Here is a 112,271-nt window from a genome sequence, read left to right on the forward strand (position 1 = left end):
ACGATGGTTTCGGTCTTTAGCGGACCATACTCGGTGTCAGTCGCCGTATTGAGGTTGAGCTCGGCGCGGGTATGCCACTTGGTGCCGAAGTTGCTGTTGCGATTGTAGGGATCTTTCCACTGACCTTCGGTGCGAACCTTGCCGCCGACGCGCAAGCAGGTCTCCGTGCCGGGAATGAAGAAGTAGCCGGCGCCGAACGCATCGCAGATGCGCACATATTCCAGCGGCTCCGGTTCCGCGGCAACGATAGCATCGGCAGCATGCGCGCCGGATACGATGCAGAGGGCAGCAGCAGAACCGATAAGCAAGCTCTTGATGTTCATGGTAACTCCATCCGTCGAATGAACTTGCGCGATGGACGAACCTGGGGGTCGCTCAACATCAAGTTCCAGTGCCTAATTCGAAGCATAGCTTCGCTTCGATTAGTAAGCTGCATTTACTATTTTGTTCTGACAAGGGTTTAGAAAGGCCCCGAACATATATGACAGCAGCTTCATATGGCGTGTTGCGCAAACGACGCATATGTGTATGAAAGATGACAACCGGGTGACAACTACACGACAAAACAAGCAGCTAAGCCCGGTTCGCCATGCTCTGCCGAGATACATCGCTGGACCGATAGCGATGAGTCTTGCTAAACTTCCAACGACAAGCAGCTCATCCTTCCCTAGCAAATCGCAGGCAGGATCGTCATGCCGAAAATCGATATTGCAGCCATACCCGAAATCAAGGGTACACGTTATCCCGCTCCCTTCAACGACCCTTGCGCCGAGCGCATACGCCAGCGGCTGGGTGATGCGGGAGGCCTCAAGGATTTCGGTATCAACCTCATGCGGCTGCCGCCGGGCAACTGGTCGAGCCAACGGCACTGGCATTCGGAGGAAGATGAGTTCGTCTATGTGCTGGAGGGCGAACTGACGCTGATAGAAGACGACGGCGAAACCGTGCTGCGTGCAGGCGATTGCGCCGCCTTCCCGAAAGGCTCGGGTAACGGGCATCATATGATCAACAAATCCACCAGGACGGCTGTTTATCTCGAGGTCGGAACGCGCGCTCCGACCGACCTCATCACCTGTTCCGATGTCGATATGATGAGCTCGAGCACGGATGGGCGTTTCGTGCACAAGGATGGCATGCCTATCCGGACGGCTAAGCCGGTCGGTCGATGTCAACCGCTGCCATCCGATAAGAAAGCAGATGAGTCGGCGCTCCGTGGAGCATGACTTCGCGCTCGAAACGAAATCCGCATTTTTCCAGCACGCGCCGGGAGGCTGTATTGACGGGACGCACAAGCCCGATAACGCGCTTCGCCTGCAGATCGCCGCGGGCGAAAGCCAGCGCCTCGGTCACCAGTTCTGTCGCATAGCCATTTCCCCAATAATCAGGATGCAAATGATAGGAGAGATTGAGTCCTTCAAATTCCATCGAAACGGTAACGCCTCCGAAACCGATCAGCTGCCCCTCCGCTTCGATCGCCCAGCGCCCGAATCCATGCAGGCGCCAATGCGTCCGGTCACGAGCCAGACGCCGAGCGCTCTCTTCGGGAGAATCCGGTCTGGGATCAGGCCTATGGGCGACCAGTTCCGGCCGTAAGAACAAGGCTGTGAGGAAGCCGATGTCCCCCTCTTCCGGCATCCGCAAGGAAAGGCGTGAGGTGCGACGGATCATGGCGCCTCCGCTCGAAGGGTCACACAGCTTCTGCGAGTTCAGGCGGATCATAGCAGCAGGCATCAGTGGAAACGCCCATGCGGCACCCGCTGGCCTCGAGCGCTTCCTTGACAACCTCAACGAAAAGGCGGCGGAACCATACCGAGCGGCTGTCGGCCTGATCGACGCGGCGGTAGAGCATCGTCACCGGGTCGGCCGGCAGTTCGAACGGCGGCTCCGAAATCGTCAAGTCGTGCAGTTGCGCCATGCAGCGGGCGATGGCCTCCGGAACCGTCGCAATGGCCGGGATCGCTCGCAACGTCGACGGCAGTGCGGAAAAACGAGGAACAGTCGCCACGACTTGCCGGCGATGGCCGAGGCGCGCGAGAGCGACATCGACGCCGGTGGATATGGCACCCTCAAGCGAAACGGTGACATGCGGCGCGTTGGCGAAATGCTTCAGGCTCAGCGGCGCAGCGCATTTCAGATGCCGGCCGTCGTAGATGCAGAGCGACGCCTGTTGGAACAGCGGCGCGCGAACATGCCAGGAGGCCGGTTCGTCATGCACCGAGATGCTGAAGTCGAAGACGCCCTCGTCCAACAGACGCACGGCGTCGCGCCGGTCGAACGCCACGCTGGTCAGCCGCGCATTCGGCGCAAGCTGACGCAACCGCGCCACCAGCGGCCCGAAGAAGGACGATTCGAGATTATCGCAGAGCCCGATGCGGAACTCGCCGTGCCAGTTTTCAGGCTCGAAGGCTGCCGGCGGGCGAATGGCGCGCTCGATGCCGGAGAGCGCATCCTCGATCGCCGGCGCGATGGATAGCGCCCGCGGCGTGGGCTGCAAGCCGCGTCCGACGCGCACGAACAATTCATCATCCAGTGTCTCGCGCAGGCGCTTAAGTGCGGCGGAAAGACCAGGCTGACCGAGCAGCAGCCGCTCTGCCGCACGGCTCACATTCCGCTCCTGCATCAGCACGGAGAAGGCGAGCAGCAGATTGAGATCGATTTTTCGAAGCGTGGCATCATTCATCATTACGAGTAATACCTGACATGGTTACTATCAATTTGCAATAGGGTTTGAAGATGTACATTTTCTCGTTCCCTGCCGCTTTCACCCTCCCAAGAGGTGGCAGCCTAGAAAGGAACGATCCCGATGACTTCTTCACAAACCCGAAGCGGGGCGGGATTGGCGTTGCTGCTGCTATGCGCCGCCAATTTCCTCGACGCCATGGACGTCTCCACCATTGGCGTGGCCCTGCCCGCAATCCAGAAAGAGCTAGGCATGCAGGCGACCTCGCTGCAATGGGCCGTCAGCGCCTATGTGCTCGGCTATGGCGGCTTCCTGCTGCTCGGCGGCCGTGTTGCCGATCTCTTCGGCCACCGCCGCGTCTTCCTCTGGTCGCTCGGCGTCTTCGCCGCCGCCAGTATTGCCGGCGGTTTCGTCGATAGCGCCCCGACCCTGATCGCTGCCCGGCTGATCAAGGGCATTGCCGCGGCCTTCACCGCGCCGGCGGCGCTGGCCCTCCTTCTCTCCGTCTTTGGAGAAGGCAATGCTCGCGCGAAGGCCCTAGGCGTCTTCTCCTCCACCGGTGCTGCCGGCTTCGTGCTCGGCATGGTGCTGGGCGGAGCGGCAACGCTCATCAGCTGGCGCGCGACGCTCGTCATGGGGGCTCCCGTCGCCATCCTGGCGCTGATCATCGCCCCGCTCGTCCTCCCTGCCGATCATAAGCGAAATGGGCCCCGCGCCCGCTTCGATTGGGCCGGCGCCCTGACGATCACGCCCGGCCTGCTGCTCTTCGTCTTCGGCGTCACCAATGCCGCCGCCGATGGCTGGCAGGCCTTCGCGACCTGGGGTTCGCTCCTCGCCGCGTTGATCCTGATCGTGCTGTTCCTGATCGTGGAATCGCGCCATCATGATCCGATGGTGCCGCTTGCCATGTTCCGCCGCACCAAGCTCAGCCATGCTAATGCCATCGCTGCGCTGTATCAGGGAGCCTATGTCGGCTTCCAGTTCATCGCGACGCTCTATTATCAGACCGTCGTCGGCTGGTCGGCTTTCGCTACGGGCTTTGCCTTCGCCATCGGCGGCACCTGCGTCATGTTCCTGGCACCACGCTTTGCGACGATAGGCCAGAACCGCGGCACGACACTTCTCATGACCTTCGGCGTTGGACTGCAGGCCATCAGCTATCTCTTCTGGGTGCTGTCGGCCGGGCATATTGATACGATAGTGCTCGTCGCCATCTCGCAGCTCCTGCTCGGCGTCGGTTATGCCATGACCTATCCGTCGATCCAGGTCGCGGCCCTTTCTGACGTCGGCGACGACGAATCCGGCCTGGCTTCGGGCATGCTGTTTGCCTCCTTCCAGATCGGCGGCGGCATCATCCTGGCGGCGGCCTCAGCCGTCTTCAGTGCAGCTCCGAACTTCGGTTGGAATCCCTATGTCGCTGGCATCGGTTTCGTGACGATCCTTGCTGCCGCCATCACGCTGCTCGCAGCGGTCGGCCCGCGTTCGTCCGCCGCCAAGGCCGCAAATTATCAGGCTGCGGAATAGCTCGAAGCAGGATGACCCGCCTCGCCGGCGGGTCAATTCTTCTCGGCGCCAGCGGCTTCGGCGACGCGGCGCAGGAGGAGATCACGCTCCCTCTGATTTTCAGCAAGCGCGGCTGCCGTCTCGAAGGCTTGCCGCGCTTCATCATATCGGCCGAGCTTGTAAAGAAGATCGCCGCGAACGCTCGGCAGAAGATGATAATCCTTTAATGCAGGCTCATCGCGGAGACCATCGATGATCTCCAATGCCATCTCGGGACCTACGGCCATGCCGACCGCGACAGCGCGATTGAGTTCGACGATCGGGGAAGGAACAAGCAAGGCAAGCTCCGCATAGAGATCGGCGATCCGCCTCCAGTCGGTTTCATCGGCCGTTCCCGCTTTTGCGTGACATGCGATGATCGCGGCTTGCAACGCGTAAACTCCACCGGCACCGCCGAGTTCATGCACCCGCATCAGCGCTTTCAGGCCGCGCTGGATCTGCAGCCGATCCCAGCGGTCACGATTTTGATCGAGCAGCAAAATCGGATTACCGTCGGCGTCCGTCCTAGCCGCCGCTCGGGACGCATTCATCTCCATCAGCGCCAGCAAAGCATGTGCCTCCGGCTCCTGCGGTGCCACAGACGTCAATATTCGCCCGAGCCGCAGCGCCTCGCCGCACAATTGCAGCCGCATCCAATTCTCGCCGCGCGCAGCCGTATATCCCTCGTTGAAGATCAGATAGACGACCTCCAGCACCGAGGCGAGGCGCCGCGACAGCTCCTCTCCGTGCGGAGTCTCGTAGGAAAGCCCGGATTCCGACAAGGTCTTCTTGGCGCGGACAATGCGCTGGGCGATCGTTGCCTCAGACACCAGAAACGCCCGGGCGATTTCCTCGGTCGTCAAGCCGCAGATCATTCGCAGGGCAAGCGCCACCCGTGCCTCGCGCGAGATCAGCGGATGGCATGCCGTGAAGATCAAGCGCAGCATTTCATCGCCGATATCGTCGTCGAGAGGAGTATCTAGATCGGGCATGATCTGCTCGTCCTCCTCCATCTCCCGAACGATCATTTCGTGTTTCTGGTCCAGCATCCGACGCCGCCGCAAATGGTCGAGCGCCCGGCGCTTAGCTGTGGTCATAAGCCACGCGCCAGGTCGCTCGGGGATGCCCGTCTTCGGCCATCGTTCCAAGGCGACAATCAACGCTTCCTGCGTCAGATCTTCAGCCAGCGGCACGTCGCGCAGCAACCGTGCGAGACTGGTGATCAGCCGCGGCTGTTCGATCCGCCAGACGGCCAGGATCGCCTGATGGGCGCCGGCGGCTTTCAAGGCCGCCCGCCCCGATGACAGATTGAAAGCATTATGCCCTTGCTTGGGCGAGCGGGTCGCATACACCCTCGGCATTTGGCTCGAAGTAGGCACGTACTTCACATGTGCCTTCCCAGCCTGGCATGAAATCCTTGTGCAATTGCATGAACTCGACCGCGAGCGCTACGGCCTCTTCCTTGCTTTGCAGCTCGAAGATGGCATAGCCGCCGACAACCTCCTTGGCCTCGACGAAGGGGCCGTCGACCACGCTCAACTTGCCATCCTTGATCGTGACGCGGGCGCCCGTCGCAAGCGGCATCAGCCCCGCCGTATCGATCATACGGCCGGCCTTGATTTCCCGATCGGCGATCTTGTGAATGGCCTCGGCAAGCTCCGGCGTCGGATGCATGAAATCCTTGGCAGTGACGATAGACATGAAACGCATCGAAAGTGTCCTCCGGAAGCGAGGTGCCGGCACCATTGCCGCTCAACAAACCCGCTCATATTGACGACGAAGCAGCGCTCTGGAAATCGACAGTCGTTGCAAAAAAATCAGATCGCAGCCGCACAGCCGTAAATTCGACACCCATCCGTTCATCTCGGCGGCGCGGCGGCACCGGACCGCTTTATAGAAGAAGCAGCCGGATCAAGCGACCAGACAAACCCTCCCTTCGTTTTGTTGACTTCCCATGATCGTTGCAAGATGGTGAGACGAAATCGATCCGCGGAGTTTCGAAAGCCGACGCTTCCCCAGGAGCGGGCCTTCCGTAAAGCTTCGCAGACAACACGGCAGGAGCTTGTTTCATGTTCGACCATATTTCGATCGGCGTCAAAGATCTGGCGCGGGCGCAGAAATTTTATGACGCGGCCCTTTCTCCTCTCGGCTATGAGCGCGTCACCAACTTCGACGGTACGGTCGGATATGGCGCGGAACGCGCGCAATTCTGGGTGAGCGAGGTGGAACGTCCCGTGCCGGCCGATCGCGGCTCCGGGCTGCATTTCTGTTTCGTGGCCCCGAGCCAGGCAGCCGTCGACGCCTTCTATGCCGCAGGCATCGCCAATGGCGGTGAAGACAACGGCAAGCCGGGCATCAGGCCGGACTATAGCCAATTCTACTATGCCGCCTTCGTCATCGATCCCGACGGCTATCGGCTGGAAGCCTATTTCAAGACCGGCGAATAGATCACCGCGCGTGACAAAGGGAAACACAAACACTTCATCGGAATCGATCCGGGCCGTCGTCGTTCCGGCATGGTCGGGGGGCCGGAACGGACTTTCCCGATCATTCACCTTCAGCCTGGCTTAAGGCTTCTGTCATAATAGTCGCTCGATTGTGGTTTCCTGACGCCTTCACAACGCGGGCGGGCATCCACTTTGAACGTGTTCAGACAGCGGCCGACTTTTAGATGTACGACAACTCCATTGCCTGCACAAAACGGAACGCTCCGGTAAGCAGATACTTTTTTGTGTTTGTCGCGCTGTTCGTGCTTTGGTGGACACTGCTGTTTGTCTTCTATCGATTTCCAAGCATCGATCTCGCCGTTGCAAAAAGCGTCTTCACGGCGGAGCCTTGTGCATCGGCCTCCCCCGTCGGCAACGTCTGCGGTAGCTTTGCCCTCGCCAAAAATCGTCTCCTTCGCATGGTGCGAAACGTGACGCTCGCCCTGCCATACATCGCCATTCTTGTCCTGTTCGCCGCGCTGATTTCATCTCGGTATAAATACGGCGCAGGCTGGCGGACATTGAAAGCGGATCGGTATATCGCCGCACTGATATCGCTCGGCGTCGGCTGCGGCCTCATCGTGAACGCGCTGCTCAAAACCTATGGCGGCAGGCCAAGACCGCGCACCACGGATCTCTTCGGCGGTTCGCTGGATTTCGTTCAGGCAGGTTCGTTCGCCGGTCGATGCCTTGCAAACTGTTCCTTCGTCTCGGGCGAAGCGTCGTCTGGCGGCTGGCTGCTTTGCCTTGTGCTGCTTCTGCCGCCGCGGCTGCGCTTCTCCGTGGGTATTCCGCTCGCCATCATCTCGATCATGATGCCGGTCATGCGCGTAATGACAGGAGCCCATTATCTGTCCGACGCGGTGCTCGGCTGGCTCTTGTCTCTGGTGGTCTTTGCCGCGGCGATGGCTAGCATCGATTTCCTGCGGTCGGGAACGCAGGCTAAATCCTGAAGCCGGGTCGGTTCAGCTGGCAGTGCGCATCCGCATCAAGCGGCCGCGCCTCGCCGCCTTGCGAACACGAACCGCCATTTCGCTCAGTGCAAAAGGCTTCACCAGATAATCGACGGCACCGATATTCATGGCCGTCATCTGATCCGACAGCTGATCATAGGCCGACATGACAATGATGGGGGTTCTATCCCCGCGCGCTTCCATGAGCTTGAGCAGATCGAGGCCGCTGCCATCGGGCAATCGAAGATCGAGAAGCATGACGTCGTGGGCTTCGGCTGCAGCGGCAAGCTTGGCGGATTCCAGATCCACGGACCAGTCCACCGACCAGCCGTCCGCATTCAGATGATCCTGCACGGCATTGCCTATCAGTGTGTTGTCTTCGACCAATAGAAGCCGCACGATTGCATCCCCAGTTGCAATCGGGAACCTATGGGACGTATTTCTGACGACAACCTGAACTTTCGACACAACATCGACAAAAAGGAAAGACAGCTTGAATTCGAGCCAAACCGGCTCCGCTCGGCAAATCGCCGTTCAGGTAAATGTCAGGATTGATCACCATGGTGGCGTGCTTTGACCGCCAAAGCACACCTGTAGTGATGGGCTTTTCTGCGTCAGCCGCCAGCCCATGCCTCGGAGACAATCATTGACCAACGAAAAAATAGCCCCTGGCCGACAAAAGTTCGCGCCAGCAATCGGCAGCATCACGCTATGCCTTGTAGCGACGCTTTATGTACTCCTTGTGACAAACCGGATGTTCTGGACCAAGGCTTACGGCTATTTCATCGCCGAGCCGGCCGCCTTTGCCGCTTTCGTCATCGGTATCTCCGCGGCGATCATGGCGCTCTTCACGTTCTTCTCCGCCAAATACGTCACGAAGCCGGTTCTTATCTTCTTCGTGCTGGTGGCTTCGGTATCTTCCTGGTTCAACGACCAGTTCGGCGTCATTATCGACAAGGAGATGATCCGCAACGCGGCTGTTTCGACGGGCGCGGAAAGCAGCCATCTGATCACGACGCGCTTCATCACCTATGTTTTGCTGACGGGTGTCTTGCCATCTCTGGTCATCGTGTGGATTCGGATCGTCCATCGCCCGATCCTCAAGAAGCTCGCCTACAATACCGCCGTCATCCTTGCCTGTTCGGCGATCTTCGTCGCCGCCGGAACGACGTTCTACAAGACCTATGCCGGCATCGGCCGCGCTCACCGAGACATGATGGATACGCTCAATCCTGTGATGCCGATCACAAGCGCGGTGCGATACGTCATCGATGCGCAAAGGAATGCAAATGTCGTGGCTGAACCACTGGGCACGGATGCCCGCAGGGTCGGCGCCGTCGACAACGGCAAGCCGCGTGTGACGATCATCGTTGCCGGAGAGACGGCCCGCGCGCAGAACTTCTCGCTTGGCGGCTATGCCAAGATGACCAATCCGGAGCTGGCAAAGCGCAACGTCGTCTATTTCCCGAATACGAGCAGCTGCGGTACCGCGACGGCCACCTCGATACCTTGCCTGTTCTCGGTCTACACGCGCCAACAATATAGCCATCGCAAGGGGCTGGAGACGGAAAACCTGCTCGATGTGCTGACCCACGCCAAGGTCGATGTGACCTGGCTCGACAACGACACAGGCAGCTACGACGTCACCAATCGCGTTTCATACACCTTCCTGCCACACTCTGCCGATCCGCGCTTCTGCCAGGACGGCGAATGCAAGGACGAGATCCTCGTCGATAAAGTTGACGGCTGGTTGGACAAGGTGAAGGGCGACAGCGTGCTGGTGCTGCACCAGCTCGGCAGCCATGGCCCGGCCTACTATCAGCGCTACCCGGAAGAATTCCGCCGGTTCCAGCCGGATTGCCGCTCCAACGACTTCAGCTCCTGTTCGCAGGAGGAAATCGCCAACGCCTATGACAATACGATCCTCTATACGGATCACATCGTCGCCATGGTTATCGACAAGCTGAAGCAGCGCTCGAACTCGATATCCGGCTCCGTGCTCTATTTCTCCGATCACGGCGAGTCGCTCGGCGAAAACGGCATCTATCTACACGGCACGCCCTATATCATCGCCCCTTCACAGCAGACGCGTGTGCCGATGCTGGTATGGATGGCTGACGATCTCGCCAAGGTCGCCGGCTTCGATATGGCCTGCCTCGCCAAGCAGGCCGCCGAGGGTACCTACTCTCACGACAACATCTTTCACAGCGTTCTCGGCATGATGGACGTCTCGACGAAGGTCTATGATCCGAAGCTGGATGTTTTCGCCACCTGCCGCACGCCGTCGAATAAGCTGGCGCTGAAATGATGGGCTAGATGATGTCCGGCGGCCTTTTTTAAGGGTCGCCGGAGCATCGGGATCGCTCAAAGACGCTTGGGCTCGCGGATCGTCCGCTCGTTTTCGACATTGCCGGTATTGAGCGTCGTATTGCGCTCGAACAACACGACTTCGCAGGTCGGCTCGGCGACCGGACAATGTTCTACCCCATGCGGAACGATGATGTATTCGCCCGGCCCGAGCACGACGTCACCGCCATTTTCCTCGCGCAGCTTCATGCGCAGCGTGCCTTTGACGACCAGGAAGAGCTCGTCCTCCTCTTCATGATGGTGCCAATGGAAGGCACCCTCCAGCTTCGTGAGCTTCACCTGGAAATCGTTGATATCGCCGCCGACGCGCGGACTCCATGTCTCATCGAAGGCGGCAAAAGCTTTGGTAAGATTGACCTTTTTCAGTGCGACCATGTGTTTCCTCTCCTGATCCGACTGTGCTGACGTCGAAGTAATATCGGATTGAGTGCCACTGATCGCAACGGCGGCGTTGCCGAATATCGTCGGTTGCCATCGGCATATCGAATTCTTCGAAGATTTCAGCCGAAACTTTCCGGGTAGTGGATGGTCGGGAGCGGCACTACATGCTGTCTCAACATTATCATTTCGACACATGACAGGAAAAATCATGACGACAAACAATGTCGAATTCGGCCTGGATACTTTCGGCGACGTGACCTTTGACGACAAGGGCACGCCGCTGCCGCATGCGCAGGTGCTGCGCAATGTCGTCGAGGAAGGCGTCCTTGCCGATCAGCTCGGCATCGACTTCTTCGGCATAGGCGAGCATCACCGCGAGGATTTCGCCGTCTCCTCGCCCGAGACGATCCTGGCCGCCATCGCCAGCCGCACATCAAAAATCCATCTGGGATCCGCCGTTACCGTGCTGAGCTCGGACGATCCGATCCGTGTGTTTCAGCGCTTCTCCAGCCTGAACGCGGTTTCGAACGGCCGCGCCGAGGTCATTCTCGGCCGTGGCTCGTTTACGGAGTCCTTTCCACTGTTCGGTTTCGAGCTGTCGCAATACGAGCCGCTCTTCGAGGAAAAGCTCGATCTGTTCGCGGCTCTCCTTAAAAACGAGCCTGTGAACTGGGAGGGCAGCATCCGCCCGCCGCTGCGCAACCAGAAGGTCTTCCCGACCATCGAAAGCGGCCAGCTGAAGACCTGGATCGGCGTCGGCGGCAGCCCGGAATCGGTGGTGCGTGCCGCTCACTACGATCTGCCGCTGATGCTGGCGATCATTGGCGGAAGCCCCTATCGCTTCCAGCCCTATGTCGACCTCTACCACCGCGCCTTCGAACAGCTCGGCAAGCCCGTGCGGCCCATCGGCATCCACTCACCGGGCTATATCGCCGAAACGGACGAACAGGCCCGCGAGGAGCTGTGGCCCTGCTTCAGGGCAATGCGCGACCGCATCGGCCGCGAGCGCGGCTGGCCGCCCATGACGCGCGCGGAATTCGACAACGAGATCGAAAAGGGTTCGCTCTATGTCGGCTCGCCGGAAACGGTCGCGACCAAGCTTGCTCCAGTGGTCAAGACACTCGGCATCAGCCGCTTCCAGCTGAAATACAGCGCTGGCGCGCTCGGCCACGAGAAGATGCTGCGTTGTATCGAACTCTACGGCCAGAAGGTGATCCCGGCGGTGCGCGCAGCATTGGCGGCATAGTCGCAGCAAGCTCTCTGCGCTTGCCTTTCAGCGCGATCAAAACGGGCGCTTTGCAATACAGCGAAGCGCCCTTTGTTTTGCGCTGTCATTCTCCTGCAGCAAATGCTACAGATAATGCAATTGGTAGCATTCACTACAAAAGATATCCCATGGCAGAAACGACGCAGAAATCTCGCGCTTTCAAAGATCGCGTTCTCGATTTAATCGAAACGCTGGCACCGGCCGAGCAACGCATCGCGCGTTTCTTCGTCGATCAGAAGCAGGCCGCACTGTTGAATTCGGCCGCTCAGATCGCGCAGCTCGCGGGAACCAGCGACGCAACGGTCGTCCGCACGGCGCGCAACCTCGGCTTCGAAAGCCTGTCGACGTTGCGGGCCGCCCTGCTTGAGGAGCTGACCGGAGCACCATCACCCGGAATGCGGATGCAACGCACGCTGGCTGAAACGGGCAGCCAGGCCGGCGATGTGCTTCACCATGTCATCGGTATGCACGAGCAGGCTTTGGATGTTCTGCGGCGCGAGGAATTTGCCGTAAGTTTCGAGCGCTGTGTCGATATTCTTGCCAAGGCAGCGCGACGTCATGTCTTCGGCATCGGCCCCTCGGGCTCCATTGCGGACTATGCCAGCCTGCAGTTCAACCGCATCGGCCTGCCGACTAGCGCGCTCTCGGCCTCCGGCATCGCGCTCGCCGATCGCCTGCTCTGGATCGGCGAGGGCGACGCGGTGCTGATGATCGCTTATGCGCCGCTCTACCGGGAGGTCGAAGTGCTGCTCGACCAGGCCGGCAAGCTCGATGTACCGGTCATTCTGATCAGCGACGATCTCGGCCTGCTTGTTACCGACAGGGTGGCTGAAATCCTGCCCGTTCCGCGCGGCAATGCCGGCCACCTCGCCATGCATGCTGGCACGATGGTGCTGATTGAATCCCTGATCGTCGCATTGGCCGCCAAGGGCAAGGATATCGCCATCGACAGCCTTGACCGACTCAGCCAGCTGCGCGGCGCCATCGACAAGACATGGAGCAAGCGCGGCACGAGGAAACGCAAGTGACGACGCCGAAGTGCAGCGCGCACGCAATACGGCATATGGCCAAGCCCCGGCTCATCCAAGACATGAAGAATAATCGTCCGGAAAATACCATTCGCATTCAACGCCATAACCGTCATTCGGGAATCAATTCATGAATAGCCTCACGCCCATTCTCTCCACCGTGACGGCATCTTTCCTCGGCTCGTTTGTCGAGGTCGTGGAAGCCTTCACCATCGTCCTTGCCGTCGGCGTCACGCGAAGCTGGCGCCCGGCACTGACCGGCGCCGCGCTTGCGCTTGCTGTGCTGGCGGCCCTCGTTATCATCTTCGGACCGCTGCTGGCGCTGATACCGATCGAAATCCTGCAGTTCGTCGTCGGCGTTCTCCTCATCCTGTTCGGCATGCGCTGGCTGCGCAAAGCCATCCTCCGGTCGCTCGGCGTCATCGCCCTGCACGACGAGGAAGCGGCCTTCTCGAAGGAGACGGCCGCCTTGCAGGCGCAGTCCACGGACCGCCGGGCCGATTATCTCGCCGGCCTTGCCGCCTTCAAGGCGGTGCTGCTCGAAGGTGTCGAAGTGGTCTTCATCGTGATTGCCGTCGGCGGTGCCCATGGCCTGACGCTCTATGCCGGCCTCGGCGCCCTTGCCGCCTTCGTGCTGGTCATGCTGATCGGGCTGCTGGTCCATCGTCCGCTCGCCACCGTGCCGGAAAATACCCTGAAATTCGTGGTTGGCCTGATGCTGACAAGCTTCGGCATATTCTGGACCGGTGAAGGTATCGGCGCGCATTGGCCGGGCGAGGATCTCGCCCTGATCGCCATCTTCGCGATCGTCTCGCTCGCCTCCTACGCCATCATCCGCGCCATGCGCGGCAACCCAACAGCAAAGGCAGCCCAATGACCGTCCTGCGCATCGCCCTCTCCGAGCTTATCGGCATGTTCATCGATGATGGCAGTCTCGCCACGCTCTGCCTCATCCTCATTCTCGTCATTGCCGGAGCGGTGGAGTTTCTCGCCTTGCCACCGCTCGCAGGTGGCCTTCTCCTGCTGATAGGCTGCCTCGCCATTCTGCTCCACAGCGTCCGCCGCGCCGTGAAACGATAAGATTCACAACCCTCTGCAAGAGCCTGGATTTGCAGAGGGTTGTCGCGACACTTACCGAACAGCCTTAACTCTCGACAGAACCCTTCGCAGATGCGAAGAATTTCGCACGCGAGAACGCCGTGCGTCCGTACGGACGCACAATGGACGCTCTCAATGTTTGAATCTACGCATCAGGCTTTCCGAAAAGCGATCCCGATTTTCAGGCCGATGCTGTAGCGAAAAGGAGAAACGGCATGAGCAGCGCCTATCCCGAAGTCTATCTGGTACGCCACGGACAGACGGAGTGGAGCCTCTCCGGCAGGCATACCGGCCGGACCGATATTCCCCTGACCGCTGCAGGCGAGGAAGCCGCCCGCAAACTCGCGGGCCGCCTACCCCTCATCGATTTCGCCGCCGTCTGGTCAAGCCCCTCGCAGCGCGCGCAAAACACCTGCGCGCTGGCCGGCTTCGGCGACCGCCGCGTCGTCAAGGACGATTTGGCGGAGTGGGATTATGGCGCCTATGAGGGCATCACCACGAAGGCGATCCTTGCCGAACGCCCCGGCTGGCAGGTCTTTCGCGACGGCTGCCCGAATGGCGAATCTGCCGCCGATGTCGGTGCCCGCGCCGACCGGATCATCGGCGAACTTCGCAACATCGACGGCTCCGTTCTGATCTTTTCCAGCGCCCATTTCCTGCGCGTCTTCGCCGCCCGCTGGGTCGGCCTGCCGCCGGAAGGTGGCGCGCATCTGGTTCTCGATACCACGAGCATCAGCGTGCTTGGTTATGAGCACGACCTGACCGAGCCGGTCATCCGCCGCTGGAACGAAATCTGACGGCCGCGCACTGATCCCCGCATCGGCATAACTGAATCGAGCGGCCACAAGCCGCTCGATATTTTTTTAAGAGGTTAGTTGTGGTCGCTCACCAGCGCTTGAGACCCAGCAGCTTTTCACCGAGCGGCGTGAGTTCGGCCGTCGTGGCGTTGTGCTTTTCCCATTCACGGGGATCGCCAGGAAAGGCGTCGCGCTTCGGAGAGTCCAGCTCCCGCCATAGGCGGATACGTTCCTCGCGCTCGCCGACATTGTCGTATTCCGCCGGATGCATGGAGATATATTGCGCCATGCGAACGCGGTTATCCGAATGGTTGGGGCGGACGCCGTGCGCGAGCAGCGAATTGAAGATCATCAGATCGCCGGGCTCCATGTCGATGTTGACGACCGACAGGCCCGTCATTTCGGGATGCATCGGATCGCGATCGGCCGGCTGAGTCTTTTCCCATTCCTCGAAATGCTCGAAGAGTTCCGGCACGCACTGAAACCCACCGACATCGCCATCTTGCTTCTTCAGGCTTAAGACACCCTGGACGCCGATCGGCAGCGGCCGGATCGAAGTGTCGACATCCCAATGAATGAAGCCATTTGGGTTGCCCTTCACCTTCTTCGGCGGATTGAGATTGGCACGATCGATGGTGACCCAGAGATCCTCCCGATCCCAGATGTCGACGAAGACATCGTAGATGCGCCTTTCCATGCGGTTGTCCCAGAGATACTGATGATTGTAGATCTCCAGCATGCCGGTATTGTTGAGCTCCTTCATCTTGTGCTCGCGCCGCTGCGGCGCATACCAGGTGGAGGGATCGTTCGGGTCCTTCTCGTCAAAACGCCACAAAAGGTCGACAAGCCGCTCGACATTCGCTGCCGGCACAGCCTGCCGCACGATCACATAGCCTTTCGTGATCCAATGCTGCCAATCGTCCTTCGACAGCACCCTGAGCGGCAATGTCTTCTGGATATCTTTCAATTGCGTTGTGACTGCTGACGCGGTCGGGTGCGCGTCTCGTTTCAAGGCAGGCTGCATAAGTTTCCTCCATCTTGGCTACCCCTTTTGGTTTCGGGTGACGGCGGAAGTTGTAACTCTAACCAGAGTTTCCATGTTGCCTAGCTTTGGCCAATTCTGATACTATTCTGGCTCCAATGACACTGCGGACGCCCCATGAGGCCCTATCTCGAAGTTCTGCCCCGTTCGCCGGAAGCCTCCTGGAGCATGCTGAACCGCAGGCTTGACGACTGCATTCCGTTCCAGTGGCACCACCATCCGGAATTCGAGCTGACGCTGACGCTGAATTCCATCGGCCAGCGCTTCATCGGCGATCACAGTGGCGACTATGGTGACGGCGATCTCGTTCTCGTCGGCCCCAACCTGCCGCATAGCTGGGTTTCGCGCGCCAAGATCGAGGAAGAAAAGCCGCATATTGCCTTGGTTCTCTGGTTCAATCGCGACTGGCTGTTGCAGATAACAGGCGGCGCCGTCGAATTCCGATCCATCGAAGCGATGCTGCAGCGTGGAGACAACGGCCTTCGCTTTTCGCAGACGACCTCGGCCGCCGTCCGCTCCTCGTTCGAAACCATTTTCGAAAAGCCACCCGTCGAGCGCCTTCTGGCTTTGCTCGGCATTCTGGTGAGGGTCGCGGAAGACCGGCACGCGACACCGCTCGCAAGCGCGCCGGCGCAGGCGCCGGATCTCAAGGAAAGCCGCGAGCGCATCGACCGCGTTCTCACGCATATGCATCTGCACTATGCCCGCGCGATCAGCCTCGATGAGCTGGCCGATATTGCGGCGCTCAGCGTCTCCGGCCTGCACCGCATGTTTCGCCGCCATACCGGCGGAACGATATCGGACTATCTCATGCGCATGCGTATCGGCGACGCCTGCGCCCGCCTCTCTTCCACGGATCAGGCCGTGCAGCACATCAGCGATGCCGTCGGCTATGCCTCGCTTGCCAATTTCAACAGGCAGTTCAAGGCGCTGAAAGGCATGACACCGCGCGAATACCGGGCGATGTTTCTCAGGCGCTGACAGGCACCGTTGCAAGCAGTCTGGCAATTTTGGCAGCCGCCCCATCCGCAGCCTGGGCCTCCATACGGGCAATGCCGAGCAGCAGTCCGGGTCGCGCAGGGCCAAGATACAGCGCCGATATCGGCCGAACTGCAAAACCACTGGCGTTGATGATCCGCGCGAGGGCAACATCATCGGTCTTTCCGTCGCGGAACCAGCTTGCCAGTTGCAGCCCGCCGCCACCCTCGCCCACATCAAGCCAATCGCCGCAATGGCGACGAAGCGCTTCGACGGTTGCCGCCATGCGCTCGGCATAAATGCCGTTCATCTGCCGCAAATGGGCGCGAAACCGCCCTTCTCGCATGAAATCGGCAAGAGCCGCCTGAATGTGAACGGGCACAACGGCGCCCCTCAGCCGTTGTGCCGCTTCGGTGGCCGCCAGAAGCCGCGAGGGAATGACGGCATAAGCGACGCGCAGACCGGGCGCGAGAGTCTTCGAAAAGGTGCCGATATAGGCGACCACTTCACCGTGATCGATGCCCTGCAGGGCGGCAATCGGCCGCGATGCATATTGAAACTCGCTATCGTAATCGTCTTCCAGCACGATCGCACCATTGGCGCGGGCAAATTCCAGCAAGGCGAGACGACGCGGCAGGCTCATCGTGGCTCCGGTCGGATATTGATGTGACGGCGTGACATAGATCAGGCGCGGCGATGGCCCGGCCCCTTGCGCGATATCGATACCCTCGGCATCGCAAGGCACCGGCACGAGGCTGGCGCCAGCCATCCGCAGGATCGACTGCGCGCTGGCATAGCCGGGATCCTCCATCCAAACGATGTCGCCTGGATGATCGGGCTGAAGCAACACGCTCGCTAGCAGCCCGATTGCAGCACCGGTCGACGGCACGATCACGATCTGCTCGGGGCGGGCGACCACGCCACGTGTCGCCGAGATGTGCTCGAGTATAGCTTCACGCAACTCGCGAACGCCGCCATAATCGCTGTAACCAAGATCATGCACCCGTAACGATCGACCCCGAGCACCGAGACAGCGCGCCCAGGCGGCATGGGGAAAGGTGGAGACATCGGGCACGCCGGGTTCATACAATCCCCCGGTCTTGAATTCCGTAACACGCGGCAAATTTGGGGGCGGTGGTGCAGCCTGACCCGACAACGGCGTCGTCGGGAATGCCGCGACGCGTGTCGCCGCGCCAGATGTCGCGTGAAGATAGCCTTCCGCCTTGAGCCGATCATAGGCGTTGACCACGGTCGAGCGCGCAACGCCGAACGAGAGGGCCATCGTCCGCGTCGACGGCACCCGTTGCCCTGCCGGCATCTGCCCGCGCAGGATACGATCGCGCATCAAGCGGTAGACTTGCCCCTCTAGGTCGCCCGAAGACCGGTCCAGTGCCGGCCACTGCGCCACCGATGTCATGAAACCTCAACTGGTCTGTTAAAAATCAAAAAACTGGCCGTTTATAGCCTACCTCTTTGCTGGCAGAGATCAACGCCCGATCTGTGAGGAAGACATGGCCGATCACTATCCGCCCGACGCTAAGACCTACCCGACCACCGAGCGCACCCGCGTGCGACGCAGCCCGAAGCGCGGCAGCCACGCCCATGCCGATGTCCACGCCATTCTGGATGCCGCCCCGCTCTGTCACGTCGGCTATGTCATCGACGGTGCGCCCTATGTGACGCCGACCCTGCACTGGCGCGAAGGCGATTACGTCTATTGGCACGGCTCGTCTGCCAGCCGCTTCCTGCGCGCCGCCGAAGACATGCCAGTCTGCCTGACCTGCAGCATCATCGACGGCTATGTGCTGGCCCGCTCGGCCTTCAACCATTCGGTCAACTATCGCTCGGCCATGGTTTTCGGCACGGCCCGTCTCGTCGATGACATCGAGGAAAAGACCGATGCACTGCGCCGCCTGATCGAAGACCTGTTTCCCGGCCGCTGGGATAGCCTGAGACCGATGACCAAGCAGGAGGTCAAGGCGACTTCGGTCATGCGGATGAAAATCGACGAGGCCTCCGCCAAGATCCGCAATGGGCCGCCGGGCGATATGGACGAAGCGGATCATCCCGTCTGGGCCGGCATCCTGCCCATCGAAAGCCACCTTGTGCCACCGCAACCGGCACCGGGCATGCCCGACGGAATGGAACTGCCACAATCCCTAGCAGACCTGATACAATCCGGCCGGCTTCGCTGAACTACATTTGATGACCAAAGGACTTTGATATGGATCTGACGAACTGGAAGGGCGTCGCCCGCCCTGAGCGCATCACCCTTGAAGGCCGCTACACCCGGATCGAGCCGCTCGACACGGCCCGTCATGGCGACGATCTCCTTGCCTCGGCCCGCGCACCCGGCGCGGAAGATCGCTTTCGCTATCTTTTCGAGGATGCCCCGGCCGACCGCGCCGCCTTTTCGCCCTGGCTCGAGAAAGCCGCATCCAGCGCCGATCCGCTCTTCTTCGCGACAATCGACAAGCGGACCGGACGCGCCGAGGGCCGACAGGCATTGATGCGCATCGACAACGCGCATGGCGTCATCGAAATCGGCAGCATCCTGTGGGGACCTGCCATTGCCCGCAGCCGCGTGACGACCGAAACGCTCTATCTGTTCGCATCCTACGTCTTCGACACGCTCGGCTATCGCCGCTTTGAATGGAAATGCAACAATCTCAATGAACCTTCGAAGCGGGCAGCCGAGCGTTTCGGCTTCGTTTACGAAGGTATTTTCCGACAGCACATGGTCGCCAAGGGCCAGAACCGTGACACCGCCTGGTTCGCCATGATCGACGCCGACTGGCCGCGCCTTAAGGCCGGCTACGAGCGCTGGCTGAGCCCGGAGAATTTCGACGAGGCTGGCCAGCAGAAGACGAAATTGACATTCGGCTAGGCACAGTCCTGTGGCTTCGGCCTAAAGCAGCTTTCGGAAGTAGACCACGCGCCTGGTTTCGACGAAACCGAGCGCGGCATGAAAGGCGTGGCTCGCAAGATTGTCGATCAGTGCATCCGAGGCAAACTCAGTGCAGCCAGCCTCCCGCCCCCATGCGGCGACAGCCTGGCAAAGCGCCCGCGCCGCCCCTCCGCGCCGATCTTCGGGACGCACATAGATGCCCTCCAGGAACAAGACCGGCGAAGTCTCGCAGCCATTGACGTAATCATGCCGCAATGTCGCTTCGGCAAAACCGACGACATGACCGGCAGAATCGATCGCGACAAACGCAGAAGCATTTTCATGAGCGCGAAATTGCGCCAGTTCCGCCCGATGATGTTCGAGCGAACTATGGGGCCAAAGTTCGAAGCGCAACCGAGCCCACGCCTCCAGATGTTCGCCTGCCGCCTGCTCTATGCGCATGTCTCGATCTCCTACCCAACTGCCTGTTGCCGACCACAGGAAAAATTTCGCTTTCGACTCCACAATCATCGCGCTACATATCGCGCATATTCACGCGCTATTTCGCCGATCAGAATCTGAGGATGATGGAATGACATTTCAAAGCAGTTCGCGTCTTTACGCTGCTGTTTCCTCCCTGTTATGGCCAGCCATCCTATGCGGTGGACTAACGGGAGCCTATTTCGCCTTCCGGTCGGATATGCATCTTCTCTGGTTCAATGTCGTCTATCTTTCGACGGTAGCCATCATCGCCCTCTTCGAGCGGTTGATGCCTTACGAGAAGACTTGGCAGAAGCGCGATGGCGAGACCTTCAACGATATCGCCCATACGCTGCTAAGCAAGGGCGGCGTGCAGATCGCCGCTGCGATCGGGACCTCCTTCCCGATGGCCGTCGCGACGGTCGCGCAGCCGGCGCTCAGTTACCATTCGCATTTCTGGCCGGATCAATGGCCTATGGCCTTCCAGGTGGTGCTCGGCCTCGTTATCGCCGAGTTCGGCCTCTATATGGCGCATCGCCTGGCGCATGAGCATCTGTCGCTGTGGCGCTTCCATGCCCTTCATCACAGCGTCGAGCGCCTTTGGGTCATCAACACCGGCCGTTTCCACTTCATCGATACGCTCTTCAAGATCGCGCTCGGCCAGATCCCGCTTTATTTGCTCGGTGCGCCGTTGCCGGTCTTCCTCTGGATCGGCGCGGTCACGGCCTTCATCGGCCTCTTGACGCATTGCAATGTCGATATGCGCACCGGCCCGCTCGATCTCATATTCTCGACTCCCCGCCTGCATCGCTGGCATCATTCCAAGGTGCTTGCCGAAGGCAATACGAATTATGGGGAAAACCTCGTGATCTGGGATCAGCTTCTCGGCACCTTCTATAACCCGCCGCGCCCCTCCTCCACGGATATCGGCATCACCGGCAAGGTCGCCAAGGGCTTCCTCGCTCAACTCGCGCAGCCCTTCTCCCGGAAAGGCCGCAAGGAGATCATCGGCAAGAAGCCGAAGGAACTGATCCTTCAGGAAGAACAGGCCGCAAAGGCCGCTGCGGCAAGGCGGAACGCCAACGCTAAAATCCGCAAATCAGGCTAGGATCGCTTTCGATAAAAGGTGCCAATCGCGCCGCGCGCGGACGGGTGCGTGGCCACGGATAGAAACATCGCGAAAATTTGCAGCCTGATAATTCACTTATTTCCGTTTCAAACCGAGAAAATATTGTCATTTAACGTGTATTGAAAAAGGCAGCCTAGGGGTCTACCTAGGTCCCTCCAGCGGTTTTAGACGAAAGATTAGGAAAATCATTGAGATGGAAGGGAGGTTTACAACAGAATACCTCAAGCAACTTCACAGAATATTTTTCGTTTCCAGAGAAATAGACCGTCTTGAGCGAGAATTCATCAAGCAGGGCATAGCACATTTCCATGTTTCCGGCGCCGGACACGAGTCCACGGCGCTTCTCAACGAATTCCTTCAGGACGACGACTGGCTGCATCTGCATTATCGCGACAAAGCCCTCATGCTGGCACGCGGCATGCCCATTCGTGAGTTCTTCTCCAGCCTGCTTGCGACAGCCAATTCCCATTCCGCCGGCCGGCAGATGAGCGCGCATCTTTCCTCCCGCGCCCTCAATATCACATCGATCGTCGGACCGGTCGGCAACAATGCTCTGCATGCCGTTGGCGTCGCAGCATCCCTGAAGCACAAGCCGGGAATGCCGATCGCCATCTGTTGCGTTGGCGACGGCACCACGCAGCAGGGCGAATTCCTCGAAGCCGTCGCCGAAGCCGTGCGCAGCCAATATCCTGTCGTCTTCATCATCGAGGACAACAGCTTCTCCATCTCGACACGCACCGGCAAGCAGACCTTCTTCGATTTGCCCGCCGGCCCCGCCTCCTCTTTCTACGGCATCGATATCATCCGCACGGATGGCGACGATCTCACCGCATCGCGCGACGCCTTCCACAAGGCCGTGCGCCATAGCCGCAACAACCGCACGCCCAGCATCGTGCTTTTGAACGTCGAGCGCCTTTCCGATCATACCAACGCCGACGATCAGAAGACCTATCGCACCCTGCTCGAAATCGAGGCAGGCTCTTCGCGCGATCCGCTGCCGAACCTGCGGGCAATGCTGCACAAAGCCGGTGTCGACGCCGATGCGCTGCAGAAGATCGAACAGGAACTGATTGCGGAAGTGCAGGCTGAAGCGGCCCTTGCCCGCAAAGAAGACGCTCCGAAGGTGGAGCCGGAAGCTAAGGCTCCCTACCCTGCATCGTTCAATGGCAAGGCGGAATATCGCGGCAACGAGACCGCATCGACACTGACGATGCGCGAGGCGCTGAATGTCGTTCTCGACAAGCAGCTGGCCGCAAATCCGGACGTCGTCCTGTTCGGCCAGGATATCGAGGATCCGAAGGGCGACGTTTTCGGTGTGACACGCGGCCTCAGCACGAAATATCCCGACCGCGTGCACAACGCCGCCCTCACCGAATCGACAATCGTCGGCACCGCCGTCGGCCGCGCATTGGCCGGCCAGCGCCCTGTCGCCTTCCTGCAGTTCGCAGATTTCCTGCCGCTTGCCTATAACCAGATCGTCTCGGAAATGGGCAGTATGTTCTGGCGCAGCAATGGCGCCTGGGAAGCACCCGTCATCCTGATGGTGAGCTGCGGCGGCTACAAGCCCGGTCTCGGCCCCTTCCATGCCCAGAGCTTCGAGGGAATGCTGGCGCATACGCCCGGCATTGATGTCGTCATGCCCTCCAGCGCCGGCGATGCTGCCGGTCTGCTGAATGCCGCCTTCGAGTCGCGACGTCCGACGGTCTTCCTCTATCCGAAGGCCGTACTCAACAATTCCGACGGCCGCACCTCCGAGGATCTGCACAAGCATTTCGTCCATCCCGGCCTGTCGCGCCATGTTACCCGCGGTCGCGACATTACCCTCGTCAGCTACGGCAACACCGTTTCGCTCTGCGCCAATGCCGCAAGCGCTTTCGAGGCTCAGGGCTTCTCCGTCGAGGTGATCGATCTACGCTCGATCTCGCCCTGGGACGAGAAGGAAGTGCTGGCGAGTGCACGGCGCACCCGCCGCCTGATCGTCGTGCATGAAGACAACCGCACAGTCGGCATGGGCGCGGAAATCATCGCGACCGTCACCGAAAAGACCGATGTCCCGGTCGTCGTGCGCCGGCTTGCCCGCTCGGACGCTCACATTCCCTTCAATTTCCGCAATCAGCTCGAGACCCTGCCCTCCTATCGCAAGCTGGTGGACCTGATGGCAGAGGTTCTCGAATGCGAGGTCACCTGGCACGAAGAGGATGACAGCGGCCCGACGGCAGCGATCAAGGCCATCGGCTCCGGCCCCGCCGACGAAAACGTCCTGGTGACCGATATGCTCGTCAAGCCCGGCGACAAGATCGAAGTCGGCCAGCTCGTTGCCGTCGTCGAGGCGACGAAAGCTTCGGTCGAGATCTGCGCCAATATTGGCGGCGTCGTGCAGGAAGTCTTCGCCAAGGTCGGCGACCAGATCGCCACGGACAGCCCGCTTCTGACCGTCGATGCCAATCGCGATCTGAGCGAGCAGAATTTCGCGCTCGCCTCTGAAATCCAAAACAAATTCGTGCTGCGGCGGCTGAAATCGCATGTCATCCCGGCGCTACGCCGCCATACCGGCAGCTTCTCGGAAGTCGTCATCAACGGCATTGGCATCGCGACCGGTGCCCGCCGCGTCACCAACGAAGAAATCATCCACAATTGGCCGAACCGCCGGGCCGACGAAATCCTCGCGCTGACGGGCATCAAGAGCCGCTTCTGGATCGGACCCGACGAAGGCACGTTGAGCCTTGCCACCAAGGCGGCGCGCGATCTCCTCAGGCAGAACCAGATGTCGATCCACGATGTCGATCTGGTGATCGCCGCCACCGGCACGCCTGACATCGCCACGCCATCGCTCGCAAGCCGCGTCGCGGTTGCCGTCGCCGAAGACGGCGTGCGGCCTTCGCTTGCGGCCTATGACATGGGTGCGGCCTGCTCCGGCTATCTCTACGCCCTGCAGCAAGCCTATGATTTCATTGCCCAGCAGAACGACGCCAAGGTGCTCATCATCACCTCGGAAGTCCTGTCGCCGCTGCTCGACATGAATGATTTCTCCACCGCGATCCTCTTCGGCGACGCCGCGACCGCCAGCCTCGTGACCAGCCGCGACATGGCGCGCAACCCACTCTTCACCGCAAGCCGCCCGATCGTCAGCGGCCGACCGGAACCGGGGGACCTGCTCTATGTTCCGCTGCCGGACGATGGCGTCATTGCCATGAACGGCCGCTCGGTCTTCACCGAAGCCGTACATTCGATGACCCGCTCGATCGAAAACGCCTGCGTCGATGCGGGCATCGAGCTTGCCAACCTCGATCTTCTGGTGCCGCACCAGGCCAACCAGCGCATCATCGATACAATCGCCAAGCGCAGCGGCCGCCCGGCCCTCAGCGTCATTGAAACCTATGGCAACACCAGCTCGTCAAGCATTCCGCTTGCCATGCTGCATGTCGCCAATGAGCGCTCCGAGCCATTGAACCTTGGGCTCGTGGCCTTCGGTGGCGGCATGACGGCAGGCGCTGCAATCGTGCGAACGGCGAAATAGGCAGGGTTCCACTCTCTGGACGCCTCCCTGCGGCTGCGCGTGACTGAATAAAACAAAACCCCGGCCTCCCTCAGAGAGACCGGGGTTTATGAAGCTAAACGGCCGACGCGATCAGGGCTTCGGACGGTTTCTGAACGCCTCGGCTTCGGCGTAGAACTTCTTTTCCCATTCCTTGTGATTATCGAGACCTTCCTTGATGAAGGGCGTGAAGATCGCCAGGTTCATCAGGGCCCAGTTGACGAAACGGGCCGGGAATTTCAGCGGCTTGACGAAATCCACGAAAAGCACCACGCGGGTCTTGTCGGTGTGGTTCCAGGCTTCGTGCTCATAGGCGTCGTCGAAAATCAGCGCCTTGCCTTCCTGCCAGTGGCAAACCTGCTTGTCGACGCGGATGGCGAGCTTGTCATTCGGCTCCGGCACGATGAGGCCGAGATGCAGGCGCAGCACGCCATTATAGGGGCCGCGATGCGCGGGAAGATGCTTGCCCGGCTCGAAGATCGAGAACATCGCCGTCGTCAGCCCGGGAATCTTCTGCACGGCCGCCCAGGTATTCGGGCACGCCTTGATGTTCTGCTCGGATTTCACGCCGAAACCGAGAAGGAAGAACGTCTTCCAGCGCGTATCGGTGGAAATAGTCTTCACGTCGGTGGAGATGTCCTGGAAGGTCGGCAGCTCGCTCTGGCGCAGCAGAACCTTTTCGAGCTCGGCGCGGATGGCCGGATAATCCTTCTCGATCTCGGCCGCCCAGGGGAAAGTCGCGGTGTCATAGACCGGCGGATTGCCGAGCTTGGCATATTTCAGGTTGAGGCTTTCGGCCCAGGCAACGATGCCCATGAAAAAGCGGGTCATGGCGCTCGGGCGGTCCATCGGCGCGATGCCGGCGGTGCCGAAGGTCTGTTCCGGAGCAGGAGATTGGTTGGAAGTGGGAGCAGGTGCGCTCAAGGGACTCTCCGTCATGTCTGTCTTTTGGGGCGGTGCGGTCCGGGAGGAAGTTGCCCGGGGAATCCGCATGCGAATCCCGGAGCGAGAACAGGCTTGTCATTGGGAATGCTTTGCCGGTGCTTATCCTGATCGACGCCCGACTCCTTGTGTTATGCGGTGATCTTAATAGGCGATTATATGAGTTGATTAGTCGAATTTCGCAAGAGAGTCCGTTCGCAACGAGCGGTGGTTTGTCGTGGAATAAATCTCCGCGATTCTCGAGAGGGATTCACCTCAGAATCGGCAAAAATGCGGCGAAATCTGCCGATCTCCAATCACTGTGCCGTTTGAGCCTGAATTATTAGCCGGACAATTGCAAGCCCTGCCATCAGAGCCCCGATCGATAGGAAAACGGACAGGCCGATATAGGCGATGGCTGACATCCATTGACCGCGCTCCCAGAGCACGACGCTCTCCAGCGCAAAAGTCGAAAACGTCGTGAATCCACCTAGAAGGCCTGTTGTCAGAAACAACCGCATCTCCTGCGACATACCGCCGCGAAAAGCGAAATACTCCGTCAGCAGCCCCATGATGAAGGCACCAAGCACATTGATGATCAACGTGCCGACTGGAAACTCGATCCCGAGCAGGCGGGCAGCAAGCTCGTTGATACCGAGACGGAATGCACCGCCCAATCCGGCACCGAGAAACACGATAAGATAGAGCACGACAACCTCCAACCGTCCTCGCGTCAAACCTCTTCGGTCTTATCGGCATTTCCCCGCCGCGTCTTCACACGGTGTTCGCGAATATGGCGAATCGGCATGTCGGCTGGGATATTATCGGAAGCACTTTTGGCTATGCCGAGACGCTGGGACAGATAGATGCTGGTATGGCCGCTGCAGATATAGGCAAGGAAGCACGCGACAGCGAGGTAGACCGTGTGCGTCGCGCCGAAGAGCTCGATGCCCATGATCATGCAGGCAAGCGGCGTATTGGTCGCGCCAGCGAAAACGGCGACAAAGCCCAACGCGGCAAAAAGATCGGCCGGCGCACCGAGAATGGCGGCAAGCGCATTGCCGAGCGCGGCACCGATGAAGAACAACGGCGTCACCTCGCCGCCCTTGAAGCCGGCGCTCAGCGTTACGATGGTGAAGACTACCTTCCAGAACCAGCTCCAGTAATCGACGCGGGCCGGATCGAAGAAGCCGAGGATCGTCGCATCGTCTGGGTTGGGCGACCAGACGCCAAGCCCGAAATATTGCCGCGTGCCGAGCAGGTAAACGAGACCGATCAAGATTGCACTGGCGATGATAGGCCGTAACGGCGCGTAGGCGCAGAACCGTTTGAACGCCGCAGACGCAGCATGAGAGAGCTCGCTGAAGCAACGTGCGGCCAAGCCGAAGATGACGCCGGCAAGTCCGACCTTGGCGAGCAGCAGCGCATCGAGGTGGAAGGTGCTGGCCGGAGTGCCGGTGAGATAGCTGATGTGGTACTGGATATGCTCGATGCCCCAGGCATGGCAGGTCCAGTCGGCCGCGATTGCCGCAGCGAGGCTCGGGATCAGCGCCTCATATTGCATCCGCCCGATCGTCAGGACTTCGAGAGCGAAGACGGCGCCGGCGATCGGTGTGCCGAAGACCGCACCGAAGCCGGCGGCAATGCCCGCCATGAGGAGAATGCGGATCTCGCCATGGCTGAGTCGAAAAACTCTCGCAAAGGCGCTGGCAATGCTGCCGCCAAGCTGCACCGCCGTCCCTTCGCGTCCCGCAGAACCACCGACCAGATGCGTCAGAACCGTCGAAACCAGGATGAAGGGCGCCATGCGCAGCGGCACGCCGCCGCCGGGCTCATGGATCTGGTCAACGATCAGATTGTTGCCGCCCTCCGAGCCTCGGCCGAAGCGCTGGTAAACCAGCACCATCAGGAAACCGGCAACCGGCATAAGAAAGATCAGCCAGGGATGATCGAAGCGCGCGGCTGTCGCCTTGTCCAAGCTCCAGAGGAACAGCGCGCAGAGCGAGCCGACGACCACAGCCATCGGCACCACGAGAACGATCCATTTGAACAGGCTGCGGAATTGCTGAAAACGATGATGAAAATAGGCGGATACGGACATCAGTTTGCCCCTCCCGCGAAGCCAGCATGCGGTCTTCCGGGGACGGTGAACAAGAAACAGTGGGATAACGGTAAGATAACAGGCATGGCTCTACTCCTTCGCCTTTCAGGCGCGCTGAGTAGGAGTCATCAGCTTCTCTGGAAAAATCAGAGCAGCGGTTCGGCCACCATGGCCCGGCAGAAATCCATTACCGTTGTATTTTCCATACAGAAACAGGCCCGCCGCTGTCAACGGACAGCAGCCGTCACACCGCCCGGGCGATCATCTCGATCGGCGCAAGCAGGCCGCCCTCGACCGACACGTTGACGTTGCTCATGCGCTCGCCAGCCCGCGGACCCATCAGCGTACGGACACCCTGGTCTCGCACCTCGCCAGCCGCAGCGGCCCTGGCTCGCGCTTCATGCGCCAGCCGGATTACGAGAGCACTGCGGTCCTGCTCAAACTCAACCGTGAAGCCGGCTTCGGCGAGCAGATGACGATAGACATCGGGGCTACGGACGAAGCTCGTCTCCTGCTCCATAGCCCAGGGCATGGGAAAGGGGAGTGTGCCGTCACGCATCTGCATGATTTCATAGAGACCGAAACGGCCGCCCGGCTTGAGAATGCGCCTGATCTCCCAGAACAGTCTCGCCTTGTCCTCGATATTCATGCCGACATGAATGAGCGTCGCCCGATCGAAACTGCCGCTATCGAAGGGCAATGCCAAGGCGCTGCCTTGCCGGAAGGAGACTTGGTCCGCGAGACCGCAGCGAACCGTCAGCGAATTGGCGACCTGAACGAATTCTTCGGTGAGATCGATGCCCGATACGATGCATCCGTACGAGTCGGCAAAATGGCGGGCAGGCCCGCCGAGCCCGGAGCCGATATCGGCGAGGCGCAGGCCGGCGGAAAGATCCAGATCTCTCGCGAAATCCACCGTCGCCGCATGTCGCCCCAGATGGAATTCATCGATATCAGCCAGATCGCGGATGCGAAGATTGTCGACATCCTTGCCGTCGGCCGCAAGGCTTTGCAGGATCGCCGCTTCCAGCGATCCGTGCGTATAGTGGCTGGCCACTTTTTCCTCGGTAGACATGCGTGCACTCCCAAGGCCCTGCCTGAAGGCTGACTGTGATATCAGACCTTCAGTTCGCGCCGTTCAACTTCCGTCACCATGGCAAGATCCAGCACGCGCTGCAAGTTGGCTGCGTGACGGAAGCTCGGGTCCTGGCTGCTGCCGGTCATCACAGCCTCGGCGAAGCGCTGGTAGTTGGTCGGCACCGGAGGTACTTCAAGAACACGCCAGGTCGCCGTTTCCGTATCATCGCCCAGGCAACCCCGCAGTTCGGAACCGTTGGGGCTATGGTTCACTTCCAGTCCGCCGCGCTCGCCATAGATGCGAAGCTTCAGCTCGTTCAAATGTCCCGTCGCCCAGCGGCTTGCATGCACGACGCCAAGCGCGCCGTTGGCGAAATCGACCGACATCGAGAAGCTGTCATTTGCATCGAGCGTATATTCGCCGATGCGCTCGCCCGGCGCCTTGGCGAAGGTCTTGAGACGGGCAAAGACGTGATCGATATCGGTCGCGGCGCCATAGGCGGCGAAGTCGAGGATATGGATGCCGATATCGCCGAGAACGCCGTTCGAGCCATGACCGGTCGACAGACGCCACAGCCACTTGGATTCGCTGCGCCAGTCGCCCCAGGCCTTGGAGACGAGCCAACTCTGCAGGTAAGACGCCTCCACATGCTTGACGGTACCGATTTCGCCCGAAATCACCATCTCGCGCGCCTTCTGCAGCTGCGCGACATTGCGATAGGTCAGGTTGACCATGTTGACGACCCCCGCCCTTTCGGCAGCTTCCGTCATCTCGAGCGCCTTTTCATAATTCTCCGCAAGCGGCTTTTCGCAGAGAACATGCTTGCCGGCGGCAAGCAGCGGCAGGGTCGTCGGGTGGTGCGCCTTATCCGGCGTGACATTCGTCGCCGCATCGAACTCGCCCCAGGTGAGCGCCTCGTCGAGCGACGAGAAGCGCTTCTTGATATCGAACGTGTCGCAGAAGGCGGTGAGCCTCGTCGCATCCGTATCGACGGCGCCGACGATTTCGACGCCAGGAATGCGGGCGAAATGCTCCACATGGTTCTTCGCCATGCCGCCCGTGCCAACTACTATGAGACGCATCTGATACCTCAGCGATAACCGGCTTCGCCGGCCTGGTGCAGTTTCGGGCCACGTTCGACGATCGGCTCCAGTGCCTTTTCGACCGGCACATTCGGCGCATCATGGATGCTGACCTGAGTGCCGAGCGGGTTATGGGCCCACTTCACGGAATTGATCAGAACCTTCTGAACGGTGCCGTTGTGATAGGTCGGATAGGTCTCGTGGCCTGGACGGAAATAGAAGATGTTGCCGGCGCCACGGCGCCAGGTCATGCCCGAACGGAAGACTTCGCCGCCCTGGAACCAGGAGATGAACACGGTTTCCAACGGCTCCGGAACGGAGAACTGCTCACCGTACATTTCCTCATTCTCAAGCTCGAAATGCTCGCCGAGGCCGGCTGCGATCGGATGGCGGGGATTGATGACCCACAGGCGCTCGCGCTCGCCGGCTTCGCGCCACTTCAGCGCGCAGGGCGTGCCCATCAGGCGCTTGAAGACCTTCGAGAAATGGCCGGAATGCAGGACGATGAGGCCCATACCCTCCCACACCCGCTTTGCCACGCGCTCGACGACCTCGTCCTTGACGGCGCCATGGTCCTTGTGCCCCCACCACAACAGGACGTCGGTATCCTTCAGACGGGCTTCGCTGAGACCGTGCTCCGGCTCCTGCAGCGTCGCCGTGGTCGCCTCGATACCCGCATCGGCATTCAGTGCCTTGGCGATGGTGTTGTGCATGCCCTCCGGATAGATCTCGGCGACGACCTTGTTTGTCTGCTCATGAATGTTCTCGCCCCAAACGACGGCACGAATAGTCATTACGGCACTCCTCTTATACCATTGAAATTGAATGGGTTATGCGATCCAAAGCGCTTTGGGAAAGCGCCGTACTTCAAGCTTCCATCAGCCCGTTCGGGGCAAGAGATAAAGCCTCCCCGCGAATTTGACAAAGACAAAAACGACCATAGACAACACCTGTGTTTTCAGTGCGACACGGATTTTGAAAAGAGATTGACGACGAGCACGCCGGCAATGATCAGCCCCAGGCCGATGACGGCAGCAAGGTCGAGTTTCTGGCGGAAAAGCACGACCCCCACCATCGAAATCAGCACGATGCCAAGCGCGCTCCAGATAGCATAGGCGATGCCCACCGGGATGACCCGCAACGTCACCGAAAGACAATAGAAGGCGGCCGCATAGCAGATCACCAAAACCACTGTCGGGCCGAGGCGGGTGAACTGCTGAGACATCTGCAACGCCGTCGTGCCGATCACTTCCAGCACGATCGCGACCAGCAGCATTGCATAAACCGATGCGTTCGCCATTCCATTGTCTCCGATAAGGTTAGAGCTGCGTCAGCTCGATCAACCGGTCGATCAGCCTTTGGCGGGCGCTCTCGTCCAACTCGTGGCTGCCGAGCAGGTCGGCGAGCCATATCCCGTCGGCCGCCAATCTGACGATTGCCGCATCCACCGAGGAGTCCGTACCGACATATTCCTCGCTGCGCTCGCGCACCCACTCATGCCACCGCTGCCGCAATTGCGGTTCGGTGAGCAGCACCATCGTCACCTGCGCCCAATCCTTGGCGCCCTGCGGCTGGTCCCGCAGCGCCAGACAGGCATGCAGATAAGCGCGGGTAAAGCGGCCATGCGGCAGCGGATCGGCGCGCATCGCTTCCTCGATCGCAGCATCCAGCCGCTCCAGCAGGCTGTCGAACAGCGCTTCCAGCAACATGTGCTTGCTGGGGAAGTGATGCAGCAATCCACCCTTGCTGACACCGGAGGCGCCGGAAACGGCATCCAGCGTCACCGCCGTCATCCCCTTTTCGGAAGCAAGCCGCGCCGCGACCTCCAGCAACTGCTGGCGGACGAACAAGGGCTGCTTCTTTCTATGGTGCGCAGTGGACATGGCGGCATAACATACCAGTTGGACGGTTTCGTCAACGACCTACTTGATCGCCTCTGAAGCTTATCGAAAATGGCTGAGCTTTGTGTCCTCCCTCCTTAGTTTACGGAATGATGGGCGGCATCGTTCTCATCGAAGATGCTCACCTTTGCTGCGTCAACGGTAAAGGCAATCGGCGAGCCGGTCGTGATCGTCGTCATGCCGGGATCCGTGCCGATGATCTTCGAGCCATCCTTGAGCCGGACGTGAACAAGCGAACGGTCGCCCAAGCGTTCGATGGTCTCGACCTGACCACCGATATCACCCTTCTCCGCCGCCGTAACCACCAGATGCTCCGGACGGATGCCGAGCGTCAGTCCGGAATTCGCGAGACCATTGAGCGCGACCGCTGTCTTGATGACAGAGCCATCCGGCAGCGTTGCCGTCGCCAGCCCGCCCGCTTCATTCAGGCCGGCTATATTGATAAAGTTCATGCCGGGTGAGCCGACGAATTGGGCGACATAGCGCGTCGCCGGGCGCGTGTAGATCTCGACGGGGGTCGCCACCTGCTCGATCTTCTTGTTGTTGAGCAACACGATACGGTCGGCGAGTGTCATCGCCTCCACCTGGTCGTGCGTCACGAACACCATCGTCGCGCCGAGCCGCTCATGCAGCTGCGCCAATTCCACGCGCGTACGTGTGCGCAGACCGGCATCGAGGTTGGAAAGCGGCTCGTCGAAAAGGAACACATCCGGCTCGCGCACTATGGCGCGGCCAATCGCGACACGCTGGCGCTGGCCGCCGGAGAGTGCCGAGGGTTTGCGATCGAGAAGGTGCGGCATTTCGAGGATCTTCGCGGCTTCTTCGATACGCCTGGCAATCTCGTGCTTGGGCGTTTTGATATTTTTCAGGCCGAAGGACATGTTGTCGCGAACCGTCATGTGCGGATAGAGCGCGTAGGATTGAAAGACCATCGACACGCCGCGCTCGCCGGGCGGCAGTTGGTCGACCCGCTTTCCACCGATCCAGATCTCGCCGCTGGTGATCGTCTCGAGACCAGCGATCATGCGCAGCAAGGTCGACTTGCCGCAGCCCGAGCCGCCGAGGAAGACGACGAACTCGCCGCGCTCGATCGTCAGATCGATGTCGTTCAGAACCTGCACGGCACCGAAATGCTTGGTGAGGGATTTGATATTGATACCTGCCACTTTACGCCTCCTGCGGAACATCGAATTTATCGAACTTGCCATTCGTCGCGCCCCGCCCGGCGGCTTTCGCCGAACGGGGCTTCCGCATTGGTTATTTGACGGCACCGACCGCGACACCGCGCGTCAGGGTCCGTTGGAAAATAAGGAAGAAGATGATCGTCGGCGTTATGCCGAGCAGCGAAGCCGCCGCAATCGCGGTCGGATCCTGGGTATTGGCACCCGATAGCACGCCCATGGCGACCGAGACCGTCTGATTGTTGTTGGAAACGAGAAATACCAGCGGGATCAGAAACTCGTTCCAGGTCCAGATGAAGAAGAAGGTCGCAAGCACTGCAAGCGTCGGTCTGAGCACCGGCACGATCACCATCCAGAGGATTTGCCAGCGGCTGGCATTGTCGATCTGCGCTGCCTCGATGATCTCGCGCGGAAAGGTCGCCAGCACGGAAGACAGAAGATAGGTCCCGAACGCGGTATGCAGCACGCCGATGATCAGGATAACCGAGAGCATCGAGTCGAACAGCCCGACCTGCTTCGACATATAGTAAAGCGGATAGACCAAAGCCTCCTGCGGCGCCATGATGGATATCAACAGCAGGACGAGAAGCCCTTGCCCGCCACGCACGCGGCCTATGCCGATGGCATAGGCATTCAGCAAGCTGAGAACGACGGCCAGAATGGCGGTGCATCCGCTGATAAGGATACTGTTGAAAAGCTTGCGGGGGAAATCGACGGTGGCCCAGAAGTTCTTAAGAGCCGTCAGATCGAAGCTGTGCGGAAGAGCAAGCGGACCATTGGCGGCATAGTCGGAGGGCGTCTTGATAGCGTTGACTGCCGCGAGAAAGAACGGAAAGAGCGTGCCTGCAAGGAAAACCAGCAGGATGCCCAGAACGACCCAGCGGCCGAAACCCCTTCTTGCGCGATGTTCAGTCGAAACGACGTGTGTGGAAATCGAGGATGCCGTTGCCATCTCAATGCCCTCCTTCGGCCTGTTTCGACTGCATACGCAGGAAGAGGATGCCGAGTATGATGGTCATGACCGTCTGCAGCGTCGCGATGGCTGCCGCATATCCGACGCGGTTCGTCGTGAAGAAATGATAGTATGACAGATAGGATGGGACCGTCGTTGCATTGTCCGGTCCGCCCGACGTCAGAACATAGATCGGCGCGAAGACCTTGAGCGCCGCAATCAGCGTCGTCAGCGCGACGACGAAAATTTCAGGCATCAGCATCGGAATGGTGATGGCGCGGAAACGCGCGAACCAGCTCGCATTGTCGAGCTCGGCGGCCTCGTACAGCGAAGGATCGACTCGTGCCAATCCGGACATGAACACGACCAGGCAATAGCCCACCTGCACCCAGACGATGACGGCCGAAACCGCCCACAGCGCATAGGTGGCGTCGCCCAGCCAGTTCTTCGCCATGAAATCCAGGCCGATCGCCTTCAGCACTGCATTGATGATGCCGATGGGGTTGAGAATCCAGGCCCACAGCACGCCGGCGGCTGTCAGCGGCAGGATTTGCGGCAGGTAGAAGCCTGCGCGAAAAAAGCTCGACCACGTCTGGCTGAATTGCGCACTGATATAGTCGAATAGCACCGCCGCCAGCACCAGCCCCAATATGATGGGCACGATCGTCATCGAGATGATGAACAGCAGCGTGTGCTGGATGGAACCCCAGAAAGCCGCATCGTGAAGCAGCCGCTGATAATTCTCAAAGCCAACATATCGCGGCGGAATAACGCCGCCCTTCCATGTCGTGAAGCTGATGACGAAATTGGCAATCAGCGGAACGAGCACGACGAGAACAAACCCGAGCACGCCGGGGATCATGTAGAAATAGTACCCCGCCCTGCCGGCGCTCTTCGACTTATCCATCGAAATCCTCCAGTCCGATACGGCAAGGCGGCATCAAAGCCGTCTTGCCGTTGTGATTGTCGCCGATGGTGTTACTGCGCTGCCTGCACGTCGTCGTAGGCCTTCTTCAGGCGCGCCGCGAACTGATCAGGTGTGGTCGAACCGTTGACAAGACCCGTGGTCGCCTGGATCAGCAGTTCGTAGTAGCCAGGCACCGGCCAGTCCGGGTAGAAGCCGAGGCCGCCCTTGCTGGAGATTTGGTTGAAGAGCTCGACGTTGCGCTTGCCGACTTCGTCAGTGACCGAGGCCGGATCGGCGGCAATGGCAACGCCACCGAGATTGGCCTGCATGTTCTGGTTTTCCTTGCTCAGAACAAGATCGATGAACTCGTAGGAGAGATCCTTGTTCTTCGCGCTCTTCGGCACCATGAACAGGTTGCCGGTCGAACCCACGCTGTATTTCGGGGTCGGGAAGATGAACTGGCTCCACTTGAAGGTCTTGATCGAGCTCGCGAAGTTGCCGTTGTTCCAGGTGCCGCTGACAAACATCGGCGCTGTGCCCGACGAGAAGAGATTGTCGGCGCCGCCGGTGCCCTTCAGGCCGGTCGAATCCTTCGAAATATAACCCTTGCTCACCCAGTCGGCGATCTTCTGGGCGGCAAACAGGAAGGGCTTGGTATCAAGCGGTGCCTTCAGCCCCTGATAGTTCTTGACCCAGGTATCGTCAGCCTGCGTCAGTGCAAGCGTATAGACCAGGTGCTGCGCGTTGGAATCCACCGTACCATAGGCAAGCGGCGTAATGCCCTTCTTCTTGAAAGTGTCCAGCGCAGCTTCGAATTCGTCGAGCGTAGTCGGCACTTTCACGCCATTGGCCTGGAACATGTCGATATTATAGAAAACCGAAACGAATTCGCCATAGACGGGAATGCCGATAATCGGACCAGAGCCATAGATGCCGTTGCCATCGTATTTGCTGAGCTGGCTGTTGGTTTCGTTTAGGATTTTATCCCAGCCGCGCGATTTGAATTGATCGTCGAGCGGTGTCAGCAGGCCCTGCGAGGCAACGAGGCCAGCCGTGGCATTGCCCTTGTTGTACTCCAGAACATCCGGGGCCTGATCCGAATTGAGGATGAGGCTGCCTGCCTTCTGCAATTGCTCGAAGGTCTTCTGCTCGAAATTGATGGTAACGTCGGGATGCTTGGCTTTCAGCTCTTCGAGCGCCTTGGTCCATGCCTTGGCCTGCGAAGTATCCGGCAGTTCGAACCACCAGACGTTAAATGTCTTGCCCTGCGCTTGTGCCACACCGGCGGCAAGCAGAAGCGACATGCCGGCGGAGATCGCCAGCTTCGAAAAAATATTCATACATTCTCCTCCACCATGCGAACCGTGACGGTATCTGTCCGATGACATGGCCCGCGCTGCCATCGGCGTTTTCCTCTTACCTGCGCCAAGCGCCCGCCTGTCCCATGGGGCAAGGTGCGGACGCTCGGGTTCCTCCGTTCGGGTTTCCGTCATGCCCTAAGCGTCGATCACTCAGGGCATTTCATTAACGCACAACTTGCCTTCTAAATCGATGCAGTTCTGCAAATGCATGCATTACTCGACGAAGTCCCCGCCCCTGCTTGCCTTGAGATAGTTCAGGCCGTGAACCTGGCCAGTCATTTCGAGTGCATCGCGATAGACCGGGTCATGCCAGCCTTCGATGTCGATGGAGCCGGACCAGCCGGCCAAGCGCAGTTCGGAGATGATGTCGGTCCAGTTGCTGTCGCCGAAGCCCGGCGTGCGCATGAAGACGAACTTCTCCTTGCCAAAGATGCCGTGCTCCTTGATGACATCCCAGCGGATCGTCGCATCCTTGCCGTGGACGTGGAAAATCTTTTTCGCCCATTTGCGGATCTGCGGCAGCGGCTCGATCAGATAGACCATCTGATGGCACGGTTCCCATTCGAGGCCGAGATTATCATCCGGGGTCTCGTTGAACATCAGCTCCCACGCATCCGGATTATGCGCGATGTTCCAATCGCCGGTCGCCCAGTTGCCGTCCATGGCACAATTTTCGAAGGCGATCTTGATGCCCTTGTCGGCCGCACGCTTGGCAAGCTCGCTCCAGATCTGCTTGTAACGCGGCAGGCTGTCTGTGAGCGGCTGGTTGCGGATACGGCCGGTGAAGCCGGCAACGCAGGTCGCGCCGAAATGATGGGCGTTGTCGATGCAATCCTTCCAGCCCTGCAACGTCTGCAGATCCATCTCACGCTCTTCGAGCGGGTTGCCGAACATGCCGAGAGTCGAGATCGTGATGTCGCGGTCGCCGATGGCCTCGCGGCAGCGCTTGCCGAGTTCCGCAAGGTTCTGACCGTTGGTGCTCTGCCAGAAGAAGGGCTCGAAGCTCTCGAAGCCAAGATCGGCGATCTTGGCGATGTTCTGGGCAGCATCCTCGTTCGTCGCCCTGATCATCGTGCCGATGCGGATGGCCTTTGCCGGATTTGTCATGATGTCATTGTCCTTGTGCTGAAATGTCGACACGCCGGCCGGTCTTGGCGCTCTCAATGGCGCCTAGAACCATGGCAAGGCTGCGAATGTTGTCAGAGCTCGCCGTCTCGGGCGGCTTGCCGGTTTTGATCGCTTCGATGAAGGATGCGATGACGCTGGCGTGGCCGTGCGTCTCCTCTTCATGTTTCGGTCCGGGGACCTCGATTGAGGTGAAGCCGTGCAGCAGGCCCGGCTCGTTACCAGCAACGGCCGCTTCGAAATTCTCTTCGCCGTCCCAGGTCAGCATGCCCTTGCTGCCGGTGAGCCGCCACTCACTTTCCCAGCTCGTGCGACAACCCTCGACGCACCAGGAACCGCGATAGCTGAAGACGACATCATCGGAAAAGTCGAAGAGCGCATGCGCCGATGCGCCATGCTTGTACCAGGAGCCTACCGGGTTCTTTTCAAGGCAATAGACCGAGAGCGGCACCTTGCCGGACACGAAGCGAGCGGCATCGAAGGTGTGGATCGCCATGTCGAGCAACAGCACATTGTCCATCTCCTCGCGGAAGCCGCCGAAATGCGGACCGAGGAAGAAATCACAATGGACGCCCGTCAGCTCGCCAATCGCCCCCTCCTCGACGAAACGTCGCAGACGACGGATGCCGGAGATGAAGCGGCGATTCTGGATGATGGCATGAACTTTACCCGTCTCTGCCGCAAGCTTGATCAGAGCGGTACCTTCGGCCAGCGACGTCGCCATCGGCTTTTCGCTCAGCACATGGCAGCCGGCCTTCAGTGCCGTCGACACCACGCTGAAGCGCGCAGCCGGAATGACGATATCGAAGACCAGTTCCGCCTTGGTCGCAGCAATGACCTCGGCGAGATCGGAGCCGATGACGGCACCGTCGAGAGAGAATTCTTTCGCAAGGCTTTCGGCGGTCGCCCGATTGAGATCGACCAGACCGACAATCTGAATGGATTCGGCAAGCGCCGGCGTCGAGGCGATGGCCCTGAGCCAGCCTTTGGACATAGCTCCGCACCCGCACAAAATGGCATTAAATTTCACGATATCCTCCTGCGGGCCGTGCATTACCCCTCATGACACGCGCTCCGTAAACGTTTACGATACTATGCGAAAAGATTTTCCTGTGTCAATAGAGGAGGACTACGGAAAATGGCGCATGGAGGAAAACCGCGGCCGATGAAGGGAATTCGTCAGCTTGCCGAGCATCTCGATATCTCGATCGGCACAGTATCACGCGCATTGAACGGCAAGCCTGATGTCAACGAGGAGACCCGCAAGCGCGTGCTCGCCGCTGCCGAGCAGCTCGGCTATGTCGCCAACCAATCCGGCCGCAGCCTGCGGCAGGGCACGACGAACGTCATCGGGCTGATGATCCAATCCAGCCGGGAAACGGTTGAAAACAGCGACAATTTCTTTCTGACGGTGACGGGTGGGCTGCAGAGCGTGTTCTCCCGCCACAAGCTCGATCTCATCATGCTCCCCTGCCCACATGACGAGGATCCTTATGAATATCTGAAGCGCATGGTGGCGAGACGGATCGTGGATGCGCTGATCATCTCGGAGACGCAGCGCGTCGACAAGCGCTTCGACCTGCTTGCCAAGGCGAAAATCCCCTTCGCAGCGCTTGGCCGCAGCCTGTCAGGCACGCAGCACCCCTGGGCCGACCTCGATTTTGACGGCGTCGCCAATGCCGCCGTAGACCGGCTCGTCGCGCATGGACATCGCCGCATCGCGGTCAGCGCACCCTCAAGCGACATCAATCTCGGCTTCATCTTCGTCGATGGCTATCGCCGGGCGCTGGAGCGGCATGGCATCGACTATGATCCCGCGCTCGTCATTCGTGCCAAATCGAGCGAACAAGGCGGCTATCAGGTTGCCGACGAGTTGCTGCGCCTCGAAAACGGGCCGACGGCTGTGATCTTGATCTATGAATTGATGGCGATCGGCTTCTATCGGCGCGTGATGGAAGCCGGCATCATCCCTGGGCGCGATATAGCGGTCGTCAGCTTCCGCGAGGCGCCGCGCGCCAAATTCCTGCAGCCGGCGCTGACCTGCTTTCGCACGTCCGTGCACGATCTTGGCGTCGAGTTGGCGGAAATCCTGCTTTCCAGCATGCCCGCCTATAGTCAGGAATACCCCAGGAAGATACACCAAACGGTGTGGCCGCTCGAGCTCATCCCTGGCGAAAGCGATGCTTTCCAGCTGACTGTCAAAAAATAGTAGCGCCGAAACGCCGCACCGGCCGCTTGGACAGTTGCGACAGCGCTCCTGAGTTGCCATCTAGGACATCGCAAACAGGGGCCTGGGCTTGAGCGAAGAAACCATCACACTCTACGAAGCGATCGGCGGCGACCGAACGGTGCGGGCGCTGACATCACGCTTTTACGAATTGATGAATACGCTGCCGGAGGCGGCAAATTGCCGCGCCGTGCACCCGCCGAGCCTCGAAGGCTCGCAGGAGAAATTCTACGAATATCTGACCGGCTATCTCGGCGGGCCGCAACTCTACATCGAAAAGCGCGGCCACCCGCGCCTGCGCAGCCGGCATTTCGTCACCGCCATTGGTCCAAAGGAGCGCGACGAATGGCTACTGTGCTTCCGCCGCGCCATGGACGAGACCATCGAAAACGAAAAGCTGCGGGCCGTCATCTGGGAGCCGGTCGAACGTCTGGCTTTCCACATGCAGAACACGGAATGAGGAAAACATGAGCATCGGCGCCATAATCCGTCCGGTCACCCTGTTTATCGCCGGCATTCTCGGCGGCGGCGGTGTGGCGCTTGCCGCAGCCGCAACTCATGGCGGCGACACGCATTTCCTCGGCGCAGCCTCCACCATGAGCCTCGCACACGCCCCTGCCCTCCTGGCGCTTTATGCCGGTTATGACCGTATCCGCACCGCACCGATCGCGGCTGCCTTACTGGGATCGGGAACGCTGATCTTCGCCGGAGATCTCATCAACAGGCATTTCGGCGGCGGCTCGCTCTTTCCGATGGCCGCTCCGACGGGCGGAGTGGGCATGATTGCCGGCTGGGCGACGATAGCGCTCGGCGCCTTTTTCAGAACCGGTGTGGCCAAGGCCTGAGACAAAGCTATCTTGCCGAGGTAGGCGACGCTGCTTCAAATCCCCGGAACGACAGCGAAGCCTTCGAATTGCGGCGGTCCCCAATAGAGCCGTTTGTTATCGGCCGCATTGCGGTGCGCCGTGCGAAAATGCTCGGATTTCGTCCAGTTGATGAAATCATCTTCGCTGTGCCAGGTCGTGTGCGAGGAAAACAGCGTATAGCCCTCCTCCACGCTCGATTTTCCGCGCAGGAGGCGAAATTCGAGAAAACCCGGCACGTCCGATAGGCGGGAATCGCGCCCTCTCCAAACCTCTTCGAATTCGCCCTCCAAACCGATGACGACCTTGAAGCGGTTCATGGCGATGTACATGGCAACCTCGTTCGACGATCAGACCTTCTTGCGACGGGCGACAGTCTTATCCGCGCCGGGCGCAAAGGCAACGACATTTGCGCCATTGCGGCTCGCCGCATCCAGCGGTTGCTCCGGCGCCTCTCCCGGCTGCCGCGTCTTCCAGGCGGGAAATGTCGCGACATTTGCTGCCCGCCGTTGGTCATTGTCGCGGCGCATCAGCAATTCATAGAGTTCGGGCACAAGCCCATCACCATTCTGTGCGGCTAGCCTGTGCAGGCCGATCAGCGCAAACCCGTCGGGGCGATTATCGATCATCTTCAAGTGTCTCGTTCGTTCATGGTCTGTAGCGCCCGCTCGAGGCTGGACTTGCTGCCATTGCGCAAGGGGATAAAGGCCTTGCCAAACTTCTTACAGCCCGTCTTAACCCGCAGGCAGGCATCATGGCTGATGCAATCGATCGGGCAAAAGACGCAGTCGACCGACGGCAGCACGGTGTCGATGCGTGAAACCGCCTCGCGCAGGCCGCCATCGTGATGGATCAGTTCGGCACCAAAATTGCTGGCGATCTGGCGCAGATGCGCCACCTGGCAATCGCGGCCGCCGACATAGAGGAAGCTGCGTCCATCGAGAGTGGATTTCCCGGAAGCCTGCGCCGGTGTCTGCACTTCGCGGCTCTCGCGGCCAGAACCCCTCTTCCCCTTACGCGCCATACATCACCCGTTTGCTGGTTGCTCTTCCACGCTCGATTCCACCGAGCGTGAGGCGACCTTAATAAACATGAGTTTTGTAGTAAAGTATAAAGTTGAGAGTTTTCATCATATTTCAGACGAGAGGAACGGCTATTATCGCCCTCCGACCTGAACCGCCTGCGTGAACGGCCAAGTCGGCTTACCCAATTCGGAAGGCAGCGAGGGGAATGGGGCGGCCTTCCGCACTTGCTCGATCACAGCCTGATCCAAGCCGGAATCTCCGGAACTGCGCGCCACGGAAAGAGACCGAAGTTCGCCGTTCGAACCAATCGTCAAACGCACGACGAGTGTCAGGCCCTTTTCATACTTCGACGGTACGCGTTGCACGTAGCGTTTAATGCGGGCCTGTACTTTGCCGGTATAATTCGCAATTGCCGCATCGCCAGAGCCTGTCTTACGCGCATTCAACTGAGAATTTTGATCGGATTGCGTTGCCTCGGCGCCATCGGCGGACCCCCGCTTGGAATCCTGCTCGCTCTCACCGCGCGATCCAGACTTCACCTTCGCGACCTTTGCAACAGGCTTCTTAACTTCCTTCGGCCGTTCAACCGGCTTCGGCTTCTCCACCGGCGTCACAACCTCAGGCGGAGGCTCTGTCGGCTGAGCTTCGGCAACCTGACTATCGATAGGCTGCACCGGTTCGGCGGGCTGGATGACCGTCGTCTCGGCCGGCACCTGCGTCGCCAAAATCTGCGGCTGCTCAGGCGCGACTGCGGTGGGCTGGGTCTGCTCCACGGGCTCTACGGGCTCGGCCGTTTGCACCTGTTGCGTCTCTACTGTCTGCGGCTGAACGACAACAGGCGGCGGCGGCGACTGTTCGGGCGTGACTTCGGTCGGCTGCGGCTGCACGGCCTCAGCGGTCACTTGCTCCGGCTCCGTCTGCTCGTTCTCCTCGCCCGTAGCCATCTGATCAGCATCGGAATTGCCGATCACGATGACACTGACGGTATCGCCCGCCTCCTCCTGCGCTTCTTCCGGCGTGGCAACGAAGGTAAACAACAGCGCAATAACGATAGCGGCATGAAACAGGCAGGATCCCACGCCGGAGAAAAGCAGCGACGTCCTGCGCCCGGCAACCGATTCTCGCGCCCTTTCAGGCAGCGCGTCCATCGGTAGATGCTCCGCTACCTCAATCGGTGCAGCCTCGCTCGGATGGTCCGGATAGGAGCTGATCTGCGTAAAGCGGCTGTAATGTACCAGAGCCTCGCCGGCCGGCGGTCGCGGCACGCCCTCGAGGCCGGCCAGTTCGTGGCCGGGCAGCACGCTCGGATAGTTGTCATTCATGCCGCCATCCGCGCGGCGTGCGATGGAAACTTTCGCCGAGCGCATTGCCATGGCTTCAGCCCTCGAAAAGAACTGAGGTCTGCGAGCGGGTCGTTAATGCGGCCTTGCACTCACCTGCGGCCGGACCATCGCAGACCGGCGTATCATTGATGATGATGCGGGAGACCGTTTCGCACTTGACACCTGGCATGTCGAATTGCCGCACCCGCTTCTTGCCGAGCGGCAGGTCGCGGAAATCAAGCACGGTAACCCGGTCGACGGCATTCTTGTCGTTGAAGAAGGCAAGCTCGAAAGAGATCTTGTTGATCGGTGTCGCCATATCGTTTTCGGCAACGAAGGTCATCATGCATCCCTTCTGCGAGGGAGCCAATGCATTGAGCTCGACGGTGAGCTTGTGCGCAGCCGATGCGGGTGCCGCGGAATTCGCATCCTGAGCGAAAGCAGAAACAGAAGATGCCGCTGCAAACAGCCCCGAGGCGGCGAGCGCCAAGATCGTTTTCGTCAGCATCGGCATGTCTCCCGTATGTGTTTGACGCCGCTCGCCCGACCAGCGCGGCCTTGGCGTGTATCGGCGAAATTTTAAACTTGACTCTATAGGTATCCTATTGTGTGTTTATGAAACCATGAGTAAGAGAGTCAAGATAAATTTGGCCGCACAACGGTTCGGCCCCAGATGAATTTCAGGCAAAACTAAACAGGATGATTGCTGAGAAGACCCCTACGCCGCCGGTGCAATGCACGGCCGCACCGCAGGTAAGAATTGTCGAGAGCGCGGATATTTTCCGAGGCCAGACCGAAATCATGATCAAGCACGAGGGCGTCATCTACCGCATGAAGATTACGCGCCAAGGCAAACTCATACTCAACAAATAGGCATGACAGATGACTGAGACAACCCGCCCGACCCCCGCCGAAATTCGCGCTTTCCGCGCCGAGAACCCGAAGATGCGCGAGCGCGACATCGCTGCCCGCCTCGAGATTTCCGAAGCGGCGCTGGTCGCGGCCGAAGTCGGCATTTCGGCCACCCGCATCGATGCCAGCGTCGATCGCTTCCTGGAGCGGATCGCCTCGCTCGGCGAGATCATGGCGCTATCGCGCAACGAAAGCGCCGTGCATGAGAAAATCGGCGTCTATGAGAACATGAAATTCGGCGCGCAGGCGGCGATCGTGCTTGGCGAGAATATCGACCTGCGCATCTTTCCGAAGCGCTGGGTTCATGGCTTTGCCGTCACCAAGACCGACGGCGATCAGATGAGGCTCAGCCTGCAGTTCTTCGACAAGGCCGGCGATGCCGTCCACAAGGTGCATCTGCGCCCCGATTCGAATGTCGAAGCCTATCACACCATGGTCGCCGAACTGCGCGTCGAAGACCAGTCGCAGGAATTCGCCGAGGATCGTTCAGGTTACGACAATGGCGCGACGGACGGCGATGTCAGCCGCGACGAGCTGCGCGACCATTGGAGCCGCATGACCGATACGCACGAATTCTTCGGCATGCTGAAAAAGCTGAAGATCGGCCGCCAGAACGCGATCCGCACCGTTGGCGATGATTACGCATGGAAACTGGATGCCGGTGCCGTCGCTGAAATGATGCATGCCTGCGTGCGCGAGGGCCTGCCGATCATGTGCTTCGTCGCCAACGAAGGCACCGTGCAGATTCATTCCGGCCCGATCCACAACGTGCAGACCATGGGTCCCTGGATCAACGTCATGGACCCGACCTTCCATCTGCATTTGCGTCAGGACCACATCGCCGAGGCATGGGTCGTGCGCAAGCCGACCAAGGACGGCCACGTCACCTCGCTCGAGGCCTATAATGCCAAGGGCGAGATGATTATCCAGTTCTTCGGCAAGCGGAAGGAAGGCTTCGATGAGCGCCGTGATTGGCGCGCTATCCTGGAAAACCTGACGAGATCAGGCGCCAGTGTCGCCGCATAAGAGATGGTGCATGATGATGTTTAAGAACCTCAAGCACATTCGGCCATGGGAAATCGCGCTCACCATGGTGGTGATGGTCCTGCCGCTCGTGCCGGCCAATCCGATCGCCGGGCTCGGGAGCTTCGTGCGTCACGCGCACGCCGCCGAAACGGCCAAGACGCCGGATACGTCTCGCCTCGTCTCCATCGGCGGCGATGTCACCGAAATCGTCTATGCGCTCGGCGAAGAGAAGCGGCTCATCGCCCGCGATTCCACCAGCCTTTATCCGAAGGAAGCGACCAAGCTTCCCGATATCGGCTATATGCGCGCGCTATCGCCGGAAGGTATCCTGGCCGTCAATCCCACAGCCATCATCGCGGTGGAAGGTTCCGGCCCGCCGGAAGCCTTGGCCGTGCTGCGCAATGCCAGCCTCCCTTTCGAGACCGTGCCCCAGACCTACGATCGCGACGGCATTCTGAAAAAGATCGAAGTCGTCGGCACGCTGCTTGGCGTGCCGGACAAGGCCAAGACCCTGGAAGACAAGGTCGCCGCCGATCTCGATGCCGCGATCAATGATTCCGACAAGCGCCCGGAGGCCGAGCGCAAGCGCGTCCTCTTCGTGCTCAGCAACCAGAACGGCAAGATCATGGCTTCGGGCACCAATACGGCCGCCGACGGCATCATCAAGCTGACCGGCGCCACCAATGCGATCAGCGGCTTCTCCGGCTACAAGTCGGTGACGGACGAAGCGATCATCGAAGCCAAGCCCGACGTCATCCTGATCATGGATCGCGAGGGACCGCTATCGATGTCGAACGAAGACCTCCTGAAGCAACCCGCCATTTCGCTGACGCCGGCCGCGAGCCACAAGGCAGTCGTGCGCATGGACGGCCTGCATTTGCTCGGTTTCGGACCACGCACGGCCAGCGCCATCCGCGAGCTGAACGCGGCGATCTACGGAGGCTGACGTGGCATTCAACGATGCCGTGGCAGGGCTGAAACAGATGTCGCAAACCACGGCACGCCGACGTGAGGGGGATCGCACCGCGCTTGCGATCCTCGTCATCGCCGGCTTGGTCATGGTTTCGGCCGTTGCCTTTCTCTTTTCGATCACGACAGGCGCGTCGAATGCTTCGGTCATCGACGTGATAACGGGCATGCTGAGCGGCAGCGCGGAAAGCACCCTCAGCATCCGCGACCGCATCGTCATTTTCGATATCCGCCTGCCCCGCGCCGTCCTCGGCTTCCTGATAGGCGGCGGGCTGGCGGTTTCGGGTGCGGTCATGCAGGGCCTCTTCCGCAATCCGCTCGCCGATCCCGGCCTGATCGGCGTATCTGCTGGCTCCAGCCTCGGTGCGGTCGCCATGATCGTCCTCGGTGGCGGCGTGCTCGCCCCTCTCGCGCATCTCTTCGGGATCTTTTCCCTGCCGATCGCCGCCTTCATCGGCGGTCTGGCGACGACGATATTGCTTTATAAGGTTGCGACCCAGTACGGACAGACATCGATCGCAACCATGCTGCTGGCCGGCATCGCGCTCGGTTCGCTTGCGCTGGCGGCAACCGGAATCCTCATTTACATGGCCGACGACCGGCAGTTGCGCGACTTGACCTTCTGGAGCATGGGATCACTGGCGGGCTCGACCTGGAGCAAGGTCGCAGGTGCCGGCCCGATCATCGTCCTTTCGCTTCTGCCCCTTCCCTTCATGGCACGCGGACTGAACGCGCTGACGCTCGGCGAAGCGGCCGCTTTCCACATGGGGATATCAGTACAACGGCTGAAGAATATAGCGGTCGTCAGCGTGGCCGCGGCGGTCGGTGCCTCCGTCGCCGTCAGCGGCGGCATCGGCTTCGTCGGCATTGTCGTGCCTCACATCCTGCGCATGGTGATCGGGCCGGACCATCGCTTTCTGCTTCCGGCTTCAGCCTTACTCGGGGGCTCGCTGCTTGTCATTGCCGATGTCGGTGCCCGCATCCTCGTTTCTCCGGCCGAGCTGCCGATCGGCATTCTGACGGCCGGCGTCGGCGGTCCGTTCTTCCTGTGGATGCTGCTCAGGCAGCGCTCGCGCCTCAGCCTATGAGCCTGCGATGATCGACGTTTCCAATCTGAGCGTCCGGCTTGCCGGCAAACCGGTCGTTGAGGACATATCCTTCACGGCCGAGGCCGGAACGCTGACGGCAATCTGCGGGCCGAACGGTTCCGGCAAGACCACGACCATGAAAGCCATTTCCGGCGAACTCGCCTATCGCGGCAGCGCCCGAATGAACGGCACTGAGATTGCCGGCCTCAAGGCCTGGCAACTTGCCGAAATGCGGGGCGTGCTGCCGCAGGCAAGCTCGATCTCCTTCCCCTTTAGGGTCCGCGAGATTGTCCGCATGGGCCTGACAAGCGGGCGCAACCGTCATCCGGAGCAGGCTGACCGCACCGCGACGGAGGCGCTCGCCGCCGTCGATCTCGACGGCTTCGAAGGGCGCTTCTATCAGGAGCTTTCCGGCGGCGAACAGCAACGCGTGCAGCTCGCCCGGGTGCTATGTCAGATTTCCGAGCCCATCATAGACGGCAGGCCGTGCTGGCTGCTTCTCGATGAGCCGGTCTCCAGCCTCGACATCAGTCATCAGCTCACCATCATGACGCTTGCCCAGCAATTCTGCCGGCGGGGCGGCGGCGTTATCGCCGTCATGCATGACCTCAATCTCACTGCACTTTTTGCCGACCGGATGGTCCTGCTGAAGGGTGGCCGGCTGCAGGCCAGGGGTTCGGTCGAAGATGTGCTGACCGATCGGCATCTTCAGGACGTCTTCGGCTGCAATTTGCGGGTCAATCTGGTTCCCGCCGATGGTGCTCCATTCGTCCTCGCTCATAGCGCGCTCGACGGCTGAGGCCCTCGATCCGGCGGCTTCTGGAACCTTTTGTTGCATCCGCGCGTTGAGAGCGGGTGATCGAAATCAATGTCGCGACCACCAACGGTGTGTCAAATGACCTCCGATCATTGCGAATAACAGGTGCCTTCGGGCGCCGAAGCAAAGCGAAAGGGAGCTGAACATGGCTACATCCATCCTTCATTCGGCGCGCGGCAAGCGTAACGGCAGCAGCCTGCACGATGTCGAGGCAAGCATCGAAGATCAAATCGAGTCGCTGCGCGAAGAAGTTGCAGCCTTTGCCAAGTTGATCGGTGAGAGCGGCACGAGGCATGGTAAGAAATTGCGTGCGACCGCCGAATCCAATTTGGACGATCTGACGGTTCGCGGTGAGGAGCTGCTGCGCGATCTGCAGCGCGGCTATACGAGAGGTTCGCGCGAAGTGCGCAGGACCGTGCGCCAGCATCCCGTCGCCACGATCGGCGCGGCGGCTGCATTGGGCCTTGCCGTCGCTCTGCTTCTGTCTCGCCGCTAGGGTGGCGGGATGATCGCCCCGATTCTCGGCCTGCTCCTGTCAGGCACATTCAACCGTACCGTTGCGCGAACCAAGCGCAACGGTATTTTCATCGTGATCGCGGCTCTCTTCCTGCTGACGGCCTATGCCTTCGCGCTTATAGCGGCAGCCATCTGGCTGGCAACGATCTATGGCGGGGCGGTTTCTGCCCTGCTGATTGCCGCAGGTGCCCTGTTGCTAGGGCTGATCGTCCTCGTCATTATGGCCATCATCAATCAGCAGGAGAAACGGCAGGCCCGAGAACGTTTGCTGGCGATGGAATCGATGGCAGCAGCAGCGCTCGGCCTGGTGCGCAAGCAACCGCTGATGACTGCGGCCATCGCCGCCGCTCTTCTCTTCGGAAATCTGTTCGGCGCGCGCGACGAAGACGATTGATCCGGCATTTCCAAATCGACAAACGCCCGCAAAGCGAAATCGTCGCCTTGCCGACAACTTGGCACGAAGCTTGTGAAGCCATAAGTAAGTTGTAACGATAAAAGGCCCGGTCTATAGCGCCGGGCCTTTTCTTAGAGCATTTTCTTGTTTTTACGCCGTTCCGGACGCAAAACCGCTTCGCACTTTTGCTGGAACTGCTCTAGAAAGCGAATGCCTTTGATGTCAGCGGTGCCGAGGTGGCGTCCGGACCAAAATCTGCCTCGCCGGAAATATCCAGCAATTCTTGCAGGCGCTGGCGCGCGCGATTGACGCGGCTCTTGATGGTGCCGACCGCGCAGCCGCAGATCTCGGCGGCTTCCTCATAGGAAAACCCCGACGCCCCCACAAGGATGATGGCTTCGCGCTGATCCGGCGGCAGCTGGTCCAGGGCCTTGCGGAAGTCCTGCAGGTCGACAGCGCCATATTGCGGCGGATGCGTCGCCATCGATTCCGTGAACACGCCGTCGCTATCCTGCACCTCACGGCCGCTCTTGCGCATCTGGCTGTAAAGCTCGTTGCGCAGGATGGTGAAGAGCCAGGCCTTCATGTTGGTGCCCATTTCGAAATGATCCTGCTTGGCCCACGCCTTCATGATCGTATCCTGGACGAGATCATCCGCCCGGTCGTGACGGCCGGTCAGCGAAATGGCGAAGGCCCGGAGGCTCGGAAGGGCTGCGAGAAGTTCGCGCTTGAAGCTCGTTTGCGTTTCCATGGCGCGCCCTCCTATTCGGAGACCTTTGCCGAGGCCATGCTTTCCGCCCGATCGAGCTTCTCTAAGAGGTCGAGAAAGCGATCGGGAATAGCCTCATCCTGCACGGCGGCATAAAACGAGCGCAATCGGTTGCCGATCTGATTATTGGGATCGAGGATATCCACCGCGCGCAGGTCCGATGTCTTCTTGTCTGCGTCCTCGTGATTCTGGATAGTCATTTAACCCGCTCGCTTTTCACTTTTCTCGCGTTCATGAATAAGACGCCCTTGTCTCCCGTCCGGAAGACCGATCGCCCCCAATCAAAACAATGCCTAACGAATCGTAAAGGTTGAGGTCCACTGATTGTAAGCATTGTAATGCGACTGCCTAAAAAAAGTTCCGACAAAGAGGAACTTTTTTACTCAACTGACGTTCTCTTAGTTGTTGCGGCCTTTGGGCTGTATTTAATTAGAATGTTATAAAAGGCGGGAGCCATTGATGACACTTTCCACACGCATTGCGCCGCATCTTCCTTACTTGCGGCGCTATTCACGTGCCTTGACCGGAACGCAGACGTCAGGGGACGCCTATGTTGCTGCGGTTTTGGAAGCCATCATCGCCGACATATCCATCTTTCCGGACACGGACAGCGACCGTGTCGCACTCTATAAACTGTTCACCAAGCTGTTCGGTTCCGTAACACTTCAGATTACTGAACCGGCATCTCCCTTTGCCTGGGAACAACGCGCCACCGTGAACCTTTCCAAGGTTTCGCCGCTTGCTCGACAGGCATTCCTGCTTGCCTCCGTTGAAAGTTTCCGCCTCGGAGAGATCGCCGATATCCTCGACGTTTCGGAAAGCGACGCGATGCACCTGCTTGACACTGCCTCCCAGGAAATCTCCCGCCAAGTGGCGACTGATATCATGATCATCGAGGACGAACCGCTGATCGCGATGGATATCGAGCAGATGGTGGAAAGCCTCGGCCATCGCGTCACCGGCATCGCCCGTACACACGCGGAAGCGGTCGCGCTCTACAATGCGACGAAACCGAGCATGGTGCTTGCCGATATCCAGCTTGCCGACGGCAGCTCCGGCATCGATGCCGTCAACGACATCCTCAAGACTGCCAGCATCCCGGTGATCTTCATCACTGCCTTCCCGGAGCGGCTGCTGACGGGCGAACGGCCGGAGCCGACCTTCCTTGTGACCAAGCCTTTCAATCCAGACATGGTGAAGGCCCTCATCAGCCAGGCACTCTTCTTTAACGAAACCACAAAGGTGGCTGCCTGATTCAAGTGAAAACCCTGCGGCGGAACAAAGACCATGACCGGGCGTTTGGGTGCGAAACGGCCGGTTTACCGACTGTTATCCGGGACGATTCTATAGGTCGGTTCAAGTTGTTACGAATGGGAACGCCCTATCGGCGGGGTTTCCAAAATGCGTGTGAAAGGCAAGCCGGTGAATACGTCTGAACCATTACCCGGCGCGCCTTTGAGTTTGGAAGGCAAGGCCGCTCTGATGGAGCGGGCGCTCGCGAGCGCCAGTGTGTCCGTTCTGTTTCAGGATGTAAATCTCTCGATCCGTTATGCCGACAATCTGCCGGATCATCTGCAGCCGTCTGTCGTCATAGGCGGGAATGATTCACATCTCTTCGGCGAAAAGGACGGCGAGCATCTTTCCCGATTGAAGCGCGGCGTGCTCGACAGCGGCAGGCCGGCAACCGCCGAGGTCGAAATCGCCAGCGGCGACGGCATACGCATCTATGAGCTGAAAATAGAGCGAGTCGGCGGGCGCAAGCCGCAGGGCGTGCTGTCGGTCATCTCGGAAATCACCGAAAGCCGCCACCGCGAAAAAGTGCTGAAGTCGCTGCTGCGCGAACTGTCGCACCGCTCCAAGAACCTGCTCGCCATCATTCAGGGCATCGCCACGCAGACGGCCCGACACACGCTTTCCGTCGACAATTTCCTCATCAAGTTCCGCGGTCGCCTCCAATCCCTGTCGAATTCGCAGGATCTCATCACCGATTCCAGCTGGCGGGGCGCCTATCTCTTCGAACTGGCGGAAAAGCAGTTCGCACCCTATTGGCCCGATGCCGGCGTGCCCATGCCGATCTATGGCATCAATGCCCATCTGACGCCCAATGCGGCCGTGCATCTGGGCCTTGCTCTGCATGAGCTCATCGTCAATTCCGCATCTCATGGCGCCATCTCGACCGGCGCAACCAGCATCACGCTGAACTGCAGGGAAGCCGAACTCGACGGCAAGAAGGCGATCGAAGTGGCATGGTCGGAACGATTCTACACATCCTCCGATCACGAGTTCGAAGACAACAGCTTCAGCCGAACGGTGCTTGAGCGCGTCGTACCGACATCCATGAACGGCCGCGCTGACTTCGCCATTGACGACGGAAGCATCGGCTATCGAATCACCATTCCCGAAACTGAATATGAAATCCTGAGACGCCGCTAAGGCTGACAACGGCGACAAAATAAAACAGCCAGTGCGAGGGCGGCGCACTGGCTGCTTTGCACTCATCGGGAGGGGACCGTGAGTAGAAGTCCTGAGACGTATTGGGCGTGCATCGGGAGATGCGATCATCGTCAGGACATCGACATAACGATGCTGCATGGCCTTGGTTCCATGCAGACCCAAAAAAATTCATCAGTCTTTCACATTTCGGGCGACCGCAGAGATGATGCTTATCGGCCCATAGGCGGGTGCTCGCCATCCTCATCACACCCCGATCTCTTTGGGGCCTTGCTCTAAGAAAGTAAAAAACCAATTAAATCATATGCTTAAAGCAATGATCGGCCGCCCTCCTGAATTAGTCCTTCCATGGTTGAAGAACGCCCAGCGGCACGCTTTGCCTCCAAAATTTTACCGTTTGATAAATTTTTTAAGCTGAGTTACCGTTCCAGTACTAGCCGTTTACTATAAGAGGGAACTTCAATGGGACGACTGGAAACTGGGATTCATAAAGGCAGGCTCACGCCCGCCGAATATGATGCAAACTTTTCCGATCTTCACCCGCGCCTCACCAAGCATGAGGCGCTGGTCGCATCCGACCGCTGTTATTTCTGCTACGACGCGCCGTGCATGACGGCCTGTCCCACTTCCATCGACATTCCGATGTTCATCCGCCAGATCTCGACGGGTAATCCGATCGGCTCGGCCAAGACGATCTTCGATCAGAACATCCTCGGCGGCATGTGCGCCCGCGTCTGTCCCACCGAACAGCTCTGCGAGCAGGCTTGCGTACGCAACACTGCCGAAGAGCGCCCCGTCGAGATCGGCCGGCTGCAGCGCTACGCGACCGACGCGGCGATGGCTGAGAACAAGCAGTTCTATTCGCGCGCCGCGTCAACCGGCAAGAAGATCGCCGTCATCGGCGCCGGCCCAGCAGGCCTCGCCTGCGCTCACCGCCTCGCGGTCAACGGCCATGACGTCACCATCTTCGACGCCCGCGAAAAGGCCGGCGGCCTGAACGAATACGGCATCGCCACCTACAAGGCAGTCGACGACTTCGCTCAGAAGGAAGTCGATTACGTGCTTGCGATCGGCGGCATCGAGGTCAAGAACGGCCAGGCGCTCGGCCGCGATTTCAGCCTTTCCGACCTCTCCCAGCAATATGACGCCGTCTTCCTGGGCCTCGGCCTTGCCGGCGTCAACGCGCTGCGCGCCGAAGGCGAGGATCTCGATGGTGTCGCCGATGCCGTCGCATATATCGCCGACCTTCGCCAGGCCGGCAACAAAGCCGATATCGCCATCGGCCGCCGCGTCGTCGTTCTCGGCGGTGGCATGACCGCGATCGATGCGGCTGTGCAGGCAAAACTGCTTGGCGCCGAAGAAGTGACGATCTGCTATCGCCGCGGCAAGGAACACATGAACGCCTCGGAATTCGAGCAGGATCTGGCCACCTCCAAGGGCGTCATCATCCGGCATTGGCTCGCCCCAAAGCGCATCCTCGACAAGGACGGCAAGGTCGCTGGAATCGAGGTCGAATATACCGAGCTGCGCGACGGCAAGCTCGTTGGCACCGGCGATGTCGGCGTCATCGCCGCCGACCAGATCTTCAAGGCGATCGGCCAGACGTTCGAGGCATCGGGCCTCGGCGCGCTGCGTATGGAATCCGGCCGCATCGCCATCGATGGCGAGGGCCGGACCTCGATCGAAGGCGTATGGGCCGGCGGCGACTGCGTGCTTGGTGGCGATGACCTGACGGTCTCGGCCGTGGCACAGGGTCGCGACGCGGCCGAATCCATCAACCGTGCGCTCGCTGCCGCCAAGGCGGCCGCTGCAGTCGCCTGAAAGGAGAACCGACATGGCTGATCTCCGCAATAATTTCGTTGGCATCAAGTCTCCGAACCCGTTCTGGCTCGCCTCCGCGCCGCCGACCGACAAGGCCTATAACGTCGAGCGCGCCTTCAAGGCGGGCTGGGGCGGCGTAGTCTGGAAGACGCTCGGTGAAGAAGGCCCGCCTGTCGTCAACGTCAACGGCCCGCGCTACGGCGCGATCTGGGGCGCCGACCGCCGTCTCCTCGGCCTCAATAACATCGAGCTGATCACCGACCGCGACCTCTACACCAACCTGCGGGAAATGAAGCAGGTGAAGAAGAACTGGCCGGATCGCGCGCTGATTGCCTCGATCATGGTGCCTTGCGAGGAGCAGGCTTGGAAGGCGATCCTGCCGTTGGTTGAGGAAACGGAAGCCGACGGCATCGAGCTCAACTTCGGCTGTCCCCACGGCATGTCCGAACGCGGCATGGGCTCCGCGGTCGGACAGGTGCCGGAATATATCGAAATGGTCGTGCGCTGGTGCAAGCAATACACGCGCATGCCGGTCATCACCAAGCTGACGCCGAATATCACCGATATCCGCAAGCCCGCTCGCGCCGCCAAGGCCGGCGGCACGGATGCGGTCTCGCTGATCAACACGATCAACTCGATCGTCTCGGTCGACCTCGATAATTTCGCTCCGAACCCGACTGTCGGCGGCAAGGGCAGCCATGGCGGCTATTGCGGCCCGGCCGTCAAGCCGATCGCGCTCAACATGGTGGCAGAAATCGCTCGCGATCCGGAAACCTACGGCCTGCCGATATCGGGAATCGGCGGCATCACCACCTGGCGCGATGCGGCGGAATTCCTGGTGCTCGGTGCCGGCAACGTGCAGGTGTGCACGGCGGCCATGACCTACGGCTTCAAGATCGTCGAGGAGATGATCACGGGCCTTTCCGATTGGATGGACGAAAAGGGTCACCGCAGCCTGGACGACGTCATCGCCCGCGCCGTGCCGAATGTCTCCGACTGGCAATATCTGAACCTCAACTACATCGCCAAGGCGAAGATCGACCAGGATGCCTGCATCAAGTGCGGCCGCTGTCACATTGCCTGCGAAGACACCTCGCATCAGGCGATCACCAACTTCGTCGATGGCGTCAGGCGCTTCGAGGTGATGGAAGAGGAATGCGTCGGCTGCAATCTCTGCGTCAACGTCTGCCCCGTCGAGAACTGCATCACGATGGAAGAGCTTCCGGCAGGCAGCCTCGACAAGCGCACCGGCAAGGTCGTCGACCCGAACTACGCCAACTGGACGACCCATCCGAACAATCCGATGGCTCGGCAGGCGGCGGAATAACTGCGGCAATATCGGCAAGCATTCTAAAGGCGGTCGCAGCTTGCTGCGGCCGCCTTCTTCGTAACCGAGATCCGCACGATCGAATTAGGGAACTTTAACTCGTTCACCTGCGATATGCAGCGCTATGCTTCCGGGATCGCGCCGCCGCTCAGCTATGGCGAATGCGAAGCCCGTCGACGAAAAGCTGTTCCAGATAGCGGGCGGCATCCTCGAAGCGCCCCTCGCCTGAATGCTCCGGTCCCAAGACCGCACGCACTTGTACATCGAAATCCGCATAGTGCTGCGTGGTCGACCAGATCGAGAAGATCAGGTGATAGGGGTCGCATTTGGCGATCTTGCCGTTCCGGGCCCAGGTGCGGATGACTTCCGCCTTCTCATCGACAAGGGCTTTCAACGGCCCGCGCAGCTCATCCTCCACATGCGGCGCACCCTGCAGCATCTCATTGGCAAACAGACGGCTTTCGCGTGGAAAATCGCGGGCCATTTCGAGCTTGCGGCGGATATAGGACCGGATCTCGCTTTCCGGATCACCGTTGGCATCGAAGGCGCGTAGCGGTTCCAACCAGGTAAACAGCACCCTGTCGATCAAGGCCCGATGCATCGCCTCCTTGGTGCGGAAATAGTAAAGCAGATTGGGCTTCGACATGCCGGCGACTTCGGCGATCTGGTCGATGGTCGAGCCACGAAAGCCGCTGACAGAAAACACGTCCAGCGCGGCTTCCAGTATGATTTCCTCTTTCTCTTCCTGAATTCGGGTGCGGCGCTGCGTCCTGGCGGCTCTGGGGATGGCCATATCTGCTCTGTTTCTCCTTGAAATCCAAGCCTTTCGGCCGTTCCCTCATTCACCCTGTCGATGCATCGGATTTCGGCAATCGCCTGAAATTTTATCGGAAATTTTCGTGCTTTTCGTCTTGAGCCGCGCCACGGAAGTTGTAATGTTTACCAATCGGTCAAATTATCTGTCAGATGTCTCCTAAAGGCAACTGGCGATTTCCGGGCAAGAAAAACAAGACGACGCTCCGGAATTTGAAATAAGACCAACGGGAACAATTTCGGGCATGCGCCTTGCGTGCCCCAGGACAAACAGGTGAGGATTGCATCATGGTGGCAGCGCCAGGAGAAAACATGCGTATCAACGGCGATCGCCTTTGGGATACGCTGATGGACATGGCGAAGATCGGCCCTGGCATTGCCGGCGGCAACAATCGCCAAACGCTGACCGATGCCGATGCCGAAGGACGCAGCCTTTTCAAGACCTGGTGCGACAAGGCCGGCCTGACTGTCGGCGTCGACAAGATGGGTACGATGTTCGCCACTCGCCCCGGCACCGACCCAGCTGCGCTCCCCGTCTATGTCGGTTCGCATCTCGATACCCAGCCGACCGGAGGCAAGTATGACGGCGTCCTCGGTGTGCTCGCAGCGCTCGAAGTCGTCCGCACGATGAACGACCTCGGCATCAAGACCAAGCACCCGATTGTCGTCACCAACTGGGCCAACGAGGAAGGCGCGCGCTTCGCACCCGCGATGCTCGCCTCCGGCGTCTTTGCCGGCGTGCACACACTGGACTATGCCTATGGCCGCAAGGATCCGGACGGCAAGACCTACGGCGAAGAGCTGAAGCGCATCGGCTGGCTTGGCGACGAAGAGGTCGGCGCTCGCAAGATGCATGCCTATTTCGAATATCACATCGAGCAGGGCCCGATCCTCGAAGCCGAGGACAAGACCATCGGCGTCGTCACGCACTGTCAGGGCCTCTGGTGGCTGGAATTCACGCTGACCGGCAAGGAAGCCCATACCGGTTCGACGCCAATGAATCTCCGCGTCAACGCCGGCCTTGCCATGTCGCGTATCATCGAGATGGTGCAGAGCGTCGCGATGGAAAACCAGCCGGGGGCCGTCGGCGGCGTCGGCCAGGTTTTCTTCTCGCCGAATTCGCGCAACGTGTTGCCGGGCAAGGTGGTCTTCACTGTCGACATCCGCACGCCCGACAAGGAAAAGCTCGATCGCATGCGTGCCAAGATCGAAGCCGAAGGCAAGAAGATCGCCGATGCCCTCGGCGTCGGCTGCACGGTCGAAGCCATCGGCCATTTCGAGCCGGTGACTTTCGATCCGAAGCTCGTCACTTCCGTGCGCAACGCGGCCGAGAAACTCGGCTACAGCCACATGAACATCATCTCCGGTGCCGGCCACGATGCCTGCTGGGCTGCCAAGGTCGCCCCCGCCACCATGGTCATGTGCCCCTGCGTCGGCGGCCTCTCCCACAACGAGGCGGAAGAAATCTCCAAGGAATGGGCGACCGCCGGCGCGGATGTGCTGTTCCACGCAGTCGTCGAGACGGCGGAGATCGTGGCGTGACCACGGCTCACGCCCAACCAGCCCCCTCATCCGTCCTTCGGGCACCTTCTCCCCGAGGGGCGAAGCGGGAATTCGCTGCAGCTTTCGATTTCATATTCTCGACATTGGCTATGAGGCTATTGTTTGACCGGCAGGGTACATCAGAAACTCCCTTCTCCCCTCGGGGAGAAGGTGCCCGAAGGGCGGATGAGGGGGTACCACCGATGCCGGACAACAATGACATCACCAAACGCCGCCCCGGTAAAACGCAGCACGCACGCCGTCTTCGCAAGAACGACACCGAAGAAGAATACCGTCTTTGGAGCGATCTGCGCGATCGCCGCCTGAACGGACACAAGTTCACTCGACAGTTTCCCCTTGGTCCCTACGTGGTTGATTTTCTCTGCCGCGATAAGTCGCTAATCGTCGAAATCGACGGCTTCCAGCATTCCGAGTCCCCTTCCGACACCGTTCGTACGCGTTGGCTCAATACGCATGGCTACTCGGTGTTGAGATTCTGGAATCATGAGATCACCCAGGAGCGCCGGGTGGTTTTGGAAACAGTTCTCGCTGCACTCGAGGGACGGATATTCGAAAGAGACGACATTCTGCGCTTCTATCCTGCGATCAAGCTGATGGAGCGTGGCAATAAATGATGTATTTGAACCATACCCCCTCATCCGCCCTTCGGGCACCTTCTCCCCGAGGGGAGAAGGGAATTCCCGCCGCAGCACCATCTTTCTCAACAAACCGCCTTCGCAGTCAGAAATTGAGTTGCGCCAAAGGCTCGCCGCGCCTCCCCTTCTCCCCTCGGGGAGAAGGTAGCCTGAAGGGCCGGATGAGGGGGCGCTGCAAGTGCCAGAGTTTCAAAAACAGGGGACAGACACCATGAGCACAGTTATCAAGGGTGGAACCATCGTCACGGCCGACCTGACCTATAAGGCGGACGTGAAGATCGAAGGCGGCAAGATCGTCGAAATCGGGCAGAATCTCTCGGGCAACGAAGTGCTCGATGCCTCCGGCTGTTACGTCATGCCCGGCGGCATCGATCCGCACACACATCTCGAAATGCCGTTCATGGGAACCTATTCCTCCGACGATTTCGAGAGCGGCACCCGCGCTGCCCTTGCCGGTGGCACGACCATGGTGGTGGATTTTGCACTTCCCTCACCCGGCCAGTCGCTGCTCGAGGCGCTGACCATGTGGGACAACAAGTCCACTCGCGCCACCTGCGACTATTCCTTCCACATGGCGATCACCTGGTGGGGCGAGCAGGTCTTCAACGAGATGGAAGCCATCGTCCGCGACAAGGGCATCAACACCTTCAAGCATTTCATGGCCTATAAGGGCGCGCTGATGGTGGATGACGACGAGATGTTCTCTTCTTTCCAGCGCTGCGCCGAGCTTGGCGCATTGCCGCTCGTCCACGCCGAAAACGGCGATGTGGTCGCACAGATGCAGGCAAAGCTGCTGGCCGAAGGCAATAACGGTCCGGAGGCGCATGCCTACTCCCGCCCGGCCGAGGTCGAAGGCGAGGCAACGAACCGGGCCATCATGATCGCCGACATGGCCGGTTCGCCCGTCTACATCGTCCATACCTCTTGCGAACAGGCGCACGAAGCCATCCGCCGCGCCCGTCAGAAAGGCATGCGCGTTTACGGCGAGCCGCTGATCCAGCACCTGACGCTCGACGAAAGCGAATATGCCAACGCGGATTGGGACCATGCCGCCCGCCGCGTCATGTCGCCGCCCTTCCGTAACAAGCAGCATCAGGACAGCCTCTGGGCCGGTCTTGCCTCCGGCTCGCTGCAGGTGGTCGCGACCGACCACTGCGCCTTTACCACCGAGCAGAAGCGCTTCGGCCTCAACGACTTCACCAAGATCCCGAATGGCACCGGCGGCCTTGAGGATCGCCTGCCGATGCTCTGGACCTACGGCGTCAACACCGGCCGCCTGACGATGAACGAATTCGTCGCCGTCACATCGACCAACATCGCCAAGATCCTCAACGTCTATCCGAAGAAGGGCGCGATCCTTGTCGGCGCCGATGCCGATATCGTCGTCTGGGATCCGAAGCGCTCTAAGACCATCGCCGCCAAGACGCAGCAATCGGCGATCGACTACAATGTCTTCGAGGGCAAGGAAGTCACCGGCCTGCCACGCTATACGCTGACGCGGGGCGTGGTGGCCATCGAGGAAGGCACGGTCAAGACCCGGGAAGGCCACGGCGAGTTCGTCAGGCGTGATCCCTTCACCGCCGTCAACCGCGCGCTTTCGACCTGGAAAGAAGTCACAGCGCCGCGCAAGGTGCAGCGCAGCGGCATCCCCGCCAGCGGGGTATGACGCTTGGGCACGGCGCTTCGGCTCATCGGCCGCCTAGAGCAATTCCAGGAAAAGTGCATAGCGGTTTTCCGTCCGAAATTGCGTAAAAACAAAGAGATAGAGCATTTTCGCGATTCGAAGAAAAGCGAAACAGCTCTAGCGCGGCACATACCGCTCCAGATCCGGCAGCAGGACCACGCTTTCCTGCTCGTTCGGATCTGTGCGGGCGATGACCGCTGTCGCCGGCCGGTCGCTGAGGTTCGCGGGAAGATGCGGAACGCCGGCCGGAATATAGAACATCTCGCCTTCGCGGACGATGACGTGTTCTTCCAGCCGGTCGCCGAACCAGCAATGCGTCTCCCCGGAAATCGCATAGATCGCTGTCTCATGCGAGGCGTGAAGATGCGCCTTGGCGCGGGCGCCGGGCGGGATCGTCAAAAGATGCATGCAGATCCCCGTCGAGCCCACTGTCTCGGCGGCAATCCCTTCAAAATAGCTGAAGCCCTGTTTTCCGGCATAGGCGCTGCCGGGCCGCACGACATGGCAGGTGGGCTTCGATGAGACATTCATGGCATTGCTCCCCTCGGTCCAGCAGCCACAAGGCGCCCTCGCCTCTCCTGACTGCGGCAATGCCAAACAAGATAACATGCAATCCGCCCCAACCATGCGGCGAAAACAGGACTGGTAGGTGTTAATGACGTCATCCGCTTCCTCCGTCGTCTCCGCGCGGAATCTCTGTCTCACCTACGATACGAACGACGGGCCGGTGAATGCGCTGAGCAATGTGGATCTCGATGTTCGCAAGGGCGATTTCGTCTCCTTCATCGGCCCCTCCGGCTGTGGCAAGACCACCTTTCTGCGGGTGATTGCCGATCTTGAGCGAAAGACATCAGGCGACATCTCCGTCAACGGCATGTCGCCGGAAGATGCCCGCAAGGCCCGCGCCTACGGCTACGTCTTTCAGGCCGCAGCCCTCTATCCCTGGCGAACGATCGAAAAGAACATCGCCCTGCCGCTTGAGATCATGGGCTATGACAGGCAAGAGCAGGCCAAGCGCATCGCGCGGACCCTCGACCTCGTCAATCTCAATGGCTTCGAGCACAAGTTCCCCTGGCAGCTTTCAGGCGGCATGCAACAGCGAGCCTCGATCGCCCGCGCGCTGGCCTTCGATGCCGATCTGCTGCTGATGGACGAGCCCTTCGGCGCGCTGGACGAAATCGTCCGCGACCACCTGAACGAACAACTTCTGAAGCTATGGAAGCAGACGAACAAGACCATTTGCTTCGTCACCCACTCCATCCCGGAAGCTGTCTATCTCTCCACCAAGATCGTGGTCATGTCGCCGCGGCCGGGCCGCGTCACCGATGTCATCGAATCGACGCTTCCGACAGAGCGACCGCTCGACATTCGCGAAACGCCGGAATTCCTGGAAATCGCTCACCGCGTCCGGGAAGGACTGAGAGCGGGGCACAGCTATGAGGAATAGGACGATGGATAGCTCCGTCGCGCGACAGCCCTTCGCCCTAGCCCTCCCTCCGTGCACGGGGACGGCATGAGCATGGAAAAGGAACAGTTCTTCAAGCACAAGTTCCTGCCGGTCACGACGATCGTCCTGGCGATCATCCTGCTCTGGTATGTCTTCGCCGTCATCCTCAACGCACCGTTCCAGCGCGATCTCGACCGGCGCGGTAATGTCACCCCGACGACGGTGGAATTCATCGGCAAGACGCTGTCGCAGCCGAAGCCGACTCTGCCTGCGCCGCATCAGGTAGCGCAGAATGTCTTCGAAAACACTTTCCTGCGGGTTCCTACGAGCAATCGCAGCCTCGTCTACAATGCATGGATAACGCTGGCGCCGACGGCGGTCGGCTTCGCATTCGGCACAATCCTCGGCGTCCTCTTTGCAGTTGGCATCGTTCACCTCGTCGCACTCGACCGCAGTCTCATGCCCTGGATCATCGCGTCGCAGACCATCCCGATCCTCGCCATTGCGCCGACGATCATCGTCGTCTTCAGTGCCCTTGGCATAGACGGATTGATCCCGAAAGCGCTGATTTCCACCTATCTATCGTTCTTCCCGGTCACCGTCGGCATGACAAAGGGTCTTCGTTCGCCGGAAATCATGCATCTCGACCTGATGCGCACCTATAATGCCAGCAGCTGGCAGACCTTCTGGAAGTTGCGCGTGCCGGCTTCGGTCCCGTTCCTCTTCACCTCTATGAAGGTTGCGATTGCCGCAAGCCTGGTCGGAACGATCGTCGGCGAGCTGCCGACGGGCGCGGTCGCCGGCATCGGCGCAAAGCTGCTCGCCGGCTCCTACTACAGCCAGACGATCGATATATGGGCAGCTCTCGTCGCAGGCTCCGTCCTCGCGGCGGTCCTCGTCGGTATCGTCAGCATCGCTGCCCGCATTGTCGACCGTTCGATGGGAGGCAGAACGGCATGAGATCCTTTCATTTCTCCTGGCAAGGCATGCTTGCCATTCTTCTCTGTCTGTTGGCGATCCCCGCGTTGCCGATGCTTGCGGCGGATGCCGCGGCACCCGTCAGCAGCGGAACGACCTTCGTCATCTTCATTCTGATTGCCGCAGCGGCCGCCCTCTCCTTCATGCGCCTATCCGCAGATCTGAGCGCGGCGACACTCTTCTTCGGCGCGCATGCGGCGGGATGGCTGCTGCTTGCCGGAATTTCCGGCAATGAAGGCAAGGCGCAAGCGTCCTTCTTCATTCTGATTGCCGCCGCCTGGTTGCTGGCCTGGCGCTGCGTTTCCGTCCTATCGTCGATGCGGTCGCATTCGACCGCCGGCAATTATACGCTGCGGCTGCTGATCCCGGCGATCTTCGGCATATGGATACTGATCATCTGGGAAGCCGTCACTCGCGGCGCCGGCGTTTCTCTGGTCCTTTTGCCGCCGCCGAGTGCCATCGGCGCCAGGATCGTCAATTCGATTCCAACATTATGGATCGATGTCCGCCAGACGATCCTCACCGCTGTCCTGATCGGCTACATCATCGGCTGCGCCAGCGGCTTCATCGTCGCCATTCTCGCGGATCGCTTCGCCTTCCTGCGCCGCGGTCTGCTGCCCATCGGCAATTTCGTCTCGGCCCTGCCGATCATCGGCGTCGCGCCGATTATGGTCATGTGGTTCGGCTTCGATTGGCAATCGAAAGCCGCCGTCGTCGTCATCATGACCTTCTTCCCGATGCTGGTGAATACGGTGACGGGCCTTGCCGCCGCCGGCAATATGGAACGCGACCTGATGCGGACCTACGCGTCGAGCTACTGGCAGACGCTTTTCAAGCTGCGGCTTCCGGCCGCCGCTCCCTTTATTTTCAATGCGCTGAAGATCAACTCGACCCTGGCGATGATTGGTGCCATCGTGGCGGAGTTCTTTGGCACGCCCATGTCGGGCATGGGCTTTCGCATTTCAACCGAAAATGGCCGGTTGAACCTCGATATGGTCTGGGCCGAGATCGCGGTTGCCGCGATCGCCGGCTCGGTCTTTTACGGTATCGTCGCCATCATCGAACGAATGGTGACGTTCTGGCATCCGTCTATCCGTGGTGGGCAGGCGTAATCCAGGATCTCTTCAAAGGGATCGAGGCATAACTTCAGAGGGAAAGGGTGAAGACATGAAAAAAATAATCTTTGCATTGATGGCAAGTGCCATGACGCTTGCCGCCACCCAGAGCGCGATGGCGGCGGATAAATTGACGCTGCAGCTGAAATGGGTGGCCCAGGCTCAGTTCGGCGGCTATTTCGTCGCCAAGGACAAGGGCTTTTACAAGGAAGAAGGTCTCGATGTCGATATCAAGGCTGGCGGCCCTGATATCGCTCCGGAACAGGTGATCGCCGGCGGCGGCGCCGATGTCATCGTCGACTGGATGGGCGGTGCGCTGGTTGCCCGCGAAAAAGGCGTGCCGCTCATCAACATCGCGCAGCCCTTCGAAAAATCCGGTCTGGAGCTGATCTGCCCGAAGGATGGCCCGGTCAAGACGGAGAAGGATTTCAAGGGGCACACCCTCGGCGTCTGGTTCTATGGCAACGAATATCCCTTCTTCGCCTGGATGCACAAACTCGGCCTGAAGACCGACGGCGGCAAGGATGGCGTCAACGTTCTGAAGCAGAGCTTCGATGTGCAGCCGCTCGTCCAGAAGCAGGCCGACTGCATCTCCGTCATGACCTATAACGAGTACTGGCAGGCGATCGATGCCGGCTTCAAGGCCGAGGACCTGACCGTCTTCAACTATACCAAGCTCGGCAACGACCTTCTGGAAGACGGCCTCTACGTCAAGGAAGACAAGCTGAAGGATGCGAAGTTCAAGGCTGATATGGTGAAATTCGTCCGTGCGTCGATGAAGGGCTGGAAGTATGCCGTCGAGCATCCGGACGAAGCCGCCGAAATCGTCATGGACAATGGCGGCCAGGATGAAAACCACCAGAAGCGCATGGCGGGCGAAGTCGCCAAGCTTATCGGCAACGGCAAACTTGATATGAAGACCTATGACCGTACGGCCGAAGCCTTGCTCGACCAGAAGATCATCAACAAGAAGCCATCCGGCGCCTATACGCATGAGATCACGGACGCTGCTCTGAAGTAGGCTGAAGCAATCACAGAGACTAAAACGCGCGAGGTTTGCGGCCTCGCGCGTTTTTTTCATTTTGTAACAGCAGCCACAAAAGGCTGGCTTTCTCGCAGGAATTGCCTGAAAAGCCTTCGCCTATCAATTATTCGAATGCTGACATCACAATGCCGTGATTGCTTCGCATGGTTGTAGACGATAGAAATGCCCGCGAAATCATTTTCTCGTGATCTTGCGAGAATTGAAAACCGCTCCCATCTACAAGGGCGATTTTAGGATGAGGACCTGCAAGGCATGACAGACGGATATTACAGCGCCGCGCGTCAAATATGACGCGCAAAGGTCGCTGTAACACTTTAAATCTGCTGCATAATTTTACCCTTGAATCGATTCGATTTAAGGAATTATGCAGTCATCCGCCGGGGAAGCCGGCTCGCATGCAGTGATCTCCCGTGCTCGCGACGGAAAACCGCGAAATCCCTTTGACCAATGCCGAACTGGAACCGGACGCATGGCCTTCACGCCGTTTAGACTTCTGAGCACGACTGCCATTCTGCTTTCCCTGCTGGCCGCTCCCGCTGCCATGGCAGAGCAGGCTGCCGTCACCACGCCGAAGCAAAATCTGCCCGCAATCGTCATCACCACGGCCGCAATGCGCCACCTGACCGACAAGGTCGTCGCGAACGGCACGGTGAAGGCCGTCGAAGAAGTCTACATCCAGCCGCAGGTGGACGGTCTCTCCATCCGTTCGCTCAATGCAGATGTCGGTGACAAGGTCAGCGCGAACAGCACGCTTGCCACGCTGAACGACGACGCGCTGATCCTGCAGAAGAGCCAGATGCAGGCGACGCGGGCCAAGGGCGAGGCAAGCCTGGCGCAATTGCACGCACAGCTCGCCGAAGCCCGCGCCAATGCCGAAGAGGCCGAATTGCAGCGCGTGCGCGCCGTTGCCATGGGTGCCAAGGGCACCATGTCGACCTCCTCGGTGGAACAGGCCAATGCTTCGGCTGCCGCCAACAAGGCGCGCGTGGTCTCCGCCGAACAGGCGATCGCCGTTGCGGAGGCCGATCTCAAGGTCACGGATAGCCAGATCGCCGATACGGATCTGAAACTTGCCCGCACCGGCATCAAAACCCCGGTGGCAGGCACCGTCGCATCGCGCGATGCCCGTGTCGGGGCTATCGCGAACGGTAACGGCGATCCGCTCTTCACCATCATCCGCGACAGCCAACTCGAGCTGGTGGTCGATGTCTCCGAGACTGATATCACCAAGATCACGATCGGTCAGAAAGCGTCCATCGCGCTCTCCGGCAGCCGCGAGAAGCTTGCCGGAACTGTCCGTCTCGTCGCACCGATCGTTGACCCCGTCACCCGCCTCGGCGCGGTGCATATCACGATCGACGATGGCGAGAAGGCGCGCGCCGGCATGTATGGCAGCGCCGAGATCATCATTCGCCAGGAAGATGGCGTCGCCCTGCCACTGACGGCCGTCAATAGCGAGGAAAACGGCTCGTCCGTCCGCAAGGTCGAGAATGGCGTGGTCAAGTTCGTGACTGTCGAGACAGGCATTCAGGACACCGGCTATGTCGAGATCCTCAAAGGCCTGAAAGCGGGCGATGACGTCGTCGCCAAGGCCGGCGCCTATGTTCGCGATGGCGACCATATCACGCCTGTGCGCGACGCGTCGCAAGCCTCCAACTGAGCGAGAACGGCAAGATGAACTTCTCCGCCTGGTCCATTCGAAATCCAGTCGCCCCGCTCCTGGGCTTCTTCCTGCTGATGGTGATGGGCGCGCACGCCTTCCTCAATCTGCCCATCACCCGCTTCCCGAACATCGACGTGCCGATCGTCAATGTCACCGTGACGCAGAGCGGCGCCTCGCCGGCCGAGCTCGAAATGCAGGTGACGAAGGAGATCGAAGACGCCGTCGCCAGCATCAACGGCATCGACGAAATCCAATCCACCGTCACGGATGGCCAATCGCAGACCGTCGTCGTCTTCCGCCTGGAAGTGCCGACCGAGCAGGCCGTTCAGGATACCAAGGATGCGATCGACCGCATCCGCGGCAATCTGCCGTCGACCATCGACGAGCCGATCGTCTCCAAAGTCGATGTCGTCGGCCAGGCGATCCAGAGCTTTGCCGTGTCCTCGCCGAACATGACGCTCGAGGAGCTGTCCTGGTACGTGGACGATACGGTCAAGCGCGCGCTGCAGGGCAAAGCAGGCATTGGCCGCGTCGACCGCTATGGCGGCGCCGATCGTGAAGTGCGCATCGAGCTCGATCCGAACAAGCTGAACGCCTATGGCATAACAGCGCTTTCGGTGAGCCAGCAGCTTCGCAGCACCAATATCGATCTCGGCTCCGGCCGCGGCCAGGTTGCCGGCAGCGAACAGGCAATCCGCGTGCTCGGCGACGCCCGCAACGTCGCCCAGCTCGCCGATACGACGATCGCTCTGACCAACGGCCGCTTCGTCAAGCTCTCCGATCTCGGCGCCATTAAGGACACCTATCAGGAACCGAAGTCCTTTTCGCGCTTCAACAGCGCCCCTGTCGTCACTTTCGGCGTATTCCGCGCCAAGGGCGCGAGCGAAGTGACGGTCGCCAAGACGGTCGCCGACACGCTCGACAAGGTGCGTGCCGAGAACCCGAACGTCTCGATCGAGATGATCGACGACTCCGTCTACTACACCTATGGCAACTACGAATCGGCGATGCACACGCTGATCGAAGGCGCCATACTGGCCGTCATCGTCGTCTTCCTGTTCCTGCGGAACTGGCGCGCAACGCTGATATCGGCGGTTGCTCTGCCGCTCTCCGCGATCCCGACATTCTGGATCATGAACCAGATCGGCTTCTCGCTGAACCTCGTCAGCTTCCTGGCATTGACGCTGGCGACCGGTATTCTCGTCGATGACGCCATCGTCGAAATCGAGAACATCGCCCGCCACATCAAGATGGGCAAGACGCCTTATCGTGCCGCCATCGATGCCGCAGACGAAATCGGTCTTGCCGTTATCGCGACGACCTTCACCATTATCGCGGTCTTTGTGCCGGTCTCCTTCATGCCGGGCATTCCGGGCCAGTACTTCATTCAGTTCGGTCTGACGGTCGCCTTCTCGGTGTTCTTCTCGCTGCTGGTGGCGCGTCTGATCACGCCGATGATGGCCGCCTATCTGATGCGCGCCGAAGATGGCGTCGACGATCATCACGACAATGACGGCCGCTTCATGCGCGGCTATAGCTGGCTGGTGCGGCTGACGACGAAGAAGTGGTACACGCGTTATCCGACGCTGCTCGCCGCCTTCGCCTTCTCGATCGCATCGGTCTTCGCTCTCATCATGTTCGTTCCCGGCAGCTTCATCCCGCCGGAAGACGCCTCGCGTATCGTTCTGTCAGCGGAACTGCCGCCGAACGCCCGGCTCGATGATACCGAACAGGCGACCAATGAAATTTATCGACGCGTGAAGGGCATCGACGGCGTTGAAAGCGTCTTCGTGCTCGGCGGCGCCTCGCCGAAGGGCGATCTGGAACTGCGCCGCGCCACCGTAACGCTGACGCTCGGCAAGCTCGATCAGTCGCTGGCGAAGAAGCTGGTGAACGACGTCCTGGGCTCGCTCCCTGTCATCGGCCCTCACCTGCCGAAGGTCACCGTCCACGGGCGCGTACGCCCGCAATGGGACATCGAGAAGGAAGTCTTTGCAAAGCTGAGCTCCATTCCCGACGTCCGCATCACCAAGCTGAACGACCGTGGCGATCGCGACCTGACCTATAACTTCCTCTCGCGCAGCGAGAAGGATCTCAACCAGGCCGTCGGCATCCTGGAAGCCAAGCTGCGTACCGATCCGGCGCTCGCCAATGTCAGCGCCGACGGCGCCCTGCCGCGGCCGGAACTGCAGATCTATCCGCGCAAAGACGAGGCCGCGCGCCTCGGCATCACGCCGCAGATGATTTCCGACACGATCCGCGTTGCCACCATCGGCGACATCGACGCTTCGCTCGCGAAGATCTCGCTCGACGACCGCCAGATTCCGATCCGCGTTCAGGCCTCGCTCGGCATGCGCCGAGACCTGGCGGCGATCCGCGCCTTGCGTATTAAGACTGCCACTGGCAACACCGTACCTCTGTCGAGCGTGGCCGACATCGACTATTCCGAAGGCCTGTCGTCCATCAAGCGCAACAATCGCTTCCGCGTGGTCGCCATCGGCGCCGACCTGCCGCAAGGTGTGGCATTGGATACGGCATCCGAGCATTTCCTCGAAATCGTCAACAACGCCAAGATTCCGGCAACCGTGCATCTGGCGGAAAGCGGCGATACCAAGGTCCAGAAGGAAATGCAGCAGAGCTTCGGCAACGCCATGCTGCTCGGCCTCATGCTTGTTCTGACCGTGCTGATCCTGCTGTTCAAGGATGTGATCCAGCCCTTCACCATTCTGCTCTCGCTGCCATTGGCGATCGGCGGCGTGGCACTGGCCTTGATCATGACCGGCAACGCGCTGTCCATGCCCGTCATGATCGGCATTCTGATGCTGATGGGCATTGTGACGAAGAACGCTATTCTGCTGGTCGATTTCGCCATAGAGATGATGCATCAGGGCATGCCGCGGCTGGAAGCGGTGATCGAAGCCGGCCGCAAGCGCGCCCGTCCGATTATCATGACCTCGATCGCCATGTCAGCCGGCATGCTGCCTTCGGCTCTCGGAGTGGGCGAAGGCGGCTCCTTCCGCGCGCCGATGGCGATTGCCGTCATCGGCGGCATCATCGTTTCCACGGTGCTCAGCCTGGTGGTCGTGCCGTCCTTCTTCCTCATCATGGACGACTTGTCCCGTCTGCTAGGCTATCTCTTCGGCAGACTTGTCGGCAGGAAGGATGTGGATGACGAGGTCATCACCAAGGAAGGCTTAGCCGTCGCCGTCAATGAAAACCGCCAGTCGCTTGCCAATCTGGAAGAGCGGCTTGAAACCATCGAGAACAAAGACGGCAGAAGCAGATCCGTGGGTACGAATGTCCTAAAGCTGCCGCCCTTCGCGGCAGAATGAAACAGCCTCGGCGGATATGGAGATAAGGGCGGGGCGGCTCAAAGGCCGCCCTGTTCCTTTAGGAAATCGACGATCTTGCTGACGCCCTCGCCCCGCTTCATGTCGGAAAAGACGAAGGGGCGTGCCTGGCGCATGCGGGTGGCATCGCGATCCATCACCTCGAGATCGACGTCGACGAAGGGCGCCAGATCCTTCTTGTTGATGACCAGAAGGTCGGATTTGGTGATGCCGGGGCCGCCCTTGCGCGGAATCTCCTCTCCCTGACACACCGAGATCACGTAGATGGTGATATCGGCGAGATCGGGCGAAAAGGTTGCCGCCAGATTGTCGCCGCCCGATTCGATGAACACAACATCAAGATCAGGAAGCCGCTCGTTTAGGCCGGCAATGGCCTGCAGATTAATCGTCGCATCCTCGCGGATCGCCGTGTGCGGGCAGCCGCCCGTTTCGACGCCGACGATGCGATCCGAAGGCAGCGCCTGCATCCGCACCAGTGCTTCCGCATCCTCGGTCGTGTAGATGTCGTTGGTAACGACGGCGACGGAATAGTCCTCACGCATCGCCTTGCACAGCTTCTCCGTCAACGCCGTCTTGCCGGAACCGACGGGGCCGCCGATCCCGACGCGCAAGGGTCCATGTCTCGATTTCATACTCGCAACTCCGATAAAGCAAGAGAGCAATTCCGGGAAAAGTGCGTAGCGGTTTTCCCGGAATTGCGTGAAAACAAAGGGATAGCGCGTTTTCGTCCTTCGAAGAAGGGCGGAATGGCGCTAGCATAGCCAAGCGTGCCGCCGTCGCACAGCGGCGAATGACATAGGCGATGTTTCGATTTCAATATTTTCCTGATGACGCCCCTCATGACCGGAAAAGCCGCGTGCTCTGGGTTTCGTGCCGCAGGCTCGCAATATCCGCTTGCACGGTCGCAGCTCCGAGATCGTCAAGGCTGGATTGGGCGGCCCGTCGCGCGACATCCGCAAAGAGACCTTCAAGTCGCGCCAGAATGGCAACGCCGTCTTTCTGGCCGCTGACGCCGAGGCGAATGCCGGCGGATACCATCTGCGAGGCCAGCGCATGCAGGAAGGCGGCAGACGCCTTCTCGGCGGCGATGCCATGCGCACCTGCGACGGCGCCGACAGCAACCGGATAGGCCGTCTTTGCCGGGAGCATGGAAAAGATCGCATGCGGCCAGGCAGCGGCGGCCGAAAGAAAGGCATCTCCCAGCAGCATGGTCTCGTTATGGCGCTCCTTCGAACCGGCCAGTGCCTCGGCAAGCTCCGCAACGGCCGCAAGCCGCGGCCCATCCGCGTCAGCCCGATGCGCCTCGACCAGCAGCACCACATCATTCCACGCGGAACCATGCTCGATGAGTGCAGAAATCCAATGGCTGAGGCCGGAGCTTTCGCGCACCAGGCCGTCATGTACCGCACGCTCCAGGCCGCCGGAATAGGCGAACGATCCTACGGGAAACGCCGGCGACAGCCATGCAATCAGCCGCAGCAGCGCCTGCAGGTCGCCATCGTCTGAAACCGCAGTGTTGGTCATCACGGTTCAATCGTGCGAATGGTGGTGATGATCCTGGCCAGGATGATGGTGGTCGTGGCCATGCGAATGGTTGCCGTGGGAGTGATAGGCGCCGCGTGCCGGCTGGAAAGGCTCGCTGACTTCCGTCACAGTCGCACCCAACCCTTCGAGCATAGCGCGGATCACATGATCGCGCAGGATCAGGATACGCTCTTCCTCGATCTGAGCGGAAAGATGCCGGTTGCCGAGATGCCAGGCAAGTTCGATCAGATGCAGGCGGTCGCGTGGGCGGATTTCGAAAAGCTTTTCGTCTGCGGCGACGATCTCGATCAACTCGCCATCCTCGCGCACGAGCAGATCGCCGCTCGCAAACAGCACCGGCTCCTTGAGGTCGAGCATGACCATCTCGCCATTTTCAAGATGCAGGAGCTTGCGGCGCAGATGCCTGAGATCATGCGTCAGGACGACACGATCGATCGGATTGGAGGAAGGGGTGCCGGCCGGCAGATAGGAAGTGACGCGTAGCATGGCTGTTCCAATTTATACTTTGGCAGACCATGCAAAATTGTCGCCGCCCGCGCAAGCATCAATGACGTGTGGAAGCCTCACATCTGCTGCACATAGCGTTGCAGTTCCCTGACATCCGTCGTTGCCTCCTGCTCCTGCTCGGAGGCGCAACGATTCCAGACCTGCGACAGACGCTCGCGCTCGTGCATGACACGGTTGCGGCCAAGCGTCTTGGCAAGATAAAGCGCCTTATCGGCGGCAGCGTAGACGGCCTCCGTCTTACGATCGCCGCCGATGTCGGCAATCCCAGCGGAAATGGTGATCTTCACCGACCCGCCTTCAATGGCGATCGACTGTTCGGCGATCTGCTCCTTGATCTCCTCAACGCGCGCGATACGCTCGGCCGTATCGCCGCCATGGATGATGACGCCGAACTCCTCACCGCCAAGTCGCGCAATCACGTTTTCTCCAGTGAAGGCATCAGAAAATAGCCGCGACACCGCAACGATCACCGCATCACCGGATGCGTGCCCAAAGCGATCATTGATCGTCTTGAACCGATCGAGATCGAAGATCACCAATGACGCGCCGTCCTTGGCCGTATTCAACACCTCGGTAAAGGCACGGCGATTGAGCAGGCCGGACAGCGTGTCGGTGCGGCTCAACCGCTCGAATTCGGCACGGGAGACCGCGAGCCTGTGAATGGAAAAGCCTACCAGCACCGCAAGCGCGCCGGACACGGTGCCGCCGATGATCCATGCCAACAAAACGCCAAAGCGCATCGCCTCGAAGATCGGCAATGGCAAAAGATCAAGCCATTGCATCACAAAAATCAGCACCAGGATGATGGCAAGCGACATGATGACCGCGACAAAACTCATCTTAAGCGCGAAAATAAAAATCGCACTTCGCTGCTGAAAGTTACCGAGTTCGGCCTGCAGCGAAATCCATTGCTTCATGCGATTCACCTTCCTCAGCCCACTATTTCAATCATGTGAGATAGGGGTGAAGACGCTTTCAGGTCTTTAATGGAATGATTAAAAAGCGGTGTATTTCCCAAGTTGTGAACAGCCGGGAAGCTACATCCAGAAAATCCAGCTTGCCGATAGAAATGCGCAATAGCAGCACAACCACGTCATGTCATTGATATTGCTGCGCCCAGTACGCAGCATATGAAAACCCCGGGAAGCCGGGGCTTTCATATCTGCCAAAGATCGGCGTCCGAAATATCCTCAGAAAAGGAAATAGCGCTGCGCCATCGGCAGCACCGTTGCCGGCTCGCAGGTCAGAAGTTCGCCATCGGCGCGCACTTCATAAGTTTCCGGATCCACCTCGATATGCGGCGTCAGGCTGTTGTGGATCATCGATGCCTTGGAAATGCCACCGCGCGTGTTCCGAACGGGCAGCAGCGTCTTGGCGACACCGAGCTTGGCGGCAAGCCCGGCATCGAACGCTGCTTGGGAAACAAAGGTCACCGACGAATTCGTGCGATTCTTGCCATAAGCGCCGAACATCGGCCGGTAGTGCATCGGCTGCGGCGTCGGAATGGAGGCATTCGGGTCGCCCATGGGTGCTGCGGCGATCGAGCCGCCGATCAACACCATCTCCGGCTTCACGCCGAAGAAAGCCGGGTTCCAGAGTACCAGATCGGCACGCTTGCCGACTTCGATCGAACCGACCTCATGGCTGACGCCATGCGCGATCGCCGGGTTGATCGTATATTTGGCGATGTAGCGCTTCGCGCGGAAATTATCGTTGTCGCCTACCTCCTGTGCCAGGCGGCCGCGCTGGCGCTTCATTTTGTCGGCGGTCTGCCAGGTACGGATCGCCACCTCGCCGACGCGGCCCATAGCCTGGCTGTCGGAGGAGATAATCGAAAAGGCGCCGATGTCGTGCAGAATATCCTCAGCGGCGATGGTCTCCTTGCGGATGCGGCTTTCGGCAAAGGCGATATCCTCCGGGATCGACGGCGACAAGTGATGGCAGACCATCAGCATGTCCAGATGCTCGGCGATCGTATTAACCGTATAGGGCCGCGTCGGGTTGGTCGAGGACGGGATGACGTTCGACTGCCCGCAGATCTTGATGATATCAGGCGCATGGCCGCCGCCCGCGCCTTCCGTGTGGAAGGCGTGAATGGTGCGACCCTTGATGGCACCGATCGTATCCTCCACGAAGCCGCTTTCATTCAATGTATCCGTGTGGATCATCACCTGCACATCATACTCGTCCGCAACGCTGAGGCAGCAATCGATCGCCGCTGGCGTCGTGCCCCAATCCTCATGCAGCTTGAGCGCACAGGCGCCGCCAAGCACCATTTCCTCCAGTGCGGCGGGAACGGAGGCATTGCCCTTGGCGGAGAGACCGATATTCATCGGAAAGGCGTCGAAGGACTCGATCATCCGCGCCAGATGCCACGGTCCCGGCGTGCAGGTCGTTGCCAGCGTTCCATGCGCCGGCCCCGTGCCTCCACCGAGCATGGTGGTGACGCCCGACATCAGGGCTTCCTCGATCTGCTGCGGGCAGATGAAATGAATATGGCTGTCCATGCCGCCGGCGGTGACGATCTTCCCCTCACCGGCAATCGCCTCCGTGCCGGGTCCGACGATGATATTGACATTGGGCTGCATATCCGGATTTCCGGCCTTGCCGATTGCAACAATGCGGCCGTCCTTCAGACCGATATCCGCCTTGACGATTCCCCAATGATCAAGGATGAGCGCATTCGTAATGACTGTATCGACGGCTCCGCCGGCGCGCGTCACCTGGCTCTGTCCCATGCCGTCACGGATGACCTTGCCGCCGCCGAACTTCACCTCCTCGCCATAGGTGGTGAAATCCTTCTCCACTTCGATGAACAATTCGGTGTCTGCCAGACGAACCTTGTCGCCAACAGTCGGTCCGAACATGTTGGCATAGGCGGCACGAGAAATCTTGTAGGGCATGATTCAGTCTCCTTCGGAGGCAGAGATAAGGTTCGTGGCGGCAAGGCGCCTGAGGCGACCGAGGGAAACATAGGCATCCACCAGCTGTTTCTCGGCGGCAAACGGATGTTCCTCCCAGCCTGTGTGGCTGAAACCGGTAATGGCAATATCGTCGTCAGGATGGCGTGACATCACATCGGCGATCACGATCATGCCGCTGCTCGGCACGACGTAGGAGCCGGGATCGTAATCCGCCAACGCCGTATCGACGCCTTCGTGAATGGCTCGGTCGATCACCACATGCTGCTTGCCTGTGGCCTGGCAGAACGCGGTGAACTGATCTGTATAATCATCGCAGAAATCGTCGAGCTCGGGATGCGAGATCGCCAAAGATGCGCGCAGCTCAGAGAATTTGTCTGGATCACGCACGCTCCAGATTTCCGATGCGGCAGCAACAGCAGGGCTCTTGCGCCACTCCGCCGAGCCGAGCATGGCGCGGGCCGGCCGGCCTGTGTTGCAGACAGCGACGACATCGGTTCGCCTGCCACCGGCTCCCATCGATCGGCAATCGTTGAAACGGATCACGAGATCGGCGGCATCGATGACAGCGGCTGCACCGGCCGCAACCTCACCATTGCCGACGATCACCACCTGGTGTCTGGAATTCACTGACCGCCCTCCGGCCCATCAGCGAGATCCTTCAATTCCTTGGTCCGCGTCTTGGTCAGCTCCGCCTTGCAGCCGGAGACGAGCATGGGCTCCATCGAGCCGCCGCGGGCCTCAAACCCTTGTGCCTCACACTGGCCGTCGCGATAATCCACCCAGGCGCGCTGCGCTTTAACCAGTGCCTTTTCAGCGCCCTTCATGTCGTTATCGAGATCCGCATCGATGGCGACCATCGCAGCGCGCGTTTTCTTATATTGCGCATTCAACGCCTTGTCGGCCGTGTCGAACTCGAGAGCCGCGCAAATGTTGAGGTCCGTCTGCGCCTCGGCTTTGGCGCAATCGATCTTCGGCTCGTCCGGATTGTTCTGCGCAAAGGTAGGACCGCAGATCAGGACTGCGGCAAGACCGATAGCGGCGGGCGCAAGCAATTTCATCGACACCCCCGGAAGCTAGAGCTTGCCCATGACCTGCTGACGGAAGCCATAGACTTCGCGTTTGCCCGACAGCGGGATCAGGGTGACCGAGCGTGTCTGCCCCGGCTCGAAGCGCACTGCGGTGCCGGCGGGAATATCGAGCCGCATGCCCCTTGCCTTGTCGCGGTCGAAAGACAGCCCGGCATTGGTCTCGGCGAAATGATAGTGGCTGCCGACCTGAACCGGCCGATCGCCCGTATTGGAAACCTCAAGCGTTGTGGTCGGCGCTCCGACGTTGAGTTCGATGTCGCCGCTTGCGGCAATAATTTCACCTGGAATCATGGTTCTCTCCTCATGCGGCCTGGACGGGCGCACATCCCTCAGCTTTCAGAACACGTTTTGTCGAAGCGGGATATTTGGCGAGCAAGGCCGCCGGGCGGATTGGACGCTGCGCGAAGTCACCGCCGCAGTTCGGGCAGACGCCGCCTAATACGGTATCGACGCACTCAACACAGAAGGTGCACTCGAAGGTGCAGATCATAGCCTCTTGGCTTTCCGGCGGCAGACCCCTGTCGCAGCATTCGCAATTTGGCCTCAGCTCCAGCATGGCAACCTCACCGGATGGGTTCGTGGACCGTGACGAGCTTGGTGCCGTCGGGAAAAGTCGCCTCGACCTGAACGTCATGGATCATCTCGGCAACACCTTCCATCACCTGATCGCGCGTGATGACATGGGCGCCGGTCTCCATCAATTCAGCGACCGGGCGGCCATCGCGTGCGCCTTCGACCACGAAATCGGTAATCAGCGCAATGGCTTCGGGATGATTGAGCTTCACGCCGCGCTCAAGCCGCCGCCTCGCCACCATCGCCGCCATCGAAATCAGCAGCTTGTCTTTTTCTCTCGGAGTGAGGTTCATCGCCTACCTATGTGATTGCTGTTTGCTCAATTTACAGATTCCAGACTTTCGGCACAGGCGCTCCGTCGCGCAAGGCGGAAATGATCGGGATGAGGATTTTTCTGAGCGCGAAGCCATCGGCGGCAACAAGCCGCACGACAAGCTTCTCACCCCAGTGGCTGGCACCCCCCATATGGGTTTCGAGGAGCGGCCTGATCCGGCCGAGATAAGTCGCGGCCAGCGGCCCGACATAAAGCAAGGTCGCAAAGGCGACCTGACCGTCCAGCACAGCCATCTTCGCCGTCAATGCAGCCACATCGCCATCCAAACGCAGCTCCTCGGCATGAACCAGCCATCCGCCGCGGCGGATGCGCCAGCGATCGCGAAACAGTCCCTGCTCCATCGTCTCGCCCATGGCTTTGCGCCCAAGCAGGATCGCCTCCACGGCAAGGAATTCGGCCGCATCGTCAAGCTCGACATTCAACGTCCGCGAAAGCGAGGCGCGGTCGAAGAGGATGGTCTCCTGCGGCAGCCAATCGACCCGGGCGCCACGGCCAACCTTAATGGACGTTTCGACCTCTGCCGTACCGGCCGAAGCCTTGTAGATCTTCTCGCAGGCCTGCGTGGTCACATCGATGCGTGTGCCCGGCGCGGCGAAAATGCTCCAATCCATACGGTCGCCGCCGGTCAGGCCGCCGGCCGTATTGATAATGACGGCCTCCATGGAATGATCGAAAGTTTCCGGCAGCCTGATCTTGGCCGCGCCCTCCTGAAAGAGCTCGGAAAGGCGCGTGCGGCCGCCAAGCGACTTCGCCGCAAGATGGCCGCGACCCCGCGCCCTCTGCGGTCTCGTCCCTGCCACCGTCATTGCCATCAGCCTCTCCACGCATCGCATATGCCAAGTCCGGCCATTGAAGCCCGGCGAGCAATAAACGCAAGCAATTCCTGTGCCTTATTCGACGCCGTGCAATATTGGTCTTATATCAGCCGCATCAGCTGCATTTTTCGTCAAACGCTTAAAAGAAAGGCAAACCTCTGCAACGGATATGTTTGATCCTTGGCGCGGAGACGATGCGCGTCAGTCTGGAGCAGTTCCGGCAAAAGTGCGAAGCGGTTTTGCGTCCGGAACTACATAAAACAAGACGATAGAGCGTTTCCGCGATTCGCAGAAAAGCGAAAATGCTCTAGATCACACGATCCGGTGGCTCGCGCCCGGCAAAGAAGGCGGTGACATTGTCCACCACCTTCATCCCCATGGCGGTGCGCGTTTCTTCCGTGGCGCTGCCGAGATGTGGCAGAAGCACGACGTTGTTCATCGCCCTCAACCGCTCGGGAACATGCGGTTCAGCCTCATAAACGTCGAGGCCCGCGCCGCGGATCGTCCCCCGCTCCAGTGCCGAAATCAGCGCTGCCTCGTCGACGACATCGCCTCTTGCGGTGTTGATCAGGAAGGCCTCTGGTTTCATGACCGCGAAACGGGCCGCATTCATCAGGTGCCGGTTCTCGGCACCGCCTGGACAATGCAGGGAGACGAAATCGGAGACTTCCAGAACATCTTCTACGGTCTGCAACTGGACGGCGCCATAGCGAGCCGCCTCCATGGGATCGATGGCGGAGCGATTGTAGAAGACGACATCCATACCGAAGCCAAAATGGCAGCGCTGCGCGAAGGCACGGCCAATGCGGCCGAAGCCGATAATGCCGACGGTCTTGCCGGTCACTTTGGTGCCGACCAGATGTGTTGGCCGCCATCCGCTCCAGGCGCCGGCCCTGACTTCACGCTCGCCTTCGCCGCCACGGCGCGCAACGGAAAGAAGGAGCAGCATGGCGATATCGGCCGTGCAATCAGTCAGCACGCCGGGCGTGTTGGTGACGACCACGCCCTTCTGTTTTGCCGCGGCAATATCGATATGATTGAAGCCGACGCCGAAATTGCCGAGGATCTTCGTCCTGATCGCCTGACCTTCGAAAAGTGCTGCAGGAAGCTTGTCGGAAACGGTCGGCAGGACTGCATCATAGGCGAGCAGCGCCTCGCGCAGCTGCCCCGCGTCGAGCGCGATGTCATCCTTGTTCAACGTTGCGTCGAAACGCTCGGAAAGCACGGATTCGACCGCGGCCGGCCAGCGTCGGGTCACAAGAATACGGGGTTTGCTCATGCGGTCATCCTCCTGCCGATATCAGGCAGATTTAAAGCAGCCTTGGCTTGAAGAAAATGGCGAACCGATATCGCGAATATGAAAAAGCCCGGCCAGTGGCCGGGCTTCTCAGATCTTGCCTATGCCGGAAAACCGGCTTCACAACGCTTACTTCGAGATTTCGTCGTAGTTGTATTTGCCGTCAGAACCCTTGGACCACTTGTACATGACGTAGTCCGGACGGGTGATGTCGCCCTTGGCGTTGAAGCCCAGATCGCCGATAGCGGTCTTGAACGGACCCTTTGCCTTCAGCGCATCGGCAACAGCCATCGGATCGTTGGACCCAGCAGCCTTAGCGGCGGCAGCGATAACCTGCAGAGCCGAGTAGGAGTAGAGCGTGTAGCCTTCCGGCTCGTAGCCGGCAGCGCGGAACTTGGCGACGAGGTCGGCGGAAGCCGGGTTCTTGCGCGGATCCGGTGCGAAGGTCATCAACGTGCCGTCGACGGCGTCGCCGGCGATCGATGCCAGCTCGTTCGAGACGATACCGTCACCCGACATGAAGTGAGCCTTCACACCCTGGTCGGCCATCTGGCGCATGATGAGGCCAGCTTCCGTGTGCAGACCGCCGTAGTAGACGAAATCGACGCCAGCCTGCTTCATCTTGGCGATCAGGGCCGAGTAGTCCTTGTCGCCGGGAGTGATGCCTTCATAAACAACTTCCGTCACGCCGGCGGCGTTGAGGTTCTTCTTGGTTTCATCGGCCAGACCCTGACCATAAGGGGTCTTGTCGTGAACGACGGCAACCTTGGCGCCCTTGAAGTTGTCGGCGATGTACTTGCCGGCAACTTCACCCTGCTGGTCGTCACGGCCGCAAGTACGGAACGTGTTCCACAGGCCGCGTTCGGTGAACTTCGGGTTCGTCGAAGCGGGAGTGATCTGCAGGATGCCGTTTTCAGCGTAGACTTCCGAAGCCGGAATGGAAACGCCCGAGTTGAAGTGACCGACGACGAACTTCACACCGTCAGCAACAAACTTGTTGGCGACCGAAACGCCCTGCTTGGCGTCGGAGACGTCGTCGCCGAGTTCGATCTTGATCTTTTCCCCGTTGATGCCGCCTGCAGCATTGATGTCGGCTGCCGCCTGTTCCGCACCCTTCTGAAGCTGCGCGCCAAACGCAGCATTCGGGCCCGTCAACGGACCGCCAACGCCAACAATGATATCGGCCTTCGCAGCGCCGCCGAAAGCGATCATCGCCGACAAAGCCACCGCCGACAGAAGATACTTCTTCATATTATTACTCCCAATTTTTAAGCGGGTTCCGTTTAATCTGCCCTGCGCGATACCCACCAATCACCACGCCGGTAACGCTTGCATTTCGAACTCTGGAAGCATGACCCTGCCCGTTCCCGTCTGTTTTTATGGGGCTGGATGACGCTCTTGGTTGTACGCAGACTGTGCCTAGTTTAGGCCCAGTGTCAATTCTTCTTCTTCCAAGAAAAGGCCGAGGTCTTTTCATAAAGCCAGTAGTAGTTATTCACCATCTGATCGGTACGGCGATACCGGTATCCCGCGGTCGCAAATACGAGCAGAAGCACGACGTCGATGATGTAGATGGTGACGTCGAATACCGGGCCGTTGAACAGCGCATGGTGCAGAAACTGCAGCCCAAGGCCGATCAGAAAGCTGTAGACGACGACAATCGGATATGTTTCCCAGCCGGAAGCGACGGCGCGTCCTGCGCGCCACGCGGTCCAAAAACCCAGGATGACGATAACGGCACGAATGACCATGCGGCCGCCGGTATCGCTGTCGAAGAGAAGTCCCTGCATCTCAAATTCTCCGCGAAACGAAACTCAATGATGTCCGCCTTCGAGATAGGCGGCGCGCACTTCCGGATTGGCGAGCAGTTCCTTGCCCGAACCGCTCATTGTCACCCGGCCGTTGACCATCACATAAGCGCGGTCGGAAAGCTTCAGCGCCGCAAAGGCATTTTGCTCGACGAGGAATACGGTGAGCCCCTGGCTCTTGTTCAGAACCTTGATCGCCTCGAAGATGCCCTTCACGATCAGCGGTGCCAAGCCAAGCGACGGCTCGTCCAGGAGCAGCAGCTTTGGGCGCGCCATCAGTGCACGGCCGATCGATAGCATCTGCTGCTCGCCGCCGGAAAGCGTGCCGCCGCGCTGCGACTGACGCTCCTTCAGGCGCGGGAAGAGCGTGAAGATCTTCTCGACGTCCTCGTTGAAGTATTTGAGCTTATCGAGGCTCGCGCCCATCTGCAGGTTTTCGTAGACGGTCATGCGCGGAAAGATGCGCCGCCCCTCCGGCGATTGCGCGATGCGAAGCCGCGCAATCTCGTGCGTCGGCATGCGCGTAATATCCTGGCCGTCGAAAGTGACCGATCCGGTACGAGCTTGAGGGCTGCCGCAGATCGTCATCATCAGCGTCGACTTGCCGGCGCCGTTGGCGCCGATCAGGCTGACGATCTCGCCACTGTTGACTTCGATGTCGACACCGGCAAGGGCGCGGATATTGCCGTAATAGGTTTCCACGCCCGCAACTTTGAGAAGTGGCTGCCCCGTCATCAATGTTCACCTTCCTGGAGGTGTTCGACTTCGGCAATCACCTCTTCCACTTCCTCATCCTCAACGCCCAGATAGGCAGCGATCACGCGAGGATCGTTCTTCACCTCATCCGGCGTACCGTCGGCAATCTTCTGCCCATATTCGAGGACGATGACATGGTCGGAAATTTCCATGACCACCGACATATCGTGCTCGATCAGCAGGATAGACGTGCCGGTATCCTTGCGGATACTGCGCAGGAATTCGTTGAGAACCAGGGATTCGCGAGGGTTGAGACCGGCAGCCGGCTCGTCCAGGCAAAGCAGCTCCGGCCCCGTGCACATTGCGCGAGCGATTTCCAGGCGACGTTGCGCGCCGTAGGGAAGATCGCCGGCCGGATCGTCAGCGCGATCGATGAGATCGGCCTTCTCGAGCCAGAAACGCGCAAGTTCGATCGCATTCTTTGCCTCGGAACGGTACGGACCGATGCCGAGCAGCCCGAGGATCGTATAGCCGGAGGCGCGCATCAGCTTGTTGTGCTGCGCCACCAGCAGGTTTTCCAGCACGGTGAGGCCCGAAAACAGGCGGATATTCTGGAAGGTGCGCGCCACCTTGGCTTCACGCGTGATCCGGAAATCCGGAAGCCGTTCCAGGAGATATTCCTTACCGGTCTTCTGATGCAGGCTGATCATACCCATCGTCGGCTTGTAGAAGCCGGTGATGCAATTGAACACCGTTGTCTTACCGGCGCCGTTCGGGCCGATCAGGGCGGTGATGTCGCCGCGCTTTGCCTCGAAGGAGAAGTCGTTGATCGCCATCAGGCCGCCGAACTTCATCGACAGATGATCGACCTTCAGCAGAACGTCATTGGAGTTTGCGGTCACAGCGTTCATCAGCCGTGGCCCTCCTTGGTAAAGCTGCCGGAGACCGCTTTTCGCTCCTTGAGGAAGGCGGTCGGCTCACGCGTACCGACAAAGCCGCGCGGCTTGAAGATCATGACAACCACCATGGCCAGGCCGAAGATCAGCATGCGGTAGAGTTCCGGGGTGAAATCCGGGCCGAAGCCGGGAATAATTGTCGTGTCGCCCCAAACCAGGCCGGTCTTCAGGAAGCCCATATTACGCAGCGCTTCGGTGCCGCCGATCATGGCGATCGCCGCAATAGCGATGCCCTTCAGGGACCCCATGCCGCCAAGGACCACAATCGCCAGAATGATTGCGGATTCCAGGAAGACGAAGGATTCCGGCGAGACGAAGCCCTGACGCGCCGCGAAGAAAGAGCCGGCAAAGCCGCCGAACATGGCGCCGGTGGCAAAAGCCGTCAACTTCGTCGTCACCGTATTGATTCCGAGCGAGCGGCAGGCGATTTCATCCTCGCGCAACGCTTCCCATGCACGCCCGATCGGCATGCGGCGCAGCCGGATGGTGACATAAGCTGTCAGCATGCAGAGCAGCAGGATCACGTAGAACAGGAAGATCTTGTACCATGCCGACGAGATCGGCAGACCGAAACTACGGACGAAATTGTGCGGATCCTTGGTATCGAAGGTATAAAGACCAAAGAGCGATGCCTTGGTGATATTGGAGATGCCGAAGCTTCCCTGCGTCACATCGGTCCAGTTGGTCAGTACGATGCGGATGATTTCCCCGAAAGCGAGCGTCACGATCGCCAGGTAGTCACCCCTGAGGCGCAGCACCGGAAAGCCCAGGATCATCCCCCAAAGTGCGGCAAGAATGCCCGAAAGCGGCAGCAGCAGCCAGAAGGACAGGCCGAAATGCGTCGACAACAGTGCATAGGAGTAAGCACCGACCGCATAGAAGGCGACATATCCGAGGTCAAGCAAGCCCGCGAGGCCAACGACGATATTCAGGCCCCAGGCAAGCATCACGTAGATGAGGATCTGGATGCCGAAATTGTCGACATAGGTCAGCGATCCCTGTGGACCGAGTATCGCAACGGCCGCCAGCGGATAGATGAGCAGCAGCAGGAGCCCGATCGTGTTGAAATGCCTGGCGGCGAAACTTTGTTCGCCCTCAACCCTCACGATCTTGGCCTTGGCGGCCTTTCTCGCCGCCAGATAAGGCTGGACGAAGACCGTCATGATGAAACGGCCGACGGTAGCGATCGCAACGATGGTCGCAAGAAGACCCCAGCGCTGCACGATGATCAGCTTATTGTCAATATTCTGATCGGTCTTGAGACCGATATAGAGGACGAACATGCCGAAGGATATGACCGCGGTCCAGAGGGCGTCCGTAATCCCCTTCTGGACAAGGCCGGGTGCGGCCTTGCCTGCAACGAAGTTTGAATTTGCCATGGCGTTATACCTTTTCGACTTCCGGCCGGCCGAGAATACCCGTCGGCTTGAAGATCAGCACGTAGGCCAGGATACCGTATGTCGCGACATCCTTATACGCGATGGGAAAATTGCCCGACCAGAACGACTCGATGAAACCGATCATCAGACCGCCGAGAACAGCGCCCGGCAGCGAGCCGATGCCACCCAGAACCGCCGCCGTGAAGGCTTTGACACCCGGCACGAAACCATCCGTGAAGTTCGCAACGCCATAATACATCAGATACATCGTACCGGCGACGGCAGCGAGCGCCGCACCCATGATGAAGGTGATGGAAATGGTCCGGTCGACATTGATGCCGAGCAGCGCCGCCATCTTGCGGTCCTGCTCGGTCGCGCGCTGAGCACGCCCGAGCGCCGTCTTGTTGACGATGTACCAGAATGCGGCGAGCAGCACGACGGTGATGATGAAGATGATGATCTGCTTCAGGGACAGCGAGATCCCGCCGAAATTGTAGACATCGCCCACGAGCGTCGGGATCGGCTTGTTGCGCGGGCCCTGTGCGACCTGGATGAAGTTCGAGAGAACGATCGACATACCGATTGCCGTGATCAGCGGCGCGAGCCGGAACGACCCGCGCAGCGGCCGATAGGCAACGCGCTCGATCACCCAGTTCCAAAGGCTCGTCATCAGCATGGCGACGATCAACATCACCAAAAGCAGGATGGCAACCGGCAGGCCGGCAAAGAGCGAAATCAGAACGAGATAGGTGATAAGAGCGGCGAAGCCGCCAAGCATGAAAACATCACCGTGGGCAAAATTGATCATGCCGATGATGCCGTAGACCATGGTGTAACCAATGGCGATCAGGCCGTAGATCGACCCGAGAGTCAGCCCGTTTAAGAGCTGCTGGATAAAATAATCCATATGTCATTTCCCCTGGATGCGGCGTCATACGATCGCATCTCTTATTACTTTTTTAGGTTCCTTCTGGAGGCCTATGGCCGCGATTCCATACTGGTTTCGAAAGAAATGTGAAGCCAAAAAGGCGAGAAATTGACAAATTCTTTTCAAATCGCGGTGCGCTGATGCGAATTCGACCAAAAATGACACGAAAGCGGCAGTCCATGGCTCAAAATTAGCCAAAGCCGCCTCCTGCCGCTCCCAAATTGAAAAGCTCTCGTCAGCGGCAGGTCGTGCGTGATCTACCGCTGCCTTGTGAAGGCACCCTTCAGGCGCGCATGCGGGCGCCGTCTGCATCGAACAGCGGTTCGACTTGAAGCCTTGCCGGCAGAAGCTCGCCGAGCAATTCAATCGCCCAGCCCTGTGCCTCGTCGGCGATCTCCTTCGGCACATAGCCGATTGCAACGGAAAGGCCAGAAGCGTGCGCGTATCCGCCCGAGGTCACCCAGCCGCAAACCGCGCCCTTGTGATAAATGGGCTCGTCGCCGATGACGTCGGCACCCTTTGCGCTCAGAATGAACGTGCACAGCCGCAAGGTTCCGCCTTCCGCCTTCTCCTTGGCGGCAGCCGCCTTGCCGATAAAATCGGCCTCCTTGGACAGAGCCACGAATCGATTGAGGCCGGCCTCGAACGGCCCGTAGAGCGGTCTGTATTCGCGCGCCCAACTGCCGTAGGATTTGTCGAGACGCAGTGCATTGAGCGCTCTCAACCCAAAGAGCCGGATGTCGAACTCGGCGCCCTCCTGCATCAGTAGGTCGAAAATGTAGCGCTGGTACTCCGGCTTCATCCAGATCTCATAGCCGAGATCGCCCGTATAGGAGACGCGGCCGACGATGGCAGGCGCCATGCCGATATCCATGCGGCGGATCGACATGAAGGGGAAGGCGGCAGTGGAAAGATCCTGATGGGTCAGCTTCTGCAGCAGTTTACGAGCATTCGGGCCGGCGATCGAAAGGCCGAGAAGCGAAAGACCGAGTGCATTAAGTTCGACCGAACCGTCCTTGGGCAGGAGGCTTTCGAACCAGCGCATGTGATAGGCTTCGGCAATGCCGGAGCCGATGAGAAGGAAATCTTCCTCGCCGAGCTTGGCAAGCGTGAAATCGCCGATCAGCTTACCATCATGTTTCAACATCGGCGCCAGTGTCATTCGGCCCACGGCCGGAATGCGGCAGGTCAGCAGCGTGTCGAGGAAAGCTTCCGCTCCCGGCCCCTTGACCGAATATTTGGCAAAACCCGACGTTTCCATCAGGCCGACGCTCTCGCGCACCGCCTTCGCTTCTGCGCCGACGACGTCGAAATCGTTGGAACGCCGCCACGAGAATTGATCCACTTCGCCCTGCGGAGCAAACCACAGCGCCTGCTCAAGGCCATAATAAGCGCCGAAGACGCCCCCGACTTGCTTCAGCTTGTCGTAGATCGGAGTCGTCAGCAGCGGGCGTGCAGCCGGCAGTTCCTCGTTCGGATAGCGGATCGAGAAGCGGCGGGTATAGTTCTCGCGCACCTTGGCATTGGTATAGGCGAGCGTCGCGTAGTCGCCATAGCGGGAAACGTCCATGGCGAAGACGTCGAAGCCCGGATCGCCGTAGATCATCCAATTGGCAAGCGCGAGCCCCACGCCGCCGCCCTGGCTGAAGCCGGCCATGACGGCACAGGCCGACCAATAGTTGCGCAAGCCCCGCACCGGGCCAACCAGCGGATTGCCGTCGGGCGAGAAGGTAAACGGACCGTTGATGATCTTCTTGATGCCGGCATCGTTGAATGCCGGGAAATGGCGGAAGCCGACTTCCAGTTCCGGCGTGATGCGCTCAATATCCTCGGCCAGCAGTTCGTGACCGAAATCCCAAGGTGTCGTTAGCGGCGACCATGGACGGCAGGCCTTTTCATAAGTGCCCATCAGCATGCCCTGCCGCTCCTGGCGCAGATAGATCTCGCCGTCGAAATCCACGCAGTGCATCAGCTCCTTGCCTGTCGACTTATTGAAGTCGATGACCTCGGGCATGTCCTCAGTGATCAGATACATGTGCTCCATGGCGAGCACCGGCAGCTCCAGCCCCACCATACGGCCGACTTCGCGCGCCCAGAGACCGGCGGCGTTGACCACATGCTCGGCGATGATCTCGCCCTGATTGGTGATGACGCGCCACGAGCCGTCTTCGCGCTGCACCAGCTCTTCCACCTTGCTATGCAGGTAGATTTCAGCACCGTTCTTCTTGGCCGAACGAGCATAGGCATGCGTCGTGCCATAGGGATCGAGATGGCCTTCGACGGGATCGTAGAGAGCGCCGACGAACTGATCGGGATCGAGAAGCGGCATCATCTCGTGCGCTTCCTTCGGCGTCAGCAGCGTCGCTTCCAGGCCGTTGTAGCGCCCCTTGGCGAGAATGGATTTCAACCAGTCGAAGCGCTGCGGAGTCGCGGCCAGCATCAGGCCGGAAGTCAGGTGCAGGCCGATGTCCTGGCCCGAATATTCCTCGATCTCCTTATAGAGCTCGACCGTATATTTCTGCAGCTTGGCGACGTTCGGATCGCCATTGATCGTGTGCATGCCGCCGGCGGCATGCCAGGTCGATCCGGATGTCAGCTCGGAACGCTCGAGTAGCACCACATCCGTCCAGCCGAATTTCGTCAGGTGATAGAGCACCGAACATCCGACGACACCGCCACCGATGACGACGACCTTGGCATGGCTTTTCATTGGGGATCCCCTGTTTTCGGCACGAAGCCGCCGGGTGTCTTCCCGTGCGACCGACCTTGTTTGAGAGGAAACCTAGAGACTATCCGATAGGCCAAATAGCCCGAACTGCGAAACCGATATGTCTGTTTGCGCCATCGCAATTGTTCGGATCGCGCCATCCACGATTGGCAGTGCAAGCCGGCTGGCAGGCCATCCGACATCGGGCGATAGAAGGATTTTCAGTCTGCGAAACCGGCCGTGAGCGCGAACTCCCGTCCCATCTCCATGATCTCCTCGAAGACACTGCCGGCATAGGAGCGCGGCACGATGATTTCGAAGCGATCCGGACCGATGCGGGCAACGTTGGCGCTGACATGGCAGCACAGCATGTTGGCAGACTGCCCCTCGGCAAAAACCTGCGGATGCAGGTCAACGGCCACGCATTTGGCGAGGATGCGGCGGACGCTGGGGCCGGAAATGCGCAGCAGTACGCGGCCGTCGCTCTGCTCGAAGAATGAAGCCCGGGCGGGATCGAGGGTGAAAAGATCCCGCGCAACACTGTCGGCGCCGAGCGTGTCGGACACAACGAACCATTCCCTCGGCCCGAGATCGCGAACCGATACATCCTTCAGCGCCGTCAGGCTCGCTAGAACGCCGTCTTGGTCCCCGGCCCTTGCGAGCACGGAGAAGATCGCCGGACGACGCACGACGGCAAGGTGATTCGGATTTGCGGCAGCTTCGAAGCCGGAAATATGATCTTCCAGCACATGCCTGTTCTGAAACGCGACGCTCATCAATCCATCACCCCAAAAGCTTCTTGTTGTCGGGATCGACAAAGACCGGACTGCAGACCTCTACCGCCACTTCTTCACCGCGCAATCCGTCCCAGACGACCACGCGCTCGCCGATGCGTTCCCGACCCGACTTCAGGAAAGCGAGTGCGATGGAATGACCGAGCGTCGGCGAGAAGCACGCCGAGGAGACATGCCCCTGATCGTTCACGGTCGAAGGTCTCGCGCCCTCCCTCAAAATATGTGCGCCGGCCTGAATTTCCTTAGCCGTATCGATCGGCTTCAGGCCGACAAGCTGGCCGCGGTCGGCGGCGGTCAGACCGAAGCGGGTCGACAGACGCTTGCCGATGAAATCCGGCTTCTGCGTCGACATCATGCGGCCAAGCCCGACATCGTCAGGCGTCGTGCGTCCATCGAGCTCGTTATGGGTGACGTGGCCCTTCTCGATACGCAGCACGTTCAGAGCTTCGACGCCATAAGGGCAGATGCCATACGCCTTGCCTGCCTCCATGATGGCATCGGTGACCGCCTCGCCATAACCGGCCGGGACGGCAAGTTCGTAGGCCAGCTCGCCAGAGAAGGAGATGCGGAACAGACGTGCCCTGAGGCCACCCTTCAGCATGACCTCGGCAGCGGCAAGGAACGGAAAGAACGCGTCGGAAATATCGTCTTCCACGATCTGCTCCAGCACCAGCCGCGCCTTGGGGCCGGCAATCGCCATCTGCGCCCATTGATCGGACGAGGACACGAAGCGAACGTCCAGTTGCGGCCAAAGCGTCTGGGCTGCGAATTCCATATGCGTCATCACCTCGCCGGCCATCGCCGTCGTGGTCGTCATGAAGAAATGGTCAGGCGTCAGCCGGCTCGTCGTGCCGTCGTCGAAGACCATGCCGTCTTCGCGCAGCATCAAGCCGTAGCGCGCCTTGCCGATCGGCAGTTTCAGGAAGGCGTTGGAATAGAGGCGATTGAGAAACTCCGCCGCATCCTTGCCGAAAATCTCGATCTTGCCGAGCGTCGACACGTCGCACAGCCCGACATTATTGCGGACGGTCAGAACCTCGCGGTCGACGCTGTCGCGCCAGCCCTTTTCGCCCGGCCGGGCAAACCAGGACGAACGGTACCAAAGACCGGCCTCGACGAAGGTCGCACCGTTCTTCTTCGCCCATCCATGCAGCGGCGATTCCCGAACCGGCTGCGCATGCTTGTCACGCGCGGTTCCCGCCAGTGCACCAAAGGATACCGGCGTATAGAACGGTCTGAATGTCGTCGTGCCGACTGCCGCCGGGCTGACGCCGCGCATACCGGCGATAATGCCCGCGGCGTTGACATTGCCGAGCTTGCCCTGGTCCGTGGCCATGCCGCTCGTCGTGTAGCGCTTGGCATGTTCCACATGGCCGAAGCCTTCGCGCAAAGCGAGACCAAGATCCTTGGCATGAACGTCGTTCTGGAAGTCGACGAATGCCTTGTCCTTCGCGCCCGGCACATGCCAGATCGCCGCGAAAGACGGATCATATTCGCCCTCCACTTCGGGCAGTTCGACCTCATGAGCCTTGCGGCCGAAACCTTCAACGATTTTTCGCGCTTTTTCCGCCCCGTCGGCAAAACAACCGGAAACGCTCTCGATGCCCGCAGCCGAGCCGGCAATCTCCAACTCGCCAGAAACGATGGGCGCCATGAAAGCCTGATTCTCGTCCGACCAGACCGGCTTGGCGCCTCGCTGGCAGGCAAGATGGATGATCGGCGACCAGCCGCCCGACATGGCCAGCGCGTCGCAAGCGATCAACTCATCCAGGCCGCCGCGGTCTGCAATGACACCGCTGATGCGATATTTGCCTTTGGTCGCGTGGACGCTTGCCGCATGAACCACGCGCACGCCCTGAGGAGCCGCATCGGCCGATGCAGCGCGCGTATCGAGGATTGCCGAAATCTCGACGCCTGCCGCGGCGAGATCGGCCGCAGTCCGATAGCCGGAGCCACCATTGGTAAAGACCGCTATCTTCTGTCCGGCAACCACGCCATAGCGGTTGAGATAGCTGCGCATGGCGCCCGCCATCATCACGCCCGGGCGATCATTTCCGCCGAATACCAGCGGCCGCTCTTCGGCGCCGGAGGCGAGGATGGCGCGCTTGGCGGCGATGCGCCACAGACGCTCGGCCGGCAAGTCGACCGATGGCATCGCCACATGTTTCTGCACCTTCTCGACAGCACCGAAGACATTGTCGTCATACCAGCCGAACACGGTGGTACGCGGCATCAAGGTGACGTTCTCTAAACCCTGTAGTTCCTCAAGGGTCGCCTGTACGAAAACGTCGGCAGAAGCACCGCCAATCGTCAGCTTTTCCGACAATAGCGAGCCGCCAAGTCGAAAACCTTCGTCGGCCAATACGACACGCAGGCCTGCGCGGGCAGCGGTCAGAGCCGCCATGAGCCCCGCCGGACCGGAGCCGATCACAAGCAGATCGCAATGAGCCCAGGCCTTTTCATAACGATCCGGATCCGCCTGCATGACCGCCTTACCGAGGCCGGCAGCGCGACGGATGATCGGCTCATAGACCTTCTCCCAGAAAGCAGCCGGCCACATGAAAGTCTTGTAGTAGAAGCCGGCCCCTAGGAAGGGCGAGAGCAAACTGTTGACCGAGCCAAAATCATACTTCAGCGACGGCCAGCGGTTCTGACTCACCGCACTCATGCCCTGATAAAGCTCGGCGACAGTGGCGCGCGTATTCGGCTCTGTACGCCCGTCCTTGCCGATGGTGACGAGCGCGTTCGGCTCGGCCGAGCCTGCCGTGAGAATACCGCGCGGCCGATGGTATTTGAAGCTGCGCCCGACCAGCAGCTGATTGTTGGCAAGCAGGGCGGCAGCGAGTGTGTCGCCCTCCAGACCCTTCATATCCTTGCCGTCGAATTGGAAGGAAAGCGGCCGGCTGCGATTGACGAGGCCGCCGGTCGACAGACGATAGGAGGTCATCGTGCCGCCTCCTTCGCCTTGCCCTCGGCATCGGTAACGGAAAAGACTTCATGGGTGACATTGCTGCGCTCGACGACGAGCCAGCGGCGACATCCGGCGCTATGATGCCAATATTCCTCAATCCGGCCGCGCTCGTTGTCGCGGATGAAGACATAACGATTCCAGTCCTCATCCGGCGCCGTCGGCGCGGGACGGACGACGGAGGCGCCGCGAATGGAGAATTCTTCCTTGGGTCGCACGCCGCAATGCGGGCAGTTGATCAAGCTTGCCATTGGTATTGTGCCCTCAATGCAGGTTCGGCTGCGGACCCTTGCCGCCTTCGTCGATCGCAAAGCCGCGCTCGAAGCGGTCAAGACGCAGAAGGCGGCTGACATCGTGGCTTTCGCCCTTGGCAATCAGATGCGCGAAGCAGAAGCCCGAGGCCGGCGTCGCTTTGAAGCCGCCATAGTTCCAGCCGCAGTTCAGATAAAGATTTTCGATGGGCGTGCGATCGATGATCGGCGAACCGTCCATGCTCATATCCATGACGCCGCCCCAGGTACGCAGCACGCGCACGCGCGACAGGCCGGGAATGAGCGCCACCCCCTCCTCCATCGTATGCTCGACGGTGGCGAGGTTTCCACGCTGAGCGTAGGAGCTGTAATAGTCGATATCGGCGCCGAAGACCAAGCCGCCCTTGTCGGATTGCGAGATATAGAAGTGGCCGGCACCGTAGGTGATGACATTGTCGATGACAGGCTTCAGCCCTTCGGAAACGAAGGCCTGCAGCACATGCGTTTCGATCGGCAATTCCAGATCGGCCATATTGCCGAGGATCGATGTATGGCCGGCAGCCGCAAGCGCCAGCTTGTTGCAGCCGATGAAGCCGCGATTGGTCTCGACGCCGGTGACGATGCCGTTTTCGCGGCGGATGCCGATCACTTCGCACTGCTGGATGAGATCGACGCCGCGGCTGTCGGCGCCGCGTGCATAACCCCAGGCGACCGCATCGTGCCGCGCCGTACCGCCGCGCCGCTGCAGGAGGCCTCCGAGGATCGGGAAGCGCGCATGGTCGAAGTTGAGGTAAGGCATCATCCGGCGGACCTGCTCGCGGTTGAGCAGTTCCGCATCGACGCCGTGCATGCGCATGGCATTGCCGCGCCGGGCATAGGCATCGCGCTGGCCATCGGAATGGAACAGGTTGACGATACCGCGCTGGGACACCATCGCATTGTAATTGAAATCCTGCTCCAGCCCTTCCCAGAGCTTCATCGAAAACTCGTAGAAGGGTTCGTTGCCGGGCAGCAGATAGTTGGAGCGGATGATCGTCGTGTTGCGGCCGACATTGCCGGAGCCGATGTAGCTCTTTTCCAGCACGGCGACATTGGTAATGCCGAATTCCTTGGCGAGGTAATAGGCCGTTGCCAGCCCATGCCCGCCGCCGCCGACGATGATCACGTCATAATGTGGTTTCGGCTCCGGCGTCCGCCACACCGGCTGCCAATGGCGATTGCCTGAAAACGCCTGTTTTAGAAGCTGATAAGCCGAATAACGCATGCATTCATCCCGATACTACCGGCGGCACATTCGCATATGCAATAAAAACGACAAGACCCGAAAGTACGAAAAAGCTTCGCAAACAGAACATGTTCTTTTCCGAATGCGCAGTGATGGACGGTGTCTGCTCTGAGAGAAATGCACTGCCAACCCGCGAAAAAGCCTGCATGTGAAACCCGCCACATGGAGCGCTGTTGCTAAGCCCTCGCGCAAGCGCTAAAGCAAACGAGCCGGCGCATCGGAAATCTAAACTTCGCAATCGCAACTTCCTATATATAATGTCCGGAGAATCCAGGCGCGGATCGCGCGCGGAAGACGAAGAAGCAACATGCTTGCAACATTTGAAAAGGCAGCGCTCGAAGCAGGAAAGGCCATTCTGGAGGTCTATCGTGCCGGCTATGCTGTTGCCTTGAAGCAGGACATGAGCCCCGTCACTCTGGCCGACGAACGCGCCGAAAACATCATCCTCAGGCACCTCGAACACGATTTTCCCCATATCCCCGCCATTGCCGAGGAGCAGGTTGCCGCCGGCAAGATTCCGGACGTACGCGGCCGCGCCTTCTTTCTGGTAGACCCGCTCGACGGCACCAGGGAATTCATCGAACATCGTGACGAGTTCACCGTCAACATCGCCTATGTCGAGGATGGCATCCCCATCATCGGCATCGTCTACGCGCCGGCGCTCGGTGTCGCTTTTACCGGCGAGCCCGGCCGTGCCCGCAAACTGATCGTCGACGAGCAATTTTCCATTGCCGACCGCCTGACCATCGCCGTGCGCGAACCTCCGGCCAAGCTGACCGCGCTCGCCAGCCGCTGCAACAGCAACGCCAAGACCGAAGGCTTCCTCACGGACAATGCGGTTTCCGGCTGCACATCGATCGGTTCGTCGCTGAAATTCTGCCTCCTCGCCGAGGGCAAGGCCGATGTCTATCCGCGCTTCGGCCGGACCATGGAATGGGATACGGCAGCCGGCGATGCCGTGCTGCGGGCGGCGGGCGGCAAGACGGTCACGATCGAAGGCCGCCTTTTGACCTACGGTAAGACTGACCAGAGCGAGGATGCCGATTTCGCCAATCCGCACTTCATCTGCTGGGGCGGACAGAAGCACAGCGTCTCGGCGTAAGTTTATTTTTGCAAGTAAAAACAGTTCTGGGGCCTGCTTCCGAGCCGGAGAACAGTAGAGCGCCTGCCGAGATTTCGGCCTAAAAGCGTAAGTTTTCACTGACAAAAAATCATAGAATAAATACAATTTCCCCTGAAATAACAGGGACTTTTGCCCGTTTTTCTCAGGCGAAACATACGCAAATCAGCACTTCGCCACATTGATTAAAATTATTAGCAAAGTCTTACCATGTGCTTAGGCAATTTTTAAATGTGGCAAGCTAGAGTGCCACACGTGGTCTTGAGTGTGTGTAGAGAGTCCAATGACCGAAATGATACGTCCCCGAGTGAAGTATGTCATCGGCCCCGATGGCAGCCCGCTGACGATAGCAGACCTTCCGCCGCCGAATACGCGCCGCTGGGTCATTCGTCGTAAGGCAGAGGTTGTCGCCGCTGTGCGTGGTGGTCTGCTGAGCTTGGAAGAAGCCTGCGAACGTTATACGTTGACCGTCGAAGAGTTCCTCTCCTGGCAGTCGTCCATCAATACCCATGGCCTCGCTGGCCTCCGGACGACCCGCATACAGCAGTATCGCCACTGACAGCAGCGACAGCACCACCTTTATTTTACTTTGTATTCGGGCCTCTTTTCTGAGAAAGAGGCCCGAATTATTTGTTGAAGTGCCGCCCCTAGCGTCCAGCCGCCTAGCGCTAAGGGCTCACCGGATCCGTATTTCCGACATCGACTTAAACGAAGACGATCCGTTAACAATCTCGAAGGTTGGCAGATGTCGGAGCACATGCAATCCTTATTGCATAAGACGCAACAAGGGAGAAAATCATGGATATCCGCAACGAAAACAACGCATCCGGCGGCCGTTATGTCGCAACCGTCGAAGGCCATGAGGCGGAGATGACGTTTTCCCGCACATCTGCGAAGCTGATCATTATCGACCATACCGGCGTACCGGATGCTCTGCGTGGCAAGGGCGTCGGCCAGGCGCTCGCGCTTCACGCCGTTGAGGAAGCGCGGAGCGGCGGCTGGAAGATCATCCCGCTCTGCCCCTTCTTCAAGGCTCAGGCACAACGCCATGAAGATTGGCGCGACGTCGTCAATCTCTGAGCCACGGGCAATAATCCGTCCAATCGGCCGTATTACTCCTCAAAATGCAAAAGCTGCGCATGGCCGGCCCCGTCACGGCCAGTCATGCGCAGCTTTCAGTACCGCCGCTATACCTTTCACATTCCGAAGATGGACCCTGCACCCCAACACCTTGATGCCTGATCCGAAGGAGCGACGGAATTGCTATCTCAGGCGCGTGCCCGCGCCGGACCCGAACCATCACGCTCTTCGAGCGCTGCGGCCTTGGCATATTCGGCCTGCATTTCCTCGAGCGAATTTTCCAGCGCCTCTTCCTGAACCTGCAGTTCCCGGATCGATACCTGCAGATTGTCCGCACGCTGGCGGGCAGCCTTGGCAAAGGTCGGGTAGGCAAAATGGCTCGGATCGGAAATGCCGGACTTCTTCTCCTCGACGACGATCTGGCTTTCCAGCTCCTTCGTCATACGGTCAAATTCCGCCATCATCATCTGCAGCTGCTGCAGCTGACGGCGTTTTTCGTTCACCTGAAACTCTTTCAGGCGAACAAGGCTCTCACGTGACTTCATACGCATTACTCCCGTGATGCGAGACCCCGGCTCTCGATATTCCCGTCCGCCGAACCGCTTTGAGACGGCTTGGTTAAAAAAATTTCCAGCGATCTTAATAAAAGCCTACCGCTGGTAACCTTTCGTTTACGGGCATCGTTAATGATAGGCGTAATGATTTAAGGCTCGGTAAATGGTGTGGTCGGAATTCGACATGTCGGCATTGGTGAGTCAGATGAATCACTTGGCGTTAGTTGTTAATGCGATACTTTAGGAGTCGATTTTACTGATTGTCGTTGGAAAACAGTGCAATGGAAAAATTATTTAATAAATTCGATACGACTTGCCAGAGTGAATCAGAATTTGTTAACCATTACATGGCAGCTTCCAAATCAAGCAGTGATTTGATCGGTATCGCGTTAAGGGGCTGACGACCTTTCGGCGGCGGTAAAGGGGACAATTATGCGGGTTCTACTCATTGAAGACGATAGCGCGACAGCGCAGAGCATCGAGCTGATGCTCAAATCCGAAAGTTTCAACGTCTATACCACCGATCTCGGTGAGGAAGGCGTGGATCTCGGAAAGCTCTACGACTACGACATCATTCTTCTTGATCTCAATCTTCCCGATATGTCTGGCTACGAAGTGCTGCGCACGCTGCGCCTCTCGAAGGTCAAGACGCCGATCCTCATCCTCTCCGGCATGGCCGGCATCGAGGACAAGGTTCGCGGCCTCGGCTTCGGCGCCGACGACTACATGACCAAGCCATTCCACAAGGATGAACTGGTCGCCCGTATTCACGCCATCGTCCGCCGCTCCAAGGGCCATGCCCAGTCGGTGATCATGACTGGCGAACTCATCGTCAACCTCGACGCCAAGACCGTCGAAGTCGGCGGCCAGCGCGTGCATCTGACCGGCAAGGAATACCAGATGCTGGAGCTGCTCTCGCTGCGCAAGGGCACGACGCTCACCAAGGAAATGTTCCTCAACCACCTTTATGGCGGTATGGACGAGCCGGAACTGAAGATCATCGACGTCTTCATCTGCAAGCTCCGCAAGAAGCTCGCAAACGCCGCCGGCGGCGCCAACTACATCGAAACCGTTTGGGGCCGCGGCTATGTGCTGCGCGAGCCCGACAGTAGCGATTTCGCCGAAAGCGCGTAAGCCGCCTCCCCGCCTTTACTGCCGACACACAGAAATCCCGCCTCTTCAGGCGGGATTTTTATTGGCTTCAATGGAGCGCAAAATAATAGCCGCCTCGAAGGGCGACTATCCTTGTTTCGATGTGTCTCGTTGAAATTAGGCGGCAGCGGCGCGATTGCCGAAGATGGCCGTGAGAATCTTGCGATCGAAGGGCTTCAGCAGAAAATCCGTCGCACCCGCGCGCTTCCCGGCCATCAGCTTGCGAAGATCGGCCTCGATTACGCAGTAATAGATCTTCACATCCTTGCCATCAGGCATGGCGCGGATGCTGGCGATGAGCTCAAGCGCCCCTTCCATGCCGGCATCGACGATCAGATAGTCAGGCATTTCGGCCTGGCAGCGCATCAGCGCTTCGCGCGCGTCTCCGGCTTCGCTCACGAGAAAATCCAGCTCGGACAAAATTCGTTTGCCGACCTTGCGTACGACATCCGACGTGTCCGTTATCATGAACCGTTGCATGTGTGAGCTCCCTGGCACCAGCCGCCATCATCGATGTCGGCTTCAAATTGAAACGATAGGAGCAGCAAGCTAAGGATTCGTTACCGTTACATTATCAATTGCACGAACAACCTCAAGATTGCACAGAATTTTCGATACACGAAATAATAAACCCGCAGCCGATGACCGACTGCGGGCGAAAACGTCGATGGATCGACGCGCTTATTGCGCGGGTTGAGCAGCCATGGTCGCAACGAAGGTCAGTTCCTCCGGCGTCGCATTGTAGGAAAGTTCCATGCCGCTCTCCTCGGCAAGAAGCACCGTGTAGTAGGGCTGGATCGAATGTGCGTCGACCGCCTCCTCCAGCGTGCCGGAGCAAATCTCGGCGAATTTCGGCGGCACGCGCATCAGCCGGCCCTTAACGGCGATCGTGAACTTGGCATCGAACTCGGGATTTTCGAGTGTCACCTCGATATTGCCGCCGCGCGGAATGGCGCCATAGGCAACCAGGAAGAGATTGAGCAGCAGCTTCACGCGGTTCTTGGCGATGATTGCACGCGGGCCGATCCAGGTGACCTCAGTCTTCTTCTCGGCCGCGGCGAAATCCTTGGCGGCCCGTTCCGCTTCGCCGGTGTCGATCGAGGCGCCGACCGAACCGGATGCACCGAAGGCAAGGCGGGCGAATTTGAGGCGGACGGATGCGTTGAGCGCACTGGTCCGGATCAGATCCATCGCATCGGCGTCGGCACCACCCTCGTCGAGCAGCTCCAGGCCATTGTTGATCGCCCCGACCGGCGAGATCACATCATGGCAGACGCGGCTGCAAAGCAGCGCGGCCAGATCCGGTCCGGTCAGAGCGAGATTGGGATTTTTCGACATTCATTGTCTCCTGAATGCTGACAGGGCAAAGCGAATAGGTCCACCTTGCCACGGTAAGGTTGCTCGAGGGTTTCGCAGCCAGTGTACCGCGCGCCATAATGACACCATATTTGGTAAACCGATTGTTAAGACCATCGACGCAAAATGCATTCATCACCATCAGACTTTTTCGCACGCGAATCGTCCGGCGATGGAGGGGTGGAAAGTCTGAGATAAGGGGTGCGCAGTGCTTGGCGCAATTTTTTCGAATGCGTCGTGCTTACCTTGCCCCGACTACCGACCATGATGAACGGAAGACTTCCATGCGCTATGAAATCCTGAAGAGAATGCCAAGCCCCGGCACCAGAACGCTCGGCCTCGGCCTGATTCTGGCTATTGTCGCATTCGTGAGTTTCGCGTTGCCGGTCCGTCAGGCTGCGGCCGCGCCCACCAATCAGTATTCGGCCCAGGAAATCGTCGATGCCGGCCACTCCTTCTTCGGCTCCACCAGCGGCGGCCTTGCAAAGGTGGTCGAGCGGGCCTTCCAGCAATATGGCCTGCCAAACGGCTACATCCTTGGCCAGGAAGGCTCAGGCGCGTTCCTGGCTGGCCTCACCTATGGCGAAGGCCAGTTGAACACGAAAAATGCCGGCGAGCATCCGCTCTACTGGCAGGGACCTTCGCTCGGCTTCGACTATGGCGGCCAGGGCACCCGCGTCATGATGCTGGTCTACGATCTGCCGAGCATCAACAGCGTTTATACGCGCTTCGGCGGCGTCAGCGGCCAGGCCTTCGTGGTTGCCGGCTTTGGCATGACGGTCCTCAAGAACAACAATATCGTGCTCGTTCCGATCCGCACCGGCCTTGGCGCACGCCTCGGCATCAACATGGGTTATCTGAAGGTCACGCCGAACCCGACCTGGAATCCTTTCTGAACCGATCTCTGATACGATCTCCCAAGCAGCGCACGCCTTGGCCCGCTTCAGTTGCGGGCCTTTTCTTTCCGTAAATTCGTCCCCGCGCCGATAAACCATATCCGCGTTAAATGCTTGCCCGCATGGCTAACCCATGATTAATCATTTTATCAAGATCGAACATAACTCCAGGATACTGGCTGCGTCGTGATTCAATTTGCTCTCTTGTTCGGATTGGGCTTTCTGACGGCCGCTTTACTGGTCTTTCTCATAGCGCCGGCAATCCATCGTCGCATCGTCTGGTTCACCGAGAAACGTCTGAAGGCGACCATGCCCTTGAGCCCGCAGGAAGTGCGTGCGCAAAAGGACATGGCACGCGCGCTTTTCGCGGCCGAAAACGCGCGGACAGAACATGCTCTGACGCAGGAACGCGATAAGACCGTTGCGCTGCAGATTCAGAACGGCAAGCTTCAGCAGGAAGCAAGCCGTCTTTCCGCCGCAAGCTCGGAACTACAGACCCGCATCGACGATCTGGAGGTGGAGGCAGGCGAACTGCGCTCGCGCCTGCGCCATGAAGAGAGCTATATCAGTCAGCTGAAATCGAGCATCCACGCCGCCGAACAGGCCAACGCGGAGAAAGAAGCGGATATCGACAGCTTGCGCAAACGGATGACGAAAATGGGTGCCGATGCCGATAATCTCAGGATCGATCTGGCAGCCCGCGAAACCGAAATCGAGAGCCTGAAGCTGCGCATCAACACATTGCGCGACGAGCGCGATACGTTGCGTCAGGATCTGAATGCGGCAAACCTGCGCGCAACGGATGCCGAACAATCGCTGCGTCAGGAAAGTGACAAGAACAAGCGTCTCGAAGAACGGCTCAACCGCGAGATCGCCGGCAATGCCGACAAGGAAACCGCGATCGAGCGCCACGCGCAGGACGTCGTCCGCCTAAGGGAGCGGCTGGAAGCAGCCATCAAGGAATCGAAGGAAGCCGGCAAGGCGCTGCGTTCCGCCGGCCTCACGCCGCCGAGGAAGACGGCAAAAACACCGAAACTCGCTGCCGCATCGATAGTCGAGAGCAAAGCAGATGAACAGCCTGCCATAACCGAGCCGCCGCAGGCAATGGAACCGGAACGAACAGTGGAAGATGAAATCGCTCTGATGACAGAAGAGGTTCGCAACCGAGCCGCCGCCTTGTCGGACCGCCTGCTGAAAGCCCGCACGCCGGCCCATGACGATGCCATGCGCGAGGAAATCGCCAAGATCGCCGCCAACATGGTCGCCCTGACGGCACTCAAGGAAGGAGATGGCTCGCCGATCTTCAATCTGCTGCCCAAGGATCGGGAGCCCGCCGAACCCGGCGCCCGCATCAGCCTCGCCGACCGCGTCGCCGCCATACTGCCGAAGCACCCCTGAGCTCTAAGGAGCAATCTGCTTAGATGCGCCCGTTCTTCGCGGCCATCTCGAAAAGGGCGATACCACTCGCCGTTGCGACATTGAGGCTATCCAATCCCGGCGCCTGCGGAATCCGCACGCTGCCGAAAGCGGAGAGAATGCTTTCGGGCAAGCCATCCCCTTCCGTGCCGACCACGAGCGCCATGCGCTCCGAAGCCGGGACATTGCGAATATCGACCGCACCTCGCGGCGACAGGCTCCAGATCGCAAATCCGCGCTCGGCAAGCCCCGCAAGCAGCTGAACGCTGCCTGATTGCCGCCGATAGGGCACGGTCAGGATCGAGCCGACCGAAACCCGCAAAGCCTTGCGATAGAGCGGATCGCAACAGCTTTCGTCCAGCAGCACGGCAGCGGCGCCGAAGGCTGCGGCATTGCGGAACATCGAGCCCATATTGTCATGATTGGAAATGCCGCAGCCGACGAGCACGAGCGATTGCTTTGGAAGGCGATCGAATAAACCGCTCGTCCCATCTTCCACTGTTCTACGCCCCAGCGCCAGAACACCGCGATGGAGATGGAAGCCGACAATACCGTCGAGCACCTCAGCTTCGGCGACATAGATCGGGACATCCGCTGGGAAGGTGTCGATGATATCGCTCAAGCCAGCTAAGCGGTTTTTGAGCAACAGCACTTTCTCAGCGAGGAAATCTCCGGCCGCCGCATGCGCGCCTGCAAGAAGCCGCAGCACGACAGTCCCTTCCGCTATGAAGCGGTTCTCTCGACCCGTCAGATCGCGTTCGCGGATATTGCGGAATTCGGCGATACGCGGATCGTCGGGATGCCTAATCTCGATCAGCCGCTCACTCGCCATCATGAAGCCGTCAGTTGGATAGCGATATGGTCGCCACGGTGCGGCCGATACCGTAATCGAAGACGATGGCCTGGCGCTGGCCGCTGGCAAGCGTGCCGTAGAACAGCACCTGATTGCCCGACAGCGCCGTGGACTGCACCGTAAAGCCCGCCGGCAATAGAGCCGTCACAGCAAGCGGGGCATCGGACGGGATGCCCGTCGCCGCCTGGCCCGCAGGCTTGGCCGCCGGTTTCATCGTCTTGTAGACAACGGCGCCGAAGACAGCCATAAGGCTCACCACCATGACGGCCGCAGAGACGATCTGCAGGCGGATCATCTTGCGTCGGACTTTCTCCAGGGCCGGATCGAGGGGCTTTTCCTCTTGATCGTCTGGCTCGAGATTCGTCATCGATGCGTCCTTACTTCCAGTAGAGCGCTTTGCGCGCCGGAGAATATGTTTGAGCGACCCCTTTAAAGAAGCCGTGGACAATAGAAAAGTCCTAACCGCCGATGAAAATGCTGAAGGACGGCTCGATTCCTGGCTGACGGCCGAGATCGGCGAGGAATTTTCCCGCAGCCGCGTGCAAGGACTCATCAAGGAGGGCGCCGTTACGCTCAAGGGCGCTGCGGTGACAGATGCCAAACGCAAGGTGCGCCCCGGCGACGTCTACGAGATCACGCTGCCCGAGCCGGAAGATCCGACGCCGCAAGGCGAAGATATCCCGCTCGACGTGCTCTACGAGGATGACGATGTCATCGTCATCTCCAAGCCGGCAGGGTTGGTTGTTCATCCCGGTGCAGGCAATTGGACCGGAACATTGGTCAACGCGCTGATCCATCATTGCGGCAACAGCCTTTCCGGCATCGGCGGCGTCCGCCGCCCGGGCATCGTTCATAGGCTGGACAAGGATACAACCGGTGTCATGGTCGTCGCCAAGAATGACGTGGCTCACCGACATCTCTCTTTACAATTTGCCGATCACGGCCGCACGACTTCGCTCGAGCGTGCCTATCAGGCAATCGTCTGGGGACGCCCTCGCCAGCTCGTCGGCACCATCGATGCACCTCTCGGCCGGTCAAGCAGCGACCGCACGCGCCGCGCCGTCAAGCGCCCGGATTCGCAGGATGCCGACGAGGCGATCACGCATTACGAGGTGCTGGAGCGCTTTCACGAGACACCGGACGCGACCGCGCTTGCCTCACTGATCGAATGCCATCTGGAAACCGGCCGAACGCACCAGATCCGCGTGCATATGGCGCATATCGGCCACCCGCTGCTCGGCGATGCCGTTTACGGCGGTGGCTTCAAGACCAAGGCCAATCTCCTGCCGGAAGCCGCAAAACAGGCCGTCCATCGCTTCACGCGCCAGGCGCTCCATGCCTACATGCTGCAATTCGAGCATCCCCGTACCGGCGAAGTCATGCATTTCGAGGCACCTTTGCCTGAGGATCTGGAAGAACTGGCGGCGGCGCTCAGAGGATAGGCGCCGAACATCACAATGACTGGACGCCCGCCCCCTTCCGCCCTATAATATCGCGTATGAAGGACCGATGTCCGAGCGCCTGTGCTGACCGAAAACGCGACTGCGTTTGGGAGGTCGACATGGTCATGCCGCATGGCGCTGGATTGTTCGGGAGGATAATCCCAAGGGCGATGTTTCGGCGAGACCTGCGGTCACGCCGAGATAACACTTGCGTGACCACATCCTTGAATCACCGTTTTGCCGTACTTATCTTTACATTGGTTAAGTGCGGGGTCCCAGGACCCGTACGCCTTGGTCCGCTTCGCAGAAGGCGCTCAAAATACGCCCCCAGAAGGAACCAAATCTCGAATAGGAGGGTGCAAGATCATGGCCCGTAATACCTTACCGTCCATCGCTGCCGGAGAAGCCGGCCTCAATCGTTATCTCGACGAGATCCGCAAGTTCCCGATGCTGGAGCCGCAGGAAGAGTATATGCTCGCCAAGCGCTACGCGGAACATGCCGACCGTCAGGCTGCACATAAGCTCGTCACCAGCCATCTGCGCCTCGTGGCGAAGATTGCTATGGGCTATCGCGGCTATGGCCTGCCGATTGGCGAAGTCGTGTCTGAAGGCAATGTCGGCCTGATGCAGGCCGTCAAGAAGTTCGACCCGGAACGCGGTTTCCGTTTAGCAACCTATGCCATGTGGTGGATCAAGGCCTCCATCCAGGAGTATATCCTGCGCTCGTGGTCGCTGGTGAAGATGGGCACGACGGCCAACCAGAAGCGCCTGTTCTTCAACCTGCGCCGCCTGAAGGGCCGCATCCAGGCCATCGATGACGGCGATTTGAAGCCGGAGCATGTCACCGAGATCGCCACGAAGCTGAACGTCTCGGAGGAAGAGGTCGTTTCGATGAACCGCCGCCTGTCCGGCGACGCTTCGCTGAACGCACCGATCAAGGCTTCAGAAGGTGATTCCGGCCAGTGGCAGGATTGGCTCGTCGATGATCACGACAGCCAGGAAGACGTGCTGATCGAACAGGACGAGCTCGATACCCGCCGCCGCATGCTGGCGCGCGCCATGGGCGTGCTGAACGACCGTGAACGCCGGATCTTCGAGGCACGCCGCCTCGCCGAGGAACCGGTAACGCTGGAGGACCTGTCGTCCGAGTTCGACATTAGCCGCGAACGCGTGCGCCAGATCGAGGTTCGCGCCTTCGAAAAGGTGCAGGAAGCCGTCCAGAAGGATGCGCTAGAACGTGCCAAGGCCCTGCGCGTTGTCGAAGCAACAGCGTAACGTTTCCTTCACAGAAGATTTTGACCGATAAAAGAAAGGCGGGCCAAAAGCCCGCCTTTTCCATATCCATAGATGTCCGCTGGCTTACTGGCCGCTCGAGGCGACGCCGCCAAGCGCCTGCCACTCCGAAATCGCCTTGTTGAAGGCATCCGTTCCGGTCGGGCCTTTTTCCATGGTCAACAGCGCGCGGCGACCGTTACGATAGACCACTGGAATATCGATCCAGTTGCGGCTCTTCAACAGATCGAGATTGGTCTTGCGCGCATCCGGGAAATCGTTGAGCGCCACCATATAGACATCGTCGGTAACCTTGGCCGGAACCGCGATCAACGCATCGCCGCGATCCTGCTCGGTCGCCTTCAGTGCAACGCGCTGAACGTTGTCGATCGCGCCGCCTTCGAAATTCGGCGGCACCTGGAAGGCAAGCTCGATCAGATGGCTCGCCGGCAGCGAGGAATCCGAGTTCCGCGAAACTGTGATCGTCGCGGTCAAGCCGCGATCCGGAACGGTAATGAGACCCTGCACCGAAGGCTCCGGTCGGCCATCGGCCCCCTTGCCTTCCTGCAGCGACCAGCTGACCGTGCCCTGGAAGGCCGTGGGCGACGTCTGGCCGAGGCGCTCCTCATAGAGGAAAACCTTCTGTCCGTCGGTTGCCGGAGCCGTCTGCTGAGTCACGGGCGGCGGCTGGTTGGCGGCCGCCTGTTGCTGCTGGTTGGCGGCAGGTGCCTGCTGATCCGTAGAGGCAGATGGCGTATTCGACGTGGCGATTGCGGGCGCCTGGGTCTGTGGAGCAGCCGCGCCGGCATTGTTGGCGGCCGGCGGCGTTGCCGTGGCGGCAGGTGCCGCAGAGGCAACATTCTGTTCAGCGACGGACTTGCCTTCAACGAGGCCGGGCTGCCCGGTTGGAGCGGGACCTTTATCCTCTTCGGTACCATTCGCCAGGAGACGCTGCGTGAACTTCGTATTGACCGTATTCGGATCGCTGGCCAATGCTGCGGCACCCGGCTGCTGAGCGGCCGTATTGGTCTGCTGGGGCGCGGTCGTCGGCTGGGCGGGGGCTGCAGCATTGCCGTTGTTCGGCGTATTACTGCTGGCCGTATCCGACGTCGAGGGTACCGTCGCGTTCTTCGGTGCGGAACTGACGAGCTTCGTCGCCATATTGTTGAGTGCGTCGCGGTTCAGCCAAGCTGCGTAGCCACCGCCTCCAACGACGGCAAGACCGACGAGCGTGACGATGATACCGGTAACATTGATCCGGCGACGCTTCGGTTCCATGCGGAAGCTGCGGCCCTGCAGCTTCGCCGCCATCGCCTGATCGAGATCGGGCGGAACGGCGGAGCCATCGCCACGGTCGTCTTCAGCGCGTTTGTCGAAGCCGGCAAGCTCCTTGAGTTCGCGCCAGCCGTCATTGTTTGCATCGGCTTCGGACGCCGCTTTCCTGGACGGATGCACATCCGCAAAGAGATCAACATCATCGAAGGCATTTTCGGGCATTTGCCGAGCTGGCTGCTGCGCGGGCTTGGAAACCGCCGATGCCGGCTGCATTTCCTCGAAAACATCCGCGTCCCAGGTAAAGCCCGTGTTGACGGCGGGTGCCTTGGAATTGACCGGCCCTTCGACCGGTTGGCCAAAGGGCGCTTCCGTAAAAGCTGCGGCCGGCATGACCGGGTCGGTATGACGGGCCGTCTCCGGTTCGGGCGCGGTGTGGGAGGCAGGCGCATCCACTTCCGCCCAGATCTGCTCGACCTGGCTTATGACATCGTCAACCTGCCTTGGCGGCACATGCTGCGCGGTTGCTGCAGCGACTGCCGGCGCTTCTTCCACATGGTGCAGCTCCGCATGCTGTTGCGGCTCTTCCCAATGTCTCTGCGGCTCCTCATGGTAAACCGGCTCAGGGGCCGGCTCCTCGCGAGCCTCGGCATGATGTTCAGCGCCGACATGCTCGGCAGCCGGAGCAAAAGGCTCGCCTGACGGCTGCGGCTCGCTCCATTCCTCGATGGACTCGTGTTCCTGCGCATGCCGCTCTTCGACGTGCGCGGCCGGCGCCTCATAAGCCGGCTCTTCCTCGATCGGAGCAACAGCGTCCGGCTCCTCATGGGCATGAACCTCGGCCGGTGCCGGCGCAGGCTCTTCCTCATGCGGCTCGGCATGGGCTTCCCCAGGCTCATGATGGTCGTGAGCGGGCTCGGAAGCGACCTCTTCATGCGGCGCGGGCGCTTCCGCAACCGGCGGCTCCTCGCTACCCGGCAAAGCCTCGGCATGTTCGGCCTCGACCTCGACGATGGCTGCCTCAAGCTTGTCGAGCTGGCGACGCAGCATTTCCTCGGGCGGGCGCGGCTTCATGCTCTCGAGCTGCCGTTGCACGGCACCACGAGCTCGATCGTAAACCTTGACCCGCATTTCGGGAGTATTGTCCGTCAGGCCGTCAACGGCCCGTCGAATAACTGCTACAAAATCCGCCATCAGTACTTTCTCATGATGCCCGGTGTGCAGCCGGGCCGGGATTCGTCATAGATGCGCAACTCTAGCCCTCAAAGGGGTCGGTCACAAGTATGGTGTCCTCGCGCTCCGGACTGGTCGAAAGCAGCGCCACAGGCGCGCCGATCAGCTCTTCCACCTGACGCACATATTTGATCGCCTGCGCCGGCAGATCGGCCCACTTGCGGGCGCCGACAGTCGATTCCTTCCAGCCCTCGAGCGTGATGTAGACCGGCTCGACGCGGGCCTGCGCTGCCTGGCTTGCCGGCAGATAATCGATTTCCTTGCCGTCCAGCTTGTAACCGACGCAGATCTTCAGCTCGTCCAGACCGTCGAGCACGTCGAGTTTGGTAAGCGCAATGCCGGTAATACCGGAAGTCTTGACGGTCTGGCGCACCAGTACGGCATCGAACCAACCGCAGCGGCGCGGACGGCCGGTATTGACGCCCACTTCGCGGCCGACGGTCGACAGATGGTTGCCGATCTCGTCATGCAATTCGCAAGGGAAAGGCCCCTCGCCGACGCGGGTCGTATAGGCTTTGGTGATACCAAGCACATAGCCGAGCGCCGTCGGGCCGAGGCCCGAGCCGGCAGCGGCCTGACCGGCGACCGTGTTGGACGAGGTCACGAACGGATAGGTGCCGTGATCATTGTCCAGGAGAGCGCCCTGCGCTCCTTCGAAAAGGATGCGGGCACCAGCCTTGCGCTGCTCGTCGAGCAAGCGCCAGACCTGATCGATATAGGGAAGAATATGCTCCGTTACGGAGCTCAGTTCCTCGTGCAGGGCGTCAAAGGAGATTTCGTCGACGCCCATGCCGCGGCGCAGCGCATTGTGATGCGTCAGCAGCCGGTCGATCTTGGCAGGCAGCGTTTCCGGTTCGGCAAGGTCGATGACGCGAATGGCGCGGCGGCCGACCTTGTCCTCATAGGCCGGGCCAATGCCGCGGCGCGTCGTGCCGATCTTCGTACCGCTATTGGAAGCAGCGTCTTCGCGCATGGCATCGAGATCGCGGTGTAGCGACAGGATCAGCGGCGCGTTCTCGGCGATACGCAGCACGTCGGGGGTAACGGCAACGCCCTGGGCGCGCAGCTTTTCGACCTCCGCGACGAAATGATGGGGATCGACGACCACGCCGTTGCCGATGACGCTGAGCTTGCCGCGCACGAGCCCGGAGGGCAGCAACGCAAGCTTGTAGCTGACACCATCGACAACAAGCGTATGACCGGCATTATGACCGCCCTGAAAGCGTACAATCACATCGGCGCGTTCCGAAAGCCAGTCGACAATCTTGCCCTTGCCTTCGTCACCCCATTGCGAGCCGATCACTACAACATTCGTCATTTATCCAATCCCGCTTCCTGCGCGCGGCGGCGCGCCTTGCTCAAACCCGCGCATCTATAAAGCTTTGTTTTTGGGAAAGCGACCCTGTTGTCTCAGGAGATTCGGCTTTTTGCATGACGAATCAGCGCCTCCAACAGGATTTTTCCCCTGTCGCAGTTCCGATGGCCTTTCAACGGCCCTCTCCGAAGGCGATCCCTGCTCATCAAAACTCGGCTTGACCGCTAGGGCAACGCCATCGTTAAGGCCTCGCACGGCGCTGGATCAAGAGCAGCTAACCAAGCTCAAGCGTGGTGACGCCGAAGACGCGATCGAGCGGGATTTCCGGTGCTTTGCCGCGATACATGCGCGCCGTCTCAAATACCGGAGACAGACCGCAATCTTCCGCAAGCCTGATCGCCTGCACATTATCGACCGGCACATCAAGAGAGACCGACTGCCCATTGGTCTTGGTAAGCAGTTTGCTCATCAATGCAAGCGCGACCTCCGGCTTGTTGGCAAACAGCGGACCGATCTTGTAACCCTCGAAACAGCGGCGGATCGTGCCGTAACCGCGAACCCTGCTACCACCACCGACGATGAATGATGCCCGCCTTTGGGGAGCGCCGCACCAGGCCCGGATGAAGGAGTGACGCAAGCCGGGGAAAATTTCAGCATCATAGTGCACCAGCGCCTCGAGCTTGCCGTCCGCGACAGGCATCACCTGCCTTGCCTGCGCTTCATCCACCTCAGGTACTTTGGGGATACCGCCATAGCGCAGCGTCCGATAAGCCATCTCGAAACCGTGCCGCCGGTAATTTTCCTGTTGTGCGACGACCCCATCCAGCCCGACGACGCGATTGCCGGCAAGCGTCATGCCCTTGTTCCAGAGCTGCTTGCCATATCCCCGCCCGCGAAACTCGGGATGAAGCATATAAAGACCGAGGAAAGCGAAAGCCTCGCCATAGCGGACGACGGATATGCAACCGACGGGAACCTCGCCGATGGCGCCGATCAGAAAGCCGGCCGGGTCCGCCTCCCAGAAGGCCTGTGCATCGTCAATGCCGGGATTCCAGCCTTCTTGCCGAGCCCATTCCAGAGCAAGCTCCAGCTCGCCAGCCCGCATTGTCCGCACGGCAAAAGTCGATTTCATGCAAAAGTCCCGAACCGCCCATATATCGCCGCCGCCCTGCCGCACGACCGCACCCAATTCATCATGTGGCAACATGCTGCCAATCACAAGCAATAGGCTATCATAGATTTAAAGTGCAAAGGCTTCGTTTCACTTGAAAAACAAGATGATCGCGCATGCCTGAGGTCGACGAAGCTTCCGTGATACTTCTGTTGCAATCCTCTTAAAGCCGGCATCGCATATAGGCGCCGCTCGCGATCCTGTGTATATACGCAGATGATCGCCCATGCCGCCGTTGCATTTCAACGCGACGCCCGGCGCCAGCAAAAGGATTGAAGTTTCATGCGCATCACGATGATCGGCTCAGGTTATGTGGGGCTTGTATCGGGTGTCTGCTTTGCCGATTTTGGACACGATGTCATTTGCGTCGACAAGGACGCCAACAAGATCGACGCGCTGCAACGCGGCGAAATACCGATCTTCGAGCCGGGCCTCGAACAGCTCGTTGCCGACAATGTGCGAGCCGGCCGCCTCTCCTTCACTACTGATGTAGAGACGAGCGTTGCCGCAAGCGATGTCGTCTTCATTGCGGTCGGCACCCCTTCCCGGCGCGGCGACGGCCATGCCGACCTCTCCTACGTCTATGCCGCTGCTCGCGAAATTGCCGAGCATGTGAAGGACTTCACCGTCATCGTCACCAAGTCGACCGTACCGGTCGGCACCGGCGACGAAGTCGAGCGCATCGTGCGCGAAACCAATCCCAGCGCCGATGTCGCCGTTGTCTCCAATCCGGAATTCCTGCGCGAAGGTGCGGCCATCGAGGATTTCAAGCGTCCCGACCGCATCGTCATCGGCCTCAACGACGAACGCGCCCGCGGCGTCATGACCGAAGTCTACCGGCCGCTATACCTCAACCAGGCGCCGCTGCTCTTTACCTCTCGCCGCACGTCGGAGCTGATCAAATACGCCGCCAACGCCTTCCTTGCCATGAAGATCACCTTCATCAACGAGATGGCCGATCTCTGCGAGAAGGTCGGCGCCAATGTGCAGGAAGTCTCGCGCGGCATCGGCCTAGACGGCCGCATCGGCTCGAAATTCCTGCATGCAGGCCCGGGCTACGGCGGCTCCTGCTTCCCGAAAGATACGCTGGCGCTCGCCAAGACGGCGCAGGATTACGACAGCCCCGTGCGCCTGATCGAAACGACCGTGTCGATCAACGACAACCGCAAGCGCGCCATGGGCCGCAAGGTGATCGCGGCCATGGGCGGCGACATCAGGGGCAAGGCGATAGCGGTCCTCGGTCTGACGTTCAAGCCGAATACCGACGACATGCGTGACAGCCCGGCCATCTCGATCATCCAGACGCTGCAGGATGCCGGCGCCACGGTGACCGGCTACGATCCCGAAGGCATGGAGAATGCCCGCCAGGTGATCGACAACATCGCCTATGCTGAGGATGCCTATAGCGCCGCACGCGGCGCCGATGCGCTCGTCATCGTGACGGAATGGAACCAGTTCCGCGCGCTGGATTTTGCCCGGCTCAAATCCATCATGAAGGCTCCGGTCCTCGTCGACCTCAGAAACATCTATCGCCGTGACGAGGTCGCAAAGCACGGCTTTGCCTATACAAGCGTCGGCAGACCCTCGAGCGACGACACACTTTAGAGTGTCTGCGCATTCCGAACGGAAAACCCCTACGCACCTTTCCTCGAAATGCTTTAAGCAAAGGCCGATCAATGCGTTATCTCATCACCGGCACCGCCGGCTTTATCGGATTCCACCTTGCCAGGCGCCTGCTTGACGAGGGACATTTTGTCGTCGGTTTCGACGGCATGACGCCCTACTATGACGTCAAGCTCAAAGAAAAGCGTACAGCCATTCTCGCCCGCTCCAACGGCTTCAAGGCCGTCACTGGCATGCTGGAAGACAAGGCAGCGCTGGATCGCGCCGCCGAACTCGCCGAACCTGATGTGATCGTCCATCTCGCCGCACAGGCCGGCGTCCGCTATAGCCTCGAAAATCCGCGTTCCTACGTCGATTCCAATCTTGTCGGTTCGTTCAACATCCTGGAATTGGCGAGAAACCTGCAGCCGAAGCACCTGCTGCTTGCCTCCACCTCGTCGGTCTATGGCGCCAACGAAAAGATCCCCTTTGCCGAAAGCGACAAGGCCGACGAGCAGATGACGATCTATGCAGCGACCAAGAAGAGCATGGAGCTGATGGCGCACAGCTACGCCCATCTCTTCAACATACCAACGACCGCTTTCCGTTTCTTCACGGTCTATGGCCCCTGGGGCCGTCCGGACATGGCGCTGTTCAAATTCGTCGATGCCATCAAGAACGACAGGCCGATCGAGATCTACGGCGAAGGCAAGATGAGCCGCGATTTCACCTATATCGATGATCTCGTCGAAGGCATCGTGCGCCTCATCGGCGTCGTGCCGTCGGAGGAAAACCGGATCGTGTCGGAGACGATCATCGACACTCTCTCGAAGAATGCCCCTTTCCGGGTGGTCAATATCGGCGGCGGCCAGCCCGTCGGGCTGATGAGCTTCGTCGAAACCATCGAGACGATGCTCGGCAAGAAGGCGATCCGCAAGATGCTGCCCATGCAGCCTGGCGACGTACACAATACCTATGCCGTCCCGGATCTGCTGGTGGCGCTGACTGGCTTCAGGCCGCAGATCGAAGTCGATGAAGGCGTGAAGCGCTTCGTCGAGTGGTATCAGGACAACTATTGAGCGAAATGGCAGGCATCGTCGAAATGGAACACTGGATCGAGAGCCCCGGCGGGCGCCTCTATGCCAAATCATGGACACCGCATGCCGAGACCTTCCTGCCGCCGATCATCCTGTTTCATGATTCCCTCGGATGCATCGCGCTCTGGAGGGATTTTCCACAACAGCTCGCTCTTTCCCTCAACCGTCAGGTGATCGCCTATGATCGCTTAGGCTTCGGTCGCTCCGATGCTCGCATCGACGTTCTGCAGCAGAATTTCGTGGCCCTGGAGGCCGAGCAGGCCGTTCCGTTGCTATGCGAGCAGTTTTCCGTTCAAGAGTTCGTTGCCTGCGGGCATAGCGTCGGCGGCGGCATGGCGGTGGAAGCAGGAGCACGTTTTAGCGACCGCTGCCAGGCCGTTATCACCATCGCAGCGCAGGCTTTCGTGGAAGAGAGAACCCTGCAAGGCATCAGGATCGCACAGCAGGATTTCAGATCGGCTGAGACCTTCGCCCGGCTTGAGAGATATCACGGCAGCAAGACCAAGTGGGTGCTGCATGCCTGGATCGATACGTGGCTTACTCCCGAACGTGCCGGCTGGTCGCTCGATCCGGCCCTCGAAAAACTCCGTTGCCCGGTGCTTGCCATTCACGGCGAGCGTGACGAGTATGGCTCCGAGGCTCATCCCCACCGGATCGCGGCCGGACGCGGATCGGCTTATATCCTGCCGAATACCGGACATTCGCCGCATCGCGAACACCCCGCCCAGGTCCTACAGGCGATCGAAAACTTTCTGGCGTGAAACGACAAGAAAACCGGCTTACTCGGCTCGACCCGCAGAATGATAGCTCCGGTCGAAGTAGATAAGCCCCTGCCCCTCATCACGTTGACGGATAGCATCGACTTCACAGAGCAGGATATCATGCGTTCCGCCGTCGGCCTGGCGGACGATGCGGCAATCGAAGGAGACAAGAGCATCCTCAAGCACCGGCGCGCCTGTCGATAGTTCCGACCAGGAGGCACCGGCGAAGCGTTCGGCAACCGGGGTCTTGCCGCCGAAAAGCCGCGACAGGTCCTGATGCGCTTCCGACAGCACATTGACGCAGAGCACACCGTTTTGCGTGACGGCGGGATGAACGGACGCGCCACGATTGAGGCAAACGAGCAGGGTCGGCGGGTTATCGGTAACGCTGCAGACGGCGGTCGCCGCAAAGCCGGCGATGCCCGCGGGGCCATTGGTCGTGACGATGTTCACTGCCGCCGCCATCCGCGCCATGGCATTGCGAAACTCGGTACGCGCAATGTCGGGATCGGCGACAGGCACCGCCTTCTCGATTGCCACGGAAGTTTTCATGTTCATCGCACTCTTCCTTAACTCTCGCAGACAACCTCACATTATCGATGGGGAGCATGCGCCTCAAGAAACGACATTTTGCGGAAGTAGCCCTTCGCGAGCAATTAATTTTCTATAAAATCTATCAACAAAAAGAAAAACAGACCGCCTCGGGCTTCTACGCTGCGACGGCATGCTGGGGATGCCTCAGGTC

The 112,271-nt window shown here is 59.8% G+C and carries 114 protein-coding genes, 1 pseudogene and 1 riboswitch (2 of these 116 cut by a window edge); of the genes and pseudogenes, 49 read left to right on the top strand and 66 right to left on the bottom strand.

Annotated elements, in window-relative coordinates:
• Window positions 1–323, bottom strand: partial view of a porin gene (locus tag FHX05_RS05350; RefSeq protein WP_183870878.1) — the beginning only. 778 nt of this gene lie to the left of the window's left edge; only the first 323 of its 1,101 coding nucleotides appear in the window; the start codon lies at window positions 321–323; its stop codon lies beyond the left edge, outside the window.
• A 369-nt stretch (window positions 324–692) separates the two neighbouring features.
• On the opposite strand from FHX05_RS05350, the gene FHX05_RS05355 reads away from it, so the two are divergent.
• Window positions 693–1,223 carry a cupin domain-containing protein gene (locus FHX05_RS05355; RefSeq protein WP_348648305.1) on the top strand — a complete coding sequence of 177 codons (531 nt, stop codon included), beginning with the start codon at window positions 693–695 and terminating at the stop codon, window positions 1,221–1,223.
• Here FHX05_RS05355 and FHX05_RS05360 read toward each other — a convergent pair.
• Entirely contained in the window at window positions 1,150–1,668 is a 519-nt protein-coding gene (locus tag FHX05_RS05360; protein WP_183870879.1) for a GNAT family N-acetyltransferase, read from the bottom strand. The two genes, FHX05_RS05355 and FHX05_RS05360, sit on opposite strands and share 74 nt — an antisense overlap.
• Window positions 1,669–1,687: 19 nt before the next feature.
• Window positions 1,688–2,683 carry a LysR family transcriptional regulator gene (locus FHX05_RS05365; RefSeq protein ID WP_183870880.1) on the bottom strand — a complete coding sequence of 332 codons (996 nt, stop codon included), beginning with the start codon at window positions 2,681–2,683 and terminating at the stop codon, window positions 1,688–1,690.
• A 120-nt stretch (window positions 2,684–2,803) separates the two neighbouring features.
• Here FHX05_RS05365 and FHX05_RS05370 point away from each other — a divergent pair, with 120 nt between their 5' ends.
• Window positions 2,804–4,204: an MFS transporter gene (locus FHX05_RS05370; protein WP_183870881.1), complete on the top strand. Its 1,401-nt coding sequence runs from the start codon at window positions 2,804–2,806 to the stop codon at window positions 4,202–4,204.
• A 32-nt stretch (window positions 4,205–4,236) separates the two neighbouring features.
• Here FHX05_RS05370 and FHX05_RS05375 read toward each other — a convergent pair whose 3' ends face one another.
• Window positions 4,237–5,508, bottom strand: coding sequence for an RNA polymerase sigma factor (locus FHX05_RS05375; protein ID WP_183870882.1), 1,272 nt, complete (start codon window positions 5,506–5,508; stop codon window positions 4,237–4,239).
• 31 nt (window positions 5,509–5,539) lie between these two features.
• Window positions 5,540–5,932, bottom strand: a complete 393-nt coding sequence (locus tag FHX05_RS05380; RefSeq protein WP_183870883.1) for a YciI family protein — start codon at window positions 5,930–5,932, stop codon at window positions 5,540–5,542.
• 359 nt (window positions 5,933–6,291) lie between these two features.
• On the opposite strand from FHX05_RS05380, the gene FHX05_RS05385 reads away from it, so the two are divergent.
• Both FHX05_RS05385 and FHX05_RS05390 read left to right on the top strand, forming a co-directional pair.
• Window positions 6,292–6,669: a VOC family protein gene (locus FHX05_RS05385; protein ID WP_015340769.1), complete on the top strand. Its 378-nt coding sequence runs from the start codon at window positions 6,292–6,294 to the stop codon at window positions 6,667–6,669.
• 284 nt (window positions 6,670–6,953) lie between these two features.
• Entirely contained in the window at window positions 6,954–7,661 is a 708-nt protein-coding gene (locus FHX05_RS05390; protein WP_348648306.1) for a phosphatase PAP2 family protein, read from the top strand.
• Window positions 7,662–7,673: 12 nt separating this feature from the next.
• On the opposite strand, the gene FHX05_RS05395 is transcribed toward FHX05_RS05390, so the two are convergent.
• Entirely contained in the window at window positions 7,674–8,060 is a 387-nt protein-coding gene (locus FHX05_RS05395; RefSeq protein ID WP_112415471.1) for a response regulator, read from the bottom strand.
• A gap of 229 nt (window positions 8,061–8,289) precedes the next feature.
• On the opposite strand from FHX05_RS05395, the gene FHX05_RS05400 reads away from it, so the two are divergent.
• A complete protein-coding gene (locus FHX05_RS05400) occupies window positions 8,290–9,969 on the top strand; it encodes a phosphoethanolamine--lipid A transferase (protein ID WP_183870885.1) in 1,680 nt (559 codons plus the stop codon).
• Between the two features lie 56 nt (window positions 9,970–10,025).
• On the opposite strand, the gene FHX05_RS05405 is transcribed toward FHX05_RS05400, so the two are convergent.
• Entirely contained in the window at window positions 10,026–10,403 is a 378-nt protein-coding gene (locus FHX05_RS05405) for a cupin domain-containing protein (RefSeq protein ID WP_112334855.1), read from the bottom strand.
• A gap of 214 nt (window positions 10,404–10,617) precedes the next feature.
• On the opposite strand from FHX05_RS05405, the gene FHX05_RS05410 reads away from it, so the two are divergent.
• The 5 genes from FHX05_RS05410 to FHX05_RS05430 all read left to right on the top strand — a co-directional run bounded on the left by FHX05_RS05410 (window position 10,618) and on the right by FHX05_RS05430 (window position 14,599).
• Complete coding sequence (locus FHX05_RS05410; protein ID WP_183870886.1) at window positions 10,618–11,655, top strand: LLM class flavin-dependent oxidoreductase; 1,038 nt, start codon at window positions 10,618–10,620, stop codon at window positions 11,653–11,655.
• 149 nt (window positions 11,656–11,804) lie between these two features.
• Window positions 11,805–12,704, top strand: a complete 900-nt coding sequence (locus tag FHX05_RS05415) for a MurR/RpiR family transcriptional regulator (protein ID WP_183870887.1) — start codon at window positions 11,805–11,807, stop codon at window positions 12,702–12,704.
• 130 nt (window positions 12,705–12,834) lie between these two features.
• Entirely contained in the window at window positions 12,835–13,581 is a 747-nt protein-coding gene (locus FHX05_RS05420) for a COG4280 domain-containing protein (RefSeq protein WP_183870888.1), read from the top strand.
• Window positions 13,578–13,784 carry a hypothetical protein gene (locus FHX05_RS05425; RefSeq protein WP_183870889.1) on the top strand — a complete coding sequence of 69 codons (207 nt, stop codon included), beginning with the start codon at window positions 13,578–13,580 and terminating at the stop codon, window positions 13,782–13,784. Before FHX05_RS05420 ends, FHX05_RS05425 begins: the two co-directional genes overlap by 4 nt.
• Before the next feature lie 233 nt (window positions 13,785–14,017).
• Window positions 14,018–14,599: a histidine phosphatase family protein gene (locus tag FHX05_RS05430; protein WP_112415465.1), complete on the top strand. Its 582-nt coding sequence runs from the start codon at window positions 14,018–14,020 to the stop codon at window positions 14,597–14,599.
• 88 nt (window positions 14,600–14,687) lie between these two features.
• On the opposite strand, the gene FHX05_RS05435 is transcribed toward FHX05_RS05430, so the two are convergent.
• The gene (locus FHX05_RS05435; protein WP_183870890.1) at window positions 14,688–15,623 is read right to left on the bottom strand and encodes a phytanoyl-CoA dioxygenase family protein; all 936 of its coding nucleotides are present in this window, start codon (window positions 15,621–15,623) and stop codon (window positions 14,688–14,690) included.
• A gap of 135 nt (window positions 15,624–15,758) precedes the next feature.
• On the opposite strand from FHX05_RS05435, the gene FHX05_RS05440 reads away from it, so the two are divergent.
• Window positions 15,759–16,622, top strand: a complete 864-nt coding sequence (locus tag FHX05_RS05440) for an AraC family transcriptional regulator (RefSeq protein WP_183870891.1) — start codon at window positions 15,759–15,761, stop codon at window positions 16,620–16,622.
• Here FHX05_RS05440 and FHX05_RS05445 read toward each other — a convergent pair.
• Window positions 16,612–18,036 (bottom strand): PLP-dependent aminotransferase family protein, encoded by a 1,425-nt coding sequence (locus FHX05_RS05445; RefSeq protein WP_183870892.1) that lies wholly within the window; start codon window positions 18,034–18,036, stop codon window positions 16,612–16,614. The two genes, FHX05_RS05440 and FHX05_RS05445, sit on opposite strands and share 11 nt — an antisense overlap.
• A gap of 94 nt (window positions 18,037–18,130) precedes the next feature.
• Here FHX05_RS05445 and FHX05_RS05450 point away from each other — a divergent pair, with 94 nt between their 5' ends.
• Together FHX05_RS05450 and FHX05_RS05455 are read left to right on the top strand one after the other, a co-directional pair.
• Entirely contained in the window at window positions 18,131–18,814 is a 684-nt protein-coding gene (locus FHX05_RS05450) for a pyridoxamine 5'-phosphate oxidase family protein (protein ID WP_183870893.1), read from the top strand.
• 29 nt (window positions 18,815–18,843) lie between these two features.
• Complete coding sequence (locus FHX05_RS05455) at window positions 18,844–19,506, top strand: GNAT family protein (protein WP_183870894.1); 663 nt, start codon at window positions 18,844–18,846, stop codon at window positions 19,504–19,506.
• 21 nt (window positions 19,507–19,527) lie between these two features.
• Here the strand turns inward: FHX05_RS05455 and aac(6') are convergent, their stop codons facing one another.
• Entirely contained in the window at window positions 19,528–19,968 is a 441-nt protein-coding gene (gene aac(6') / locus FHX05_RS05460; RefSeq protein ID WP_183870895.1) for an aminoglycoside 6'-N-acetyltransferase, read from the bottom strand.
• Window positions 19,969–20,098: 130 nt separating this feature from the next.
• Here aac(6') and FHX05_RS05465 point away from each other — a divergent pair, with 130 nt between their 5' ends.
• Window positions 20,099–21,094 carry a sterol desaturase family protein gene (locus FHX05_RS05465; protein WP_183870896.1) on the top strand — a complete coding sequence of 332 codons (996 nt, stop codon included), beginning with the start codon at window positions 20,099–20,101 and terminating at the stop codon, window positions 21,092–21,094.
• 214 nt (window positions 21,095–21,308) lie between these two features.
• Complete coding sequence (locus tag FHX05_RS05470) at window positions 21,309–24,632, top strand: thiamine pyrophosphate-dependent enzyme (protein WP_183870897.1); 3,324 nt, start codon at window positions 21,309–21,311, stop codon at window positions 24,630–24,632.
• Between the two features lie 111 nt (window positions 24,633–24,743).
• Here FHX05_RS05470 and FHX05_RS05475 read toward each other — a convergent pair whose 3' ends face one another.
• The 14 genes from FHX05_RS05475 to FHX05_RS05540 form a co-directional block, all read right to left on the bottom strand.
• Window positions 24,744–25,589, bottom strand: coding sequence for an aspartyl/asparaginyl beta-hydroxylase domain-containing protein (locus FHX05_RS05475; RefSeq protein ID WP_112334869.1), 846 nt, complete (start codon window positions 25,587–25,589; stop codon window positions 24,744–24,746).
• Window positions 25,590–25,888: 299 nt separating this feature from the next.
• Window positions 25,889–26,281, bottom strand: coding sequence for a fluoride efflux transporter CrcB (crcB, locus tag FHX05_RS05480; RefSeq protein ID WP_112605594.1), 393 nt, complete (start codon window positions 26,279–26,281; stop codon window positions 25,889–25,891).
• A gap of 23 nt (window positions 26,282–26,304) precedes the next feature.
• Window positions 26,305–27,672 carry a voltage-gated chloride channel family protein gene (locus FHX05_RS05485; protein WP_183870898.1) on the bottom strand — a complete coding sequence of 456 codons (1,368 nt, stop codon included), beginning with the start codon at window positions 27,670–27,672 and terminating at the stop codon, window positions 26,305–26,307.
• Window positions 27,673–27,784: 112 nt separating this feature from the next.
• Window positions 27,785–27,873, bottom strand: a riboswitch (Fluoride riboswitch).
• Window positions 27,874–27,916: 43 nt separating this feature from the next.
• Window positions 27,917–28,747 carry a methyltransferase domain-containing protein gene (locus tag FHX05_RS05490; protein WP_112604583.1) on the bottom strand — a complete coding sequence of 277 codons (831 nt, stop codon included), beginning with the start codon at window positions 28,745–28,747 and terminating at the stop codon, window positions 27,917–27,919.
• Window positions 28,748–28,788: 41 nt separating this feature from the next.
• A complete protein-coding gene (locus FHX05_RS05495; RefSeq protein ID WP_112334872.1) occupies window positions 28,789–29,832 on the bottom strand; it encodes a Gfo/Idh/MocA family oxidoreductase in 1,044 nt (347 codons plus the stop codon).
• A gap of 8 nt (window positions 29,833–29,840) precedes the next feature.
• On the bottom strand, window positions 29,841–30,626 hold the full coding sequence (locus tag FHX05_RS05500) for a ThuA domain-containing protein (RefSeq protein ID WP_183870899.1): 786 nt from the start codon (window positions 30,624–30,626) through the stop codon (window positions 29,841–29,843).
• Between the two features lie 164 nt (window positions 30,627–30,790).
• Window positions 30,791–31,132 (bottom strand): SMR family transporter, encoded by a 342-nt coding sequence (locus FHX05_RS05505; RefSeq protein ID WP_183870900.1) that lies wholly within the window; start codon window positions 31,130–31,132, stop codon window positions 30,791–30,793.
• Window positions 31,133–31,151: 19 nt separating this feature from the next.
• Window positions 31,152–31,715, bottom strand: a complete 564-nt coding sequence (locus FHX05_RS05510; RefSeq protein WP_112411521.1) for a TetR/AcrR family transcriptional regulator — start codon at window positions 31,713–31,715, stop codon at window positions 31,152–31,154.
• 95 nt (window positions 31,716–31,810) lie between these two features.
• Window positions 31,811–32,899: a sn-glycerol-3-phosphate ABC transporter ATP-binding protein UgpC gene (gene ugpC, locus FHX05_RS05515; protein ID WP_112399191.1), complete on the bottom strand. Its 1,089-nt coding sequence runs from the start codon at window positions 32,897–32,899 to the stop codon at window positions 31,811–31,813.
• 91 nt (window positions 32,900–32,990) lie between these two features.
• Entirely contained in the window at window positions 32,991–33,866 is an 876-nt protein-coding gene (locus FHX05_RS05520) for a carbohydrate ABC transporter permease (RefSeq protein ID WP_112604577.1), read from the bottom strand.
• Window position 33,867: 1 nt separating this feature from the next.
• Complete coding sequence (locus FHX05_RS05525) at window positions 33,868–34,773, bottom strand: sugar ABC transporter permease (protein WP_015340796.1); 906 nt, start codon at window positions 34,771–34,773, stop codon at window positions 33,868–33,870.
• Window positions 34,774–34,844: 71 nt separating this feature from the next.
• Window positions 34,845–36,113, bottom strand: coding sequence for an extracellular solute-binding protein (locus FHX05_RS05530; protein ID WP_112604574.1), 1,269 nt, complete (start codon window positions 36,111–36,113; stop codon window positions 34,845–34,847).
• Between the two features lie 234 nt (window positions 36,114–36,347).
• Entirely contained in the window at window positions 36,348–37,241 is an 894-nt protein-coding gene (locus FHX05_RS05535; RefSeq protein ID WP_112334879.1) for a sugar phosphate isomerase/epimerase, read from the bottom strand.
• Window positions 37,242–37,245: 4 nt separating this feature from the next.
• On the bottom strand, window positions 37,246–38,289 hold the full coding sequence (locus FHX05_RS05540; RefSeq protein WP_183870901.1) for a Gfo/Idh/MocA family oxidoreductase: 1,044 nt from the start codon (window positions 38,287–38,289) through the stop codon (window positions 37,246–37,248).
• Window positions 38,290–38,424: 135 nt separating this feature from the next.
• Between FHX05_RS05540 and FHX05_RS05545 the strand changes: the two genes are divergently transcribed.
• From FHX05_RS05545 to FHX05_RS05555, 3 genes are all read left to right on the top strand, one after another.
• Window positions 38,425–39,468 carry a substrate-binding domain-containing protein gene (locus FHX05_RS05545; RefSeq protein ID WP_183870902.1) on the top strand — a complete coding sequence of 348 codons (1,044 nt, stop codon included), beginning with the start codon at window positions 38,425–38,427 and terminating at the stop codon, window positions 39,466–39,468.
• A gap of 88 nt (window positions 39,469–39,556) precedes the next feature.
• The gene (locus tag FHX05_RS05550; protein WP_183870903.1) at window positions 39,557–39,946 is read left to right on the top strand and encodes a group II truncated hemoglobin; all 390 of its coding nucleotides are present in this window, start codon (window positions 39,557–39,559) and stop codon (window positions 39,944–39,946) included.
• A gap of 7 nt (window positions 39,947–39,953) precedes the next feature.
• Window positions 39,954–40,331 (top strand): DUF423 domain-containing protein, encoded by a 378-nt coding sequence (locus tag FHX05_RS05555; protein ID WP_183870904.1) that lies wholly within the window; start codon window positions 39,954–39,956, stop codon window positions 40,329–40,331.
• Between the two features lie 35 nt (window positions 40,332–40,366).
• On the opposite strand, the gene FHX05_RS05560 is transcribed toward FHX05_RS05555, so the two are convergent.
• The 5 genes from FHX05_RS05560 to FHX05_RS05580 all read right to left on the bottom strand — a co-directional run bounded on the left by FHX05_RS05560 (window position 40,367) and on the right by FHX05_RS05580 (window position 43,204).
• Complete coding sequence (locus tag FHX05_RS05560) at window positions 40,367–40,681, bottom strand: antibiotic biosynthesis monooxygenase (protein WP_183870905.1); 315 nt, start codon at window positions 40,679–40,681, stop codon at window positions 40,367–40,369.
• An 18-nt stretch (window positions 40,682–40,699) separates the two neighbouring features.
• Window positions 40,700–40,978 (bottom strand): hypothetical protein, encoded by a 279-nt coding sequence (locus tag FHX05_RS05565; protein WP_183870906.1) that lies wholly within the window; start codon window positions 40,976–40,978, stop codon window positions 40,700–40,702.
• A gap of 2 nt (window positions 40,979–40,980) precedes the next feature.
• Window positions 40,981–41,373 carry a DUF2325 domain-containing protein gene (locus tag FHX05_RS05570; RefSeq protein WP_183870907.1) on the bottom strand — a complete coding sequence of 131 codons (393 nt, stop codon included), beginning with the start codon at window positions 41,371–41,373 and terminating at the stop codon, window positions 40,981–40,983.
• 132 nt (window positions 41,374–41,505) lie between these two features.
• On the bottom strand, window positions 41,506–42,747 hold the full coding sequence (locus tag FHX05_RS05575; RefSeq protein WP_183870908.1) for an energy transducer TonB: 1,242 nt from the start codon (window positions 42,745–42,747) through the stop codon (window positions 41,506–41,508).
• Window positions 42,748–42,751: 4 nt separating this feature from the next.
• Window positions 42,752–43,204, bottom strand: a complete 453-nt coding sequence (locus FHX05_RS05580) for a hypothetical protein (RefSeq protein WP_112411514.1) — start codon at window positions 43,202–43,204, stop codon at window positions 42,752–42,754.
• A 191-nt stretch (window positions 43,205–43,395) separates the two neighbouring features.
• On the opposite strand from FHX05_RS05580, the gene FHX05_RS05585 reads away from it, so the two are divergent.
• The 7 genes from FHX05_RS05585 (at window position 43,396) to FHX05_RS05615 (ending at window position 48,418) form a co-directional block, all read left to right on the top strand.
• Window positions 43,396–43,569, top strand: a complete 174-nt coding sequence (locus FHX05_RS05585; RefSeq protein ID WP_183870909.1) for a hemin uptake protein HemP — start codon at window positions 43,396–43,398, stop codon at window positions 43,567–43,569.
• A 9-nt stretch (window positions 43,570–43,578) separates the two neighbouring features.
• On the top strand, window positions 43,579–44,634 hold the full coding sequence (locus FHX05_RS05590; RefSeq protein ID WP_112415449.1) for a ChuX/HutX family heme-like substrate-binding protein: 1,056 nt from the start codon (window positions 43,579–43,581) through the stop codon (window positions 44,632–44,634).
• 10 nt (window positions 44,635–44,644) lie between these two features.
• Entirely contained in the window at window positions 44,645–45,580 is a 936-nt protein-coding gene (locus tag FHX05_RS05595) for a hemin ABC transporter substrate-binding protein (RefSeq protein ID WP_183870910.1), read from the top strand.
• A gap of 37 nt (window positions 45,581–45,617) precedes the next feature.
• A complete protein-coding gene (locus FHX05_RS05600) occupies window positions 45,618–46,691 on the top strand; it encodes an iron ABC transporter permease (RefSeq protein WP_183871190.1) in 1,074 nt (357 codons plus the stop codon).
• 7 nt (window positions 46,692–46,698) lie between these two features.
• On the top strand, window positions 46,699–47,490 hold the full coding sequence (locus tag FHX05_RS05605; protein WP_183870911.1) for a heme ABC transporter ATP-binding protein: 792 nt from the start codon (window positions 46,699–46,701) through the stop codon (window positions 47,488–47,490).
• A gap of 163 nt (window positions 47,491–47,653) precedes the next feature.
• Window positions 47,654–48,004 carry a DUF883 family protein gene (locus FHX05_RS05610; protein ID WP_183870912.1) on the top strand — a complete coding sequence of 117 codons (351 nt, stop codon included), beginning with the start codon at window positions 47,654–47,656 and terminating at the stop codon, window positions 48,002–48,004.
• Window positions 48,005–48,013: 9 nt separating this feature from the next.
• Window positions 48,014–48,418, top strand: coding sequence for a hypothetical protein (locus tag FHX05_RS05615; RefSeq protein WP_183870913.1), 405 nt, complete (start codon window positions 48,014–48,016; stop codon window positions 48,416–48,418).
• 199 nt (window positions 48,419–48,617) lie between these two features.
• On the opposite strand, the gene FHX05_RS05620 is transcribed toward FHX05_RS05615, so the two are convergent.
• Window positions 48,618–49,169: an RNA polymerase sigma factor gene (locus FHX05_RS05620; protein ID WP_112334892.1), complete on the bottom strand. Its 552-nt coding sequence runs from the start codon at window positions 49,167–49,169 to the stop codon at window positions 48,618–48,620.
• Between the two features lie 11 nt (window positions 49,170–49,180).
• Window positions 49,181–49,387, bottom strand: coding sequence for a NepR family anti-sigma factor (locus FHX05_RS05625; RefSeq protein WP_112334893.1), 207 nt, complete (start codon window positions 49,385–49,387; stop codon window positions 49,181–49,183).
• Between the two features lie 259 nt (window positions 49,388–49,646).
• Between FHX05_RS05625 and FHX05_RS05630 the strand changes: the two genes are divergently transcribed.
• From FHX05_RS05630 to preA, 4 genes are all read left to right on the top strand, one after another.
• On the top strand, window positions 49,647–50,441 hold the full coding sequence (locus tag FHX05_RS05630) for a response regulator (RefSeq protein WP_015340816.1): 795 nt from the start codon (window positions 49,647–49,649) through the stop codon (window positions 50,439–50,441).
• Between the two features lie 147 nt (window positions 50,442–50,588).
• On the top strand, window positions 50,589–51,620 hold the full coding sequence (locus FHX05_RS05635; protein WP_112604528.1) for a sensor histidine kinase: 1,032 nt from the start codon (window positions 50,589–50,591) through the stop codon (window positions 51,618–51,620).
• A 480-nt stretch (window positions 51,621–52,100) separates the two neighbouring features.
• Window positions 52,101–53,459 (top strand): NAD(P)-dependent oxidoreductase, encoded by a 1,359-nt coding sequence (locus FHX05_RS05640; RefSeq protein WP_112415446.1) that lies wholly within the window; start codon window positions 52,101–52,103, stop codon window positions 53,457–53,459.
• A gap of 13 nt (window positions 53,460–53,472) precedes the next feature.
• Window positions 53,473–54,786 carry an NAD-dependent dihydropyrimidine dehydrogenase subunit PreA gene (preA, locus tag FHX05_RS05645; RefSeq protein ID WP_112415445.1) on the top strand — a complete coding sequence of 438 codons (1,314 nt, stop codon included), beginning with the start codon at window positions 53,473–53,475 and terminating at the stop codon, window positions 54,784–54,786.
• A 148-nt stretch (window positions 54,787–54,934) separates the two neighbouring features.
• Here preA and FHX05_RS05650 read toward each other — a convergent pair whose 3' ends face one another.
• The gene (locus FHX05_RS05650) at window positions 54,935–55,579 is read right to left on the bottom strand and encodes a TetR family transcriptional regulator C-terminal domain-containing protein (RefSeq protein WP_112415444.1); all 645 of its coding nucleotides are present in this window, start codon (window positions 55,577–55,579) and stop codon (window positions 54,935–54,937) included.
• Between the two features lie 308 nt (window positions 55,580–55,887).
• Between FHX05_RS05650 and FHX05_RS05655 the strand changes: the two genes are divergently transcribed.
• From FHX05_RS05655 to hydA, 3 genes and pseudogenes are all read left to right on the top strand, one after another.
• Window positions 55,888–57,141 (top strand): Zn-dependent hydrolase, encoded by a 1,254-nt coding sequence (locus FHX05_RS05655; protein WP_112604522.1) that lies wholly within the window; start codon window positions 55,888–55,890, stop codon window positions 57,139–57,141.
• Window positions 57,142–57,290: 149 nt separating this feature from the next.
• Window positions 57,291–57,776: pseudogene (locus FHX05_RS05660) on the top strand (DUF559 domain-containing protein); the annotation flags it as partial.
• A 232-nt stretch (window positions 57,777–58,008) separates the two neighbouring features.
• Window positions 58,009–59,463: a dihydropyrimidinase gene (gene hydA, locus FHX05_RS05665; RefSeq protein WP_112604516.1), complete on the top strand. Its 1,455-nt coding sequence runs from the start codon at window positions 58,009–58,011 to the stop codon at window positions 59,461–59,463.
• 135 nt (window positions 59,464–59,598) lie between these two features.
• Here hydA and FHX05_RS05670 read toward each other — a convergent pair whose 3' ends face one another.
• Complete coding sequence (locus FHX05_RS05670; RefSeq protein WP_183870915.1) at window positions 59,599–60,012, bottom strand: cupin domain-containing protein; 414 nt, start codon at window positions 60,010–60,012, stop codon at window positions 59,599–59,601.
• A gap of 124 nt (window positions 60,013–60,136) precedes the next feature.
• On the opposite strand from FHX05_RS05670, the gene FHX05_RS05675 reads away from it, so the two are divergent.
• The 6 genes from FHX05_RS05675 (at window position 60,137) to FHX05_RS05700 (ending at window position 69,061) form a co-directional block, all read left to right on the top strand.
• On the top strand, window positions 60,137–60,928 hold the full coding sequence (locus FHX05_RS05675; protein ID WP_183870916.1) for an ABC transporter ATP-binding protein: 792 nt from the start codon (window positions 60,137–60,139) through the stop codon (window positions 60,926–60,928).
• A 72-nt stretch (window positions 60,929–61,000) separates the two neighbouring features.
• Entirely contained in the window at window positions 61,001–61,888 is an 888-nt protein-coding gene (locus FHX05_RS05680) for an ABC transporter permease (protein WP_183871191.1), read from the top strand.
• Window positions 61,885–63,018, top strand: coding sequence for an ABC transporter permease (locus FHX05_RS05685; RefSeq protein ID WP_183870917.1), 1,134 nt, complete (start codon window positions 61,885–61,887; stop codon window positions 63,016–63,018). Before FHX05_RS05680 ends, FHX05_RS05685 begins: the two co-directional genes overlap by 4 nt.
• 55 nt (window positions 63,019–63,073) lie before the next feature.
• The gene (locus FHX05_RS05690; RefSeq protein WP_112604507.1) at window positions 63,074–64,042 is read left to right on the top strand and encodes an ABC transporter substrate-binding protein; all 969 of its coding nucleotides are present in this window, start codon (window positions 63,074–63,076) and stop codon (window positions 64,040–64,042) included.
• A gap of 493 nt (window positions 64,043–64,535) precedes the next feature.
• Window positions 64,536–65,726 carry an efflux RND transporter periplasmic adaptor subunit gene (locus FHX05_RS05695; RefSeq protein WP_183870918.1) on the top strand — a complete coding sequence of 397 codons (1,191 nt, stop codon included), beginning with the start codon at window positions 64,536–64,538 and terminating at the stop codon, window positions 65,724–65,726.
• Window positions 65,727–65,740: 14 nt separating this feature from the next.
• Window positions 65,741–69,061: an efflux RND transporter permease subunit gene (locus tag FHX05_RS05700; RefSeq protein WP_183870919.1), complete on the top strand. Its 3,321-nt coding sequence runs from the start codon at window positions 65,741–65,743 to the stop codon at window positions 69,059–69,061.
• A gap of 38 nt (window positions 69,062–69,099) precedes the next feature.
• Here FHX05_RS05700 and ureG read toward each other — a convergent pair whose 3' ends face one another.
• The 23 genes from ureG to FHX05_RS05815 all read right to left on the bottom strand — a co-directional run bounded on the left by ureG (window position 69,100) and on the right by FHX05_RS05815 (window position 91,913).
• Window positions 69,100–69,711 (bottom strand): urease accessory protein UreG, encoded by a 612-nt coding sequence (ureG, locus tag FHX05_RS05705; RefSeq protein ID WP_015340830.1) that lies wholly within the window; start codon window positions 69,709–69,711, stop codon window positions 69,100–69,102.
• A gap of 205 nt (window positions 69,712–69,916) precedes the next feature.
• The gene (locus FHX05_RS05710) at window positions 69,917–70,603 is read right to left on the bottom strand and encodes an urease accessory protein UreF (RefSeq protein WP_183871192.1); all 687 of its coding nucleotides are present in this window, start codon (window positions 70,601–70,603) and stop codon (window positions 69,917–69,919) included.
• A 6-nt stretch (window positions 70,604–70,609) separates the two neighbouring features.
• Complete coding sequence (ureE, locus tag FHX05_RS05715) at window positions 70,610–71,110, bottom strand: urease accessory protein UreE (protein WP_183870920.1); 501 nt, start codon at window positions 71,108–71,110, stop codon at window positions 70,610–70,612.
• Between the two features lie 77 nt (window positions 71,111–71,187).
• Entirely contained in the window at window positions 71,188–72,048 is an 861-nt protein-coding gene (locus tag FHX05_RS05720; protein WP_183870921.1) for a GGDEF domain-containing protein, read from the bottom strand.
• Between the two features lie 273 nt (window positions 72,049–72,321).
• Complete coding sequence (gene ureC / locus FHX05_RS05725; RefSeq protein WP_112604490.1) at window positions 72,322–74,034, bottom strand: urease subunit alpha; 1,713 nt, start codon at window positions 74,032–74,034, stop codon at window positions 72,322–72,324.
• A 3-nt stretch (window positions 74,035–74,037) separates the two neighbouring features.
• The gene (locus FHX05_RS05730) at window positions 74,038–74,661 is read right to left on the bottom strand and encodes a Urease operon accessory protein (RefSeq protein ID WP_183871193.1); all 624 of its coding nucleotides are present in this window, start codon (window positions 74,659–74,661) and stop codon (window positions 74,038–74,040) included.
• A gap of 17 nt (window positions 74,662–74,678) precedes the next feature.
• On the bottom strand, window positions 74,679–75,113 hold the full coding sequence (locus FHX05_RS05735; protein ID WP_183870922.1) for a lysozyme inhibitor LprI family protein: 435 nt from the start codon (window positions 75,111–75,113) through the stop codon (window positions 74,679–74,681).
• A 15-nt stretch (window positions 75,114–75,128) separates the two neighbouring features.
• The gene (locus FHX05_RS05740) at window positions 75,129–75,434 is read right to left on the bottom strand and encodes an urease subunit beta (protein ID WP_112334914.1); all 306 of its coding nucleotides are present in this window, start codon (window positions 75,432–75,434) and stop codon (window positions 75,129–75,131) included.
• 10 nt (window positions 75,435–75,444) lie between these two features.
• Entirely contained in the window at window positions 75,445–75,699 is a 255-nt protein-coding gene (locus FHX05_RS05745) for a DUF1272 domain-containing protein (protein ID WP_183870923.1), read from the bottom strand.
• A gap of 7 nt (window positions 75,700–75,706) precedes the next feature.
• Window positions 75,707–76,009 (bottom strand): urease subunit gamma, encoded by a 303-nt coding sequence (locus FHX05_RS05750; RefSeq protein WP_015340839.1) that lies wholly within the window; start codon window positions 76,007–76,009, stop codon window positions 75,707–75,709.
• 31 nt (window positions 76,010–76,040) lie between these two features.
• Window positions 76,041–76,862 (bottom strand): urease accessory protein UreD, encoded by an 822-nt coding sequence (locus FHX05_RS05755; protein WP_183870924.1) that lies wholly within the window; start codon window positions 76,860–76,862, stop codon window positions 76,041–76,043.
• Window positions 76,863–77,172: 310 nt separating this feature from the next.
• Window positions 77,173–78,144 carry a D-glycerate dehydrogenase gene (locus FHX05_RS05760; protein WP_183870925.1) on the bottom strand — a complete coding sequence of 324 codons (972 nt, stop codon included), beginning with the start codon at window positions 78,142–78,144 and terminating at the stop codon, window positions 77,173–77,175.
• Between the two features lie 147 nt (window positions 78,145–78,291).
• Complete coding sequence (locus tag FHX05_RS05765; RefSeq protein ID WP_015340842.1) at window positions 78,292–79,413, bottom strand: branched-chain amino acid ABC transporter substrate-binding protein; 1,122 nt, start codon at window positions 79,411–79,413, stop codon at window positions 78,292–78,294.
• A 185-nt stretch (window positions 79,414–79,598) separates the two neighbouring features.
• Window positions 79,599–79,952, bottom strand: coding sequence for a DUF6867 family protein (locus FHX05_RS05770; protein WP_112334918.1), 354 nt, complete (start codon window positions 79,950–79,952; stop codon window positions 79,599–79,601).
• 24 nt (window positions 79,953–79,976) lie between these two features.
• Entirely contained in the window at window positions 79,977–80,705 is a 729-nt protein-coding gene (locus FHX05_RS05775; RefSeq protein ID WP_112334919.1) for an ABC transporter ATP-binding protein, read from the bottom strand.
• Window positions 80,705–81,577 (bottom strand): ABC transporter ATP-binding protein, encoded by an 873-nt coding sequence (locus tag FHX05_RS05780; protein ID WP_112334920.1) that lies wholly within the window; start codon window positions 81,575–81,577, stop codon window positions 80,705–80,707. Before FHX05_RS05780 ends, FHX05_RS05775 begins: the two co-directional genes overlap by 1 nt.
• The gene (livM, locus tag FHX05_RS05785) at window positions 81,577–83,001 is read right to left on the bottom strand and encodes a high-affinity branched-chain amino acid ABC transporter permease LivM (protein ID WP_183870926.1); all 1,425 of its coding nucleotides are present in this window, start codon (window positions 82,999–83,001) and stop codon (window positions 81,577–81,579) included. Before livM ends, FHX05_RS05780 begins: the two co-directional genes overlap by 1 nt.
• A 4-nt stretch (window positions 83,002–83,005) precedes the next feature.
• On the bottom strand, window positions 83,006–83,908 hold the full coding sequence (locus FHX05_RS05790) for a branched-chain amino acid ABC transporter permease (RefSeq protein WP_112334922.1): 903 nt from the start codon (window positions 83,906–83,908) through the stop codon (window positions 83,006–83,008).
• 304 nt (window positions 83,909–84,212) lie between these two features.
• Entirely contained in the window at window positions 84,213–86,639 is a 2,427-nt protein-coding gene (locus tag FHX05_RS05795) for an FAD-dependent oxidoreductase (protein ID WP_183870927.1), read from the bottom strand.
• A 218-nt stretch (window positions 86,640–86,857) separates the two neighbouring features.
• On the bottom strand, window positions 86,858–87,412 hold the full coding sequence (locus FHX05_RS05800) for a sarcosine oxidase subunit gamma family protein (RefSeq protein ID WP_183870928.1): 555 nt from the start codon (window positions 87,410–87,412) through the stop codon (window positions 86,858–86,860).
• 7 nt (window positions 87,413–87,419) lie between these two features.
• Window positions 87,420–90,377 carry a sarcosine oxidase subunit alpha family protein gene (locus FHX05_RS05805; RefSeq protein ID WP_183870929.1) on the bottom strand — a complete coding sequence of 986 codons (2,958 nt, stop codon included), beginning with the start codon at window positions 90,375–90,377 and terminating at the stop codon, window positions 87,420–87,422.
• Entirely contained in the window at window positions 90,374–90,649 is a 276-nt protein-coding gene (locus tag FHX05_RS05810; protein ID WP_183870930.1) for a sarcosine oxidase subunit delta, read from the bottom strand. Before FHX05_RS05810 ends, FHX05_RS05805 begins: the two co-directional genes overlap by 4 nt.
• Before the next feature lie 13 nt (window positions 90,650–90,662).
• Window positions 90,663–91,913: a sarcosine oxidase subunit beta family protein gene (locus FHX05_RS05815; RefSeq protein ID WP_015340853.1), complete on the bottom strand. Its 1,251-nt coding sequence runs from the start codon at window positions 91,911–91,913 to the stop codon at window positions 90,663–90,665.
• A gap of 328 nt (window positions 91,914–92,241) precedes the next feature.
• Between FHX05_RS05815 and cysQ the strand changes: the two genes are divergently transcribed.
• The 3 genes from cysQ to FHX05_RS05830 all read left to right on the top strand — a co-directional run bounded on the left by cysQ (window position 92,242) and on the right by FHX05_RS05830 (window position 94,134).
• Window positions 92,242–93,036, top strand: a complete 795-nt coding sequence (cysQ, locus tag FHX05_RS05820; protein ID WP_183870931.1) for a 3'(2'),5'-bisphosphate nucleotidase CysQ — start codon at window positions 92,242–92,244, stop codon at window positions 93,034–93,036.
• A 301-nt stretch (window positions 93,037–93,337) separates the two neighbouring features.
• Entirely contained in the window at window positions 93,338–93,613 is a 276-nt protein-coding gene (locus FHX05_RS05825) for a DUF1153 domain-containing protein (RefSeq protein ID WP_004107124.1), read from the top strand.
• Between the two features lie 239 nt (window positions 93,614–93,852).
• Window positions 93,853–94,134, top strand: a complete 282-nt coding sequence (locus tag FHX05_RS05830) for a GNAT family N-acetyltransferase (RefSeq protein ID WP_112334929.1) — start codon at window positions 93,853–93,855, stop codon at window positions 94,132–94,134.
• 188 nt (window positions 94,135–94,322) lie between these two features.
• Here FHX05_RS05830 and FHX05_RS05835 read toward each other — a convergent pair whose 3' ends face one another.
• Complete coding sequence (locus FHX05_RS05835; RefSeq protein WP_075851407.1) at window positions 94,323–94,679, bottom strand: flagellar export protein FliJ; 357 nt, start codon at window positions 94,677–94,679, stop codon at window positions 94,323–94,325.
• Between the two features lie 441 nt (window positions 94,680–95,120).
• Between FHX05_RS05835 and ctrA the strand changes: the two genes are divergently transcribed.
• Window positions 95,121–95,822 (top strand): cell cycle two-component system response regulator CtrA, encoded by a 702-nt coding sequence (gene ctrA / locus FHX05_RS05840; protein WP_069611718.1) that lies wholly within the window; start codon window positions 95,121–95,123, stop codon window positions 95,820–95,822.
• 135 nt (window positions 95,823–95,957) lie between these two features.
• On the opposite strand, the gene FHX05_RS05845 is transcribed toward ctrA, so the two are convergent.
• Both FHX05_RS05845 and FHX05_RS05850 read right to left on the bottom strand, forming a co-directional pair.
• On the bottom strand, window positions 95,958–96,320 hold the full coding sequence (locus FHX05_RS05845; RefSeq protein WP_112334930.1) for a response regulator: 363 nt from the start codon (window positions 96,318–96,320) through the stop codon (window positions 95,958–95,960).
• 201 nt (window positions 96,321–96,521) lie between these two features.
• A complete protein-coding gene (locus FHX05_RS05850) occupies window positions 96,522–97,178 on the bottom strand; it encodes a histidine phosphotransferase family protein (protein WP_183709253.1) in 657 nt (218 codons plus the stop codon).
• 302 nt (window positions 97,179–97,480) lie between these two features.
• Between FHX05_RS05850 and FHX05_RS05855 the strand changes: the two genes are divergently transcribed.
• Window positions 97,481–98,092: an EipA family protein gene (locus FHX05_RS05855; RefSeq protein WP_112334931.1), complete on the top strand. Its 612-nt coding sequence runs from the start codon at window positions 97,481–97,483 to the stop codon at window positions 98,090–98,092.
• A 186-nt stretch (window positions 98,093–98,278) separates the two neighbouring features.
• Entirely contained in the window at window positions 98,279–99,490 is a 1,212-nt protein-coding gene (locus FHX05_RS05860; protein ID WP_112334932.1) for a hypothetical protein, read from the top strand.
• A gap of 19 nt (window positions 99,491–99,509) precedes the next feature.
• On the opposite strand, the gene FHX05_RS05865 is transcribed toward FHX05_RS05860, so the two are convergent.
• Window positions 99,510–100,340 (bottom strand): RNA methyltransferase, encoded by an 831-nt coding sequence (locus FHX05_RS05865; protein ID WP_183871194.1) that lies wholly within the window; start codon window positions 100,338–100,340, stop codon window positions 99,510–99,512.
• 10 nt (window positions 100,341–100,350) lie between these two features.
• On the bottom strand, window positions 100,351–100,728 hold the full coding sequence (locus tag FHX05_RS05870) for a hypothetical protein (protein ID WP_183709247.1): 378 nt from the start codon (window positions 100,726–100,728) through the stop codon (window positions 100,351–100,353).
• 49 nt (window positions 100,729–100,777) lie between these two features.
• Here FHX05_RS05870 and FHX05_RS05875 point away from each other — a divergent pair, with 49 nt between their 5' ends.
• Both FHX05_RS05875 and rpoH read left to right on the top strand, forming a co-directional pair.
• Window positions 100,778–101,803, top strand: a complete 1,026-nt coding sequence (locus FHX05_RS05875; protein WP_183870932.1) for an RluA family pseudouridine synthase — start codon at window positions 100,778–100,780, stop codon at window positions 101,801–101,803.
• Between the two features lie 366 nt (window positions 101,804–102,169).
• Complete coding sequence (rpoH, locus tag FHX05_RS05880; RefSeq protein WP_015340865.1) at window positions 102,170–103,078, top strand: RNA polymerase sigma factor RpoH; 909 nt, start codon at window positions 102,170–102,172, stop codon at window positions 103,076–103,078.
• A gap of 84 nt (window positions 103,079–103,162) precedes the next feature.
• Here the strand turns inward: rpoH and FHX05_RS05885 are convergent, their stop codons facing one another.
• The 3 genes from FHX05_RS05885 to FHX05_RS05895 all read right to left on the bottom strand — a co-directional run bounded on the left by FHX05_RS05885 (window position 103,163) and on the right by FHX05_RS05895 (window position 108,027).
• Complete coding sequence (locus FHX05_RS05885) at window positions 103,163–105,541, bottom strand: hypothetical protein (protein ID WP_183870933.1); 2,379 nt, start codon at window positions 105,539–105,541, stop codon at window positions 103,163–103,165.
• 61 nt (window positions 105,542–105,602) lie between these two features.
• Window positions 105,603–106,898, bottom strand: coding sequence for an adenylosuccinate synthase (locus tag FHX05_RS05890; RefSeq protein WP_112604440.1), 1,296 nt, complete (start codon window positions 106,896–106,898; stop codon window positions 105,603–105,605).
• A gap of 271 nt (window positions 106,899–107,169) precedes the next feature.
• Complete coding sequence (locus tag FHX05_RS05895; RefSeq protein WP_183870934.1) at window positions 107,170–108,027, bottom strand: GNAT family N-acetyltransferase; 858 nt, start codon at window positions 108,025–108,027, stop codon at window positions 107,170–107,172.
• Window positions 108,028–108,348: 321 nt separating this feature from the next.
• Between FHX05_RS05895 and FHX05_RS05900 the strand changes: the two genes are divergently transcribed.
• The 3 genes from FHX05_RS05900 to FHX05_RS05910 all read left to right on the top strand — a co-directional run bounded on the left by FHX05_RS05900 (window position 108,349) and on the right by FHX05_RS05910 (window position 111,526).
• Window positions 108,349–109,671 (top strand): UDP-glucose/GDP-mannose dehydrogenase family protein, encoded by a 1,323-nt coding sequence (locus FHX05_RS05900; protein ID WP_183709241.1) that lies wholly within the window; start codon window positions 108,349–108,351, stop codon window positions 109,669–109,671.
• A gap of 71 nt (window positions 109,672–109,742) precedes the next feature.
• On the top strand, window positions 109,743–110,747 hold the full coding sequence (locus FHX05_RS05905) for an NAD-dependent epimerase (RefSeq protein ID WP_183870935.1): 1,005 nt from the start codon (window positions 109,743–109,745) through the stop codon (window positions 110,745–110,747).
• Between the two features lie 5 nt (window positions 110,748–110,752).
• The gene (locus FHX05_RS05910) at window positions 110,753–111,526 is read left to right on the top strand and encodes an alpha/beta hydrolase (RefSeq protein ID WP_183871195.1); all 774 of its coding nucleotides are present in this window, start codon (window positions 110,753–110,755) and stop codon (window positions 111,524–111,526) included.
• An 18-nt stretch (window positions 111,527–111,544) separates the two neighbouring features.
• On the opposite strand, the gene rutF is transcribed toward FHX05_RS05910, so the two are convergent.
• Together rutF and FHX05_RS05920 are read right to left on the bottom strand one after the other, a co-directional pair.
• On the bottom strand, window positions 111,545–112,084 hold the full coding sequence (gene rutF / locus FHX05_RS05915) for an NADH-dependent FMN reductase RutF (protein WP_183870936.1): 540 nt from the start codon (window positions 112,082–112,084) through the stop codon (window positions 111,545–111,547).
• A 180-nt stretch (window positions 112,085–112,264) separates the two neighbouring features.
• Window positions 112,265–112,271, bottom strand: partial view of a methyltransferase domain-containing protein gene (locus FHX05_RS05920; RefSeq protein WP_183870937.1) — the 3' end only. 722 nt of this gene lie beyond the right edge of the window; the window shows 7 of its 729 coding nt (coding positions 723–729); its start codon lies off the right edge, out of view; its stop codon occupies window positions 112,265–112,267.

Source organism: Rhizobium sp. BK491, assembly GCF_014194925.1.
In the GTDB taxonomy this organism is placed as follows: Bacteria; Pseudomonadota; Alphaproteobacteria; order Rhizobiales; family Rhizobiaceae; genus Rhizobium.

Coding starts and splice junctions, on each gene's coding strand:
- FHX05_RS05355 (WP_348648305.1), top strand. CDS start 693: ATGCCGAAAATCGATATTGCAGCCATACCCGAAATCAAGGGTACACGT.
- FHX05_RS05360 (WP_183870879.1), bottom strand. CDS start 1,668: ATGATCCGTCGCACCTCACGCCTTTCCTTGCGGATGCCGGAAGAGGGG.
- FHX05_RS05365 (WP_183870880.1), bottom strand. CDS start 2,683: ATGATGAATGATGCCACGCTTCGAAAAATCGATCTCAATCTGCTGCTC.
- FHX05_RS05370 (WP_183870881.1), top strand. CDS start 2,804: ATGACTTCTTCACAAACCCGAAGCGGGGCGGGATTGGCGTTGCTGCTG.
- FHX05_RS05380 (WP_183870883.1), bottom strand. CDS start 5,932: ATGCGTTTCATGTCTATCGTCACTGCCAAGGATTTCATGCATCCGACG.
- FHX05_RS05385 (WP_015340769.1), top strand. CDS start 6,292: ATGTTCGACCATATTTCGATCGGCGTCAAAGATCTGGCGCGGGCGCAG.
- FHX05_RS05400 (WP_183870885.1), top strand. CDS start 8,290: ATGCCTCGGAGACAATCATTGACCAACGAAAAAATAGCCCCTGGCCGA.
- FHX05_RS05405 (WP_112334855.1), bottom strand. CDS start 10,403: ATGGTCGCACTGAAAAAGGTCAATCTTACCAAAGCTTTTGCCGCCTTC.
- FHX05_RS05410 (WP_183870886.1), top strand. CDS start 10,618: ATGACGACAAACAATGTCGAATTCGGCCTGGATACTTTCGGCGACGTG.
- FHX05_RS05415 (WP_183870887.1), top strand. CDS start 11,805: ATGGCAGAAACGACGCAGAAATCTCGCGCTTTCAAAGATCGCGTTCTC.
- FHX05_RS05420 (WP_183870888.1), top strand. CDS start 12,835: ATGAATAGCCTCACGCCCATTCTCTCCACCGTGACGGCATCTTTCCTC.
- FHX05_RS05425 (WP_183870889.1), top strand. CDS start 13,578: ATGACCGTCCTGCGCATCGCCCTCTCCGAGCTTATCGGCATGTTCATC.
- FHX05_RS05430 (WP_112415465.1), top strand. CDS start 14,018: ATGAGCAGCGCCTATCCCGAAGTCTATCTGGTACGCCACGGACAGACG.
- FHX05_RS05435 (WP_183870890.1), bottom strand. CDS start 15,623: ATGCAGCCTGCCTTGAAACGAGACGCGCACCCGACCGCGTCAGCAGTC.
- FHX05_RS05440 (WP_183870891.1), top strand. CDS start 15,759: ATGAGGCCCTATCTCGAAGTTCTGCCCCGTTCGCCGGAAGCCTCCTGG.
- FHX05_RS05445 (WP_183870892.1), bottom strand. CDS start 18,036: ATGACATCGGTGGCGCAGTGGCCGGCACTGGACCGGTCTTCGGGCGAC.
- FHX05_RS05450 (WP_183870893.1), top strand. CDS start 18,131: ATGGCCGATCACTATCCGCCCGACGCTAAGACCTACCCGACCACCGAG.
- FHX05_RS05455 (WP_183870894.1), top strand. CDS start 18,844: ATGGATCTGACGAACTGGAAGGGCGTCGCCCGCCCTGAGCGCATCACC.
- FHX05_RS05465 (WP_183870896.1), top strand. CDS start 20,099: ATGACATTTCAAAGCAGTTCGCGTCTTTACGCTGCTGTTTCCTCCCTG.
- FHX05_RS05470 (WP_183870897.1), top strand. CDS start 21,309: ATGGAAGGGAGGTTTACAACAGAATACCTCAAGCAACTTCACAGAATA.
- FHX05_RS05475 (WP_112334869.1), bottom strand. CDS start 25,589: ATGACGGAGAGTCCCTTGAGCGCACCTGCTCCCACTTCCAACCAATCT.
- FHX05_RS05485 (WP_183870898.1), bottom strand. CDS start 27,672: ATGTCCGTATCCGCCTATTTTCATCATCGTTTTCAGCAATTCCGCAGC.
- FHX05_RS05490 (WP_112604583.1), bottom strand. CDS start 28,747: ATGTCTACCGAGGAAAAAGTGGCCAGCCACTATACGCACGGATCGCTG.
- FHX05_RS05495 (WP_112334872.1), bottom strand. CDS start 29,832: ATGCGTCTCATAGTAGTTGGCACGGGCGGCATGGCGAAGAACCATGTG.
- FHX05_RS05500 (WP_183870899.1), bottom strand. CDS start 30,626: ATGACTATTCGTGCCGTCGTTTGGGGCGAGAACATTCATGAGCAGACA.
- FHX05_RS05505 (WP_183870900.1), bottom strand. CDS start 31,132: ATGGCGAACGCATCGGTTTATGCAATGCTGCTGGTCGCGATCGTGCTG.
- FHX05_RS05510 (WP_112411521.1), bottom strand. CDS start 31,715: ATGTCCACTGCGCACCATAGAAAGAAGCAGCCCTTGTTCGTCCGCCAG.
- FHX05_RS05520 (WP_112604577.1), bottom strand. CDS start 33,866: ATGGCAACGGCATCCTCGATTTCCACACACGTCGTTTCGACTGAACAT.
- FHX05_RS05525 (WP_015340796.1), bottom strand. CDS start 34,773: ATGGATAAGTCGAAGAGCGCCGGCAGGGCGGGGTACTATTTCTACATG.
- FHX05_RS05530 (WP_112604574.1), bottom strand. CDS start 36,113: ATGAATATTTTTTCGAAGCTGGCGATCTCCGCCGGCATGTCGCTTCTG.
- FHX05_RS05535 (WP_112334879.1), bottom strand. CDS start 37,241: ATGACAAATCCGGCAAAGGCCATCCGCATCGGCACGATGATCAGGGCG.
- FHX05_RS05545 (WP_183870902.1), top strand. CDS start 38,425: ATGAAGGGAATTCGTCAGCTTGCCGAGCATCTCGATATCTCGATCGGC.
- FHX05_RS05555 (WP_183870904.1), top strand. CDS start 39,954: ATGAGCATCGGCGCCATAATCCGTCCGGTCACCCTGTTTATCGCCGGC.
- FHX05_RS05560 (WP_183870905.1), bottom strand. CDS start 40,681: ATGTACATCGCCATGAACCGCTTCAAGGTCGTCATCGGTTTGGAGGGC.
- FHX05_RS05565 (WP_183870906.1), bottom strand. CDS start 40,978: ATGATCGATAATCGCCCCGACGGGTTTGCGCTGATCGGCCTGCACAGG.
- FHX05_RS05570 (WP_183870907.1), bottom strand. CDS start 41,373: ATGGCGCGTAAGGGGAAGAGGGGTTCTGGCCGCGAGAGCCGCGAAGTG.
- FHX05_RS05575 (WP_183870908.1), bottom strand. CDS start 42,747: ATGGCAATGCGCTCGGCGAAAGTTTCCATCGCACGCCGCGCGGATGGC.
- FHX05_RS05580 (WP_112411514.1), bottom strand. CDS start 43,204: ATGCTGACGAAAACGATCTTGGCGCTCGCCGCCTCGGGGCTGTTTGCA.
- FHX05_RS05585 (WP_183870909.1), top strand. CDS start 43,396: ATGATTGCTGAGAAGACCCCTACGCCGCCGGTGCAATGCACGGCCGCA.
- FHX05_RS05590 (WP_112415449.1), top strand. CDS start 43,579: ATGACTGAGACAACCCGCCCGACCCCCGCCGAAATTCGCGCTTTCCGC.
- FHX05_RS05595 (WP_183870910.1), top strand. CDS start 44,645: ATGATGATGTTTAAGAACCTCAAGCACATTCGGCCATGGGAAATCGCG.
- FHX05_RS05600 (WP_183871190.1), top strand. CDS start 45,618: ATGTCGCAAACCACGGCACGCCGACGTGAGGGGGATCGCACCGCGCTT.
- FHX05_RS05605 (WP_183870911.1), top strand. CDS start 46,699: ATGATCGACGTTTCCAATCTGAGCGTCCGGCTTGCCGGCAAACCGGTC.
- FHX05_RS05610 (WP_183870912.1), top strand. CDS start 47,654: ATGGCTACATCCATCCTTCATTCGGCGCGCGGCAAGCGTAACGGCAGC.
- FHX05_RS05615 (WP_183870913.1), top strand. CDS start 48,014: ATGATCGCCCCGATTCTCGGCCTGCTCCTGTCAGGCACATTCAACCGT.
- FHX05_RS05620 (WP_112334892.1), bottom strand. CDS start 49,169: ATGGAAACGCAAACGAGCTTCAAGCGCGAACTTCTCGCAGCCCTTCCG.
- FHX05_RS05625 (WP_112334893.1), bottom strand. CDS start 49,387: ATGACTATCCAGAATCACGAGGACGCAGACAAGAAGACATCGGACCTG.
- FHX05_RS05630 (WP_015340816.1), top strand. CDS start 49,647: ATGACACTTTCCACACGCATTGCGCCGCATCTTCCTTACTTGCGGCGC.
- FHX05_RS05635 (WP_112604528.1), top strand. CDS start 50,589: ATGCGTGTGAAAGGCAAGCCGGTGAATACGTCTGAACCATTACCCGGC.
- FHX05_RS05640 (WP_112415446.1), top strand. CDS start 52,101: ATGGGACGACTGGAAACTGGGATTCATAAAGGCAGGCTCACGCCCGCC.
- preA (WP_112415445.1), top strand. CDS start 53,473: ATGGCTGATCTCCGCAATAATTTCGTTGGCATCAAGTCTCCGAACCCG.
- FHX05_RS05650 (WP_112415444.1), bottom strand. CDS start 55,579: ATGGCCATCCCCAGAGCCGCCAGGACGCAGCGCCGCACCCGAATTCAG.
- FHX05_RS05655 (WP_112604522.1), top strand. CDS start 55,888: ATGGTGGCAGCGCCAGGAGAAAACATGCGTATCAACGGCGATCGCCTT.
- hydA (WP_112604516.1), top strand. CDS start 58,009: ATGAGCACAGTTATCAAGGGTGGAACCATCGTCACGGCCGACCTGACC.
- FHX05_RS05670 (WP_183870915.1), bottom strand. CDS start 60,012: ATGAATGTCTCATCGAAGCCCACCTGCCATGTCGTGCGGCCCGGCAGC.
- FHX05_RS05675 (WP_183870916.1), top strand. CDS start 60,137: ATGACGTCATCCGCTTCCTCCGTCGTCTCCGCGCGGAATCTCTGTCTC.
- FHX05_RS05680 (WP_183871191.1), top strand. CDS start 61,001: ATGGAAAAGGAACAGTTCTTCAAGCACAAGTTCCTGCCGGTCACGACG.
- FHX05_RS05685 (WP_183870917.1), top strand. CDS start 61,885: ATGAGATCCTTTCATTTCTCCTGGCAAGGCATGCTTGCCATTCTTCTC.
- FHX05_RS05690 (WP_112604507.1), top strand. CDS start 63,074: ATGAAAAAAATAATCTTTGCATTGATGGCAAGTGCCATGACGCTTGCC.
- FHX05_RS05695 (WP_183870918.1), top strand. CDS start 64,536: ATGGCCTTCACGCCGTTTAGACTTCTGAGCACGACTGCCATTCTGCTT.
- FHX05_RS05700 (WP_183870919.1), top strand. CDS start 65,741: ATGAACTTCTCCGCCTGGTCCATTCGAAATCCAGTCGCCCCGCTCCTG.
- ureG (WP_015340830.1), bottom strand. CDS start 69,711: ATGAAATCGAGACATGGACCCTTGCGCGTCGGGATCGGCGGCCCCGTC.
- FHX05_RS05710 (WP_183871192.1), bottom strand. CDS start 70,603: ATGACCAACACTGCGGTTTCAGACGATGGCGACCTGCAGGCGCTGCTG.
- ureE (WP_183870920.1), bottom strand. CDS start 71,110: ATGCTACGCGTCACTTCCTATCTGCCGGCCGGCACCCCTTCCTCCAAT.
- FHX05_RS05720 (WP_183870921.1), bottom strand. CDS start 72,048: ATGAAGCAATGGATTTCGCTGCAGGCCGAACTCGGTAACTTTCAGCAG.
- ureC (WP_112604490.1), bottom strand. CDS start 74,034: ATGCCCTACAAGATTTCTCGTGCCGCCTATGCCAACATGTTCGGACCG.
- FHX05_RS05735 (WP_183870922.1), bottom strand. CDS start 75,113: ATGAAATTGCTTGCGCCCGCCGCTATCGGTCTTGCCGCAGTCCTGATC.
- FHX05_RS05740 (WP_112334914.1), bottom strand. CDS start 75,434: ATGATTCCAGGTGAAATTATTGCCGCAAGCGGCGACATCGAACTCAAC.
- FHX05_RS05745 (WP_183870923.1), bottom strand. CDS start 75,699: ATGCTGGAGCTGAGGCCAAATTGCGAATGCTGCGACAGGGGTCTGCCG.
- FHX05_RS05750 (WP_015340839.1), bottom strand. CDS start 76,009: ATGAACCTCACTCCGAGAGAAAAAGACAAGCTGCTGATTTCGATGGCG.
- FHX05_RS05755 (WP_183870924.1), bottom strand. CDS start 76,862: ATGGCAATGACGGTGGCAGGGACGAGACCGCAGAGGGCGCGGGGTCGC.
- FHX05_RS05760 (WP_183870925.1), bottom strand. CDS start 78,144: ATGAGCAAACCCCGTATTCTTGTGACCCGACGCTGGCCGGCCGCGGTC.
- FHX05_RS05765 (WP_015340842.1), bottom strand. CDS start 79,413: ATGAAGAAGTATCTTCTGTCGGCGGTGGCTTTGTCGGCGATGATCGCT.
- FHX05_RS05770 (WP_112334918.1), bottom strand. CDS start 79,952: ATGCAGGGACTTCTCTTCGACAGCGATACCGGCGGCCGCATGGTCATT.
- FHX05_RS05775 (WP_112334919.1), bottom strand. CDS start 80,705: ATGACGGGGCAGCCACTTCTCAAAGTTGCGGGCGTGGAAACCTATTAC.
- FHX05_RS05780 (WP_112334920.1), bottom strand. CDS start 81,577: ATGAACGCTGTGACCGCAAACTCCAATGACGTTCTGCTGAAGGTCGAT.
- livM (WP_183870926.1), bottom strand. CDS start 83,001: ATGGCAAATTCAAACTTCGTTGCAGGCAAGGCCGCACCCGGCCTTGTC.
- FHX05_RS05790 (WP_112334922.1), bottom strand. CDS start 83,908: ATGGATTATTTTATCCAGCAGCTCTTAAACGGGCTGACTCTCGGGTCG.
- FHX05_RS05795 (WP_183870927.1), bottom strand. CDS start 86,639: ATGAAAAGCCATGCCAAGGTCGTCGTCATCGGTGGCGGTGTCGTCGGA.
- FHX05_RS05800 (WP_183870928.1), bottom strand. CDS start 87,412: ATGAGCGTCGCGTTTCAGAACAGGCATGTGCTGGAAGATCATATTTCC.
- FHX05_RS05805 (WP_183870929.1), bottom strand. CDS start 90,377: ATGACCTCCTATCGTCTGTCGACCGGCGGCCTCGTCAATCGCAGCCGG.
- FHX05_RS05810 (WP_183870930.1), bottom strand. CDS start 90,649: ATGGCAAGCTTGATCAACTGCCCGCATTGCGGCGTGCGACCCAAGGAA.
- FHX05_RS05815 (WP_015340853.1), bottom strand. CDS start 91,913: ATGCGTTATTCGGCTTATCAGCTTCTAAAACAGGCGTTTTCAGGCAAT.
- cysQ (WP_183870931.1), top strand. CDS start 92,242: ATGCTTGCAACATTTGAAAAGGCAGCGCTCGAAGCAGGAAAGGCCATT.
- FHX05_RS05825 (WP_004107124.1), top strand. CDS start 93,338: ATGACCGAAATGATACGTCCCCGAGTGAAGTATGTCATCGGCCCCGAT.
- FHX05_RS05830 (WP_112334929.1), top strand. CDS start 93,853: ATGGATATCCGCAACGAAAACAACGCATCCGGCGGCCGTTATGTCGCA.
- FHX05_RS05835 (WP_075851407.1), bottom strand. CDS start 94,679: ATGAAGTCACGTGAGAGCCTTGTTCGCCTGAAAGAGTTTCAGGTGAAC.
- ctrA (WP_069611718.1), top strand. CDS start 95,121: ATGCGGGTTCTACTCATTGAAGACGATAGCGCGACAGCGCAGAGCATC.
- FHX05_RS05845 (WP_112334930.1), bottom strand. CDS start 96,320: ATGCAACGGTTCATGATAACGGACACGTCGGATGTCGTACGCAAGGTC.
- FHX05_RS05850 (WP_183709253.1), bottom strand. CDS start 97,178: ATGTCGAAAAATCCCAATCTCGCTCTGACCGGACCGGATCTGGCCGCG.
- FHX05_RS05855 (WP_112334931.1), top strand. CDS start 97,481: ATGCGCTATGAAATCCTGAAGAGAATGCCAAGCCCCGGCACCAGAACG.
- FHX05_RS05865 (WP_183871194.1), bottom strand. CDS start 100,340: ATGGCGAGTGAGCGGCTGATCGAGATTAGGCATCCCGACGATCCGCGT.
- FHX05_RS05870 (WP_183709247.1), bottom strand. CDS start 100,728: ATGACGAATCTCGAGCCAGACGATCAAGAGGAAAAGCCCCTCGATCCG.
- rpoH (WP_015340865.1), top strand. CDS start 102,170: ATGGCCCGTAATACCTTACCGTCCATCGCTGCCGGAGAAGCCGGCCTC.
- FHX05_RS05885 (WP_183870933.1), bottom strand. CDS start 105,541: ATGGCGGATTTTGTAGCAGTTATTCGACGGGCCGTTGACGGCCTGACG.
- FHX05_RS05890 (WP_112604440.1), bottom strand. CDS start 106,898: ATGACGAATGTTGTAGTGATCGGCTCGCAATGGGGTGACGAAGGCAAG.
- FHX05_RS05895 (WP_183870934.1), bottom strand. CDS start 108,027: ATGAAATCGACTTTTGCCGTGCGGACAATGCGGGCTGGCGAGCTGGAG.
- FHX05_RS05900 (WP_183709241.1), top strand. CDS start 108,349: ATGCGCATCACGATGATCGGCTCAGGTTATGTGGGGCTTGTATCGGGT.
- FHX05_RS05905 (WP_183870935.1), top strand. CDS start 109,743: ATGCGTTATCTCATCACCGGCACCGCCGGCTTTATCGGATTCCACCTT.
- FHX05_RS05910 (WP_183871195.1), top strand. CDS start 110,753: ATGGCAGGCATCGTCGAAATGGAACACTGGATCGAGAGCCCCGGCGGG.
- rutF (WP_183870936.1), bottom strand. CDS start 112,084: ATGAACATGAAAACTTCCGTGGCAATCGAGAAGGCGGTGCCTGTCGCC.